Here is a 115343-nt window from a genome sequence, read left to right as displayed (position 1 = left end):
TTCTCATTTCCGCATCTGGCTGCGGACTTATTGATTCGGCAAAGAATTCAAACGATCAGTCTTGGGAGCAAGTTAAATCCGCAGGGCAGCTTGTTGTCGGATTCGACAAAGCCTTTCCGCCTATGGGCTACATAGACACGGAGACGGGTGAGACCGTCGGCTTTGACATCGATATGGCTACGGAAGCCTGCAAACGCCTTGGCATTTCCGTAAAATTTCAGCCAATTGACTGGGACAACAAACAGGCTGAACTGGACAACGGCAATGTGGACTGTCTGTGGAACGGTTACAGCAAAACGGAAGAGCGTGCAAAAAAATGCAACCTCAGCGTTCCTTACATGAGCAACAACCAGATTATTCTGGTAAAAACGGATTCTTCCTACAATGGCCTTGACAGCCTGGCCGGAAAGGTTATTGGTGTTCAGTCTGATTCCTCAGCGGAAACAGCCTTGAATGACCCGGCAAATGCCGACTTCAAGAAGTCGTTGCAGGATGTTGTCAAGATTGATGACTACAGCAAGGCTGTGCTTGAAATTCAGAACGGGACCATTGATGCCATTGCCGTCGACGAAGTTGTTGCAAGGTATTACCTCACGAAAAATCCGAATGCTTATCGAATTCTGAAGGATAAAGACGGTAAAGAGGCCTCACTTGCTGTTGAGGATTATGTAATCGGTTTCCGAAAGAACGATGAGGCTTTGAAGCAGAAAATCGAGGGTGCCCTCAAAGAAATGGCGAAGGACGGAACGGCTACGAAGATTTCGCAGAAATGGTTTGGAAAAGACGTTATTACCATTCCGAAAGAGTAACAAATCCATACGCAAGGGCCCGGTGCAACCCTGCAGGGATGCTCCGGGCTTTCGCCTTGCCAGAAAGTAATTGGGGAGGATATACTACTTGAACTACAATGTATTGATTACGCAGATGCTGGAGTCGACGCTCGTGACACTGCGCATTTTTTTCGTCACGGCAATTTTTGCGCTGCCGCTCGGCATGCTCGTCGCTCTGGGACGCATGACAAAAATCAAAATTATCAACGTACCCGTCAGAATTTATATTCTGCTGATGCGCGGCACGCCGCTGATGCTTCAGCTTCTGTTTATCTTCTATGGTTTTAAGCCGATTTTCGGCATTCAACTGGACCGTATTCCCGCGGCGGAAGTTGCCTTTGTATTGAATTATGCCGCCTATTTTGCGGAGATTTTCCGCGGCGGCATCGCGTCGATTCCGCGCGGGCAGAGGGAAGCGGCAAAAGTCCTTGGCATGACGCGGCAGCAGACATTTTTCCGCATTCTGCTCCCGCAGGTCATCAAGGCGATTCTTCCTCCGATGGGCAACGAGTTTATCACCTTGGTGAAAGATACATCCCTCGCGCAGGTAATCGGCGTCGTTGAGCTGCTGAAAACGACTTCCGACTGGGTATCCTCTGCCGTCAGCATGGTGCCGTTCGCCATTGCCGGCGTGTTCTATTTGCTGATGAACGCCATTGTTACGCGGTGCTTTACCGCCGCCGAAAAACACTATGCTTATTACCGTTAGGAGGAACTCGGAATGCCTATTTTAACTGCACATAATATCCGCAAAAAGTTCGGCGGCGAAGAAATCCTCAAGGGTATTTCCATAGACGTTGAAAAGGGCGAGGTGCTCACGATTATCGGCCCTTCCGGTTCCGGAAAGAGCACTTTGCTCCGCTGCATTACGCAGCTGGAAACCGTAGACAGCGGTGAAATCACCGTCTGCGGGGAAAAGCTTACGACGACCGGCCCTGACGGCAAGGCAGTCTATGCCGATCGCGCAACCTGCAGCCGCATTGCCTTGCACATGGGGCTTGTTTTCCAGAACTTCAACCTTTTCCCGCATTTCTCCGTTCTTCGGAACATCACGGAAGCACCGATGTGTGTGCTTGGGAAAACGAAAGAAGAAGCGGAGAAAACCGCCCGTGAACTGCTGGAGAAAATGGACCTTGCCGACAAAGCGGACTCCTATCCATGCCAGCTTTCCGGCGGACAGCAGCAGCGTGTATCCATTGCGCGGGCGCTTGCCATGAATCCGGACATCCTGTTTTTCGACGAGCCGACGAGCGCGCTTGACCCGGAGCTTACGGGCGAGATTTTGAAAGTCATCCGCGGCTTGGCGGAGGAACACATGACGATGGTTGTTGTTACACACGAAATGGCGTTTGCACGCGATGTTGCGGACCGTGTCGTTTTCATGGCGGACGGTGTGATTGTGGAGCAGGGGACACCGGAGCAGGTGTTCGGCAATACAAAGAGCGAACGCACAAAAGCCTTCCTTGCGCGCTTTAACAACAGCGGAATGTAATTTTGTGTTAGAAACAAACGGGCTGGCAATTATGCCGGCCCGTTTGTTTCTTCGGCTTCGTCCGCGTTTAGGACTTCTTTGATAAACTTTTTGTCTTCGTCATCGCTGTATCCTTTGAAAATGACTTTGTCAATTTGGTTATGGTCAAATAGGAAGGTATATTCATCACTCACATTGCCTTCCGGGTAAAAGCAGGCCACATAATCATACATCTTTCCGCTTTCTACTGCCATTTGTTTTCTTCCGTAGATCATTATTTTTTTAGTACCACCCTTAAGCAGCACTACGCTTCCAATTGGTAAATATTCTTTCATTGTTTTTTCTCCTTGTCGCTATAATTTTTTGTTTATCAGCCCTATTCCTTAACGTCTGGTTTCCACCCTTTTTTTCTGCGGATCGTCACAGACAAAAATTTAATCAACATCACAATCGTGGTGACAACTGCTACAATCAAAAAAGTATATTTGCTGTCAAAAAGAACTCCTAGCAGACCTGCCAATAGAATCATAGGAAGGGATGAATTTTTCGGTACCACAATCAAAAGGGTGAATATTGAAGCTGCTGCAATCAATATCGTAATCCCGATTGCTAAATAACAATGATAGGATGCTTTTTTATATGCTTGCCAATACTTACTTTTTGACCCAAAAAACACACAAGTACACAGTGTCAACATAATAAAGCAGAATAAAAACACTGTGATGCTTGCTTCATTAAATCCCCAAAAGAAACAAAGAATTGAAAGTACCCACGTCGACACTGTAAAGAATGCACATGCTTTGGTGAAATTTTTATATTCAGGCCTAGCCTTTTTTTCTATGTCAGTTTCTGCCTCAAGTATGGTTTGCTCGGTAAGCATAGCTTGTACTTCTGCTTCATCTTTGGCCCGTTTTTCCGGAAATTCTTTATAATATTCTTCCGAATCGTCTCTCTCAGGAGCATGAATATCTAATGTAATCTCATAAGGTTCTCCATATACTTTTTTCACCCGGCCAGTTTTTCTGCCTTCCCGGATTACTACATGACACCCTTTTTTTTGGTAAAGCCTTTCCGTGGGGTCAACCAATCGCTCTACATGGCCGTGAGTAATTTTTCCGGTTGCCTCATCCTCATCCAGTACAACGTCTACTTCTTGATTCGGCTGGATTTCATACATCATAGTACCATCCATTGAAAACAAGTCATAAAAGTCAACCCTGTTTTCAATAAGATATAAGATTCCTTTTTCTTCAACCAACTGATTGAAATAAATTTTGATTTGCTTTTCATGACCAGTCTGCCAATACGACAAAAAGCGCCCTACCTCAACAATTGTTTTTGGGGGTAAAATTTCTTTGAACCTTAGCATGGTGCGGTGAAATATGTCACGCTCAGGATGATAAAACTTAAAGACATTATATTTTTTTTCACCTGTGATTAAGCAAAAGGTAATGTCGTAATCCTCTTCAGGGTCAAACAAATCAACTTCATAATATATTCCTATAATAAAATTCTTGGGGAACCAAATATCGTGATCTCCTCTTTTACCCTTTCCGGTTTGTACCCTGAGCCAGTGTTCGGATACTTTCAGAGTGTAGCGTTCGTTAATTGGTATTGTTTCAAAGTGCTCATTCAAAAGAGAAGGCGGTATTTCACGTTTATGTTTTTGCAAAGATTTAGAAGCGAAGTAAACGGGAGTTTTTCGCCAGTTTGATCTTGCAACAGTAAATATGATTAAAGCCATGATTATAAAAAAAACTACCATGCCATCACAGCCTTCCCAACATCTCCAAAGAAACCATTAAACAAGTTTACAGAAGAATCCAGTTTCTTTTTAATGGCGTTTCCAGCATCTTGAACGGCTTTTGCTGCGCCCTTTGCGGCATCACCCACAGCATCGCATGCCTTTTCAACACCGGTGGATACCCATTCTTTTACTGTCTTTCCGTTTATCTTTGCATCGTCAACTGCCCAATCATAAAGTTTGCTAGCAGCCAAGCCGATCCCAAACCCGACAGCGGCGCCCACAACCGTACCTACTCCTGGAATCGGAATTGCGGTACCAATTGCTGCCCCAACTTCTGCACAGCCGGTTGCAATTGCCATAGAGCCTAACCCTTTGACTGCAGTTGCTGTGGCATCGCCAATGGTGTGTGAAACAGTTGCTCCACTTTCAACATCGTTTTTTATTTCCATGCCGGTATCAAATGCTATGGAAGCATAACCAAGGATTTTCCCCACATTGTTGATTTTGGTGGAAATTTTCGTGCCTTTTTCAAATCCGTATATTTTTTTAAGGCCATTCTTAAAGCTATTGTAATCCTTAAAATTTTTCTCCCACAAACTTTTGTCCGTAATGTTCTCTAAAAATTTTTTTGCTCCTTCAGAAAAACTTGCATCAGGTGGAACAAAGCGGTTCAGGCCAGCCTTTATAAAAGCTTTTGACCCGATTTTATATCTTGTTCCTTCAATGCCTTCCAGATCTTCCAAATCACAATTTTTTAGAAAACCACTTATGCCGCCCTTAATATGGTAGTAATTTCCTACTTTCACAATTTTAAATATCCTGCAGTGTTTAATACATAGATACAATTTATAAACAATATCTAAAGTATCTGGGACCTTATCCATAGCATTGTTCAAATTATGAAGCAAATTTTCCGAATGATCAAGCAATTCAGGACCGAAATTCGCAATAACTAGACTGTATGCGATCAGTTCAGCCGGGGGCATCATTTCAACTCTCAGGAAATTAGCAAGAAGTTCATAATAATTAGGCACTATTTCGCCATTTTCAATTTTCAGATATTTACGCAGGAAGTCGTTTAATAAATCGTCGTAATATGCCTGCGAAAGAATGGATTTTACATTCTCAGCGGTAAAACTGCCCTTTTCAGGACTGATAATTTCCGCCATTTTTGAAATATAGGTTTCAATCTTCTCCAGTGAATCTCGTATGTTTGTAAAAGTGCTGCAGTAGGAATGGTCTACCGCATGTACTTCATTAAATATTTTTTCAACAGAGGAAACTGCTGCCTTGTTTTTTGCCGTAACCTTTTTATGATAAGAATTTACGTTATTAATATACCCAGCAAGGCCTAATTCGCCGATTAAATCCGCATAATCACACCAATGATCTTTATACCAGTCCGTAAAATTGCAGACTTCGCCGTTCTCAATTCCTTTTATATAGTTAAGCAATTCCTGCTTGCAAGAGTCAGAGAAATCTCTCAATATTATGGGTTCTCCTTCCTTCACTTGTTTTCCATGAGGCGCGCCGTAGTTTGGTCGGAGTTCTCAAAGCTTTTCTTTGTGTTTTCCATAAATCCAATTGTATTTTCAATTAGTTGGACCATGGTGGTGTGTATATCGTGATAGAGGTTTCCTATGAGTTCCAGCTCGTTACAAGAGGCACCGCCGCCAACCGTTGCAGGAGGAGTCGTATTCATAGCAGTCCATCTGCTCTCCATGTTTTTTAAAACATTGATTTGAGCTTCCAGATTGGAGCTATTAACATGAATCTGAGTGCTCATAGAATTGTCCTCCCGTGAATGGAAAATTAGAACTGATATTGATCTTTTGCATCAATATCTGCTAAAAACTGATTTACGGCCGACTTCGCCCTGGTGGAAAGGGAACCGATTTGATTTTCCAGTTTTTCCGCGTAGGTGATGAATTCTGACAATGCCGCTGAAACGGCGCCGTCGATGATTGCGGAATCCCGAATCGCTTTGAGCGTCTGAACATATTCCTGAATCATAGATTCATAATTTTTTCCCTGCTTCTCAAAAAAGGAAGCCATGTCTCTCCAGTAGTCTTCATCGATAATCAACTGATTTGAAGCCATGTAATCACCCTATTCTTCGTCTTCATCCATTCTGCTTAACTCATCATACAAGTCACTGATTCTTCTTTCACAGCGATAGATGCTGTCTTGGAAAGAATCAATTTCGTCTTGAAGGAGATTTATGGTCCAGTCGATTTTTGTTTTTGCTGCTCCAAGACCGCTATAGGCATGGTTGAATTCGGTTCCGTTGAGCAGATTGTTCATTCCCGGACAATAAGCGGAGAGCATTTTTACATGGAGATTGCTTGCGGTTAGTTTAGAAAGAGATCTTCTCCTCATGGATTGCCGGCTGCCGAAGCTGCCTTGCAAACTACTGAATTTTCGACAAAGGGCGTGCAATTTTTCCTGCTTTTTTTTCCGCTTATAAATTTGTTGACGATAAGAGTCTATGGCATCTTCATAAGATTCAATCGCCCGATAAATATCGCTTCTGCTCATAATCCCATCTCCACAATTATGGCATAAGAAATACCATATCTGTTTTCTTTTGGAAGGTGAAATGCCAACAAGGCTTTTATTTCTAATAAAGGATTCTAATATAGATAATACAATGTATGTAAATAAATGTCAATGATTCCTATTTGAACTAATATAGGTTACATAATGGAAGAAACTGCTAAATCAACCCGAGTTTTCGTTGCTGGCAATTGGCCGAGGATTTGAGCCTAATCAAAGCACAAAACCCGCATGAATACTGATTTTTCAGTACTCATGCGGGTTTGATTCTTCCCAGCCAAATTGTTTTCCGGTAAAAAAACAACCCGCATAAACTTAGCGTTCATGCGGGTTTGGCGGAGAAAGAGGGATTTGAACCCTCGCGCCGCTTTCACGACCTACTCCCTTAGCAGGGGAGCCCCTTCACCACTTGGGTATTTCTCCATTTCTCTGTATTCTATATCAAATAAGAGGATGTTGTTCAAATTTGGCGGAGAGGAAGAGATTCGAACTCTTGGTCCCTTGCGGGATCACTAGTTTTCAAGACTAGCTCCATAAACCACTCGGACACCTCTCCACAATAGAAATACAGCAGGGGCGGAATTTATAATACCACAAAACGTTCGGGCATGTCAATCCTAAATCCACAAATACTGAAGGGAGTTTGAACCCTTTGCGCTGATGAGGAGCCATGCTTTCTATTTTGCCCCTCTTGGTGTATAATATAAAACTATAAACGAAAAAACGGCGAAGGTTTTCTTGCCGATTGATGCGGCTAATCTATATTCTGGAGATAACTATGTTGCATACGCTTTTAACTGCCTCTGAGAGCATTGTTCCCATTATCGTTATGATCGCTGTCGGTTTTTTCATGGCCCGAAAGGGTTGGATCAACGAAACCTTCGGCAATGCGAGCTCAAAGTTCCTTCTTAACATTGCACTTCCGTGTTACATGATTTGGAATCTGATGGACAATTTTGACCGAGGCAAGCTGCTGGCCCTCGTCGGTGGCCTTCTCGTTCCTGTCATCACGAAAGTTGTCACATACTTTCTTTCCATTCCCGTAAGCAATCTGATGAAGATTCCTCGGTCGAGGAAAGGGGTTTTCCGTTCCATCTTTTTCTGTTCCAATACAATTTTTGTCGGTTTGCCCATCAACCTTGAACTATTCGGAACCGAAAGCGTTCCTTACGTTTTACTTTATTATATTGTCAATACGTTGCTTTTCTGGACGCTCGGAAACTACGAGATTAGCTGCGACGGGGAAGCGTCTCTGAAAGCACCGCTTTTTTCCAAAGCGACGGTGAAGAAGGTGTTTTCCCCCGCGCTGATTGGGTTTCTTCTCGGCATCGTTTTCATTCTGCTTCAGGTAAAATTTCCGCAGCCCGTGACGGATAGTTTGCGGTACCTTGGAAACACGACAACACCGCTTGCTTTGATTTTCATTGGACTTACCCTGACGACCATTCCGCTTCGTCAGCTGAAGCTGGACCGCGAGCTTATCGTGCTCATTCTGGCGCGTTCCGTTCTCTCGCCGCTTCTTGTGGCGGCAACACTTCAGTTTATCCCGCTGCCTAAGCTGATGGGTGAGGTATTCATCATCCAGTCTGCCATGCCTGCCATGACAAACACCAGCATCGTGGCGAAAGGCTATGGCGCCGACTATAAATTCGCGAGCGTCGCAACCGTTGTTACCACCTTGGCGTGTGTGATTGCAATTCCGATTATCATGTGCTTCATTCATTGATACTCTGTGCGTTTCCGGTATGTTCCCTACCATGTTTGACTCGCAGGCTATCCGCCTCGGAAAGGCAGATTTGTTGGGAGTATTTTTGGAAGATTTTTTTCGACATTGCTTTCTTGACAAGAATTTCACAGCAAGTTATAATAATAAAACTTTTATAACGTAACGCTGAGAAGCGCTGAAAGAAAGGAAGGGTGATTCAAATTGCAGAAAAATGCAAGAGCCGATTTATTTGAGATCTCACCGCAAATCATTAAATTGACCCAGCTCTGTCGAGAGCACAGCTACATTGATTCGCAGCTTTACACAAAGTATGATGTCAAACGTGGTCTGCGAGATATCAATGGGAAAGGCGTATTAACCGGTCTGACCGAGATTTCCGAGATTGTCTCCTCAAAAATGGAGAACGGAAAGTCAGTTCCCTGCGAAGGAAAGCTTTATTACCGCGGCATCGACATTGAAGAAATCGTTCAAGGTTTTGTTTCTGAGAATCGCTTTGGTTTTGAAGAAACAGTTTATCTTCTGCTGTTTGGAGACCTTCCTACACCTCAGCAGTTGGACGAATTCAAGACGATGCTGGCCAATTACCGGACATTGCCGACCAATTTCGTGCGGGACATTATTATGAAGGCCCCGAGCTTCGACATGATGAACACGCTGGCCCGCAGCATCCTGACACTTTACGCCTATGACGAAAGGGCCAACGATACCTCGCTGGAAAATGTTCTGCGGCAGTGCATTGAAATGATTGCTCTTTTCCCGCAGCTTGCTGTTTACGGTTATCAGGCCTATATGCACAACAAAAATCCTTACAACAGCTTTTTCATTCATGCACCGCGGCCTGAACTTTCTACGGCAGAAAATATTCTGTATATGCTGCGAATTGACAATCGCTATTCGCCGCTGGAAGCGAGGATTCTGGACCTTGCGCTTGTTCTGCACGCAGAGCACGGCGGCGGCAACAACTCCAGCTTCACAACTCATGTAGTCGCGTCCTCCGGAACCGATACATATTCCGTCATGGCTGCCGCGCTCGGGTCTCTGAAAGGCCCCAGACATGGCGGAGCAAACGTAAAGGTCGTTCAGATGTTTGAAGACATGAAGCGCGAAGTAAAAGACTGGACGAGTGAAGCGGAAGTCGGCAATTACCTGCACCGACTTCTAAACAAGGAGGCGTTCGACCGCTCAGGGCTGATTTACGGCATGGGCCATGCGGTTTACTCACTCTCCGACCCGCGTGCCAATATCTTCAAGAAGTTTGTCAAGCGCCTTTCTGAAGAAAAGGGCTTTACGAAGGAATATGAGCTTTATGCCTTGGTGGAACGTTTGGCTCCGGAAATCATCAGTCAGGAGCGCAAGACCTACAAGGGCGTCAGCGCCAACATTGATTTTTACAGCGGATTTGTCTATCACATGCTTGGGCTGCCGACGGAGCTGTTCACCCCGGTCTTTGCCATGGCGCGCATCGCCGGGTGGAGCGCACATCTTATGGAAGAGCGCATCAACGAAGGAAAGATTATCCGCCCTGCTTACATGAGTGTTGCGAAACATCGCCCATACAAGCCGCTTAACGAGCGCTAAGTCCTATGATGTCAGCAATAAAGAAACCGGTGCTTCCGAATATGGCGGCACCGGTTTTTGATATGTTATCGGGCGATAGCTCCAAAATCGTACAGGAAATATTTCTTGTGTTTCCTACCCAGTGCGGTTGACAGTCTCCTTATGCAAACCTATACTGAAACGGAAAGGAGTCATCCGCATGCAGAAAACGATAGAACGAATTGCCGCGCTGCGCGCCGCGATGAAGCAGGCCGGCGTGCAGGCTTATATAATTCCGTCATCGGACCCGCATCTGAGCGAATATACACCCGCTCATTGGCGAACGAGGGAATATTTTTCGGGCTTCACCGGTTCTGCCGGAACGCTTGCCGTAACAGAAACCAAGAGCGGACTCTGGACAGACGGGCGCTATTTTATTCAGGCTGAACATCAGCTTGAGGGCAGCGGAATCCGGCTGTTCCGCATAGGGGTCAGCGGGGTTCCGACCGTTGTGGAATTTCTGCGGGAGGAATTGAAGGCGGGCGACACGGTTGGAATTGACGGAAGCCTTTTTTCCGCCGCCGATGCACGCAGAATGGAATGTCTCCTAGGCGAAAAAAACATCGGCCTCAAGCAGATAGACCTTGTTGCGGACATTTGGACAGACAGACCGCCGGTACCGAGAACAGAAGTTTTTCTACATAGCCCCAAATATGCAGGCATGACTTGCGCGCAGAAGCTGGCTGTGGTGCGGAAAGAACTGAACAGCCGAGGAGCGGATGCGCAGATCTATGCACGACTTGACTGCGTGGCATGGTTGATGAATCTTCGCGCAGACGACGTAGAAAACTCGCCGTTTGCGCTTGCTTACGCGGCAGTGCTGCCCGATTCGGCATATCTCTTCATTGATACTTCCCGCGTTCCGCAAGAAGTAATGGAAAATCTCACAGAGAACGGTGTTGCCGTTCGCGGCTACGATGAGATCGGCGAATTTCTTCGCACGATGCCGGAGGGAATTACGGTTCTGGCAGACCCAGCGGGAATGAATGAAAAGCTGTATGACATTCTGAAGGAAAACAAGGCCATCCTAGTAAGAGATGGAATCGACATTGTAACCGAGCTGAAGAGTATCAAAAACGAGACCGAAATTCAGGGTTTCCGCACTGCGCATATCCGCGATGGCTGCGCCATGGTGGAAGCCTTTGCGGAGCTGGAAAGCAGGCTCAACGCAGGGAAGACCGTAACGGAATGGGATGTTTGCGAGCTTCTCGAAGAAGCCCGCAGACGTCAACCCGGGAACCACGGGCTCAGCTTTGACACGATTGCCGCTTACCGAGAGAATGCGGCGATGATGCATTATGCCCCGAAGCCGGAAAGCTGCAAAACGCTGGAGAGAAGCGGACTGCTGCTTGTTGATTCCGGCGGACAGTATGTTGACGCTACGACGGACATCACGCGAACCTTTGCCCTCGGCCCTGTGACGCGGGAGGAAAAGGAATGTTACACATGGGTGCTCAAATGCCACATAGCGCTCGCTACCGCTGTTTTTCAGGAGGGCTGCACGGGAGGAAATATCGACATCCTCTGCCGTGAACCGCTTTGGAAGCATGGAATTGATTACCGCTGCGGAACAGGCCACGGGGTGGGCACATTCGGCAGTGTGCATGAGGGACCCCAAAATCTCCGAATGAATAACAAAACGATACTGCGCCCGGGCATGACCATTACGAACGAGCCGGGTGTCTATCAGGAAGGAAAATTCGGCATTCGGACCGAAAATTTGATGATTGTTCAGGAAGCATATGAGAACGAATACGGCCGTTTTCTGAAATTTGAAACCGTTACCGTATTTCCCATAGATATAGCGCCGGTATTGCCTGAGCTTTTGACTGAGGAAGAACTTAATTGGCTGAATTGCTACAATCGACACGTATTGGAAACGCTTTCGCCGTTCCTTTCCGGTAGGGAACTGGATTGGCTGACCCGCCATACGCAGCCGCTGAAGAGCTAAAAGAAAAAGTCTGAATATGCCCCAACAACACGCACAGCACCTGAAATATTCGCCAAAAAATGATACTAAAAATCTATGCTAAATAAGCGCTAAAACCAGCTAAAATTATTGCTTTTTTTGCTTCGTGAATGTATAATAATTTTGTATGGTATTCACGGTCGGTTTCACTGTTAGCGGGCCTTCTGCCCAAATGGAGGAAATATATGAGAAAAAGAAAAGGGGCCGTTAGTATTAAGCAGCTGGCGGAAAGTCTGAACCTTTCACCCGGCACGATATCCATTGTTTTGAATGGCCACGGCGATAAAATGCGCATCTCAAAAGCGACCCAGAACAGGGTTTTGGAAGCTGCGCGTGAAATGGGTTACCAACCAAATATTTACGCAAAGCGGCTCCGCCAAGGGGAAGGCGGGAACCAGCATAAACTGATTGCTGTGTTCAACTGCTACATTAAAGATGTTAAAAACGTGCTTGGCAGAATTTTATATGGAATTCAGACCGAGATTTCTGACAAGAATCTGCCTGTTGATATTTTAATGCAGACCTATCAGCTTACTAAGCTCAGTGAGAAGAAAGAACTCTTGTCTTCCACTTACTGCAACGGCGCGATTATTTACGGTGTCTCGGAGGAAGATACCGCATTCTTGCTGAATGAGACATTCGACATTCCGATTGTGATATTTAACCGCCCAACGGAGAAATACGGTTCGGTCTATGTGGAAGACTATGAGGCAGGCAGACGGGTGGCGCAGCTGTTTGCTTCTTCAGGGTGCAAAAACGTTGGACTTATTATGCCGTCGAAGCGGAGCAGAGCTGGCAGCATGAGACAGCTTGGCTTTCTGGATGGATGCAGTCAGAACGGCTTGGTTGTTGCCCCGCAGCATATACAGGAAGATGTGCTCAGTACAGAGGGCGGTTATGTTGCAGCGAAACGTATGCTGCAAAGCGGCAGTATCCCGCAAGGATTGTTTGTACAAATCAGTGAAATGGCAGCCGGTGCGGCCCGCGCAATCCGTGAACGCGGTCTGCAGATTCCGAATGAGGTAAAACTGGTTTCCTATGGTGACAGTCAGATCGAAGAATATATGACGCCTTCGCTGACGGCAATTCGTATGCCGATTGAAACGATGGCGGCAGAATGTCTTGAGCTTGTGCTGAACATGATCGACACAAATGATTGGCGTCCCACGACGCGAATCGAACCGCTGAAGATTATTTTCCGTGAAAGCTGTCCGGAACCGGAAAATGAAAAAATAAATAAGCAGAACGACAGAACAGAAAACCCCCGCCAGAATGGAACAAATAGTTCCTTCTGATGGGGGATTTTTTTGTTTGCGGTCAATGGATTAGATGCCTAATTCGTCGCAAAGCGGCTGCATGGCTTCAATAGTGCGGGTAATCAGCTCGTCAAGCGTCCAGCCGAGCATATCAGCGCCCTTTTGAATTACTTCTCGAGAGCATCCGGCAGCGAAGGATGGTGTCTTAAATTTCTTTTTGACAGATTTCAGCTGCATTCCGCGCACGCTTTTGGAGGGGTGCATCAAAGCGACCGCACCGATCAATCCGGTGAGCTCGTCGGTGGCATATAGGATTTTTTCCATGATGTGTTCGGGTTTTATGTCAACCGTGATACCATAGCCGTGGCTTGCTACTGCGTGAATCAGACGCTCGTCCAATCCGCGGGCACGCATGATTTCCTGCTCTTTGATGCAGTGCTGTTCAGGGTACTGCTCAAAATCAAGGTCATGAAGGAGCCCGACAACTTTCCAGAACTCTATGTTTTCCGGATCATACTCCTTCGCAAAATATCCCATCACGCCGGAAACGATTTTTGCGTGTTTCAGATGAAATGCATCTTGGTTATACTCTTCCAAAAGCTTCTGCGCTTCTTCCATGGTTGGTACAGCATTCATGTGAGTTCCCTCCAACTGATGTACTGGCATTTATTTCATATTATAAACATTCTTAAGGAATGTCAATGACAATTTCTCTAGACTGTGAGCCATAGCTTCCCGTTTTCGTGCATATATTTTGTACGGGAAAGGGGTAATTTGTTATGGTGGCCTTAACGGTAACAAAAAAGCGGATTCTGGCAGTGCTTTGCTTCATTCTTGCCGCGGTGCTTGCGGTGTGCGCGTGCATCCAAGGCGCGCGTGCAATTCAGGCGGCGTCCACAAAGCGCTCCTTGCCGATTTACAATGTACAAACGGATGAAAAGAAAATCGCCATATCCTTCGATGCGGCGTGGGGAAACGAACAAACGCAAACGCTGATTGATATTCTGAAACAATATAATGTGCATGCCACGTTTTTTGTTGTAGGCGCATGGGTGGACAAATACCCCGATTCCGTCAAAGCGTTGGCCGAAGCAGGGCACGAAGTTTGCAACCACTCGAACACGCATCCGCACATGCCGAAGCTCACGCAGCAGGAAATGACAGCCCAAATTACAGAGTGCAACAAAAAAATCATGGCAATTACGGGAAAAAGCCCGCTGTTGTTCCGTCCTCCATACGGCGATTACAACAATGCTGTAATCGACACGGTAAACAGCCTGAAAATGTATCCGATTCAGTGGGACGTAGAAACGCAGAATACTAAAATAATGTAGCTACTTAAATATAACCTTTACGCTTTCGGGCGATACATCTATCCGTTTTACAAGAAGCTGAGCGACTTCTTTTTTACTGTCAAAATCAAGCTCTCTAAACCTGCAATTCGGAAGTTTGATTGTTTTGTGCTCAGGCGCAGCGTTTATTTTATTGAGTAATTCAGTCCTGCGCGCATCAAGCTCAACCATGCGCGCATTAATATACCGCATCGTAATTTCGTTTGCTTCTTCAAGCTTATCCATTAAATGACTAATCTGTTCGTCTATCTTAGCTACTTCAATTTTTTCCGCATTATGACTATCTGCCTTTGGCTCCGGCGTAGCCACAGAGGAAAGGCGGTCTATTTCGGCCTGTATCTGTTCTTCAGCTTGTGCTTCAACATCTTCAATGCGTTCAGAATGTTTCACATTGCAAAGGTGTAGGTTCGTTTTGCCGGAACAGTTGAAGTACAAATAATTGCCGGTATGAATTACTCGCAATGAATAACCACAGTTCGCGCATTTCACTAAACCCGAAAGCCAAGTGTATTTCCCGCTACCTGTGTTTTTAATCTGCCGATTTTCGTCCAGTCGCTTCTGGCAGGCAAGGAATGTTTGTGAATCAATTACTCCGTCATGTGCGGCGATTGCGAGCAGTTGCTCATGCAGGTCGGTATATTTGGCAGCTGATCTGTCTCGTTTTCCCCAAAGCCACAGCCCCTTTTCTCCGGTAAATTCATCAATGTCGTTATAAAGAATTAAGCCCTTACCGCGATAGTAATAATATACGTCGGCATCGGCTTTTACATAGGCCGGATTATGAAGAATACGGCTAATCGATACATTATCCCAAGTCTTACGGCCAATTCCTGAAACACCTGTTTCAGTTAACCATGCCGCGATTTTACTGAGCGACATACCAGCATAAGCATATTTGTTAAATATTTGACGCACGACCTCTATATTGCCGTCAGGGACAAGCATAGACGCGGCCTTTCCCCCTATCTTCGTGCGCTGAATTTTGAAGCCAAAGGGCGCAGGGCCGCCAAGAAATGCCCCCCTTTTTGCCCGTTGGTAATAATTATCCTTTATGCGCTCCGCTATGGTCTCGCGTTCCAACTGTGCGAACACCATAATGATATAAACCATCGCGCGGCCGACAGGGGTAGAAGTATCAAATTTTTCATTTACGGAGATAAATTCAGTATTGTGTGCTTTGAGAATTTCCCATATACGACCGAAGTCCGTGATTGACCGGCTGATTCGGTCTAATCGATATACAATGATTTTCTCGATTTCACCACGCTCCACAGCCTGCATCATTTTCTGAAATGCTGGGCGGTCTGTGTTTTTACCCGAATAGCCTTTATCAGAATAAATTTTTGGTTCACCAGTACATTCATTTCGGCATAGTTCTATTTGACTTTCTATGCTAATCGAATCCTTCTTGTCTACTGACTGGCGCGCATAAATAGCTTCCAAAATCTCACCTCACTTACGACTGTTTTCTTATTCGGTGTAGCCCACACCGAGCAGGGTCTATTTCAACCCTAACTAAATCTTTACAAATTCCTATCTTTCGTTATGTCTTGCGGAATGGCAGTAAGCCACAAAGTATAACTATAATCTTCTGCATACCACCTTTTACACATGACGCTTACTTTTTACGGGCTGTTCAGTGGCTCTCGTTGCAATTTCGCTTAATTCAGCTGCAATCTCAACATCTTTATTTGAAATATCATCTCGCCTAATCCCTAAAAGCTTATCAACGGCGGGTTGCATTTCAGGTTGCTTACGATACGATATTACGACAGTCTTTTCATGGTTAGTCAAATCAATTATGTTTCCGTCAACATTTGGGTTACCGGAATACTTTTGAAGTTCAGAAATAGAAATACCAAGTCCAAAGCAAATTTTAGCAACATTATCAACAGCAGCCCCACCAATCGAGCCGTTTAATATGGAGAGCAAAGTTGAGTATGGCATATTAATTTTCTTTGCAAACTCTTTTATCGTAAGGCCCTTATTCTTGATAAGTAATTTTAGATACTGCTCACGGTTCATAGAGTCACTTCCTTAGTTCCATTATAATATCACCTGAAAAATATAAAAGCAATACAGAAACACGAAATGCTGTTGTTATGTTGCTGAATATTAGTTGACAGCACTAATATTTCGTGTTATTATATGCTTGAAAAACGAAATATCGTTTTAGGAGGCACATATATGTACAAGCTTTTGGAATCAAAAATGACCTTTATAGGTATGACGAAGAAACAGTTAGCGCAGAAGATGGGACTGAGTTATAACACACTCTTGGCGAAATTCAAACGTGAAAGTTCCTTTTCGCTTGATGAGGCGGCGGAAATAAAGTGCATCGTTGGTGCATCAGAGCCTATTGAGGTGCTTTTTGAACTGTTACCGGAGCAGCAAGCGGGCTAACCTCGCTGTCAACGTGGAAATTATAGGCAAGTCGTACAACCGGTGCCACATATCTATTTGCAGGAGATGATTATTATGCCCTTGAAGTGTACATCGGTTCACCCAGAACATACGTTGGAAGAAGACCAACGAACGGCTATGCGACTGCGCGAAATATTTGAGCGTTTTTACGAACGTAAGGCGGCGCAGGAAAAAGCTGAAATGGGAAAAAAGGACGCTTAACAAGCAAGGTTCAGGACGTTTAAACTCCGAAAGTGGGACAAGCCGGCAACGGTTTATTAATCATTGCTTGCGTGAACAAGGAAAGGTGATATAAATGCCGACGAAATCTAATAATTACAGTTCTGCGCCGACTTCCATAGCTCGGGATAAGAATTTGTCGCTAAAAGCAAAAGGGTTGTATCTGTTGATAAAATGCTGCTTAAGAGATCCCGAGTTCGATTTTATGCACTTCAAAATGGCATTAGCGGCTGAATGCAAAGAGGGAAGTAAGGCATTTGAATCAGCTTGGAGAGAACTGAAAGAGGCAGGATATCTAAAGCAGTTTCGCACTCCGTATTACGAAGGCGCAGGCTTTCATTATGCGTATAAAATTTTGACTCATGCGGATAAATCTACTTCATCACTTCAAACATTCAAAAGCCTGAGCAAAAGTTATTCGCTAAAACAAATGGCTGAACAGGAAAGCATGGAGTAGATATGGCAAAGGAAGAAAAACGTAGTTATTACGCCGTTATACCGGCGAACGTGAGATATGATAAGAGCCTTTCGGCGAACGCGAAATTGCTCTACGGAGAAATATCCGCTTTGTGTAACGAAAAAGGATATTGCTGGTCTACCAACAAGTACTTTGCTGATTTATTTGGAGTATCGCAGACGAGTATTTCCAAATGGATTTCGTCGCTTGTCAGCAAGAATTATGTTTATGTCAAGATAGTCTACCGCGAGGGTACAAAAGAGATTTTGGAAAGGCGCATGAGCATAGTAAAAGAATCTCTTGAGGAAATTCAAAGTACCCCCCCTCTTGAAAAAAAGTTAAATACCCCTCTTGAAGAAAAGTTAAATACCCCTCTTGAAGAAAAGTTAAAGGAGAATAATAAAGAGACTAATATTACAGTTATTAATAAGTCAGTCAGTCAGTTTAAAGAGATAGGGGAGACAGACGAACTGACGGATGAAATTAGAGAGAGACTGAAAAAGCAAATTGATTACGATTATTTCGAGGAAAATTACCCCGAAGATCTCTCGGGGGTAGATGCGCTGATAGATTGCATGGCCGAAATGCTGACAGCTCCCTATACGAAGATTAACGGTATCAAGCTGCCTCGGTCAATACTGGAATCGTACATAAGGAAAACGGATTCCGAGCTTTTGAGGGAGTTTCTCGAGCATATGCGCGGAAAAAAGATGCGTGATATTAAAAACATCGGCGCATACTGGCAGTCTGCTTTTATAAATTTCATCAAGGAATCGGAGCTCGTAAGGCTCACAATTTAGAGAATCAAATGGAGCCAATGAGTAACTGAGGAAATGAAGGGAATAGGAAATGATTTTACCTGCTGATGTTTATTACAGGGTTGTCAACATAGCGCAGAGCTATTACATTTTGCTTGACCGTTTGAAGGAGTATAAGAATTCCGTATTGTACGAGACACACCGTAGCGACGGTCAGCCGCGCGGTAATCGAATAAGCAATCCAACGGCGGATAAGGCAGAGAAAAAAAGCGCGAGACAAGCAGAATGCGAACGTAAAATCAAAGCAATAGAGCGAGCTTGGAATGTCTTAGGGCCGCGCTACAAGGAATTCATTAGGCTGCATTATTTCGAGCACAGGAAATTGGAAAGTATAGATTTACCCATGACACCACAGGAAAAAAAGGACGTGAGCACGTTCTTTTTAACCAAACTGGCGATGAATTTACATGAGATATAACATCGAGGTGAGAAAAATGGCTGTTGCAAAATATGACAGTTCTTGACAAATTCTGGGGCAAGCCATACGATGGAAACATTAGGAGGCATCGTTATGAAAAAGGTTGTATTAACGCTAAAGGCTAAGAAAACTGCAATTATTACCGGTATAGCTGTTGTCTGTGTTGGTGTGTTGTCTTTCGTCCTGCTGCAGCAAGCTGATGTGAAATCAGAAAAATTGTATACAGCATCGTCCACAGCCAGTACTGCTGAAAGCTCTTCTGCTAATTCGTCCAGTTTGGATTCTTCGGAAACTTCTTCTGCTCTTTCTTATTTGCAAAACACAGTTGTTTCCAGTGCGTCCGAACGCAGTAACGGTTCAGAAGTTTGCTCCAGTACTTCCGAAAAGAAAGTTAACAGTTCCAGCACGGAATCCGTTTCCGGCAGTCCCAAAGCAGCTGCAGCTTCTAATTTCACAAATACGAGCACAAAGAAAGACAACAGCGCCACCTCGGCTAAATCAGGCACAAAGAAAGCAAGCAACACTACTTCTGCAAAATCGAGCACAAAAGCTGCCGGTAGTGCCACTTCAAACGACAATCCAGAAAAGACATACAACCTAATATCGGCATACGATATTGCAAAAAATGATACACCTTACAACATTGAAGCCGATAAGCAGGCAATTATCGCATACGGTGAATCGAGGGGCTTGCACTACAACCCGGATTTGAGACCTGAAAACTCCTCTTGGGCTGGCAGAGATGATTTACTCATTGACGATGCCAGTGATGCCGACATCATTGAGGGCTGCAAAGCCGATATCGATGGGATGATCCGCTTAGGTTATGCTGGCGCGGATTTCAACCCATACTTTGAGAAAAAGTCAGATAAAATAAACGATTATTACTCCTATGTTCTCTATCGATAAACTGGCAGAGGGGCAGCATTCTGCCCCTTTTCTTTACGCTGAAAGGAGATTGTAAATTGAAAAAGAGACTTCATAAGGCTATAGCCTGTATGTTTTGTATGCTCCTTACTTTGCAGGCAGGCTTTTTTCATGTAAATGTATCTGCGGAAAGCCGAACAATATCTATGTATTACGATGGGTTCAAGTGGAAGAATAATTACACCTTTACAAATCCCGTCAACGGCAAAGTTATGACTTTCCGTGCTGGCGAAGATATTACGAGGTTATGGTTCAAATCATTAAATACACCAGCATACTGTGTGGAACCGGGGGCATCTATTGCTTATGGAACAACATATAGCACGGGAGATTCAACATATTGGAACCGTATCCCAAGAGATAAGCGGTATGGAATTAATCTGGCATTACTATATGGATATCCCAATAACAACATCTATGAACACGCACTAGAAGGCGTTGCGATAACTCAAATTGTCGTATGGGAATATATTCTTGGCTATCGCGACCCCTATACCGGCGAGTGCACGAACCATTCACTAATCAATAATTTGTCAGTCCCAAGTGCATATCAAAACAGCTATATGGACGCATATAGAGCGCTGGATAACTCCCTTTTACAGGCCAGAAAAATACCATCATTTGTTTCATACCGAGCAGAAACCGCACCAACCTATACGCTGAAATATAACGCCAACACTGGTGCATACGAGACAACCTTACATGACACAAACTCCATCGCTACACTCGAACAAACGTCTTTTTCCGCTAATGGGATAACATTTACCAAAATAGATAACAAAACACTCAAAATCTCTACTAAGCACATCATCGATAAAACGGCTCCGGTAAATGTTAGCTGCACTAAAAATATTCCTCAACATTCCAAACAAGGAGCAATTGTTATATGGTCTGCACCCGATGCTCAAAACATATTGACGGGAAGTAATCCACCAGACCCTATTTCAGCATTCATGCGCTTACAGACAGAATCAACTGGCAATTTAACAATACGTAAACAATCAGAAGATGAAATTGTGTCCGGTATCACGTTCACCGTCTCCGGCAATGGGATAACCAGGCAGGGCACTACAAATGCCTCAGGGCTGCTTACTATAACCGGTCTTCCGGTTGGAACATATACGGTACAAGAAAGCAGCATTCCAGCCAGGTATAATCAATTATCTTCTCAAGCGGTGTCAGTACGACCGGGGCAAACGACGACGGTTAATTTTAATAACACGCTCAAAAAAGGCCGCGTGAAGTTTGTAAAGAAGGATAGCTATTCTGGCGGATACCTTTCCGGTGCTGTTTACCGGATATTTAAGTCTGATGGAACCCGTGTGGCAGATGTTACTTCAGATGCGGGCCAATGGATTTATAGCCCCTACCTTACATACGGTAACTACTACATTGAAGAAGTACAAGCCCCAACCGGCTTTGCTCTTGACAGCAGTAAACATTCATTCTCGGTATCGCAAAGTGAGCAAGTAATTCCCCTTACGCTTGAAGATCATCCTTTATCCGACGTGTATCCAACTTTTGTTGAGCCGAATGCAACATATCGAAGCGGAACGGAGATAATTGCAAGTTATCTTATCCATAACAACAGCTATGCTGAACATACTCCTGACAAACCTCTGACCGTACACTTTACGGCAAGTAGCACCTTAAATGGAGTCACAACGAACATTACCACTCAGCAGAACAAAGTGGTTGTACCACGGAGTAATCAAAACCTCACTTGGTTCAAGGTTAAAATTCCAGAGGGTGCTTCAAAAGTCACATTCGTCTGCACAATAGATACTCCATCCGGTGTCGTGGAATCAAACATGAATAACAACACTGATAAGCAAGATATTACTGTATCTGCACCAGACAACTCACAAACGCCAAACACAAAGTTTGAAAATGCTCCAAACTATTTTGTAAGGCCGAATGATAACGCCGAAGTGCTGACCGGCAACTATGCTTCCAATGTGACACCAGATGCAGTATGGCAACAGTGGGTTTATGAAAATGGTACATGGAGCATAAAGACGTATGGAATGACGCTTACCGCAGACCAGCAGATTGTTCCCGATATTAACGCATTCTCTAGCTTTCAGTCCAACGGCTTCTGGCACATGAAATCTGGGTATGGGTTGAGCATTACAGCCATTTCAAAAGTGTCCCGATACGGCAGCGCGATTCTCCCTGATTCAAGCGCGTATGTGCTACCTCAGAGCGGCAACGCTTATTTTCCCGAATTCGGGTATGAACTTGCCGATGGCAAATATAGAACTCTGCAACTCACTGCTGCAAACAAGTTGGAATTCGTAGAGAATCCATATTCCATTACTATAACCGGAGAACACGACGGGCGGCGTATTCACTACACTCCTCTATGGTATCCGGACGGGAATTACACCGTAAAGACTTACTTGTACGATTGCTGGACGCCTGCCGGAATGATAAGCCTGCAAAGCACTTTGAAGCCTATCGTAATTGGCGGCGATCTTTACGATGACTGGTACATCAGTCATCTGCCATGACTGGTACGTAGAACATAAATAACTAATCATCAGGGACAAGTCGGATATCTTGTCCGACTTGTCCCCTAACTGTTTTCAGCTATTGAGGCACATTGGGAAAGATGGAAATAAGGAGGAAGTCATAGATGAGAACATCAGTTGAAGACACGTTAGACTTTAAACTTACGAAAGCACAAAAGAAACTTGTGGAAGACAATTTCAAGGTGATTGGCTATGTATATCGGAGAATTAAACGTTCCTATTTAATTGCTGTAAGCTACGACGAAATATTTGGCGATGCAGCGATTGGTCTCTGTAGGGCTGCAAAATACTTCGACGAAAAGCGTCACAATGAGGGCAATTTTTTCCCGTTAGCTTATCGCTCCGTCCAATTTGCCGTGTTCAATTCGGTTAAAAAGAGCAAAAAATATTATCATAATACGACAAGCCTAAACGAACCTATCTTCTCAGAATTTGGAGATGATGAAGAGAAAGAACTTGGTTCAATCATCCCCGCACCAGATGATTGGGAATCGCTCGAATATAAGATATTAGTTGAATCAATATTCCAGCGAGTCGAGTGCATTTTATCAGATGGAGAGAAGAAAATCTTTAGACCTTGGCTGAACGGGGTAGAGTACCAAGACATTGCTAAAAAACTTAGAATCACACCATATTCAGTAATGGCCATGGAGCTTAGCATACAGGAAAAATGCAGAGCTGCATTTAGAGCTGATGAAATTTTTTCATAACTTTATCCGATGAAACTACAGAAAAAAGGCTTCAAAAGCATACGGAATGCATACGGAATTCATGTGCTAAAACATACGGAATTGTAAATAATTCTGTACCCATTGATTCGTCAGGCTTTGCCTGACTCCCCACGCAAAGTGGGGACAGAATCCCCTTATGCTCTTTACCCCTAAGAGGGCGCGCCACAGCGCAGCCCCCTTTCGGGGTAAAACCGTCAATCCCCTTGCAGGGCCTCATAATGAGAAACGAAAGGAACAGGATGAAAACATGGAAGTAAAAATTCGCGGTGTTGACCCGGCGGCAGTCAAGAAAATTGACGAGCTTGCAAAGAAACAGAGTATCTCCCGCAACCAGTTTCTCGCCGCATTAATCAACAATTATGCCGCACTTGAGGAATTCAAAAGTTACCAAGGTCAGTATGAAACCGTAATCAAACAATGCCTGCAAGTGATTCAACAGAACAGTCATACCGAGGAAAGGGTATTAAGATATTTGGAGGATAAACGACAGTGAAACAGAGAAAAGAATTCCTCTTAGATAAATCAACAATCGCGTATCTTGAAAAGTATCGCGATGAACATCATCTTCAAACAATGACCGCCGCACTAACGAAAATCATTGACGAGCATCGCCACCGGAATGATATTGATACGACCGAAATTATCATCCAGCATATTGCAAAAAGGGTAGGCGAGCTGTTGGACGATAAGCTGACACGAATCCGTCTCGGTGTCAATAATGCTGACCGAAACAGTGACATCATTATCATGCTCCTGAATACCCTACTCGGATATCAGGAGCTCACGTCACTCATTACGGAGGATACTCCGCAGCTCAAAAGAGCAAAGGAAATTGAAAAGGAACGCATCGAAAACTTCAGGGAAAAGAAGCTCGACCGGGAAACAAAAAAGGCGAATAAGACGCCGGAAATTATTCCGGATGAATTGATTATGGAGTAATAAGTGGAAAAATATTTTATCTGTGCTGTAATAGCAATTATTACAACAATTGACATAAGAAACGTCTTTGACTATAATAAAATTAGTGGATAGCAAAGGCTATCTGCTGTCGCTTACCGGCTGCGACAAATAAATGTTCGGCTCGACAAATGTTTCTCCGCTTACTGGTATGCGGAGTTCAAACAAATTGCCAGGCTCAAATTTTGAGGCCGCCCTATCTTTGGATAGGGCCTCGCTTATTAAGAGCACCTCTTAATCGCTCTTGTTGCTTTGTGAATTATTCTGGTTTATCCCAAATTCGTCAAAATTAGTTTCCAAATGTTGTTGACCTAAAACAGCCCGTGAGTATAATAGTAATGGTAGAGTGACTCTACCGGTGGACTGACACCTAAAATCCGAAACTATTGCCGGACGAATGTGCCGGTGGTTGGCAGGCAACAGAAAAACCTGTGTTCTTTCCGGACGAATGTGCCGGGTGTTGGCGGACAACAGAAAAATCAGCCATTAAGGGGAAACAATAGCACTGCAGTGTTGTTGTTTCCCCTTTGAATTAAAAACCATTGACATAAAATAGCTAATGCGTATAATATAAATGGTGTGTTAAGCACCAACGAAGAATACGCCTACCGAGCGGCGTAATAAATTGCCGGTTCGAACGAATACGCCTACCGAGCGGCGTGATAAATTGCCGGTTCGAGTGAATACGCCTACCGAGCGGCATGACAAATTGCCGGTTTGAAGAAACAATTAATGAAAGGTGCGCCACAGCCCTTAAGTGTGGCCCTTAATGATTCAGAGGGGACAACGGTTTTCGCCGTTGTCCCTTTGCTTTGTGAAGATAAAAATGAAATTGGATTTTTGCATTGCAGCCGTCCTTAGGTATGAATTGCACATTGACTTTCTTAGTGCTGCGTGCTTTTTTGCGTTTAGTCTGAACCGGAATTGAATTTTACGAGCTTCTCCCAATCAATATTTCCGTCTTCCAAACAAAACTCAGCAGTAAACTCTTTAACAAGTCTATTTGCTGCCCTCTGATAGGCTGCATCAAAGTCTTCAACATATTTTTCGGGCAGCTTATCCATCATATGGATGAGCTTTATGTAAAACTGGTTGTCGCCGGTAAGTTCAGTCCAAAAATCTTGTCCGGCAAGTTCCTGATAAAACTTGGGTCGTGCTTTTGTTGATGGCCTTTTCTTTCCGTAGCCATAGCCAATAATAGGTACAAAACGTTTTTTTGCCTGCTGAGCAAGCTTGCTCGCAGCCATAAAGTTCTGCTCTTGCTTTTTCCTGCTATCAGCATTGAATACACTCGTTCCCGATTTAACGGCGATTGCATAGATTGTATTTTCACGCTCTACCATGATGTCGACACCCTCGGCTAATGCTTTTTGCCCTTGTGCTGCTACCGTTGCAATACGCTCAAAGAAAACATTACCGAAGATGGTTTCTTCAGAAGAAGACACAAACGCCGCCAAGATGGCATCCACAATCTGCGCAGCACCATTCATGGACTTTGCACGAAAGAGGTATGGATTCTTACGTTTCATCACTGATTTGATGTTTAATGAGTCAACCTTAGCAATCAATGACGAATAGAAATCATCAAGCGCTGTTGCAATCGCCTGTGTAATAGCCTCTGTGTTGTAAGTCTCATTTATTGGCATGACCGTACCCCATTTCTATAGCACACTTTATCCTGTTATGAACGTCCGTACCTCTGGTTCTCTTTGTTTTGATTATGAAATTATTATCAGCAACAGAAATAATAGCTTCACCCAAAGCCTTGGCTAATCCGACAGGAACTGCGTTCCCAATCTGCCTATACTTGGCTGTTGTCGTACCTGTAAAAATCCAGTTAGGAGGAAACTGCTGAATTCGAGCATACTCCATAACGCTCAGTGGACGGTTTTGTGTCGGATGACAAAGCATAGTTGCCTTCTGAACGGGGGAAGTAACCAATGTCGGTGAAGGTTGGTCATATGACAATCTACGATAGAAACCAACTTTTCCACCGCCGGAATGAAAAGCACCGCCCATAGCTTTCTCAATAAGATCAGGTGGCAAATTACGCCAATTTCCGCCCTGGGGAACAAGCTTTAGAAAACGTAAACGGTCTTCGCTAAAGTAACCACATTCACCGGGATTGTTTTCTAAATCAGATATTGCATTCCATAAAGTAACCCATTTGTACTTAGAATTTTGATGAAGCTGGAAATGTGTAGGCACAGGTAAGAAAATATCTTCATTGTCCCTGCTTCCTATCAAAACAAAACGTTCACGGAATTGAGGAACACCATAATTTACGGCATCCAGAAGTCCATATACTGTTTTATAGCCAAGTTTTTTAAACTCCGCCAATATCACTTCAAGAACAGATCCGATATGCCCCTCTGCTGTCTCATCTATTCCATTTGTGTCAACGTCAGCAGAATTCTTTAATCGGGCAGACATAAGGCCTTTTACGTTCTCCATGATGAAGAACCTAGGCCGGATGTAATTAATCATTCGAATAAAGTCCATAAATAAGCTTCCTCGTGGATCATTAATCCCGAGACGTTTGCCGGCAGTGGAGAACGGCTGGCATGGCGGACCACCACAGATGAGAAATGGTTCTCCTCTCGTTAAGCCGGAAAGTTGTAACAATTCTTCAGGCTGAATTTTTCGAATATCTCCACACAGAACCTTGTATCCATTAGCTTTCATCGTTGCAACGCAGTCAGCGTTATTATCTTGTCCAATTTTGATATTTAAACCTGCTTGCATTAGCCCAATATCTAATCCCATTGCTCCCGAAAAGAGAGAGATTACATCTCTATTTTCTGAATCGCGTTTCACGTTGTAGTCTCCCATCAAATTTTCTCTCCATCCTGCAAGACAAAATAACGTTCGAATTTACATCCGACCGCCTCAGCGATTGTTTCCAATTCCGAAATTGTAAAGCTCTCTCGTTTCATCCGAGCATTTAGATTTTGAGGCGTGGTGCCTACACGCCTTGCCAACTCAGCAACGCTGATGTTGGAACGTACACACAGAACCTTAATCTGCTCTGACACCGTCATATTCTCACCTTGAAACAATCAATTTCAACTAATAAATTATAAACTCTGGAATTGATATCGTCAACACAGTCCCTATGGCTTCTTTTAATCCATGAAAGGCTTGCGTGGGGAGACGTCTTTTTGTTCCAATCTATAGAATTCAGTGGTATAATGTAGAAAACACTGCGGGAGATTAACGAAATTATTATAACGAAATATTATAGAAACGAAATATTATATAAATATTATATTATTTATATATCTAACGATGATTCCCTCGATTGGAAAGATCCAACGCCGCAGCAGATCTCATCTCGCGTGATTTCTAAGGTGAAGCCCGGTTCCATCATTCTGATGCACAATGGGGCAAAGAATACACCGCAGGCCTTGCCGACCATCCTTCAGACACTGCAATCGCAGGGCTATCAATTTGTAAGGATTTCCGAGCTTATCTACAAAGACAACTACACGATCGACAACGCGGGCAAGCAGATTCCAAATCAATCAGCAGCCCAAAAGAGTTCATCGGCAGAGTAAATTACAAGTTCCAATCGCCTAATCATAAAATTACTTCATTGACAAAAAAGTGCTTGATTCATCTTTGAGTATGAGAAAACTGCCGCACAGCGAGCCATGAGCCTGCTGTGCGGCGTTTCCATAAAAAGAATCTATTTGGAAAATTTATGCACTAATATTCCGAAAATATGAGCGCAATCTATTATCGCAGACGCTAATTTAGTGTTATACGGTATAAGGAGTGTGTATAAATTTATGGCAAGTAATCAGCATGTAGTGCCGGAAGCTCGCGCGGCACTCGATAAGTTTAAGATGGAAGCTGCATCTGAAGTTGGCGTTAACCTGAAGCAAGGTTACAACGGCGACCTTACCGCGAAACAGGCTGGTTCTATCGGCGGTCAGATGGTTAAAAAGATGATTGAGCAGTACGAAAACGGCATGAAATAAGGCTTTCGAGACAAATAAGTGCCGTGCGAATCCGGCACGGCACTTCCTTTTGAGAAAGTTTGTGATTTTCAGTGACAAATGTTCTGCTTTGCGGTGATCCCACGGATACATCAATTACGGATGCGTTGATCCCTGCGCTGGCAACCTACGGAGGGGTATGTTACTTCCGTTCAGGTGTTGCGGAGCAGTACGGCGAAAACGGTCATTTTTGTTTATTGGAGAGCGTGGAAGTTCCGAAAATCACCTTGCCGCGCGGGATTCTTGTTTTGAAGGACAAGCTGAGCGCAACTGCTTTCGCACAGGTGCCTGACGATTTTGTTTGCGTAATCGGTTCCGGCAACAAGCAGGCGGCGCAGATGCTTTGCAGAAGCAAGGCAGCCGTTGTAACATGCGGAACTGGAATGACGGACACGCTGAGTCTTGCGGGCATTGATTCCTCCAGCGCGTGTGTCAGCCTTCAAAGAAATCTGATTACCTTACAGGGGAACCTAATTGAGCCGCTCGATTTCAGTGTGAATCTAAGTCAGCAAAGAACGCCACAGCAAATCTTGTTTGCCAGCGCCGTGCTGCTTCTTGCGGGAGTGGACGCTGAACTAGGCTATGTAATCTGAAAAAATTTCCGCTTATAATCAAATCTGAAGCAAGCACAATAATAGAGCAAACGCAAAAAGGGAAATTGAAAAGGAGTGTTTCGTTTTATGTCTAGAAACAACCATGTTGTTCCGGAAGCGCGTGCAGCTCTTGAAAAGTTCAAAATGGAGGCTGCTTCCGAAGTTGGCGTAAACCTGAAGCAGGGATACAATGGTGACCTCACCTCTAAGCAGGCAGGTTCTATCGGTGGCCAGATGGTCAAGAAAATGATTCAAAGCTACGAAGACAGCATGAAATAAATCTGGCACTGAAGTAAAATAATAAAAAGCGCCCCGTACTTTACCGTACGGGGCGCCTCTTTTCGGCTATTTGTGGTTATTTAGGATTTGCCGTTTGCTTTTCTCCATGCGTCATACTGAGCCTGGACATCAGCAATCAGTTCATCGATACCGCACTGCTTAAACTCTTGTTTCATCTTTGCCACTGTAGCGTCAACATCCTTGGCAGTTCCGTAGAACAGCTGCGGATAATACTTGTTGACAACACCCTGGCAGTTTGAGTATTGAGTCTTCATCTTGGAGTTGTCATAGACAAAGCCAAGGTCATCAAGAACTTTAGCGCTGTCGTTGTAGGCTTTGATTTCATCATAGAGAGTCGGGGACTGAGTATCCATGAGGTAGTTGATAAACTCGTTGCCCATGATCCAGCCACCGGCAGACTGGAAGTCAGAATCCTTCTTCAGGGTGATGATCTTCTTGCCGTTCTCATTGGACTTAACTACGTAGTCTTGCCCTTCAATACCGAAGGTCATCATGTTGATCAGTTTCTCGTCTGTGTAAAGCATGGCGATAAACTGGAATGCTTCATCCGGATGCTTGGAGGATGCCGGAATTGCGAGCATGGCGCCCGTAGTCTCACGGTTTGTCTTTTCAACCGGAGTAATGTCAATCTGAGTCAGGTCAAGGCCCAGAGAAGCAGACTCTGTAACAGCTTTACCAGGCATCAGAGACCATGTACCGCAGAAGTATTTACCGGTCTTCATTTCTTCTTCTTGGCCTTTGACGGTCAGAACGTCTTTGCTGAAGTAACCTTTGTCGTGATAGACCTTCATCTTCTTATACAGTTCAATGCTCTTATCTGCGGTGAACTGGTTGACGACGGTCTTTTCGTCATTCGGGTCAAATGCAAACGGGGCAGAATCGGCATCGATCGTATCCCAGTCAAGCAGTTTGAACGGGTGATCCATGCCCTGGCAGCAGAGAGGAATATATCCGTCCTTCTTTGCCTGATCGAAATACTTCTCCATGTCTTCCAAACTCTTGATGGACTTCGGGTCAATGCCCAGTTTCTCCATCTCTTTGGTCTGGACGAGGAAACCCCAGTTGTGAGCCTTTTCCTTGTTGGTCGGCATGCCGTAATACTTGCCGTTTACTTTTGTGCCGTCAAGGAAGTCTTTGCCGATAATGTCGATAACATCCTTGTACTTGGGATCTTCGACATACTTGGTGATGTCGGTGAATTCACCCTTTGTGCAGTGCGCAATGTAGCCAGGATCAATCCAGTTTGCCGTGTTGACGATATCCAATTCCTGGCCGGTCGAAAGCATTGTTGCGGACTTTGTCTTCAAATCATCCCAGCTGTAAGTTTCCCAGGAGATTTGAAGACCGGTGTTTTGCTCCTTTAGGTAGTCGTTGACAGCCTTCTGGACGCGGTCAAGACCCTGAATGGTTTTATCGCCCGTCATAATCTTCAGGGTAACCGTTTCCTTTGGAGCGGCAGAGGACTCAGCTGCTGCAGAAGATGTTTCACCTCCTGCTGACGATGTCGTCTCGGTCTGCTTCTGGCATCCTGCAAGGGACAGCGGGAGAACCGTAGCCAGTGCCAGTGCAAGACTCAGAATTTTTTTACCACTGTGCATAAATTTTGCCTCCTCAAAAACTTTTTTACTAACCGATTTCTCGGGGTTAGCCTTTTACAGCGCCGATAATTAAGCCTTTTACAAAGAATTTGCGGAAGAACGGGTAGGTAAACACCACAGGTCCCACGCCAATGACGGCAAGTGCCATTCGGCAACCTTCACTCGGCAGATTGCGCCTTGCCTCCGGAGGAACATTGGTGTTGGAAAGAATCTGGTCAATGCCGTTAAGCAAGGAATACATATAGTACTGAATTGTGTACAAATGATGGTTGTTAATGAAAATCAAAGAGAGATAGTAATCGTTCCAAAACTTTACCATACAGAATAGGAAAATCGTTGCGAGACCTGCTTTGCAAAGCGGAAGCGCAATGCTGAAGAAGGTGCGGAACTCACCGGCACCGTCAATTCTTGCAGCTTCAATTAATTCTTCCGGGATGGACTGCTTCATAAAGGTACGCATGATGATGATCCACCAAGCGTTTACAAGATAGGGGATAATCAGAACAAGCAGCGTATCGCTAATCTTCAGGAACTGCGCGTAAATAAATACCCATGGAACAAGTCCGCCGCCGAAGATTGTGGTAAAGAATGCGAAAAACGCAAAACCGTTTTTGTGTCTAAAGTTACTTCGGGAAAGAGGGTAGGCGTACAAGGTGATTACCGCTGTGGCCGCAAAGGAACCAACGGTAGTAACAAGGATGGAATTGCCGTAACAGCGAAGGATATCTTTCCAGGCTTTAAAAACGTACTGATAGGATTCCGTACTGAATTGTGCCGGCCAAAACTGATAACCATTCGCCAACAACGCCTTTTCCGAAGTGAAGGAAACCATTACAACAAGAACCATCGGGGCGATAAAGAGAACGCAGATTATGATGAACAATAAATTGATCAGTGCATTTGAAGTCGCCGAAACTCGGTTAAATACATATCTCTTTTTTACTGCTGAATGACCCATTTCCCGGCCTCCTAAATTGATAATTTAATTTGTAAAGTACTTGCTGCCGAATCAGAACAACGCGGAATCCGGGTCAACTTTTCTGACGGCTAAGTTGCTGAGGAACACCACTACGCAGCCGACAACCGCCTGATAGGTGCATGCTGCGGATGACATACCGATGTCGTGAATCTGTTGCAGCTGATTGTAGACGAATGTGTCAAGGATGCTTGTGGTCGGGTAAAGCTGAGACACGTTTTTCGGCACGTTATAGAACAAGTCGAAGTCGCCGTTGAAAATGCGTCCAACTGCAAGCAGTGTCAAGATAACTGCGGTTGTTTTCAGCATCGGCAGGGTAACGTAACGTGCCTGCTGCCACTTTGTGGCTCCGTCCAAAGCCGCCGCTTCGTAATATTCGCTTCCGATTCCGGCGATGGACGCGATAAAGATAATCATGTTATAACCGGTGTAGTGCCATAAGTGGAAGAAAATGATAATTGCCGGCCAGTGCGAAGGCTCTGTATAGTAGTCAACGCTCTCCACTCCGAAAAGCGGTAGAATATTTGCGTCAAAGAAGCCGGAATTGCAGAAAAAGGCGTATGCAATGTAACTAACAGCAATCCAGGAAATAAAGAACGGGAAGAACATCAACGTCTGATATGTATTGGCTCTCTTTTGATTCCACATTTCCGACATCAGAATCGCGAGCGTAATCGGAACAATCAGGTCAAGCGCCATAAAAACAATGTTGTAGACAACTGTATTGATGGTTGCCGTCAGCGCGTCCGGCGAACGGAATAAGAACTCGAAGTTTTTCCATCCAATATTTTCACTGGAAAAGAGGCTTCCGAAAAAGCCTTTTTCTACGTCGTAGCGGTATTCCTTGAAAGGAATTAGCACACCGATCATCGGCAGGTAGTTGTTGATGATCAGGACGATAACACCCGGCAAAAGCATGAGATAAAAAGCCGCGTTGCGTTTCATTTCTTTGATGAATTTTGAACGCCTTTTGACATTTGGGGAATTCAATGCACCGGGACTTTTTTCTGCCTGGGCAATTGCTGCTTGGTCTGTTGGCATTCTGCAACTCTCCTTTTGCTCAATTATTCGTGTATTCGTGACAATCACAGGAGTCTTTTCTCAGAATTGTGTCATTCTGTATCAAGTCTTCAGTCTGGTAAGATGCGTTTCACAGACTGCCCTTCGAGAAGATGGCCTTCGATTGTAACGGTTTCGGTAATTGTTGTAAGCGGGTTCTCAATTTGCTCAATCAGCCGCTTTGCCGCTTCGGTTCCCATACGCTCTGTGTCCTGCTGGATGGTGGTGAGCTTCGGACGAAGCATTTGAGAAAGAGGAATGCCGTCGTATCCGGCAATAGAGATGTCCTCGGGGATCCGGAGCCCTGCAGCTTCAATCGCTTCAATTCCTCCGAGTGCCGCGTAATCGTCCGGCATGATGATGCAGGTCGGGCGATTCGGAAGAGCCAGAAGCTTCTTGACGGCAGCTTTGGTGGAAGCAATGTCGTGGTAAGCGGAAAGAACAAGATATTCCGGTGGAAGAGGACATCCGAGTTCTTTCATGGTGTGGCAGAAACTTGTGAGCCGCTGCTCGGTTACAGTAGATTTTTTGCCGTGGACATAGGCGATTTTGCGATGCCCCATACTGTATATGTAACGGACTAATTCATTCATACCCGCAACGTTTGCAGAATTAATGCTTGTGTGGCCATTGAAAACATGGTCGATTGTCACAACCGGAATTGGGCTGTTGATAAGTTCAAGAACTTCCGGATTCTGAAAGTCTACGCACGCGATGCAGACACCATCGAAATTGCGGTATTTACAGTGCTCCAGATACGTGATTGAGCGAGCGTTCATATCCATGTTGTGGCTGATGAACGTAATATCGTAGGAATTTTTCTCTGCTTCGACCTTGAAGGCATCAAGGACTGCTGCGAAATATTCCTGCTTTAAACCGCTGTGCGCCTCGTCAGCAAAAAGAACGCCAATGTTGTAGGTTCGATTTGTTTTCAGAGCCCTTGCCATGGAATTCGGAAGGTAACCGCACTCCTCGGCGGCTTTGAGAACTTTTTGCTTGGTTTCACGGCTGATATCGGTATATCCATTGAGAGCTTTGCTGATTGTTGAAACGGATAGTCCACATTTTGCAGCGATATCTTTGATGTTTGCCATGTTGTTCCTCCAATGTTCTAAACCGTTTTCGCATTTGTAGTATAATACATCATTCACAAAAAATCAATAGGAAAATTAAAAATACTTGATTGAATATATGAACTAACGAAAAATAAATGCCCAACTACTAGTTTCTCATAGAAAATAGATACCCAATACTGTGTATATTTGGAAAAAAGACGAAAACATTTTAGAAAATTAATTGATCAGGTGATATTTCTTGAATTTGTAGTAAAACAGAAACTCAACTCCGTAAAAAAGAAAATAGTACTAATTAGTGCACGAAATAAGGCAAATATTGCTGTAACAATTCACAAATCTAAATTTGATACTTGATTTTGAACGAATTTCACTTTACACTAATGCATAGCGATTTTATTTGAAAACGATTTCGATAATATTTCCACATGCACATATAAAAGTGAAGGAGTCAATTTTATGAAGTATGGGCATTTTGACGACGAACGGAAAGAGTATGTGATTACACGGCCCGACACGCCCTACCCTTGGATCAACTACTTGGGATGCGAGAATTTTTTTGGTTTGATATCGAACACTTCGGGCGGCTACTGCTTCTATCGCGACGCACGGCTGATGCGCCTGACTCGCTATCGCTATAATAACGTGCCGATTGATGGTGGCGGGCGTTACTTCTATCTTTCCGACGGTTCGGCTGTATGGAATACAGGATGGGCACCGGTCAAGACGAAACTTGACCATTATGAGTGCCGTCATGGCCTTGGCTATACAATCATCACATCGGAAAAGAACGAAGTGAGGGCAGTTCAGACCTCGCTTGTGCCGCTGGGAGCGGACTGCGAACTGCATCGGATTCAGCTGAAAAACAATTCGGGTAAGAAAAAGAAATTAAAGCTTTTCTCATTCGTCGAGTTCTGCCTGTGGAACGCGCTGGACGATATGACGAACTTCCAGCGCAATTACAGCACAGGCGAAGTAGAGGTTGTCGGAAGCACCATCTACCATAAAACCGAATACCGTGAACGCAGAAATCACTTTGCTGTTTTCAGCGTCAACGCAAAGATTGACGGATTTGACACAGACCGCGAATCCTTCATGGGGCTTTACAACGGCTTTGACCACCCGCAGGCGGTCTTTGAGGGCAAACCCCGCAATTCGATGGCGAGCGGCTGGTCACCGATCGGATCGCATTACATTGAGGTTGAACTGGACCCCGGCGAAACAAAGAGCTACATATTCGTGCTTGGTTACTGCGAAAACCCGAACGATAAAAAATGGGAAGCACCGAACGTCATCAACAAAGAGCCTGCAAACCGCCTGCTGAGCCGTTTCCAGACGGACGAACAGTTTGACAGTGCGTTTGAACAGCTCAAAAAGCACTGGGAGGACCTCCTTTCCAAATTCCACCTCAAGAGCGGCGACGAAAGACTGAACCGCATGGTGAACATTTGGAATCAGTACCAGTGCATGGTTACGTTCAATATGTCACGCTCCGCTTCGTTCTTTGAATCGGGAATCGGGCGCGGAATGGGATTCCGTGACTCCACACAGGATTTGCTCGGCTTTGTGCACTTGATTCCGGCACGGTCGAGGGAGCGAATCCTCGACATCGCCGCGACGCAGATGCCGGACGGCAGCGCCTACCACCAGTATCAGCCTCTAACAAAGCGCGGCAACCTTGACATCGGTAGCGGATTCAACGACGACCCGCTGTGGCTTATTTTCGCCGTGAATGCCTACCTGCGTGAAACGGGAGACTGGTCGATTCTCGACGAGCCGGTTCCGTTTGACAACGGAAATGTACCTGCGGCTCCGCTGATGGATCACCTGAAATGTTCGTTTGAGCATGTTCTCAATAATCTCGGGCCGCACGGCCTGCCTCTCATCGGGCGCGCGGACTGGAACGACTGCCTGAACCTGAACTGCTACTCCACCGTTCCGGGTGAATCCTTCCAAACCTGCACCAATATCGAGAGCAGGGTTGCGGAGTCAGTTTTCATCGCCGGAATGTTCGTGTTCATCGGACCGGCTTATGCGGAAATCTGCCGCAGAAAGGGTAGAAACAGCGATGCCGAGAAAGCCGAAGCGGAAGTTCAGCGCATGAAGGAAACCGTTGAAAAATACGGTTGGGACGGCGACTGGTTCCTCCGCGCCTATGACGCGCACGGTGAGAAAGTCGGTTCCAATGAGTGCGACGAAGGGAAAATCTTTATCGAACCGCAGGGCTTCTGCGTGATGGCCGGCATCGGCAAAGAGGACGGAAAAGCCGCCCGTGCGCTGGAGTCGGTTCATAAACTCATGGACTCCAAATACGGCATCGTGCTGAACTGGCCGTCTTACACGTCTTACCGCCTCAACCTCGGCGAGATTTCCTCCTATCCGCCCGGGTATAAGGAAAACGGCGGAATCTTCTGCCACAATAACCCGTGGATTTCCATAGCGGAAACCGTACTCGGCCACGGCGACAGAGCTTTTGAAGTGTACCGCAAGACCTGCCCGGCTTATCTGGAAGAGGTCAGCGATATTCATCGCACCGAGCCTTACGTCTACTCACAGATGATTGCGGGACCGGATTCCGTGCATTTCGGTGAGGCAAAAAATTCGTGGCTCACCGGCACGGCTGCGTGGTCGTTCTACGATATTTCCCAGTACATTCTCGGCATCCGTCCGCAGTTTGACGGCCTTGAAGTGAACCCATGCATTCCGTCCGCAATGAAGAACTTTACCGTGGAGCGCCGCTTCCGCGGAGCCGATTACGTCATTGAGGTTGACAACTCGGCAGGCGTGCAGTGCGGTGTAAAATCTGTGGCGGTTGACGGAAAAACTATAAAAGGAAATATCCTACCTGTATTTTCTGATAATAATAAACATATTGTAAAAGTTGTTATGGGATGATTTTGCAGGGGATATGCACATTCAGGGGAACTGACGGTTATCGTTGATTTACCAACGAAAAAGGCCTCGAAAGCATTGGCTTCCGAGGCCTTTTTCGTATATGATTCAAGCTACTTTTTCAGCTTGCGGTGAACGGTGAAAAAACAAACCGCAGAAAGAATGAGAGCGACTACGGCAACGGTCAGGTTCGGGTTCGCATAGGAGGCACTTATCCTTACGGGGAAAATGCCGAGCATTTTTGAGGAACCTTCACGCAGGATTTCTTTTATGTGTGCATTGGCGTAACAGTAAATCACAATCTGGTTTACGCCGAGAAGCAGTGAAAGCACGCCGAGAACAATCAGTCTTATGCGTGCGGACCTGCGTTTTTCCGGTGTCATTGATTTTCCTCCATTACACTGTGTCAAGTGCTGAAATTCCTTTGAAGTTCTTCAGCCTTTCCTCTAGTTTGACATAATCTCGGCCAGAATCTTTTCTGCTTCCTGCGGGTTCGCGCGGCCGCGCGTCGCCTTCATTACGGCGCCGAGCACGGCTTTCAGCGCTTTCTCCTTGCCGGCGCGATAGTCTTTTACGGCGTTGGGGTTATCGGCGGCAGCCTGCTCGCAAATCTTCCGCAGTTCGTCCGGGGAAATGCCGGCGAGGTCCTTTTCACTCAGGAATTCCGAGGCGGGCTTGCCGGTGTCGAGCATTTTTTCGAGGGTGGATTTGAGAAGATTCATGCGAATCTTGCCCTCGTCGAGCAGCTTTACAAGCGCGTTTAGGTTCTCTGCGGAAACGGGAACGTTGAAATCCGCTTTTTCTGCCTCCGTAGCCAAGCGGGCAAAAATCGGACCGGTGATGCAGTTGGCAACGGTGCGCGGATTCTTGATGCCGGCAGCAGCCTTTTCAAAATAGTCGGCAATTCGGCGGTGCTCAAGAATCAGTTTGGCGTCCGCTTCTGGCAAGCCGTAATCCTTTACAAAGCGATTATAACGCACCTGGAGGTCTTCCGGCATGCGGGCCTTTATTTCTTCGAGCATTTCCGGAGTGACGCGAATCGCTACAAGGTCCGGTTCACGGAAATAGCGGTAGTCATTCGCGTCTTCCTTGCCGCGCATTTCTTCGGTGCAGCCTGTGCTCTCATCGTAGCGGCGGGTTTCCTGAACGACTTCTTCGCCGCTTTCGAGCAGGTCAATCTGGCGCTCCATCTCGTATTCCATGGCCTTAATCATGTGGGAGAAGGAGTTCATGTTCTTGATTTCCGTGCGGGTGCCGAATTTGTCGGAACCAGCGGGGCGAACGGAGATGTTGACGTCGCAGCGAAGGGAGCCTTCCTGCATTTTGCAGTCCGAAACGCCGATGTAGCGCATGATGGTCTGGAGCTTTTCGAGGTATTCCACAGCCTCGTCGATGCTGCGGATATCCGGTTCCGAGACAATTTCAATCAGCGGCACGCCGCCGCGATTATAATCGACCAGCGTGTTGCCGCGCTCATGGACGAGCTTTCCCGCATCTTCTTCAATGTGGATGCGGGCAAGACGGATTTTTCTTCCGTTTGAAAGCTCAACATAGCCGTTTCGGCAAAGCGGCTGGTCATATTCGGAAATCTGGTACGCCTTCGGCAAGTCCGGGTAAACGTAGTTTTTGCGGTCCATCTTTGCGTCGGGGTTGATTTCGCAGTGCGTTGCAAGCCCCGCCATGACGGCATATTCCACCACAGCCTTATTGAGCTTCGGCAGGGTGCCGGGCAGGCCGATGCAGATGGGGCAGCAGTGGGTGTTCGGTTCGCCGCCGAACTCTGTTGTGCAGGAGCAGAATATCTTAGTTTTCGTGGCAAGCTCCACGTGTGTTTCAAGGCCGCACACAAGTTCCCAGTTCTTCACAGCGAAACCCCCATTTCCACAGGACGGAAGACAGTTTCTCTTGCCGCCTGTTCATATTGCGCAGCGACGTTCAGCAGGGTCGCTTCCGAGAATTTCGGGCCGAGCAGCTGCATGCCTACGGGCATTCCGTCGTCGCCGAAACCGCACGGAACGCTGATTCCCGGCAGGCCGGCGATGTTGGCCGGAACGGTGCAGATGTCGGTTTGATACGTTTCAACCGGGTCTTTCGCGGCATAGTGCTCGGGGAAAGCCGTCATCGGCACGGTCGGCGCGAGAATGACGTCGCATTTCTCAAAAGTAAGGTCAAATGCCTTTACAATCGCGCCGCGCAGATTCTGCGCCTTCTTGTAGTAGGCGTCGTAATATCCCGCGCTCAGAACATAGGTACCCAATAGGATTCGGCGCTTGACTTCTTTGCCGAACCCTTCGCTGCGCGTTTTGCAAACCATGTCGTTGCGGTCCGTGTAATGTTCGGTCTGGTAACCGTAGCGGATTCCGTCGTAACGGCCGAGGTTGGAAGATGCTTCGGCGCAGGCGAGAATGTAGTAGACTGGCAGGCAGTAATGAATAGAAGGCATGCTCAGTTCCACAAATTCCGCGCCGAGTGAACGGAACACTTCCACTGCATTTTGCAGTGCTTTTTCTACATCTGGGCGCACGCCTTCAAAGTATTCTTTCACGATGCCGATTTTTTTGCCGCGGATATCCTTTCCAAGGGAAGAAACCGTCGGTTCTTTCTGTCCACTGCTGGTGGAGTCCATCGGGTCCTGCGCGGAAATTGCGTCGTAAACAAGAGCGGCGTCTTCCACACTCAGCGTAATCGGCCCAATTTGGTCAAAGCTCGAAGCGTAGGCAATCAGCCCGTAGCGTGAAACGGCACCGTAAGTCGGTTTTAAGCCGACAATGCCGCAGAAGCTCGCGGGCTGGCGGATGGAGCCGCCGGTATCGGAACCAAGTCCGAAGGCAGCAAGATTCGCGCCTACCGCGGAAGCCACGCCGCCGCTGCTGCCGCCCGCCACGCGGGTGGTATCATGCGGGTTTTTAGCCCCGCCGAAGCAAGACGTTTCACAGGAAGAACCCATCGCGAATTCGTCCATGTTTGTTTTGCCGAGCAGCACAGCGTTCTGTTTCTTCAGAAGACTCCAGACGGTTGCATCGTAAATCGGCACATAACCCTTCAGAATCTTCGAGCAACAGGTCGTTTCGATGTCTTTTGTCGAGATGTTGTCTTTTAGCGTCATCGGAATGCCTTCAAGCAGACCGATGGATTCCCCGGCGGCGATTTTCGCATCGACACGCGCGGCGGTTTCAAGCGCCGCTTCGGGGGTAATTTTTACATAAGCGTTTAAGGACGCATTGTCTCTTTCAATTGCGTCCAGATATTGTTTTGTCAGTTCCGTGCAGCTGATTTTCTTTTCCGCCATCAGGCTGTGCAGCTGCGCGATTTTTCCGTATTTACCCATTCTTGCAGCCTCTCCTATTTGCGTCGCCGCACGAGGAAGTAACCATCCTCGCGGCTTGCCGCATTTTTCAAAATTTCCTCGCGGTCATACGAGGGAACGACCGTGTCCTCCCGGAACACATTGGAAAGGCCGTTGATATTGTCAAAGTCAGAAACGTCTTCGGTCGCGGCACTGATGGTGTCGGCAAATCCGATGATTTCGTTCATGTCCTTTGTCAGACCGTCCAGCTCCTCAGGAGCGACGAAAAGCTTTGCAAGGTTCGCGATTTTTAGAATATCTTCATGCGTTACCATGTCGGTTCCTCCCGGGGCGGTTTATTTTCTGAGCCTGATGTGCACTTCACGCAGTTGCTGTTCGGTGACTTCGTTCGGCGCGCCCATCATGACGTCCTGTGCGTTGGAGTTCATCGGGAACGCAATAACCTCGCGGATGTTGTCCTGATCCGTCAAAAGCATCAGCATGCGGTCAATGCCCGGTGCCATGCCGGCATGCGGCGGTGCGCCGAACTGGAATGCATGGTACAGCGAGGTGAACTTTGTCTTGAGCTCCTCTTCGGTGTAACCCGCGATTTCAAAGGCTTTCTTCATGATGTCGAGGCGGTGGTTGCGCACGGCGCCGGAGGAAAGCTCTACGCCGTTGCAGACGATGTCGTACTGGTAGGCGAGAATATCTTCCGGATTCTTGTTGAGCAGCGCGTCCATTCCGCCCTGCGGCATGGAGAACGGGTTGTGGGTGAAGGTCATGGCGCCGGTCTCCTCGTCCGGTTCAAACATCGGGAAGTCCACAATAAAGCAGAACTCGAAGCGGTTCTTGTCAATGAGGTTCAGCCGCTCGCCGAGTTCCGTGCGGATTTGCCCCGCGAGCTTCGGAGCAACGTCCGCCTCGTCGGCGATGAAGAAAATGACGCAGCCGGGCTTTAGGCCTGCGCGCTTTGTCAGTTCGTTGCGCTTGTCGTCCGGCAGATATTTATTGATGGGGCCCTGATATTCGCCGGACTCCGTCACCTTAATGTAGCCGAGGCCCTTCATTCCGATACTCTCGGCGAATTTCAGCATGTTTTCAAAGAAACTGCGCGGCTGGCCGGCGCAGTCCGGCACATTAATAGCGCGCACCGTCTTGTTCTGGAACGGCTTGAAGGTTGTGCCTTCAAAAATGTCGGTGATGTCGATAATCTCCAGCGGGTTGCGCAGGTCCGGCTTGTCGGTGCCGTATTTCAGCATGGATTCCTTATAAGAAATCCGGCGGAACGGCGTCGGCGAAACCTCTTTCGTCGAGAATTTGCGGAAGGCTTCGCTTAAAACCTCTTCGGCAATGGCGAAGACGTCTTCCTGCGTGGCGAATGCCATTTCAAAGTCGAGCTGGTAGAATTCGCCCGGGGAGCGGTCCGCGCGTGCGTCCTCATCGCGGAAGCACGGCGCAATCTGGAAATAGCGGTCAAAGCCGGAGACCATCAGCAGCTGTTTGAAAAGCTGCGGTGCCTGCGGCAAAGCGTAGAATTTCCCGGGATGTCTGCGGCTCGGAATCAGGTAATCGCGCGCACCCTCCGGCGAAGAGGCGGAGAGAATCGGCGTTTGAATTTCCAGAAAGCCGAGCTCAGTCATTTTTTGGCGCAGAAATGAGATCAGCTGCGAACGCAGCACGATATTATGATGAACTTTGGGGTTTCGCAGGTCAAGGTAACGGTATTTCAGGCGCACGTCTTCTTTTGTTTCGAGTGACGAAGCGATTTCAAACGGCAGCGGGGCAAGAACCTCGCCGAGAACCTCCAGTTCTTCGACGTGAATTTCCACGGTGCCGGTCGGAATCTTCGGGTTCACCGTTTCGGGGTCGCGCAGAACAACCTTGCCCTTGGCGGTGAGGGTGCACTCCTTGCTGATGGTTTTGAGCATGTCCTGATTATGAATTACGATCTGCACAACGCCGTAATGGTCACGCAGGTCGAGGAACTGAACGCCGCCGTGGTCGCGGATATTTTCGACCCAGCCTGCAACGCGCACTTCCTTTCCGATGTCTTTTTCGCCTATTTCACCGCAGTAATGCGTGTGATATTGGTTGACACTGATCATAATTTCCCAAAGTCCCCTTTTCTGCTTTTCTATATTAACTGATTATAGCATGAAACAAACGGCTCTACAATGGTACAGCCGTTTGTTGGGCACAAGAAAATATACTTCATTATCATATCATATTTCCGCCGAAAATGCGACGGTTTTCCGCGAAAGCACTATTCTTCGGCGCGGACAAGCTCCACCAGAATGTCCGCCATTTTATCCATCGCCTGCACCGGAATGAACTCGAACCTGCTGTGGAAATTGAATCCGCCGGTGGAAAGGTTCGGGCAGGGAAGCCCCATGCAGGAAAGCATGGCGCCGTCTGTCCCGCCGCGAATCGGAACTGCCGTCGGCTCCACGCCGCAGGCGCGCATCGCACGTTCCGCGCGTTCCACAATCTCCATGTGCCGGGAGATAACGGGTTTCATATTGAAATATTGGTCTTTGAGCTGCAGCTCAAATGTCCCGGCACCGTACTTTTCGTTCAAGTAATCCGCCGCGCGGCGAAGGGCAGCCTTACGCGCTTCAAATTTCTTTCTGTCGTGGTCGCGCACAATATAGTGCAGTTCGGCGCGTTCCTCGCAGCCCTCAAAACGGAGCAGGTGGAAAAAGCCTTCGTATCCTTCTGTGTGCTCCGGCGTTTCTGCGGGCGGAAGCAAGGCGTTGAATTCAATACCGAGCAAAACCGCATTTTTCATCCTATTCTTCGCGTCGCCCGGGTGTGTGGCGATGCCGTGAACAATCAGTACGGCGGAGGCCGCGTTGAAGTTTTCGTACTCCAGCTCGCCGAGTTTCCCTCCGTCTACGGTATAGGCAAAATCCGCGCCGAATTTCTCGAGATTAAAGTGGTTGGTTCCGCGGCCGATTTCTTCGTCGGGCGTGATGGCAACAGCAATCGGGCCGTGCGGAATGTTCCGCCGGTTCAAAATTTCCGCCGCCGTGAGGATTTCCGCGATGCCCGCCTTGTCGTCCGCCCCGAGCAGTGTTGTCCCGTCAGTTACAATGAGGTCCATGCCGAGACATTCCTTCAGGCACGGAGAATCTTCGGGGCGCAGAACGACATTCTTTCCCTCGTTCAGAACGATTTCACCGCCGTCGTAATTTTTCACGATTCGCGGTTTGATTCCCGCACCACAGGCGGCAGAACTTGTGTCCATGTGTGCAATCAGCCCGATGACCGGCTGTTTCGTGCCGCAGTTGGACGGAAGAAAACCGTAGACATAGCCGAAGGAGTCGCGGCGCACGTTTTGAAAACCGAGCTGTTCCATTTCCGCCGCGAGATGGTCTGCCAAAACGAGCTGGCTCTCTGTGCTCGGAAAGCGGCCCTCAGGCGCGTTTTCATCTGAAGTAGTGTCATATTTTACATAGTCTAAAAGCCGTTCGTATGCTCTCATCGCTGTAATCCTTTCTTAATAAGGGCTTATTGTATCGCTCCGTCTTGATAAAACATAATTTATTTCTTCCACAATTCGTATGGGAAAAATCAGCTCCATGCTTCTTTTAAGCACTGAACCGCGCTGGGAATATCCCCGAGCGGAATTCCCGCAAAGCCAAGGAGTATCTTGCCGCCCGAAATTTGCACGCGGACGCCGTGTTCCAACGCCAAACGGCGCAATTCCTCGGCGCTTTTCCCGTTGTGCAAAGTAAGAAGAACGGTGAGCTGCGTCTCCTGCAGCAGAATATCCGCCTGTTTTCCGAAGGCCGCGCGCAGGCAGCGCAGCAGTGCTTCGCTTTTTGCGCTGTAAAGCTTCCGCAGGCGGCGCAAGTGGCGTTCCATCTGGCCGCTTCGGATGTATTCCGCGAGGGCAAGCTGTTCTACTTTGGAGGAGGTCTGGTTGTAGTTCGCGGCGCGGGTCAGGTATCGCGTGAGCAGTTCCGGAGTCAGAATCATGTACCCGATGCGCACGGAAGGAAGCAGCAGTTTGGAAAACGAACCGAGGTAGACGACGCTCCGCCCTTCCGCAACGCCTTGCATGGCAGGAATGGGCCTCGCGCGATAGCGAAGCTCACCGTTGTAGTCGTCTTCAATAATGATGCTGCCGGTCCGGAAAGCCCAATCGAGAAGTTCGGTACGGCGGCTCATGGGAATGGCCGAACCTGTGCCGACGCGGTTCGACGGACTGACATAAACAAGGTTCGCTTTGCTTTTCTCCAGCGCATCCATGCGAATACCGTCTTCGTCGCAGGGGAGTTTCAGCACCGGCAGGCCGAAATCATGGAATACCTGCTCCGCCTGCGGAAAACCGGGTGCTTCCATGGCGACAGCGGCGTTTTCTTTTTCGAGCAGCCCGCACAGCAGCGAAAGCAGCGGCTGGGTTCCCGCGCCGATGACAATTTGCTCCGGTCGGGCAACGGCGCCGCGGGCGGAAAAGCTGTAAGCGGCAAGGGCTTCGCGCAGTTCCGGCTCCCCCTGCGGGCCACCGTAAGAGGCGAGGACATCCTGACGGTTCAGCGCCGTGCGCACATTGCGCCGCCAGATTTTAATATCGGTGCTGCCGATGTCAACGCAATCGCTGCCGAAATTGTAGCGCACGGGAAGAACAGGTTCCCGGGCAACCGGCGGAGGAACCGCAGTCCGCTCGGGACTGCCGAGCTTTCCGCCGCGAGCAAAATAACCTCGCTTCGGCTTTGAACGCAGGTAGCCTTCTACACAGAGCTGCTGGTAGGCTGTTTCCACCGTTGTGCAGCTTAGGGCAAGGTCGCTTGCAAGTCGGCGCACCGAGGGGAGCCTGTCGCCTTCTTTCAAATGTCCTTTTTCCACAGCGTGGCGGATGCACAAGTAAAGCTGATGGTAGAGCGGTATTTCTGAACTTTTGTCAAGCACAAGATAATCATACGCCATACTACTACCGCCCCCTTCGTGAGAAACTGTACTGATGATATTTTTATGAACTGTGACTTTTCACAGAGACAGTTTGCGAATAAAATGATAGCACATTGAAGTGATTATGCAAGAGTGGGAAATGAATTTTCATATTCAAATTTCAGCAAAGGGTGATTCCAATGAAAGTCAAACGCAATTTTGAAAATCCTACGGTCAACCTTGCTGTAACCGGCCTGATGGCAGCATGCGTTTTTGTGGCGACTTACTTTTTTAACATAAAAATCCCCGTAGGGGGAACGGATAAAACAATGATTGGTTTTGCCAATGTTTTCTGCATCCTGTCCGGACTTCTGCTTGGGCCGGTTTCCGGCGGGCTTGCTGCGGGCATCGGTTCCTGCCTGTTTGATCTTCTGGGCGGCTGGGCTTCCAGCGCTCCGGTGACGCTCGTCACCAAATTTTTGATGGCATTTTTCTGCGGATTGATTGCCTGGGGCGGCGACGGCACGGCGAAAAAACTCTCGCGTGTGATTGTGGCAGCCGTTACCGGCTCGCTTTCCTACTGCGCCATGTATCTGTTCTATTCGTGGGCGAAGCTCGCGCTTGTCGGTTCGGCGTGGCAGGCAATCCAAATTCAGCTTGCGGTGAAGGCCCCTGCAACGCTCATCAACGCCGCCATTGCGGACGTCATCGGAATTCCTCTGTTTTATGTTCTGCGCGGTGCTTTGAAGAGGAGTGGGCTTTCATATCGGTAAACAGTTGAGGTTCGGCGCGGATGATGCTATAATGTTTTTCATTGTTTGGACTATTCATTCATCTTGAAAAACAGCGGGGTTTCAAAAAAATATGAGAAAAATTCACAGCGATGTTGTCCGCGATTCGATTAATACGTTCGGCACCAATGCAATCGGCGCTGTTCTGACGCTGATTCAAGCATTTGCCGTTATGCGCCGCGTTGACCTTGACGTTAAAGGAAACTTCAATGCGTTTCAAAATTGGAGCAGCGGCTTTTTAACCATAATCGGCCTGAGCATCACTTCTTCGGTGATCTATTTTGTCGCGCGATACAAGATTCAAAATACGCGTCAGACACTTATCAAGCTGACCGGCATTATTGCAGCAGCGCTTGTGCTTCTCAGTACGGGTGTTATCGCCCTGCTGAGAAACACCTCTTTTTTTGCCGGCATGCCGTTTGATTTTCTGGCGGCCATCGTTGTGAATGCATTTTTGAGCCTTGTTTTGAATGTCTGCGTCGGCGTTCTCCGCGGCGAGAACAAGTTCAAGACGTTTAATTTGATTAATCTGGCACAGAAAATTGTGACGACGGTTTTGTATGTTTACATCGCCTTTCGCCCGAACGCCACTATTTGGATTTGGGGGACGAATGCGATTGCGTTTGCGGCGATTTTTTTTGCGCTTTACGGCATACGCCGGTGGAACGGCCCAAAACCGCAACCGGTACCGGAAGATGACCGTACCGTCACAGGCGGGGAAATGGTCGTTTACAGCCTCAAGTCCCATGTCAGCAATATTCTGACCTATGTCAACACAAACCTCGGTGCTTATATCGTCCAGTACCAATATACCGTCAGTGGTCTGGCTTTGTTTAACACGGCCCAAACCATCGCGCAGCAGCTTTGGATTCTTCCGGATGCGGTCAGCCAAGTCATCATGAGCCGCATCGCTTCTACCAGCAGCCGTGAGGACAAGCTCCGCATTACGGTGATTTCCTCCAAAGTCGTGGCGCTCCTGACGATTATCGCCGCGGTTTTGCTCTATTGGATTTCGGTGCTTCTGATTCCGATTATCTTCCCGCGTTATATAGGTTCGCTTAGCCCGCTGGCGTTTTTGGTCGTCGGCTGTATTTTCATCTGCTACGCCAAAGTACTCAGCAACTCCATTGCGGCTTACGGCCGGCCCGAACTGAATATCATTCCCACAGCCTGCGGCGTTGTAACCAACTGCGTTTCGGACCTACTGTTGATTCCGCTGATGGGAATGAACGGCGTGGCCCTCGCAACCGCGCTTTCGATGACGGTGCAGGGAATCGTCAGCATGATTATCTTCTGCCGTTACACCAAAACACCGCTTTACAAGCTGCTTGTGCCCACCAAAAGCGAAATTGCATTTGCAAAGGGCATTTTTAAGAAATAAATAATATGTAATGTCTTTGAAAGGCGTTCTCCGTGCAAGCGGAGAACGCCTTTTCTCGTAGGATGGAGAGTCTATCGCAAGTCGAATCAGCAGGTTGTAGGAGATAACTTCTAGTGCATCATCTGCATAAGAGCACTTTGCTAAGATAGGTAAGGGGAGGGGTCAAAATGCAGGATAAGAAGAGGCTGGGCATAAAACGAAAAATTTTTTAAAAAAATAATCAAAAACCCCTTTACAAATGAGAAAACCTGTGCTATGATACAGATGAAAATAAAAATAATAATTATTATTAATTGAGGGAGCACTGATGCAACAGACAGTAAAGAAACGAAATTACAGCCGAAAGCGAGAAGCCATTCTGAAGGCGGTACGTTCCACAACATGCCATCCGACGGCAGAGTGGGTTTACCAGCAGCTGAAGCCGCAGTATCCGGATCTCTCCCTCGGAACAGTCTATCGCAACTTGACGCAATTCAAAAATGACGGTGTCATCATCAGTGTCGGCACAGTAAACGGCCAAGAGCGCTACGACGGAAATGTTAAACCTCACACGCATTTTGTCTGTTCCCAATGCCATGCGGTGATTGATGTTCCGGGCGAATTTTTGAATAACCGGCATATTCAAGAAACCGGTGAAAAAATGGGATTGAAAATTGAAAGTAGCGACGTGATTCTTCACGGCGTCTGCAGCGAATGTCTAAAGCGAGAAATCTAACGGAGCCAACAACCGACTCCGGTTCAGATATACAAATTCTACTTTCAAATATTTTATGGGAGGTATTTTACTATGAAAAAATTTGTTTGCTCAGTTTGTGGTTATGTTTATGAAGGAGACGTTCCGCCGGCAAAGTGCCCGCAGTGCGGCGCCCCGAGGGAAAAGTTTGTAGAGAAGAAAGAAGACCAGCCGTTCGCTTGTGAGCATGTTATCGGTGTTGCTCAGGGCTGCGATAAGGAAGTTTACGAAGGTCTGAAGGCAAACTTCCAGGGAGAATGCACAGAAGTCGGTATGTACATGGCTATGGCCCGTCAGGCTGACCGTGAAGGCTATCCGGAAATCGCTGCCGCATTCCGCAAATATGCGATGGAAGAAGCAGACCATGCTTCTCGCTTTGCAGAACTTCTCGGCGAAGTTGTTACCAACAGCACCAAGAAGAACCTTGAAATGCGCGTAGAGGCAGAGCGTGGTGCTTGCTCCGGTAAGTTTGAGCTTGCGAAGCGCGCAAAGGCGCTCGACTATGACGCAATTCATGACACGGTTCATGAGATGGCAAAAGACGAAGCTCGCCACGGCGCAGGCTTTGCAGGTCTGCTGAAGCGTTACTTCGGCTAATCCAAAAGAAAAAAATCAGGGTGTACGGAAGAAATCCGCACACCCTGATTTTATATACAGAGGTACTGAGGTAAAAAGAAAAGCCGCGGAAAAAATCCGCGGCATCTTTTTTTCATCTGTCAGCCTTGACTGTGAAAACGGGAAAGGAATTCTTTCGTGCGTTCGTTTTTCGGGTTATCCATGACTTCCTGCGGAGTACCTTCCTCCGCAATGACACCCTGATCCATGAAGACAATGCGAGAAGCAACGTCATGCGCGAAGGCCATTTCATGCGTAACGATAATCATGGTGAGGCCCTCGTGGGCGAGGTCACGCATGACCTCAAGCACTTCGCCGACCATCTGCGGGTCAAGCGCGCTCGTCGGTTCGTCGAACAAAAGGATTTCGGGTTCCATGGCAAGCGCACGGGCAATGGCAACGCGCTGCTGCTGCCCGCCGGAAAGCTGGCTCGGCTTTGCGTTGATGTACTGCGCCATGCCGACTTTTTTCAGGTACTTGAGCGCGTTTTCCTCGGCGTATTTCTTGTCCTTCTTTAGAACCTTTTCCATGCCGACCATGCAGTTCTGCAGCACGGTCATGTTGCGGAACAGGTTGAAGGACTGGAACACCATGCCGACTTTGGCACGGTAGGAACTGAGGTTGCTTGATTTGAGAATATTTTCCCCGTGGAACAGGATTAACCCCTCAGAGGGGGTTTCCAGAAGATTGATGCAGCGCAGCAGCGTGGATTTGCCGGAGCCGGACGCCCCGATGATACACACCACGTCGCGCGGATAGGTGTTGAAATCAATATCTTTCAAAACTTCATGGCTGCCGAACTGTTTGCGCAGATGGCGTACCTGAAGAATCGGCTCGTTTACTTCCCCCATTTGTGCATGCCTCCTTTGCGGATGGGACCTGACGTGAGGACGCCGGTCGGGTCGGCCATTGCGTCGAGGTCAACAAGGGTGTAATATTCGTCACCGTCGATTTTGCGTTCCATCATACGCAGCAGGCGTGCGCATACAAAGGTCATAATGAAGTAAATCACGCAGACGATGGAGAAAGCGACGAAGAATTTATAGTAGACTCCCGCGGCACTGTTGGCGACAAAGTAAAGCTCTGTCACGCTGATGACGTTCAAAACCGACGTATCTTTGATGTTGATAATCAGGTTGTTGCCGATTTGCGGAAGGATGATGCGGAAGGTCTGAGGCATGATAACGCTTGTCATGGTCTGCCAGTGCGTCATGCCAAGGGCGGCGGCTGCCTCTCTCTGTCCGACGTCGATGGATTCGATGCCGCCGCGCACGGATTCCGCCATGTAGGCGCCCGTGTTGATGGAGACAACGAAGAAGCCGGCGAACATCGGGCTCATGTCAATGTTGAAAACAGACATGGAGCCGAAATAGAGAACCATGGCCTGAACCATCATAGGGGTACCACGGAAAACTTCTATGTATGCCGCAAGCAGGAACTGGAGAAGCCAGTAAAGGCCTTTGATGATTGGATTCTGATTCTTCTTCGGTTTGGGTATTGTGCGAAGCACACCAACCAGAAGGCCGATGATGCAGCCAATGATCGTACCCACAAGTGCAAGCAGAAGTGTGATGCCTGCGCCCTGCAGAAACATATTCCCGTATTCCTTCAGCATCCTGCCGACCCAGTACCAGAAGTCGTCATCGCCGTTCTGCGGAATCGTTCCATCGGAGAGGGGCTGATTCTGAATCGCCTCGTTCATCATCTGAGAACGGTCCTCTTCGCTGATTGTGGCGAGCACCTTGTTGATTGCGTCTTTCAGCTCTGTGTTGCCCTTTTTGACGGCGATGCCGATATTGATCTGTTCCTGCGGAACCTTCAAATCCGGGTCGTTACTGAGGTCAATCTTCACAAGGTCTTTGTTTGCATAAGTTGCAGCCAGCGCCGTTGGCTTGTCCACCAAAAGCATCTCGCATTTGCCTGACTGCAGGGAAACAATCATAGAGGTTACATCCGCAAGTGCAGGCTGTATGTCTGCGTCCGGCACCTGTTGGAGCAAATCATACCAAATTGTGCTGAGCTGGGAAGTACATACAGCACCTTTTAAATCTCGGATTGTCTTTGCATTGGCAAATTTCCCGTCTTTCTTTACCAGTGCAAAGATGGTGGCAGTGTAGTAGTTATCGGTAAAATCCACCGACTGTTTTCGGTCGGCGGTTGCACTCATACCTGCAATAACGGCGTCAAGCTTGCCGGAATCCACGCCCGGCGCAAGGCCGTCCCACTGTGTCTTGACGATTTCCAGCCGGTAGCCAAGGGCATCGGCAATCCTCTTTGCCATCATCACATCGTAGCCGTTTGCGTACTCGTTGCTGTTGCTGATTTTTACGGCCCCATTTGCGGAAGTGGACTGTGACCAATTATACGGTGCATAATTGCACTCCATTCCTACGCGAAGGACTTTTTGATTGTTCTCAGATTTGGAACAACCGGCGGCAAAACATGCCAGCAAAACAACGGTCAGTAGAAATGCTGCGATTCTCTGAATCCGTTTTTTCATAAGTCAGTCCGTTCTCCATTCTTCTTTGCATATTTCAAAAAGCACGGGGAAATTATAACTTTTGCCTAGGGAAATGTCAATGAAAACGCCCTAGAAATCTTTGCATGATTAGCTTACTACTAAAATAAAATGGCATGAAAAGTGACAGGTATTTCTTATATATAAATATGTAGGGAAAAACAAGGAAGTGCTTTCGGAAGAGTTTCGTGAAATTACATGGAAATCCATCGCAACGCAAAAAAAAATTAGGGAAAAAATAAAATATTTTTCAAATATTTAAAAATAAAGCTTGACATTGGAACTTTTTTATTATATGCTATGCACATGTGATTCCTTTTTATATGCCCCAGTAGCTTAACGCAAAAGCATTTGGTACTGCCAAAGGTTGTCGGTTCAACTCCGTCCCAGGGCAAAAAATCACACAGAGTGAGGTAAAAATTATGTTTGAAGACAAAACTTTAGTCTGCCAGGAATGCGGGAAGGAGTTTATCTGGACTGCCGGCGAGCAGGAATTCTATGCTGCGAAAGGCTTTACCAATGAACCCAAAAGATGCCCGGAATGCCGCAAAGCCCGCAGAATGAACCAGAAGCCTCAGCGCGAAATGTTTGACGCTGTTTGTGCTTCCTGCGGCGCTGCTTGCAAAGTACCGTTCCAGCCTACAGAAGGCCGCCCGGTATATTGCAGCGAGTGCTTTGCAAAGATGAAAGAAGAGGGCTAAGTTTTTTTAGCTTAGAAGAATTCATCAAACAAATCCGGTGGTTGCGCGTTTACGCGTAACCACTGTTTTTTATTTTGTTTTGAATTATCAATTATATTTTCCCGTTTTCAGGAGAAACTACGCCTGAAAGGAGGAATTTCTATTGGATAAAATTGCTCTGACACTTCTGATTATCGGCGGGCTTAATTGGGGTTCCATCGGAATCTTCGGCTTTGATATTGTTGGCTGGATTTTCGGCGGACAACTTTCCGCAGGAAGCAGAATCGTGTTTGTAATTGTTGGACTCGCGGCACTATGGTGTATTCGTCTTCTTTTCCATGATAATGAAGAAGATAAACACGTTCAAACAGTAAAATAAAAAATGCAAAAAAAGCAGCCGCCGTTTGCTCCAAGCAGAGAAAACGGCGGCTGCTTGTATGTTCAATTGATGTCATGATTTGCTTCGTAAATGAGCCGCAGACCATCAAGAAGAAGCGTGTCACATAAAACAATTTTTCGTTCGCATTGCTGAATAATTTCTTTTGCCAGCCCGCCGGTTGCAACAACGCTGCATTTCCGGCCAAGTTCTTTTTCAATGCGGTTGCACATTCCGTCTATCATGCAGGCGGTGCCGATAATCAGCCCCGAGCGCATACATTCGGCCGTACTGTTCCCGATGACATGTTCGGGCGCCTCAAGGCTGACGGAAGGAAGCTGTGCCGTGCGGCTCGTGAGAGCATCCAGCGAGATGCCGACACCCGGCGCGATTGCGCCACCGAGCATACGCCTGTCCTCATCCATGACAACAAAAGTCGTTGCAGTGCCCAAGTCCAGAATGATGCATGGCCCGTCAAAGAGTTCTGCCGCCGCAACGCAGCCGACGAGCAGGTCAGCACCGACGCTTTCGGCATTCTTTACATCAATTTTAATCTTGGTTTTTGTGTCCGGACCCACGCAGATCGGGGTGACGCCGGTGAGCTTCCGTACCGCATTGACAAGGGCATGGTTGACAACCGGCACCACAGAGCTGATGGCTGCGCCTTCAATCTGGTCGAGGGAAACTCCGTAAAGCGAGAGAATTTCCCGCAGTTCAATGGCATACTGGTCTTCCATTCTCATGCGGTCGGTCGCCATGCGCGACACAAACAGCAACTCTTTTCCTTTGTAAACACCCACAGTGATATTTGTATTGCCAATATCGAGAACAAGAATCATTGCAGTATCCTCCGCCGCGGCGTAAAAATTTTTCCACATAATGGGAATGGATTGCCGCTCGGTCATAAATTCGCTAAAATTATAGCAAGGTCGTTCACAAATAGCAAATATTTTTCGCACCTTGAGACTCAGCTGTTGAAGAACAGACGCACGGTCAGGGCAGACAGGATGCAGGCACTCAGGTCGCCGAGCACTGCCGCCGGTATCGTGTGACGAGTCTTTTTTATCCCAACGGAACCAAAATAAACGGCAACGGCGTAAAATGTAGTTTCTGTGGACCCGGCCATCACGGAGGCAACCCGCCCCGCAAAGCTGTCGGGTCCGCAGTCTTTGTAAATTTGGGTGAGAACGGCGGTTGAGCCGCTTCCCGAAAACGGCTTAATCAGCGCAAGCGGCATGACCTCCGGCGGCAGGCCGAGAAAGTTGGCCGCCGGCGCCAGCAGGGAAGAGAGAAGGTCTAGTGCGCCCGAAGCGCTTAGCATCGAGACTGCCATAATCAGCCCCACGAGAGTCGGAAGAATCGAAACGGATGTATGCAGCCCTTCTTTGGCACCGGTGACAAATGTGTCAAAAACCGGTACTTTCCGCAGAAATCCAAACAGAACGATTGCTACGATGACAATGGGAACTGCATACGCTCCGAAGTCAGCCATGTGGGCGAACCTCCATTAGTTTTGCTGCGGTCACGCCGATGAGCAGGGCGCAGAACGAGGTGACCCATACAGCGGGAAGGATATCGAACGGTGTGGCGGAACCGGCCTGGGCACGCAGCGTGGCTGTAAATGTCGGAATCAGCTGGATGGAAGAGGCGTTGATTACCACGAACATGACCATGTCGTTATCCGCCGTTTCAGTGGGGTTTCGTTTTTTCAGTTCTTTCATTGCAGCAAGGCCCAGCGGTGTGGCGGCATTGCCGAGGCCGAGAAGGTTTGCGGTAATGTTCATGCACATGGCCTTGATTGCCGGGCCACCCTTTTTGCATGACGGAAAGAGCCGATGAACGGCGGGACCCAGAATTTTTGCGACTGCCGCCGTTACGCCGCCGGCGTCTGCAATTTTCAGCAGTCCCGTCCAAGCGCACATCATGCCGGTCATGCCGATCATCAGGGTCACGGCATTTCCCGCCCCGCTGATGACAGCGGAGGAAAGTTCTGACATTCTTCCGGTAGCGGCGGCGCATATAATGCTGAAGAAGATCATGAATGCCCAAATATAGTTTAACAAAATGTTCATCTTCTTCCTGATTGAGGCTGTTATAATACTTATTCGATGCCAAAATAAATATTCAAAAATGTTTTTTGTTATTTCTAGTGACATATTGACATATATGGAAAAACATACTACAATTTTGTCGGATTAATTCCAAATAAAAAATGGTGAAGGAACCCCTAAAAAGGTCCCCTCGATGAGGAACCACAAGAAAGGATGTATTGGAATGAAATTTACTGGAATCGTGAGAAAAGTTGATGAACTGGGCCGTATTGTGCTGCCGAAGGAACTGCGCAGCACCCTCAACATCAACGAAAAGGATCCCCTTGAAATCTATGTCGACGAAGACAACAAAATTGTATTGAAAAAGTATGAGCCTGCCTGCATTTTCTGCGGCGGCATGGATGAAATCGTGAACTACAAAGGCTACAACGTTTGCCATGAGTGCCTGCTTAAGCTCCAAAAGGCGTTTGACGAGCAGGAATAATCGGTTTCAGAATTCGGGTAGTGGAGGCATCGCGTTGCAGCTGACTGAATCCGATCGTTCTTTTTTCCAGCAATGTTTATCCGAACTTGCTGCGAATAAGGACGTTCAGTCCATGGATACATTTATCCAGCATGGAGATGTTTCTACGCTGGAACATAGCGTTTCCGTTGCTTTTGTCAGTCTTTGGTTAAGCGAGAAACTGAATTGGCATGTGGACCGTTCCAGTCTCGTCCGCGGTGCGCTTCTGCACGATTTTTTCCTGTATGACTGGCATGTGGGGAACGGGCAGAAAGGCCTGCATGGTTTTACCCATCCCCGTACGGCACTGGAAAACGCCGAAGCGCGTTTCCAGCTAACCGAGCGGGAGCGGAATATTATTCTGCGGCACATGTGGCCTTTAACACCGATTCCCCCGAAGTACCGAGAAGCATACTTAGTCAGTGTAGCGGATAAGTATTGTTCGCTGGTAGAAACCTTGCGAAAACATACCGTCTACCAATACAAAAAAAGCGAATAAAAAACACAGCCGTTTCCATTTGGAAGCGGCTGTGTTTTTGTTGCAGGCGAATGAGGCATATAACCTGCACAAAAAAATTCCCTGCTTTTGAGCGGGGAATTTTTTGCACCCAAAAACAATTATTTGTGAAATTTTTCCACAATGTCGCGAACCGCGGCAATAATGTAGTCCGTTTCTTCGTCGGAAAGCGACGGATAAAGCGGTAAGGAAATAATGCGCTCAAAATGCTTTTCTGTGTTCGGGAAGTCGCCTTTTTTGAAGCCGAAGCGCTTCGTGTAGGCACTCATGGAAGTGACCGGAATAAAGTGGACACTTGTGCCGACGTTGCGCGCGTTCAACTCTTCAATGAACCGGTCGCGGTCGATGGTGAGCAGCTCCGGTACAATGCGCAATACATACAGGTGCCATGAGTGGGTGCAGTAGTCCGGCACGAACGGCGGCTCCACAGCGTCAATCTTTGCAAACTCACGCTGGTATTTCTCTGCGATTTTCAACCGGCGGGCCTGCATTTCATGAATGCGGGAAAGCTGCACAAGACCAAGTGCCGCTTGAATATCAAACATATTGTATTTAAATCCAGGCTCACAGATATCGTAGCGCCAAGAACCGCCCTTCGCATAGCGGTTCCATGCGTTGCGGCTCATGCCTTGGCCGGCCCAGATGCGCGCCTTAGCGTCAATTTCATCGTCGTCTGTCACGAGCATGCCGCCTTCGCCGGTTGTGAGGTTTTTGGTGGCATAAAAACTGTAACAGGCGGTTCCCTTCAACTTGTGGCCGATGATGCGGCCTTTGTAAAAGCTCTCAAGCGCGTGTGCCGCGTCCTCGGAGACGAAGAGGCCGTATTTGTCGGCAATGTCATAAATGCGGTCGAGGTCGCAGACCTGCCCGCTGTAATGGACGGGAACAATAGCTTTTGTCTTAGACGTAACCTTTTTTTCAACTTCCTCGGGGTCAATGCAGCCGGTTTTGTAGTCGATATCGGCAAAAACCGGCGTTGCGCCGCAGTGAATGATGGTGTTTGCGGTGGATGCAAACGTCATCGGTGTGGTGATGACTTCATCACCCGGCCCGATGCCGGCTGAGAGCAGGGAAACGTGCAGTGCGGCGGTGCAGGAATTCATGGCAACGGCATGTTTTGCGCCGACGTGTTTTGCAAATTCTTCTTCAAATTTCACCGTACGTGGGCCCTTCGCAACCCAAAGTGAGCGGACGGTCTCTGCGACTGCGGAAATTTCCGCCTCCGTAAAGTCGGGAAGATTATAGGGAATGAATTTCTCTCGCTTTTTGAACTGACCCATATTTTTCTGTTCCTTTCTGACGAGCTTCCAGTGAATTTTTTAAACGCCAAAATATAAATATTCCGCAATTCAATTGTTTTTCGTCATCGAACGAAAAATATGATATCTCTTTTTTCTAGGCAAGTCAATGAAATGACAGAACTTCCTTTTTCATTGACTAAGCAAGAGCGTAAGAATATAATAAGCTATAATAAGCCTGTGATAAGCGAAATAATTGAGGATGCGGTGGTCAATTTGAATGATTCAAAAAAATATTTTGCGCACCCGACAGCCTGTATCGACGAGGGTGCCGGCATCGGCGCCGGAACAAAGATCTGGCATTTCTGCCACATCAGCGCCGGCTGCGAAATCGGGGAAAACTGTAACATCGGTCAGAATGTGTTTGTCGCACCGGGTGTGAAAATCGGCAATTACTGCAAAATTCAGAACAACGTATCTGTTTATGAAGGTGTGGAACTCGGCAATTACGTGTTCTGCGGGCCTTCTATGGTATTTACTAATGTCCAGCGTCCGCGGTGCAAATATCCGCAGCGCGGTTCTCAGTTCTACGCACATACCCCTGTGGGCGACGGTGCAAGCATCGGGGCGAACGCTACGATTGTCTGCGGCCATTCCATTGGAAAAAACGCATTTGTCGCCGCGGGTAGCGTTGTTACGAAAGATGTGCCAGACTATGCCATTGTCATGGGGGTCCCCGCACGCATCTGCGGCTGGGTTTGCGAATGTGGGGAAAAACTAAGAGAAGACCTTGTCTGTCCGAAGTGCGGCAGGCATTATATTCAAGCGGAAAACGGCTTGAAGGAGGAAAAATAGCCAATGGGCAAAATTGAATTTAATGACCTCGGCGCCCAGTACCGCCACCTGAAGAAGGAAATTGATGCGCAGATTGCTGCGGTACTTTCGGAAGCGCATTTTATTTCAGGTCCTCAGGTGGAGCAGCTGGAACATGAGCTTTGCGAGTATACAGGCAGAAAATACTGCGTGGCGACAAGCAGCGGAACCGCTGCATTGCTGCTGCCCCTCATGGCAAAAGGCATCGGCAAGGGGGACGCAGTTTTTGTGCCGGCGTTTACCTTTTTCGCGAGTGCCGAGGTGGTCAGCCTTACGGGCGCTACACCGGTTTTCTGCGATTCCGAGGAGGATATTTTCAATCTGGACCCCGCTTCTCTGGAGGAGCAGATTGAAAAAGTTAAGCGCGAAGGGAAACTTAGGCCAAAAGCGGTCATTGCGGTTGACCTGTTCGGCCATCCGGCAGATTTTCCCCGTATTGAGGAGATTTGCCGCAAGAACGGCCTGTTTCTGTTGGAAGATGCCGCACAGGGCTTCGGCGGTGCCATCGGCGAACGAAAAGCCTGTTCGTTCGGAGATTGCTCCGGGACGAGCTTCTTCCCGGCCAAAGCGCTCGGCTGCTACGGCGACGGTGGCGCGGTGTTCACGGACGATGAGGAAACTTACCGCTTGCTGACGTCGCTGCGGGTCCATGGCAAAGGCACTATGAAATACGACAACGTCCGCATTGGCTTGAACGCACGGCTGGATACTCTGCAGGCTGCGATTCTTCTGCCGAAGTTGCACGCGTTTGATGAAGAGAATGAACACCGCAGACGCGCGGCAAAACGATACAACGAAAAGCTCAAAGACCGCTTTGTCGTTCCTCAGGAGCGGGAAGGGTTTACCTCCAGCTACGGCTACTACACGCTTAGGGCAAAAGACTCCGCGGAACGGGCAAAAGCTATGGATGCTTTGAAAGCAGCGGGAATTCCCTGCATGATTTACTACCCGAAACCGCTTCATCTTCAGAAGGTCTATGAGCCGCTCGGCTACCGTAGGGGCGATCTTCCGGTCGCGGAGAAATTGGCGGATACCGTGTTTAGTCTGCCTATGCACGGCTATATTTCGGATGACGTTATTGATGAAATCTGCTCTATTTTGAATAAGATTTAAGAAAGAATAGAGAAAATAAGAAAGAATAGAGGAAAAGCTTATGGATATCAAATCGGAACTTCTGGGAAAAATTAAAGATAAGTCTGCGGTAGTCGGAATCGTCGGTCTCGGCTATGTGGGTCTGCCGCTTGCGGTAGAGTTTGCAAATGCCGGCTACAAGACCATCGGTTTCGATGTGCAGACCAAAAAGGTGAATGCCGTAAATGCCGGCCATAACTACATCGGCGATATCGTCGACGATACGCTCAAGAAAATGGTGGAAAGCGGAAAACTTTCCGCGACCTCAGATTTCTCATTCATCAAGGATGTGGATGCCGTTGCCATTTGCGTGCCGACTCCGCTCGACAAGTATCAGCAGCCGGATATCAGCTATGTAAAGGGCTCCACGGAATCTGTGGCGAAGTACGTTCATCCCGGCATGGTTATCATTTTGGAATCCACCACTTACCCGGGAACCACGGAAGAACTGCTGAAACCGATTCTGGAATCAAGCGGCCTGAAATGCGGGAAAGACTTCTATCTCGCCTTTTCACCGGAGCGTGTGGACCCCGGCAACAAGCAATACAAGACAAAGAACACCCCGAAGGTTGTCGGTGGCGTCGGAAAGGATTCCACGGAGGTTGCGGCGGCTCTCTACCGCAGTGTTCTGGCCGGCGGTGTGTTTGAAGTTTCTTCTCCCGCCGTTGCGGAAATGGAAAAGCTGCTGGAAAATACTTACCGCAACATCAACATCGGCCTTGCAAACGAAATGGCCATCATCTGCCACCGCATGGGAATCAATGTCTGGGAGGTCATCGAGGCCGCCAAGACGAAGCCGTACGGCTTCCAAGCCTTCTATCCGGGGCCGGGCCTCGGCGGACACTGCATTCCGCTTGACCCGTTCTACCTGACTTGGAAAGCCAGAGAGTTTAATTACCACACACGCCTGATTGAAACCTCCGGCGAAATCAACACCGGAATGCCCGAGTATGTGGTGCAGCGTGTCATGTCGGTTCTGAATAAAAAGAAGAAGGCCCTGAACGGCTCCAAGGTGCTTGTTCTCGGCGTCGCTTATAAGGCGGACATTGACGATTACCGGGAAAGCCCGGCTCTGAACGTCATTGACCTGTTCAAGCAACAGGGCGCACAAACGACCTATTACGATCCGTATATTCCGGAGTACCGCTACAAGGGCGAAACTTGTGTCGGCGCGAAAGAACTGACAGACGAGATGCTGAAAGAAGCGGATATCGTTGTCATCTGCACCGCACATTCCTGCTTCGATTACAACAGGATTCAGAAGCTTTCGCAGGCAGTGTTCGATACCCGCAATGCCATGAAGGACGTCAAGGACCGTTCCAACATCGAGCTTTTATAATTACTTTTCCCCCGCTTTCTATGAGAGCGAGGGAATTTTTCAGAGATCCGCGTCGGGAAAGTGAGGCTAAATCGTGTTCCAAATGGAATTTGCGCAGGAGAGCAATATTGCTTACTGGCTCACGCTGGATCGACATATTGCCGAAGATGAACTTCGCCTGAAAATCAAGAATAAAAGATGTTATATCATCAAAGATGACGATAGACCCATCGGGATTCTCCGCTATAATCTGTTCTGGGACAACCTGCCGTTTCTCACGATGATTTACTTGGAAGAAGAAAAAAGGCAGCATGGTTTTGGCTCGAAAGCTATGCACCGCTGGGAGAGTGAGATGAAAAGCCTAGGCTACCCGGTGGTGATGACGTCCACACAAGCTGACGAAACCGCTCAGTTTTTTTACCGGAAGCTAGGATATAAAGATAACGGGTGTTTGGTCATGGATATTCCGGCAGTTCGTCAGCCGCTGGAGATTATGCTGATTAAGGAACTGTAAAACACATTTTTCAAAATGATGTGAAAACTAACTGGAATAGGGGATAAAAATGAAACAATATCGTCACGCACTTATTGGCTGCGGCCGAATCTCAAAAAACCACATTGCAGCTGCCATAGCAAATCGCGATATTATGGTGCTTGCCGCGGTCTGCGACCCGGTTGCGGAACGCGCGGAAAAGAAAGCGGCCGACTATTTTGAAGCAACGGGAATCAAACCTGCTGTTTACACCGACTACCGCAAAATGCTTGAGGAACTGGATGTCGATTCTTGCGCGATTGCTACCGAGAGCGGTTACCACGCGCGCATTGCGCTCGATTGCATCCATGCAGGAAAACATACACTCGTAGAAAAGCCGATGGCACTGTCCACCGCAGACGCGGAGCTCATGATTGCGGAAGCCAAGAAGAAAGGCATTACGCTCGGCGTTTGTCACCAGAACCGCTTTAATGCACCGATTCAGCACCTGCACAAGGCACTGGAAGACGGTCGTTTCGGAAAACTCGTCAGCGGAACTGCGCGGATTCTGTGGAACCGCACTATGCCGTACTACCAGCAGGCACCGTGGCGCGGAACATGGGCGCTGGACGGCGGCACGCTGATGAACCAGTGCATCCACGGCATTGACCTTCTTCAGTGGAGCCTCGGCGGCGAGCCGGACACCATTATGGCGATGACAGGAAACTATCTGCGCGACATCGAGGCCGAGGATTTCGGCGCGATTCTGATTCGCTTCAAGAACGGCGCCATCGGCATCGTGGAAGGCACAGCTTGCATTTATCCGAAAAACCTCGAAGAAACGCTCACCATCTCCGGCGCAACGGGTACGGCAGTCATCGGCGGCCTTGCGGTCAACCGTGTGGAAACATGGAATTTTGAGACCCCTGCTCCGCAGGACACCGAGGTGGAAAAGCTTGTCGGAGCCGATCCGAGAGATGTTTACGGCAGCGGCCACAACCCGCTTTACCGCGATTTCTTTACAGCTGTAGATAACCACACGGAGCCGCTTGTCAGCGGAACCGAGGGAATCAAGGGTATGAAAATCATTCTCGCGGCCTACAAATCGCAAAAAACGGGCCTGCCGGTAAAATATGACGGCCTTGATTTTGCAACGACCGACATGACGCATGCAGACGTGGAAGTGAAGGGCTGAAAATGAAGATCCTTACTGTTGTCGGCGCGAGACCGCAGTTTATCAAGGCCTCTGTGGTTTCCCGTGCGCTGAGCCGCGTGGCGGACGAAGTCATCGTGCACACCGGTCAGCATTATGATAAAAATATGTCCGATGTTTTTTTCGAGGAGCTGAATATTCCGAAACCGGCGTATAACCTTGGTGTCGGCTCCGGCTCCCACGGCAAGCAGACCGGCGAAATGCTGATGAAGATTGAAGAGGTTATTTTTACCGAAAAGCCGGATATCATGCTGGTTTACGGCGACACCAACTCGACCCTCGCGGGGGCGCTTGCCGCTTCTAAGCTCCACCTGCCGGTCGCGCATGTGGAAGCTGGCCTGCGTTCCTACAACATGCGCATGCCGGAAGAGCAGAACCGCGTGCTGACCGACCACATTTCCACTTGGCTGTTCTGCCCGACGCAGACGGCCGTGGACAACCTCAAAAAAGAGAACATTACGGCGGGGGTGGACAAGACCGGCGACGTCATGCTCGACTCCGTCCTCCATTTTCTTGCGCTTGCCCGTTCTAACCCGAAAAAGACGGCTATTTACGGGCAGCTCGGCATTGCGCCGAAACAGTACCGCCTCGCAACGCTGCACCGTGCGGAAACGACCGACGGCGGCCTTGACGCCATCGTGCGGATTTTTGATGCGTTTGAACAGCTCCCGCAGCCGGTCGTCATTCCGATCCATCCGCGCACGCGTCCGCTCGCGGAAGAAGCCATAAAAAAGCGCGGTTACCGGAACATCCAGCTGATTGACCCCGTGGGCTACCTCGAAATGCTGCTGCTCACAAGCGGCGCTTCTCAGGTGCTGACGGATTCCGGCGGCCTGCAGAAGGAAGCTTGGTTCATGGAGGTTCCGTGTGTTACGCTCCGCAGCGAGACCGAATGGGTCGAAACGCTGGAAGGCGGCTGGAACGTCCTTGCGAAGCTTGAAACCGATGATATTTACCGCAAGGCTACCCAGACTGTGCCGGACCCGAGCGCGAGGGAAAAAATGCCCTTCGGCGACGGAAAAGCGTCGGAACATATTGCCTCCATTCTTTCAAACCGAAAAGAGTGAACGTCTTGAATATCATCTATATCAACCATTACGCCGGTTCACCGGAGCATGGTATGGAATTCCGCCCGTATTTTATGGCAAAACGCTGGGCGGCAAAGGGAAACAACGTCACGGTGGCGGCAAGCTCGTTTTCTCACCTGCGCACCCATAACCCGGAACTCGAAGGCGCAAAATACAAGGAAGAAATGATTGACGGCGTGCGCTATTTCTGGATTTCCGGGAATTCGTACCACGGCAACAACATGGGGCGCATCCGGAATATGCTTTCGTTCCTAAGGGGCCTGTACCGTTACAGAACGGAGCTGACCGCCCAAGGAAAGCCGGATGCAATCATCGCCTCTTCAACGTATCCGCTCGATATTTATCCGGCGCACCATTTTGCGAAAAAATACGGTGCCATGCTGATTTATGAGGTGCATGACCTTTGGCCGCTCAGCCCAATTGAGCTTGGCGGAATGAGTCCGAAGCATCCGTATATCCGCCTGATGCAGAAGGCAGAGAACGATTGCTACCGTTACAGCGATTATGTTGTTTCGCTGCTGCCGTTCGCCAGAGAGCACATGATTGAACACGGAATGAAGCCGGAGAAATTCGTCTACATTCCGAACGGCATTGAAAAAGCAGCTTGGGAGAAGCCGTTCCATACGCCGAAGGTGTATGAGGAAAAGCTGAAGAAATACCATGAGGAAGGATATTTCCTTGTCGGATACACCGGTGCGCATGGCATTGCCAATGCGCTGGACAGCTATGTGGAAGCCGGCGAGAAACTGCGCGGCAAAAAAATCAAGCTGCTTTCGATTGGGCCGGGCCCGGAACGCGACCGCTTGATTCAAAAGGCACATAATTTGAATCTTGACGACGTGGTCGAATTCCTCGAGCCGGTGCAGCGCGACCGCATTCCGGAACTTCTCAGTCAGCTTGACGCCCTTTACATTGGCCTGCAGAGCCAGCCACTCTTCCGCTTCGGCGTCAGCCCGAACAAGCTGATGGATTACATGATGGCGGGCAAGCCTGTGATTTTTGCCATCGACGCGCCGAACGACATGGTAAAAGAAGCCGGCTGTGGCATTTCGATTCCGCCGGAGGACAGCGGCGCAATTGCCGATGCGGCGATAAAACTTTCGCAGATGTCCGAGGAAGAGCGCGAAACAATGGGCAGGTGCGGAAAAGAGTATATTCTGGCCCACAACGAGTACGATGTGCTAGCCGACAAGTTCCTTTCGGTGTTCCAAAGACCGCGTATCTCGGCAAAATAAGAGACATAAAAAAACGGAGCGCATGAGCGCTCCGTTTTTTTATGTGCGCTTTTTCACACCGCCTTGAAAGACCGAACGCGTGATTCCCGACTTTCTGAAAACAAGCCCTGCAGACTGATGCCACGGGGCCTTTCTCTTTTCCGACTCACGAGAAATCCCGCCGCGGAATATTATGCTTTAGTGCTGAACAGGAAATGAGGCATGAATTCCACTGGAGATGAGAGCTATGAAAAAGAAACTGTGCGCGCTGCTGGCCTGCGCGGTCATGCTGCCCTGCTTGTTCACAGGGTGCAGCCGCGGGACAGAGCAGTCCGGCGCAAAGCCGATTAAAATCGGCTTGCTGTATTCGCTCAGCGGTGTAACTTCCGTCAGTGAAAAACAGCTGTACAACGGCACAAAGCTTGCCATCGACGAGATTAACGCAAGCGGCGGCATCAACGGGCGGAAAATTGAGACCGTGTTTGCCGACTATGCCTCCGACCCCGCAAAAGCGGCTGACAAGGCCCGCCGGCTGATTCTTGACGACAAGGTAACCGCCATTGTAGGCACCTGCTCATCCTCTGCCCGCCAGGCAGTAAAACCCGTGGTGGAGCAGTATAAATCGCTGCTCGTCTACCCGCAGTCTTACGAGGGGCAGGAAGAGTCGAAAAACATTGTTTATGTCGGCTGCATTCCGAACCAGCAGGCAGAGATCTTTGTCAACTGGCTGCTGAAAAACGTTGGGAAGAAATTCTTCCTCATCGGCTGTGATTTCGTCTATCCGCAGGTAGAAAACAAACTGGCGAAGGAATACCTCGCAAAGGGCGGCGGAACGGTCGTCGGGGAGGAATATGTTCCTTACGGCAGCACCGACTTTTCGTCTGTGCTCAATAAAATCAAGACTTCCAACCCGGACATCGTTTACAGCGAATTGACGGGCGACAGCAACGTGGCATTCTACAAGCAATACAATGCCTATGGCTTGAAAGCGACCATCGCAAGCCTTACGACGAACGAAACGGTTCTCAAGGCCATTGGAAAAGAAGCATCAAAAGGCAGCTACATTTGTGTGGATTACTTCAAGAATGTTGAAAACGACCTCAACAAGAAATTCGTGCAGAAATATGCCGAGACCTATAAAGACGGCACAGAACCTTCCTACGCGGTTATGGGAGGCTACAACGCTGGTCTGTTCCTCGGCGAAGCCCTGAAAAAGGCCGCTGACCCCGATAACACGCAGCAGGTTATCGAAGCGTTCAAAGGATTAGAGCTTGATTCCCCGTCCGGACAAATTTCCATTGACCCAACAAACAACCACGCCGCGTTATACTGCCGCATCGGGCAGGTAGACGAGAACGGTGAAATCAAAGTGATCTATCAGTCGGAACAGCCGATTGCTCCGAAGCCTTGACGAGTCGTGAGGTGACGGGCATTATGGACAGTTTCCTTGCATTGCTTCTCAACGGCCTGAATTCCTCGGCCCTGATTCTCACGGCTGCCCTCGGCATGGTCATCATCTGCGGGCTGATGGACGTCATCAACCTTGCCCACGGGGAACTGATCATGATTGGCGCCTACACGGCTTTTGCTGTCACGCAGACGGCGGGGCTCGGCTTCTGGGTTGCTCTTCCGCTTTCCTTCATCACCGCGGCCGCGGCCGGAACCATTATGGAAGTTCTGGTCGTGAAGCGGCTGACCGGAAGACCGGCGGAAACCATGCTCGCCACCTTCGGCATTTCGGTTGTGCTTCAACAGGTGACAAACATCGTGTTCGGCGCGCAGTCGCAGTATGTTGCCATTCCCATTGAAGGAAAGGTGACCTTCGGCCATGTGGTCATTCCGTACTACAACATTTTCACCATTTTGTTTGCGGCGGCTGTAACGGCGGGAACCGTGCTGCTGCTGAAAAAGACAAAGTTCGGCCGCCGCGTTCGCGCCGTAACCCAGAACCGTGCCATGGCGGAATGTCTCGGAATCAATACGGCACAGGTGGATACGCTGATTTTTGCGTTCGGCAGCGGCCTCGCAGGCCTTGCCGGAGCGCTTGCCGCACCGGTCAAAAGCGTTTCGCCGTTCATGGGCGGGCCTTACCTCATCAACTCCTTTATGACGTCGGTCGTCGGTGGTGTAGGGTCGTTTACCGGAACAACTGTCGGTTCGCTCTTTGTCGGCGAATCTACCGCGCTGCTGGGCGGCGTGAGCAACGACGTTCTGGCGTCGATTTTGGTTTTGCTGATGATTATTGCCATTATCCGGTTCAAGCCGGAAGGTTTGTTTGCGAAAGAGAGGCGGTAACATGACGAAGCTCCGCAGAATCCCCGGCAACCGCCGGGCGGATTTCCTCATTCTCTTAGCACTGGGTCTGTTCCCGCTTTGCGGCTCGGCGTTTTATACGCAGCTTCTCACAAAATACATGGTGTTCGTAATCCTTGCATGGTCGCTCGATATTCTGTGGGGATACGCGGGATTGATGAACCTCGGCCATGCGGTTCTGTTCGGAATCGGGGGATACACCATGGCTCTGTGTCTCTCGTCGCAGCAGGGTATACCGGATTTTATGGCACGCGGCGGCGTAACGGAAATGCCGCTTTGGCTGCAAATCATTCAAAACCCCGCCGTTGCGGTGCTTGCGGGAATTTTTATCCCCGCAATTCTCGCGTGGCTGCTCGGTGTTTTCCTGTTCCGCAGCCGGGTCGGCGGCGTGTTCTTTGCCGTCATCACGCTGGCCCTTGCACAGATTTTCAACCTTTTCATTCAGAGTCAGCAGAAATGGACGGGCGGCTTTAACGGCATCGGGGGACTGTCGGGCCTTTCTGTTTTCGGAACGCCGCTCGACATCACCCAGAGCTACTATTTCATTTTCCTTATTGTAATAATTGTCTATGTGTTCTGCTTGGCGCTGACGCACTCACGCTTCGGCATGATTCTCTGCGGAATCCGCGAGAATGAAACGCGGCTGGAGTTCCTCGGCTGCGACAAGGATTCCTTCAAGGCGGCGGCCTTTGCGCTTTCCGGCGCGCTGGCCGGTTTAGCCGGCGTGCTGTATGCTCCGGTGAGCGGAATGATTGCCCCGAACGATGTGGGAGTGGAATTCTCTACGGCAATCGTCGTCTGGCTTGCCATCGGCGGCAGGGGAAATCTTACGGGCGCAGCAGTGGGGGCCCTCCTCATCAATGTGCTCGGAAATGCGCTTTCCGAGCAGTTCGGCGCATTCTGGCAGCTGCTGCTCGGCATTGTGATGATTCTCACGGTGCTGTTCATGCCGCGCGGCATTGTCGGCACTCTGATGTCCGCTTCCGAGGGGAAGAAGGTGCATGCGCATGGGTGAAGTGCTGCGAACAGAGAATCTTTCGGTGTCCTTCGGCGGATTCTGGGCACTTCGCGACGTGAATTTTTCCGTAAACGAAGGAGAGCTTCGCGTCGTCATCGGGCCGAACGGCGCCGGAAAGACGACACTGATGGACCTGATTACTGGCCGCGTCGCGCCGACCTACGGCAAGGTGTTCTTTGAGGGGAAAGAAATCACAGGGAAAAGCCCATGCAAAATTGCTGCCGACTTTCGGATCGGACGGAAGTTTCAAGGCCCGAATGTGTTTGAAAACATGACCGTCGCCGAAAATCTGGCACTTGCCGCGCCGGTGAGGCGCACGGTGGTTTCGTCTTTCCTGCGTGCCGCCCCCAAAAGCGTGCAGGAGAATGCGGAACGCATTCTGGAGCAGACCGGCCTTTCGGAGAAGCGCAACTTTTTAGCGTGCGGGCTGTCGCACGGAGAACGGCAGTGGCTCGAAATCGGAATGCTGATGATGCAGGACCCGAAGCTGATGATTCTTGACGAGCCGACCGCAGGCATGACGGAGGAAGAGACATACCGCACCGGAGAAATGATTCAAAAGCTTCTCAATGGGCGCACGGTTCTTGTGGTAGAACATGACATGAATTTCGTACGGCAGGTGGCAAAGACGGTTACGGTTTTGCACATGGGAAAAATCCTCGCGGAAGGGCCGCTTTCCGAGATTGAAAATAACCCTGAGGTCATACGCGTGTACCTGAAATCGAACAAAGCAGGAAAGGGGAATGACCATGCTGGAGGTTGAGGGGCTTCGGGTGAACTACGGCAAAAGCCGTGCCGTGAACGACATCACGTTCACGCTGAAAGACGGTGAATGTCTTGCTGTTTTGGGCCGCAACGGCGTCGGAAAAACAACGCTGCTCAAGTGCCTGATTGGCCTTCTGCCGCCTGCCGGAGGGCATGTCATCCTGAACCACCGCGATATTTCCTTCCTGCCGCCTCATGAGAGGTGCCGCCTCGGAATGGCCTACATTCCGCAGGGACGGGAAATCCTGCCGGGGCTGACGGTGCTTGAAAACCTCCGGTTGGGCAGCCTCGGCTGTGCGGGCGCTAAGGCTACGCAGGAGCGCACGGAACAGATGCTTGAGTGGTTCCCAATCCTTCGGGAACACCTCAACCGCCCGGGCGGGGTTCTTTCCGGCGGCCAACAGCAGCAGCTTGCCGTAGCGCGCGCCCTAATGACCTCTCCGAAGCTTCTGCTCCTCGATGAGCCTACGGAGGGGATTCAGCCCAATGTTGTGGAAGAACTCGGTGAAATCCTTCAGCGGATACGGCGGGAGGAAGGGCTTTCGCTGCTGCTTGTAGAGCAGAATCTTGGCTTTGCCCGCGCTATGGCAGAGCGGTGCCTCATTCTGGAGAAAGGCACCGTCGTCCGTGAGGGGAAGACGGAATTTCTGGGAGAGGCGGAAATTAAGAAATATCTTTCCGTGTAGTCTGTGTAGAAAGAGTATCATTCTGTAATTTTCGTTACAGTTAAGTCACTTTTCTTGATAAAATTCGCGGATTCTTTATACTGTAAATAGAAAAAATCTTAAAACTGTCGAACGGAATAGGCTTTACTTTTGTTTGGAGAAAGGCGGATTTTTATGAAACCCAAATCTTCGGGGAGCAGGAAGAGTCTTTTGGCGCTGATATCCGTTTCTCTCGCTGTGGGGCTTATGTTCTGTACGGTTTCCGCCATGAAAACGCCCCTGGACGACGGGGTGTCGGCAAAACAGGCCGTATCGTCCTCAGGCTCATTTCGTCCAGCGTCCTCTTTTCTTTCGAGGAAGGTGTCTTCCGCTGCCGGTTCCTCCAAGCCTGTTTCGTCCTCGGCAGTTTCGTCAGCGGCGGCCGTTTCCTCTAGGGCAGTCGTTTCTTCGGCGGCCGCTTCTTCTGCGAAGCCGGCGCCTTCTTCTTCCAAACGTCCGGCAAAGCCCGCATCTACCAAACCCGTTGAAGAAGATCCCGACCCTTCGGAGACGCCGAGTTACCAAACTTCTCTGCCAAAGGAAAAAACGGTCTATCTGACGTTTGACGACGGTCCGTCTTCGCTGACAAAGCCGCTTTTGGATATTCTGGACCAGTATCAAGTAAAAGCTACATTCTTTGTGGTCGGGGTCAACGACAAGAACGAAACGCGCGACCTGCAGGAGATTGTCAAGAGAGGGCAAGCCATCGGCGTTCACAGCTGGACGCACAACTATCGTCAGATCTACGCTTCCGAAGAAGCGTTTTTTGCGGATTTTGACCGGATGCATAAGGCAATCCTCGACGCGACAGGAGTAGACACAAAAATCTGCCGCTTTCCGGGCGGCAGTGTAAATAGCTTCAACGCCAAAACTCGGCGTGAAATTATCATGGGGCTGAAAAGGCGCGGCTACGTATATTTTGACTGGAATGTCTGCAGTGAAGATGCAGCCAAAGCGAAAACGCCGGAGGAAATCTATCAGTATGCGCTGAACGGCGTGCATCAGCACCGCGTTTCGGTTGTGCTGTTCCATAATACGGCGGCAAAACAGGCAACGCTCCAGCAGCTTCCGCGTTTCCTTTCAACCCTCAAGAGCGAGGGCTACAAGTTTGCTGTCCTCGACACATCGGTGGATAACAGCCCATTCATTTTTAAGGGATAAAAACTGCCCCCGGGAGATTTTTCATCTTCCGGGGGCTAATTTTTTATCTTAAGCCTGGATCACGAGTTTTTTTGCGGTTTGCTCGTCAATTTCAGCGGGGCAGATGTTATGAATCTTTCCGTTTTTCTCCACCATGCTGATTGGAATATCCGGTAAAAATTTATGTATCAGCTCCACAAAACCGTTCGCAGGGGCTTCCGGCATGCCGGTGACGATATGTTTGGCTCCGATTTTTTTTGCGACACTCACGGCCATGAGAGGCGCATCATCGTTGAAATAAACGGTCATTTCTGCATGGGCGTCGCGTGCGGTTTGACGGAGGTATTCCAGTTCTTCGGAATTACCCTGCAGCCCGGCAGAAGCGGGTTGAACACACAAAACACGCAGCGGAAGGTCCAGTTTGTCAGCAAGAGTTTTTCCGGTTCGGATCAACCGGTCACAGTCCCGTTGACCGGTAACACACACGAGAACCGTTTTACTGCTTTTCAAATTTGCATCTCCCTTCAGAAATACATTAATAACCACTATGATTATATCATATAACTAACCGCTTTATGAGAACGCAAATTGTACTAATTGTAAACTTAGTGTGAACAGGAATCTTAAAAATTTGGTGAACTTGACTATTTGTGCCGAAGAAACAAACGAAAGTGCAGAAAAAACCGCCGTCTTTTTAGAGACAGCGGTTTTTTCAGATGCCCCTAAACGAATCGGGGGCAGGAAACCCAGATTCATTTCAGAATCGTCATGGGGTCAATATACTGGCCATTTTGTTTCATTATTAGATGAAGGTGCGGAGATTCAAGACTTTCCGTTGGGTCAACGCCCACGGTGCCGATTTTTTGACCGCGCTTAACGGTCTGCTTTTCCTTCACAAGCATTTTATCAAGCCCGCAGTAGGTCGCCTCAATCGAACCGTGTTTAATCACAATGGTGTTGCCGTTTCGATCGTCATTTGCTACTTTGGTTACAACGCCGTCGGCGCAAGCTTTTACAGTTTCACCGGTTTTCGCGCTTAGGTCAACACCAGTGTGGGCACGATAATCTCCGAGAGTTTTATTGAACACCGGTTTCTTGCTGAAAGCCTGCGAGACCTTTCCGCTTACCGGCATCGTAAACGTATTCGCAGCTGCGGCGGTCGGTTTCGTTCCCGTCTTGGAGGAAACGGCCGGTGCCGCGGATGAGGAAGCCGGAGACGAAGACACGGGCTTTGCGCTGGAGGTCGGGGCGGAAGAAACATCATTCACAAAGATACCGCTTACGGTGTCGTTTGTTTCTGCTGCTTTGCTTTCTGCCGAACTCTGCGGCTCCGTGTATTTCGTTACGCTGTCGTAAGTCGTCCAAGCTGCCGCACCTACTGCTATCAAGCACACACCAACGGCGATGTAAAATCCTCTATTTTTTTTACTGTTTCGATTACTGGAAACTTTCAATTGCGCCACCTCCGTCAGTATTTTGGCCCCAAAATACATTCGATATTCCAATGGCGCAAAGTAAAATGAAAATTTTAAAAAGAAAAAGAATCCGGCAAACATCCGGATTCTTTTTCTGTGCTTGAGGGATATCTTGAGGAGGGTAGAACATGGGCCAGAATTCGGTGCGGCTCCGTCTTCTGACTATGCTTTCAGTATAACCGTATCTGCCCTTCCAATTGTAAAAGTGCTGTGAATATGCTGTAAAATATGTATGAAATCTTTTTTAAGTGTCCGAAAGAAGAATGGCTCTTGCTGGAGCAGCCTCCGCACCGCGGAGAAGAAGCGGTAGCGCACAGAGACGATAGGTCCCCGGCTCGACTGCGGAAAGGTCAAGCCCTTCCAGAATCGGGATTCCTGCGCCCAGAAGTTCACGGTGCGGTTCGCCATCCTCCTCTGCAAGGTCGATGCTCGGCGCGTCCGTTCCAATCAGCAGAAAGCCTGCCTGCGCTAGCGCGAAAGCTGCGCTCTGGGAGAGAAATGCCTTGCCGTTTCCCTTTAGTAATATCCTTTTTTCTGTATTTGGCGGCAGGCGGTCGATGTCCGCGCCGGTGAGAATTCCCTCAGCGGCTATGACCGTGCAGGGGCCGATACAACGGGAAAGAGAAATCCGGTCAACGGAGTCGCCATCGTCGAAGAAGTGAAGCGGGGCGTCCAGATGCGTGGCGCTGTGGCAGCAGGCATAAAACCCAGAGAGGTTATAGCTGTCGCCCATATCCATGCGCCGGATTCGGTCGCGCTTTGGGGCGGGGTCGCCCGGATAGGGTGGAGTCGAAAACAGGTCGCGTGAAATATCGATGATTTTCATAAGACCCAACTCCTTTGTAGAAACCGCGGAGCGCTGCTTACAGATTCGGGACAAGCCTCGAAATCAGCTCGGCCGCGGTATGAGCCGACGACTTGAAAAACTCCGCGTAATTGACGGCCGCGGCTTCGTCGGCGTTATCAGAAACGGCGCGTACCGCGGCGAACGGTGTCTGGTTCATGTAACAGACTTGGGCAATGCTTCCGCCTTCCATTTCGCAGGCGCAGGCGCCGAATTCAGCGCGGATTCGCTCAAGGCGTTCACGGTCATTGATGAACTGGTCGCCGGTCGCGATGATGCCTGTATGCGTTTTATCTTTGCCACAGAGTTTTTCCGCGGCTGCTGAGGTCAATGACAGGAGGCGCTTTGAAACAGGAATCACAACAAGATTCAGCCCAGAAATGAGGCCCTTTTCGTCTCCGACTGCGGAAGTATCCATATCGTGCTGGACAAAGCCGTTCGCAACGATGATGTCGCCGATGTGGATGCCCGGGCCGATACCGCCCGCTATTCCTACGTTGATAATGGCCGACGGGGCATAACGAAGAATCATGGTCTGCGCGCAGACTGCGGCCGCCACTTTTCCGACGCCGCATTTCGCAACGACACATTCCTTGTTCCCGATGGTTCCGATGTGGTAGATGATTCCGCTGACCGTATCGCTGCGTTCTTCCTTCATGCGGCCTAGAATCTCTTCCACCTCAACCTCCATTGCGCCGATAATTCCAATCATTGATTTCAGCCCCGTCCCTTCTACAACATTATACATTTTTAACTTATTATATCGACACACGACCTTCTTTTTTTAGCTTTTGCGGAATTATGGAGTCGGGCAAAGAAAACGGGGACCCACCTATTCCTTTCAAAGACTCCATGTGCTATAATAAACTGAATATTAAAAAAACTGAAATATGTCTGCGGCTTATGCCGCATTTTGAATGGGAGGACAGCGTGGATGATTATTCTGGGAATCGACCCGGGCTATGCGATTGTCGGGTACGGAGTCGTAAAGGCCGAGAACGGTCGTTTCCAGACGTTGGAGTACGGCGCAATCGTCACGCAGGCCGGGCTTGATTTCAACCGCAGGCTCGAAAAAATCTATGACACGCTCACGACCGTAACGCAGAAATGGAAACCGGATGCTGTGGCGATTGAAAAGCTCTATTTTCAGAACAATAAAACAACCGCAATCGGCGTGGCAGAGGCAAGGGGCGTCATTCTGCTGGCGTGCCAGCAGGCCGGAGCGAAGATTTACGAATACACGCCTCTGCAAGTGAAAGCCGCCGTGACCGGTTACGGCCAAGCGAAGAAACCGCAGGTCATGGAAATGACGCGCCGCCTGCTCGGCCTAAAGAATATGCCGAAGCCGGACGACACTGCCGACGCGCTAGCCATGGCTGTCTGCCACGGGCAGACAGCGGGTTCCGCACTTAGGCGCGCAATGCTCGCCAATAAGATTTCCATTGTGAAAGGAAGGCATTGAGCCTGATGTTTTACCGTTTAAGAGGAACATTAATTCATGAGGAGCCGGGGTTTGCTGCAATTGAGTGCGGCGGCGTCGGTTTCAAATGCCTCACGTCGATGAATACGCTCAAAGCCCTGCCGAAAGTGGGCGAAGAAGCCGTTCTATATACTCACCTCAACGTTCGGGAGGATGCGCTTGACCTGTTCGGCTTTGCCACCGTTTCTGAGCTGAACTGCTTTAAGATGCTGACCGGCGTCAGCGGCGTTGGCCCGAAGGTTGCGCTTGCCATTCTCTCGGAACTTTCACCGGAACAGGTGGCTGTTGCGGTCGCTACGGGCGACAGCAAATCGCTCACACGCGCAAGCGGCGTGGGCCCGAAGCTGGCACAGCGCATTGCGCTGGAATTGCGTGACAAGGTAAAGGATCTTCAGAAAGAAGGAAGCGTACAGCTCCCCGCATCGGGGGCGGGACTCGTTTCCGCCTCTTCCAACGCGGCTGCGGCCGTGAATGCTCTTACGGTACTCGGCTATCAACCTTCTGACGCAGCGGCTGTTGTCGCGAAGTTCGACAGTTCCCTCCCGGTGGAGGAACTCATTCGTCTTTCCCTGAAATCCATGGATACTGGTGCTCGGGGAACAAAGTGAGAGGTGCTGGATGCGAAAGGCATCTCACACAAGACGAAATTGTCATAGGAATAAAAATTATGAAAGAAATTGAAAAACCACGAGCCGGGCAAAATAAACTGCCGGTGATTCGGGAAGAAAGGCGGCACAATGGAACCCTTGAATCGAACTCCCTCTGAATTGGAGCAGGATGAAACCGATTTTGAAAACCGTGTCATAGCGCCGGAATATTCTCCGGAGGATGCGGAAGTCGAAAATCCGCTTCGTCCCCGCAGACTTTCGGAATATATCGGGCAGGAAAAAGTAAAAGAAAATCTATCCGTTTTTATTGAAGCGGCAAAGCAGCGGAAGGAAAGCCTGGACCACGTTTTGCTCTACGGTCCCCCGGGACTCGGCAAAACGACGCTTGCGGGCATCATCGCCAACGAGCTTGGGGTAAACCTTCGCGTGACCTCCGGCCCCGCGGTGGAAAAGCCGGGCGACCTCGCTGCAATTCTCACCAACCTCAATCCGGGCGATGTGCTGTTCATTGACGAAGTGCACCGCCTTTCGCGGAGCGTTGAGGAAATCATGTACCCTGCCATGGAAGACTTTGCGCTGGACATCATTACCGGCAAGGGAGAGATGGCCGCTTCTTACCATCTTCCGCTGCCGAAATTCACGCTCGTCGGCGCAACAACGCGCGCCGGTCAGCTCAGCGCACCGCTGCGCGACCGTTTCGGCGTAGTGCTTCGCTTGGAGCTTTACTCTCAGCAGGAGCTTGCGCAGATTGTCACCCGCAGCGCAAGGATCCTCGATATTCCCATCGACCCGGACGGCGCCCTCGAAATTGCCTCCCGTTCCCGCGGAACGCCGCGAATCGCCAACCGCCTGCTGAAACGGGTGCGTGACTTCGCGCAGGTCGTTGCGGGAGGAAAGATTACCAAAGAGGCCGCAAAAATCGGCCTTGATAAGCTGGAAATCGATGAGTTGGGCCTCGATGCAAACGACAGGCGTCTGCTGAACGCCATGATTAAGTTTTACAACGGCGGGCCGGTTGGGCTGGAAACCCTCGCGGCGGCAATCGGTGAGGAGGCCATTACCATTGAAGACGTCTATGAGCCTTACCTCATGCAGATCGGCTTTTTGAGCCGTACGCCGCGCGGACGTTGCGTTACGGTCGCGGCGTACCGCCACCTTGGCCTGAAGCCGCCCGCGGAAGCAGATTCCGGCCAGCAGAGCTTGTTTTAAGCAAAAAATAAAAAAACATTCGGCGTAATGCCAAGTTGGGAGTGTTAACATCAATGGGAAGACTTTTTGGAACAGACGGCGTGCGCGGTGTCGCGAACAGCGAACTTACCTGCGAACTTGCTATGAATATCGGCCGTGCAGCGGCAACCGTTTTGACGGACAATAACCATCGCCACCCGAAAATCCTCATCGGCAAGGACACCCGCATTTCCTCCGATATGCTTGAGGCGGCAATGATTGCCGGCCTTTGCAGCGTGGGAGCCAACGTCGTCCGCCTTGGCGTTGTGCCGACTCCGGCTGTGGCTTTTCTGGTTGGCAAATACAAAGCAGATGCCGGCGTGATGCTGACGGCTTCGCACAACCCTTGCGAATTTAACGGCATCAAGATTTTCAGCGGCGACGGCTACAAATTGCCGGACGCCCTCGAAGAACAGATTGAGTCCATCGTGCTTGACCATAAGCAGGAGATACCGTGCCCCACAGGGGGAGACGTCGGCTGCGTTTCGGAGGCTCCGAACGCCGTGCGCGATTATATCGACCACATCAAGAGTACGGTACCCTTCGCACTCGACGGAATGAGAATTGCCGTTGACTGTGCAAACGGCTGCGCAAGCCGCACCGCAAAAACTCTTTTTGAGGAGCTCGGCGCGGAGTGCCACATCCTCTTTGACCAGCCGAACGGCGTAAATGTCAACGACAACTGCGGTTCCACCCACATGGAAAAACTGATGACCTATGTCCGTGAGAATCACCTTGACGTAGGCGTTGCGTTTGACGGCGACGCAGACCGCTGCCTTGCCGTAGACGAAAAGGGACAGCTCGTGGACGGCGACTATGTCATGGCAATCTGCGCGGCGGATATGAAGTCCCGCGGCAAGCTGGCAAAGAATGCGGTTGTGGGAACCATTATGACGAATATGGGCTTCAGCCGCTTCTGCGATGAGCTAGGCATGAAGTTCGTACCCACAAAGGTCGGTGACCGCTATGTATTGGAAGAAATGCAGCTTGAAGGCTATAACTTCGGCGGCGAGCAGAGTGGCCATATCATTTTCCTTGATTTTGCCACAACAGGCGACGGCCAGCTCACGGCAGCACAGCTGCTCAGTCTTGTTCACCGCAGACAGGCACGCCTTTCCAGCCTTGCTACCTTGATGACACGCTACCCGCAGGTTATGGTGAACGTCACCGTAAAGCCGGAAGGCAAGCTCCGTTTCTACACCGATGAGGAAGTCAAGCGCGCGGTAGAAGAGGTCAAAACAAAACTCGGTACCTCCGGTCGAATCATCGTTCGCCCGTCGGGAACCGAACCGCTGCTGCGCGTGATGGTCGAAGGCGAAGACGAAGGATATATTCAGGCTCTGGCGGATTCCGTAGCGAATGTGATTCGCAACCGTCTGGCTTAATGAAAGAGGATAAAGCGTGAGAACGGCAGACTGGCAAGATTATGAATTGATTGATACTTCTTCGGGCGAGCGGCTTGAGCGCTGGGGCAACGTTGTGCTCATCCGCCCCGACCCGCAGATTATCTGGAATACTCCGAAGAAAAACCCACTCTGGAAGCAGGCCAATGCGCGCTATATCCGCTCTTCCAAAGGCGGCGGGCACTGGGAGACCTTTAAGCCCGTACCTTCGGTGTGGTCGGTGAGCAGAAACGGACTGACTTTCCGTTTGAAAATGATGGGCTTCAAGCACACGGGGCTTTTTCCGGAACAGGCGTGCAACTGGGATTTCGTAATCAAGAAGATTCGCGAGGCAAACCGACCGATAAAGGTTTTGAACTTGTTCGGCTACACCGGAGCAGCAACGCTTGCCTGCCTTGCGGCGGGCGCGCAGGTGTGCCATGTGGATGCCTCGCGCGGCATGGTGACATGGGCACGCGAGAACGCGGAAGTTTCCGGCCTTGCGGACCGTCCGGTGCGCTGGCTCGTGGACGATTGCGAAAAATTCGTGCTGCGCGAACAAAGACGCGGCAACGTTTATGACGGAATCATTATGGACCCTCCGTCTTACGGCCGCGGCCCGAACGGGGAAGTCTGGAAGCTCGAAGAACAGATTTACCGTCTGGTGCAAATGTGCCTTCCGATTCTTTCGCGCGAGCCTCTGTTCTTCCTCTTGAATTCTTACACAGCGGGGCTTTCCCCTGCGGTGATGGAATATCTGCTCGGTGTTCTCGTTCAAAAGCGCTACGGCGGCAGGGTTTCGTGCGACGAAATCGGCCTGCCCGTAACAGAGACCGGGCTTGTGCTCCCGTGCGGAAGCACAGCAATTTGGCAGACAGAATAAAAATTCCGTGCGGTGCAGGCTGACAAGACTCCTGATAAGACAGGAAGGAAGCCTGCGCAGCAGTTTCTTGCGAAAACTCCGGTAGCGGGGTGAAATCGTGACGCAGAAAGAAGTTCGCAAAAGAAACGTCATTTCATTTGTTTTGCTTGGGGCTGTTTTCGTCGGGCTCGGAATCTATGACCTTCAAGCCGGAAAAGCCACAGCCGGAATCGCATATTTCATTGCAGGCAGCGCTGCAGCAGCGCTGGTTCTGGCAGGAATCCTCCGCCGAGGAAAGAACGGCGGCGAGAAATGAATTTAGGAAAGGGCTGTTGCATGGATTATTTATCGGCACAAGATACGTCGTTTGCGTATGAAGACTCGGAAACGGAAAAAAAGATAGAAGTCCTGCACGGGGTGACGCTCGGAATCAAAAAGGGCGAGTTTGTGGCATTGCTCGGGCACAACGGTTCCGGAAAGTCGACCCTTGCGAAGCACTTCAACGCCATGCTCCTTCCAAGCGGCGGCAAAGTCTTTGTCGATGGGCTTGACACGATGGACGAGCGACTGAAAATCGAGATTCGCCGCCGTGTGGGTCTGGTTCTTCAGAATCCGGATAACCAGCTTGTTGCCAGTGTGGTGGAAGAAGACGTTGCATTCGGGCCGGAGAACCTCGGCATCGCTCCGCCGGAAATCCGCCGCAGAGTGGATGAAGCCCTGAAAGCCGTGGAAATGTATGATTATCGCCTGAATGCGCCGTATAAGCTTTCCGGCGGCCAGAAACAGCGTATCGCCATCGCGGGAATCATCGCCATGCAGCCCGACTGCATCGTCCTCGATGAGCCGACGGCAATGCTGGACCCCCGCGGGCGTGACGAGGTACTTGAAACCATCCACCGCCTCAACCGCGAGAAGGGCATTACCATTGTTCTCATCACCCATTACATGGATGAGGCGGTGGGTGCTGACCGCGTTGTCGTTATGGATAACGGCAGGATTCTGACACAAGGCACACCGAGAGAGGTGTTTTCGCAGGTGCAACTGCTGAAAGAACATAAGCTCGATGTCCCGCAGGCAACGGAACTTGTGTGGCGGCTGCGCGAGGAAGGCTTTGACATCAAGGGGTGCCCCTTGAGCGTGGAAGAATGCGTTTCCGCGCTGGAATCGGCTCTGAAACAGTAACTTTGAGACTTGGGAGAATTGAATGTTTGTCGTTGAAACAAAGGACTTGACCTATACCTACGGCGTCGGAACGCCGTTTGAAAAAACAGCCGTTGACCATGTGAGCATCGGCATTGAAAAAGGTGAGTTTCTGGGAATCATCGGGCACACCGGCTCGGGAAAGTCGACGCTGATTCAGACCTTGAACGGCCTGCTGCGCCCGACGGAGGGCACCGTGCTGCTGAACGGCAAAGACATTTGGGCGGAACCCAAGAAAATCCGCTCAGTGCGCTTTCAAGTCGGCATGGTGTTTCAGTATCCGGAGCACCAGCTTTTTGAGGAGACCGTGCTCAAGGATATCTGCTTCGGCCCGTCGAACATGGGCTTGAGCCAGTCCGAGTGCGAGGAGCGTGCTTACCGTGCGGCCGAGTTCGTCGGCCTGCCGAAAGAACTGATGGGGAAGAGTCCGTTTGAACTTTCCGGTGGCCAGAAACGCCGTGTCGCCATTGCAGGCGTGATTGCCATGGAGCCGCAGGTGCTGATTCTTGACGAGCCGACTGCCGGCCTTGACCCGCAGGGCCGCGACATGCTCCTTTCGCAGATTTCGGATTACCAGAAGAAACGCGGCAACACCGTCTTGCTGGTTTCCCACAGCATGGAGGACATTGCCCGCTGCGCGGACCGCGTGCTTGTGATGAACGGCGGAAAGGCCGTTATGCTCGACACTACCGACAAGGTATTCGCACACGGCAGAGAATTGGAGCGCATGGGGCTGCGTGTGCCGCAGATTACGCGGATTATGCTCGACCTGATGGATAAGGGTTTCCCGGTCCATCCTGCGCTGACCGTGGAGAGCGCGCTTGAAGAACTTCGTCCCCTGCTTCGGAAAGGAGGCGACCGCGCGTGATTCGCGACATCACTCTCGGCCAGTTTATTCCCGGCCATTCGCTGATTCACCGAATGGATCCGCGTGTCAAGATTGCCCTTACCTTTGTTTTCATCGTCTTTTTGTTCGTTGCTTCAAACTTTGAAGGCATGCTGCTCATGGTCGCACTGATGGTTGCCGTGTTGCTTTGCTCCGGCGTGCCGGTAAGGCAGTATTTTAAGAGCCTGAAGGCGATTCTGTTTATCGTTTTGTTTACTGCCGTGCTGAATTTGTTTTACGGAAGCGGCACGGTCGTGTGGCGCTGTCCGTTTTTCCCGGTTATGCAGATTACGGACGGCGGCATCAGCAATGCGGTTTTCGTTTCCGTGCGCATTATCTGCCTGATTTTGTACAGCTCGGTTCTGACGTTTACCACTTCGCCTACCGAGCTTACCGATGCATTGGAACGTGTTATGAAGCCGCTTGGCTTCTTTCACATTAAGGTTCATGAAATTGCGATGATGATGACGATTGCCCTGCGTTTTGTGCCGACGCTCCTCGAAGAGACCGACAAGATTATAAGTGCGCAGAAGGCACGCGGGGCCGATATGGAAAGCGGAGGCATGATGCAGCGAATCCGTTCGCTGATTCCGGTGCTCATCCCGCTGTTTGTTTCTTCGTTCCGCCGTGCCTACGACCTTGCAATGGCAATGGAGTGCCGCTGCTACCACGGCGGCGAAGGACGCACAAAGATGAAACAATTCAACTTCACAAAACTAGATGCCGCTGCAATTGCGTGCACAGCGGCGGTATGCGGCGCCGTGATTTTCTTTACCATTAAGTTTCCGGCAGCCCTACAATGACGAAAAAGATCGAAAGGAATGAGAAGCGTGCGAAATCTTCTGCTGACCCTGCGCTATGACGGCTCAAACTATCACGGCTGGCAGATTCAGCAGAATGCCGTGACGGTTCAGCAGGTTTTTCAGGAGGCATTGGCCAAGATCCTCGGCGAGTGCCCTGACGTGAAGGGTTGCAGCCGAACCGATTCGTTTGTGCATGCGCTTGAGTTCTGCGTCAGTTTCAAGACCGAGCATACCATCCCGTGCGAAAGGCTCATCGGCGCGCTGAATCATTTCCTCCCGGAAGACATAGCCGCAATCTCGTGCCGCGAGGTGCCTCTCGACTTTCACGCGCGTTATTCATGCATTGGAAAAGAATATGTTTACCGCATCTGGAATTGCCGCACGCGGGACCCGTTTCTGCGGGGCCGCGCGCTTCATTATTGGTATCCGCTGGACCTCGAAAAGCTGAATCGTGCGGCTGCGTGTTTTTTAGGAAAACACGACTTTACTTCGTTCTGCGCGGTTGATGCGCGCGAACCCGGAAACATGGAGCGAACCGTGACAAAAGCGGTTTGGAGCCGCGAGGGCAATATGGTGGAGTTCACCGTTGCTGCGGACGGGTTCCTTTACCACATGGTGCGCATCATGGTGGGCACGATGCTTCGCGTGGCGCAGGGAAAACTGCAGCCGGAGGACATCAGCCGAATTCTTTTGGCCTGCGACCGTTCCGCCGCAGGGCCGACTGCTCCGCCGCAGGGGCTTTTCTTGAAACAGGTCTTTTACAGGGATGTGAAGAGAGATGCGTAAAGACGGCCGGCGTTACGATACCCAACCCATTCCGATTCGGAAACATGCACTTCTGGACCCAAAAGAGGAGAAAAAAGAATTCGAGCGCCTGCGCGAACATCGTGTTCCGCGGTGGGTCTACCGCGTCATTGCGATTCTTGCGGTAGCTGCCATAGCCGTTCTGGCGTGGTTCAACCGAACAAACCTTGCGCCGGAGAATGTCCTCCAGTGGGTACGGACAAGCATTGTCGGCATGGGTGTGGGGGACGGCTACCCGAAAGCAATTTCCGGTTCCAACGTCGGTGCAAGAAACTTTTTATGCAGCGGAAGCAATATTGTTTATGCAAGCGATACGTCGCTCACCGTGTGCAATACTACGGCTAAAGAAATCCTGAGTACTCAGCACAGCTATTCCAATCCGCTTATGCAGGTAAATGGCATCCGCATTTTGCTTTGCAGCATCGGCGGAAAAAACGCACAAATGTTTACAACCGGCGGAGATACAGTCGAACTTACCACAGATCAAAATATTCTAGGGGCAGCCCTCACCGCAAAAGGACGAACTGCTCTGATTACCGCCGCAGACGGGTACTGCGGAAAGCTCACCGTGTATGATGCTTCCGGGAAAGTTATTTCCCACTACTGGTTCGCTGATTATTTCCCCACTGCCGTGGCGCTGAACCCGGAGGGGACCAAAGCTGCGGTAACGGGCGTTTCCTCACAGGAAGGGGAAATCGTTTCCGCCGTTTACATAATCCCGCTTGACAGCGACAAAGCGGTAAAACCGCAGGCTGTTTGCAGCGGCAACTTTTTAAGCGGCGTTTTCTGGGACACGGACGGCGCAGTTGCCGCAGTGGGAGATACCGCCGCCGTTTTTCTCAAGCCTAACACTTCGGAGAAAAAAGAATATAGTTATAATGGAGAACAGCTCACGGCGTTCTACGCGAAAGACGGCCGCCTTGCACTGGGCCTTATGCCATACAGTGGCTCACAGGACAACCGGCTGGTGGTGCTCGATTCGTCGGGAAATGAAATTTACGAAACAAAGTTTACGGAACGGGTCCTCTCGGTCTCGCTCAGCGGGCAAACCGCTGCGGCGCTTACCAACGGTACCCTCCACTTTTGTTCGTTTTCCTCGGCTACTCCAAGTGATGCCAACGCGGGCAATGATGCCTATGCAGTGGCCCTGAAAGACGAAAAATCGGCGTATGTGCTCGGGATTTCCGAGGTACGGCTGGTCAAACGGGGCTGACAACTTGTCATAATTTTCATTTCGTGTTACTATTTCCGTAAGCAATGAAAACGGAGGGATGCCTTTTGGGAGGTTTTACAGACGCCGCAATTGCCGTGATTCTGATTCTCTACGCTGTTTCAGGGTTCCGCAGGGGGTTCATCCGCGCGCTGGTTGATCTGCTCGGCGGAATTGTTGCTTTGGTAGCAGCGATTCTATTTGCAAAAAGTTTCGCAGCCTGGGCACTGGGCTTTTTTGGCCCTTCACTGCCGAAATGGGCTGCTGATCCGGTTATATCAAAAATCCTGGCAATAGTTATTCTTTTCATTCTGTTTGAGTGCTTGATTCAAACGATCGCTTCTATTTTGAGCAAAATTGCAAGACTTCCCGGTTTAAGGCAGCTCAATGCTTTGTTAGGGGGCGTCCTCGGATTCGGAAAAGGTTCCGTTGTTGTGTTGCTTTTGTGTGCGATGCTGCGCATATCTCTGCCGACTGCCGCTGCCTCAACACAGCAGAATCAGACGCTTCGCCAATTTGCACTTTCTCAGATTTACCAGACTGTTTCCGAAAACAATCCGGTCTATAATCTTATTCAGTCCCAAATTTGGAATGAGGTAGGAATTTATGGCAAAAAGGCAGTATAATAAAAATCTGAATGTGCCAAACGCTTTGACCGTGCTTCGCTTCATTCTGATTTTCCCGTTCATATATTTTTTCTTGAAGGACAACTATCTTGAGGCTTTTGTCATCTTGATTATTTCCGGCGTTACCGATATGCTTGACGGCTGGATTGCGCGTAAGTGCAACCAGTTCACCGAGCTGGGGCAGATGCTTGACCCGTTGTTTGACAAATTGACACAAGCCGCAGTCGTTATCTGCTTTGCGATCAAAGACCCAATCCTCATCCCATTGCTTGCAATTTTCATTGTAAAAGAAACTTTAATGGTGGCGGGTGCCGTTAATTTAATCAGCAGGAATAAAAAGAAGCCGACTGGTTCAAAATGGTATGGTAAGGTCGCAACCGTTCTTTTCTACTGTTCTTTCGGCGCGATTGTCGGGCTGAAATGGATTTGGCATTATGAAAGCCTGCCGCTCAGCATTACGCTGCTATCCATTACTGCAGCTTTTATGATTTATGCTTTTGTGCGTTATGCAAAGATTTACTTCACGATTCTTCATTCGGATGACCCCAAATATGAGCTCGATATACGGGAAGTCATGGATAAGAAAAAATAGCGATGGTCATAAATTTGTAAAATATCGCACAGAAAATTATGCTACAATTAACTGCGACTAAGTTCTGAAAAGAAGTGATATCCATGATTATGTGTTCCAACTGCCATAAAAGACCGGCGGTGGTGTTTCTGTCGCCGTCTGGAGATATGAAGGAAAGCCGTGGCCTGTGCCTAGTGTGCGCAAAGCAGCTTGGCATCAAGCCTGTGAATGATCTGCTTGATAAGATGGGCATTACCGATGACCAAATGGAGGCTATGGAATCCGAATTGAATGCTATGTTGAATGACCAGCAGTTTGATCCGGATGAAAACGCCATCAGCGGATTCATTCCGGGCGGTGCTGCCACATTGCCGTTTTTGCAGAATATTTTCTCTCCGGGAGAAAAAGTGCCGGAACAGGTTCAAAACGGCGAGGGAGAAAAAAGGACTCCCAAGGAAAAGCACAAAACAAAGCGAAAATATTTGGATGCCTACTGCACAAATCTAACTGCCAAGGCGAAGGCGGGCGCAATCGACGCGATTATCGGCCGGGAAAAAGAAATTACCCGCGTGATTCAGATTCTCAGCCGCCGCACGAAGAATAACCCGTGCCTCATCGGCGAACCCGGTGTCGGCAAAACGGCCGTCGCGGAAGGGCTTGCCATCCGCATCGCGAAGGGCGATGTCCCGTTTGCGCTCAAAAAGAAGGAAATCCATCTGCTGGACCTCACGGCATTAGTCGCGGGGACACAGTTCCGCGGCCAATTTGAGAGCCGCATAAAAGGCCTGATTGACGAAGTCAAGATGGAGGGCAACATCATCCTCTTTATCGACGAAGTTCATAACCTCGTCGGAACGGGTGACGCCGAAGGCTCCATGAATGCCGCAAACATTCTGAAGCCTGCGCTTTCTCGCGGCGAGATTCAGGTCATCGGCGCAACAACCTTTGCCGAATACCGCAAATATATTGAAAAAGACGCGGCGCTCGAACGCCGCTTCCAGCCGGTTACCATTGCGGAACCGTCGATTCAGGATACCGTACGCATTCTCGACGGGATTCGGCCTTATTATGAAAATTACCACCGTGTCCACGTGCCGGAAAACATTGTCAAGCGCATTGTGACGCTTTCGGAGCGGTATATCAACGACCGCTTCCTGCCCGACAAAGCCATTGACCTTCTGGATGAATCCTGCGCATGCGCCGCGCTCCGCAACAAGAAGATGGAAGAGTACGACAATGTGGTTGAGCGCGTCAATCAGCTGCGCGAGCAGGAAGAAGCCATGACGGCTGGCGGCACGGAACCGGATTATGAAAAGCTGGCAGAACTCCGTGTGGATCTTTCTAAATTGTCCGAACGTGAGAAAGAGCTGGCTCCGGCGGCCCTCGGTACACAGGTGGAAGAAGCCGACGTTGCCAAGGTGATTGAGCTTTGGACGGGAATCCCGGCCAGCCGTATTCAGGAGAACGAGCTGAAAAAGCTCGCCAGCCTTGAGCAGGTGCTCAACAGCAAGATTATCGCCCAGGAGGAAGCTGTGTCTGCCGTTGCCGCGGCAATCCGCAGAAGTAGGGTACAGTTAAGTCCCCGCCGCAGACCGGCATCCTTTATCTTCGTCGGTCCGACCGGCGTCGGCAAAACGGAGCTGGCAAAGGTTCTTGCCCGTGAATTGTTCGATACACCGGAAACGCTTATCCGCCTTGATATGTCAGAATATATGGAGAAGCACTCCGTTTCGCGCATCATCGGTTCTCCTCCGGGGTACGTCGGATATGACGAAGCCGGCCAGGTGACGGAAAAAGTCCGCCGCCGCCCGTATTCTGTCCTGCTTTTCGACGAAATCGAGAAGGCACACCCCGATGTGATGAACATTCTCCTTCAGATTCTCGATGAAGGTCACATCACCGACGCACACGGCAGAAACGTCAACTTTGAAAACACCGTTATCATCATGACGTCAAACGCCGGCAGTGAAAACAAAGAGGGCGCACTTGGCTTTGCAAAGACACAGACAGATGCAAGCCGCGAAAAGGCATTGAAGGCACTCTCGGATTTCCTGAGACCGGAATTTCTCAGCCGTGTGGATGAAATCATTGTGTTCCGTCCCCTGGATGAGGCTGCCTTTGAGAAGATTGCGCACCTGATGCTTGACGAATATGTAGGAACTTTGGATGAGCACGGCATCAAGCTCATCTATGACGATAAGGCCACTGCTTGGCTGGCAAAGCATGCCATTGGCGGAAAGAGCGGTGCACGCGACCTCAGAAATTTGATTCGCCGCCAGGTGGAAGACAAGATTGCCAATCTCCTCGTGGAGAATAGCAAAGGCACCATTAGCGGCATTTCCGTCACGGCCGATGAGGAAAACGGCATTCAGCTCAGTTATTTGAAATAATTAAGTAAAAAAACCAAATGAATTCAACTTGGAAGGTTGACAACGGCGGGGCTGTTGTGTTATACTAATAGCCGTCGCTGAAATGCGAGTGTAGTTCAGTGGTAGAACTCCAGCCTTCCAAGCTGGCCGTGTGGGTTCGATTCCCATCACTCGCTCCACATTTGCGCCAATAGCTCAGTTGGATAGAGCAACTGCCTTCTAAGCAGTAGGCCAGGGGTTCGAATCCCTTTTGGCGCGCCACACCCTTCTTTCTTTGTTGATGTGGTGGATGTAGCTTAGCTGGTTAAAGCGCCAGTTTGTGGCACTGGAGACCGTGGGTTCGAATCCCACCTTCCACCCCAAAATTTCCGGTGCGGCTATGCCGTAGTATATTGGGCTGTAGCCAAGGGGTAAGGCAACGGACTTTGACTCCGTCATTTCGTAGGTTCAAATCCTGCCAGCCCAGCCAGAAGCCTGCTCGCGGGCTTTATGCTCTGGGCAGGCATTTTTGAAAAAGTTCGATGCTTTTCCGCTTGGGCGGACAGGCTTGATAGATTTTATTTGAATCATTAGCTCAGTTGGTAGAGCACTTGACTTTTAATCAAGGTGTCCGGGGTTCGAATCCCCGATGGTTCACCAAACAGTAAACCCGCATGAATGCTGAAAAATCCAGTATTCATGCGGGTTTTTCATATTTTTAGGCTCGCGTTTTTGTTAACAAAACGTAAACCGAAAATGCAATAAAATCAACAAAAAGTAAACAAAAATTATATAAAAGGGGACATAGAGGGGACATAGACTTATGCCCTTTTTGAACGCTAAGAGCGTCAATTTTTTTCAAAACTGAGACAAGACTGAACCGGTAAGACTCCAACGTCGATTCCGCTTGTACCTTGAATATTGCACAGCGCCGTAACAGATGATTGCCACAATTTACATCTCGATCTATCGCATGTCGGTAAAGGATGACAAAACAGATACATAATTTGCAAGATTTTATAAATTTAGTTATGAATTTTAGACGATTGTTATTTTTTATCGGATAGACATAAGCGGAGAAAATAATAGAATATAGACAGAAAAACAATCAATTGGGAGGAATATCTATGAAAAAGGCCAATAAAGTAATTGCGACTATTCTGACAACTGCAGTATTGGCTGCTACAGTAACTGGCTGTAGTTCCAGTTCTGGTCCCAGCGCTGATTCCAATTCTACCGCAACAACTGCAGCAACCGACCAGTCTTCGGACAAAACTCTTACGGTTTATACACCGGATTCCGAAAGCCTTGTAAACGCTGTAATTCCGAATTTTGAAAAAGATACCGGTATTAAGGTAAATGTAATTACGGCAGGTACCGGAGAACTTGAAAAAAGAGTTCAGTCTGAAAAAGACAATCCTCAAGGCGATGTATTCTGGGGTGCCGACCCAACCATGCTGGCTCCAATGAAGGCTCTATTCCAAGAATATGTCTCCAAAGAAAACGATAATATGGAGGATGACCATAAAAATAAAGAGGGGTATTTCACTCCCAGTGTTGCCGATGGCACGGTCATTCTGGTCAATACAGATATTATCGGAGATATTAAAGTAGAAGGCTTTGAAGACCTCCTAAATCCGGCCCTGAAAGGCAAGATTGCTTTCTGCGATCCCACAAACTCCAGTTCTGCGTTCCAGCAGTTGGTTAACATGCTTTATGATATGGGCGAGAACAATGATCCCTCTTCAAAACAGGCATGGGATTACGTGGATAAATTTATTAAGAACCTAGACGGAAAAATGGCGAGCAGTTCCGGTACTGTACATAAAAGCGTTGCCGACGGCGAATATCCGGTTGGTTTAAGCTGGGAAGATCCTTGCGTTCAGTATGTGAAAAATGGTGCTCATGTAAAAGTGGTTTATCCAAAAGAAGGCGTTATCTTCACAGAGCAAAGCGTGCAGATCATCAAGAATTGCAAGCATCTGGAGAATGCGAAGAAGTTTGTTGACTACCTGCTGTCCGAAAAAATTCAGAACATTTTCGGCACACAGTTGACGAACCGTCCGCTTCGCAAGAATGTAAAACTGGCATCTTATATGAAGCCGTTCTCCGAAATGAATATGATGAAAAAATTTGATCCGAAATGGGTAGGAGATCATAAAGCTGATTTAATTAAGCAGTTTAACGAGCATTATACGAAATTGCAAGGTTAAAATTAAATTAACCTTAAAGGGCTTTGTGGTTCAAAGAAAGAGAAACGACAAAGCCCTTTCTAAATATTAATAAAAGGCAGAGAAACAGAATGAGTGTTTCAATTAACATCGAAAATGTTGTGAAAAAATATGGAAATGATACGATCATAAACGGTTTGTCCCTTAATATTAAACCAGGTGAGTTCTTCACTTTGCTCGGTCCTTCCGGCTGCGGTAAAACGACGCTACTTAGAATGATCATCGGGTTTAACTCGATTGAAGGCGGTACCATTAAAATTAACGACAAAGTCGTAAATAATATCCCGCCGAACAAGCGCAATATCGGCATGGTATTTCAAAACTATGCTATTTTCCCACATATGTCCGTCGCAAAAAACGTAGCATTTGGATTAAAAAACAGAAAAGTTCCAAAACCGGAAATTGAAAAAGAAGTAGATGAGATCTTGAAAATTGTCAAGATCGACCACTTAAAGGACCGAATGCCCGCCAGACTCTCCGGCGGACAGCAGCAGCGGGTGGCTCTTGCGAGAGCAATTGTGATTCATCCGGAAGTTCTGCTTATGGATGAACCGCTGTCTAATCTGGATGCGAAGTTACGCGTTGAAATGCGTAATGCAATCAAGAACATACAAAAGGAAATCGGGATTACCACGGTTTACGTAACACATGATCAGGAAGAAGCACTGGCTATTTCTGACCGGATTGCCGTCATGAACGCCGGTGTAATTCAGCAGATCGGCAAACCAAAGGACATTTATCAGCGGCCTGCGAATATTTTTGTTTCTACTTTCATTGGCCTTTCCAATATTTTGGAAGCCTTTGTCAAGACGGAAGGCTGTGAACCCGGAAAGAAAAAGCTTGTGTTCGCAAACGACCACTACGAAGTTTCCATGAGCAACCTTTGCGATTCGGTACAGGACGGACAAAAGGTAAAAGTTTCGGTGCGGCCGGAAGAATTTGAAATCAAAAGAGAGGGCACCGGAATTGCGGCTACCGTTGAAAGTTCTATATTCTTGGGGCTTAGTACCCATTACTTTATGGAGCTGTCAAACGGCCAAAAAGTTGAAATTGTCCAGTACTCCGATGATCAGGAAATCATTCCAAACGGAACAAAGGTATTCTTGAACGTAAAAGCATCAAGAATCAATGTTTTTGATTATGAGAGAGAACGTACATTAATTGAAGGGGTGAAATAGTCATGACAGCAAGCAATCAAAAGCGTTTCACAATATGGACTACTATTACGCTGTTGATCATGGCTGTTTTCGTTGTATTCCTTCTTTATCCTTTGGTTTTGGTATTGTATAAAAGTGTTGTCAGCCCAACCAATGGAGGATTTTCACTGGAATACTTTCAAAAGTTTTTTGGGCAGAAATATTATTGGGGTACTCTGGTGAACAGCTTTCAGGTCACGACCTGCGCAACTTTGCTTTCCGTATTGCTTGGCCTTCCAATCGCTTATTTTACAAGGAGCACAAAAATTTTAGGACGCGGCGCTTTGGAGATTGCCATTATCATTTCTTATCTGTCCCCTCCGTTTATCGGTGCGTATGCCTGGATTCAGCTGTTGGGCCGTCAGGGCGTAATTACAAAGGTACTGAACGCTATTTTTCATACCCAATTTAATGGAATTTATGGTTTCACCGGAATCTTACTAGTGTTTACGCTTCAGTCATTCCCTCTAATTTATATTTATATCTCGGGGGCTCTGAAACGCTTAGACAATTCCCTCAACGAAGCAGCTGAAAGTTTAGGCTGTACCGGTATTAAGCGAATTGTAAAGGTTGTTATGCCTTTGATCATGCCAACGATTCTGGCCAGTGCGCTGTTAGTATTCATGCGTATTTTCGCTGATTTCGGTACTCCTATGTTAATCGGTGAAGGCTACAGAACCATCCCCGTGTTGATTTACAATCAGTTCATCAGTGAAGTAGGCAGCGATGATGGTTTTGCCGCCGCGCTTAGTGTAATCGTCATTATCGTCACCACCGTAATCTTCCTGGTTCAAAAGCTGATTTCTTCCCACACTGCCTATTCCATGTCCGCATTAAAGCCGATGGAACCGCAACGTGTTTCCGGAGTAAAGAATATCCTGATTCATGTTTTCGTTTATCTTACTGTAATTCTAGCAATACTTCCACAAATCGTTGTTATTTATACTTCCTTCCTGAAAAACAACGGCGGCCAAGTATTTACCGGTGGATATTCACTGCAGAGTTACAAGGCAATTTTTGCCGAAGGGCAGAGTGAAGTCATTCGGAATACCTATCTGTTTGGATTAGGAGCCATTGCAATTATTATTGTTCTCGGTATTCTTATTGCTTATCTGACCATTCGCAAGAAGAATATCATTACCAGCATATTGGATACCATTACGATGTTTCCGTACATCATTCCGGGTTCCGTTCTGGGTATTTCGTTACTCTTTGCCTTCAGCAATCCTCCGTTACTGCTAAGCGGCACCGCTATCATCATGATAATCTCCTTTGCAATCCGACGCATGCCATATACGATTCGTTCCAGTACCGCCATTTTGGGACAAATCAGCCCGAGTGTGGAAGAAGCCGCAATTAGCCTTGGAAGTTCGCAAATGCAGGCCTTTATCAAAGTAACAGTTCCCATGATGCTTCCGGGTGTTTTATCCGGCGCTATCATGAGTTGGATCACGGCAATCAGTGAATTAAGCTCTTCGGTCATTCTTTACGGCCATAACACCCAGACACTAACCGTTGCTATTTACACCGCTGTGGTTCGCGGAAACTTTGGTACGGCTGCAGCTTATTCTTCCGTTTTAACCATAACCTCGATTATTTCGTTAATTTTGTTCTTTAAACTGTCGGGCAGCCGCGAAATAAGCGTATGATGATTTAATAAAAGCAAGACCCTTGGGGTGGGGCCTTGCTTTATGCTATACTGCTATCAGATCAATGCGGGGGTGTTGTCCGTGCATCAGTCTGGAAAGTTCAGCAGTTACCTTAAGAAATCTTATATTCATTATGCGTCTATTTTGATGCTGATTATGTCTCTGGTATTCTTTGCTTTTTCCTATTTTAATCTTCGTTTTACGATTGTGAAGACGAATCAGTCCTGTAATGGGTCTGTAGGAAGTTTTGTGAACGAGCAATACAGGCTGTATACGGACCAAGTCAGCAAAATAGCCGAATCTTCTAATATTAAAAATGTACTTTTGCATCGCAGTGCTTCAACTGAAGCGTTCCGTGAACTCTATGCATTTACGTCTGCGCAGTTGATTAAGCCGGTATTTTACTTGTTTGACTCAGAGGGCAATCTGGTTTTGTCAAATTTGTACCAGCCAAATCAGGCCATTTGCCAAGGAAATCGAAAATTGAAAGAAGCAATCGGATTTTCCAAAAGTTCTCCGGAACATGTATACAGTGGGGTCAGTGGAATACAGTACGACAACGGTCAGAAAACCGTATACCTGTTTTGCAAAGCGGTAACAAATCAGAATAAGGCAATCGGCTTTCTCTGCTTTGACCTAACGGCGGACAGCATAGACAAGGTGCTTCGGAAAAACATAGTAGACATGATTATCCTGACTGACCGTTTTGACAACGCCTTTTACTATACCAATAACTCAGTTATAAACAGCATGGGAAAATGCGAGCTGAATTGGAGCAGCAGCAACGAAGTAAAAATAGATGATAAACCGTACTATGGAATTAGTACACTTTTGTCTGACAGTAATATCAAGGTCATAACTTTGTCCTCCACCTGGGCACAAAAACAGGTCATGAGCTTGGGAATTATTTTTCTTTGCAGTTTGATGGTATTAATGGGAATCTTAATTATCATCTTTGCAAAAAAAGTGGCCCAAAATATTTCTCAGTCACTCGACGCTCTTTTATATGCTGTGCAGCAGTGCCGGGATGGAAATATCGGATACCGGATAAACTCCGTTACCTTTGAAGAGTTTCAGATTTTATACGATGAATTTAACAAGATGATGGTCAAACTGCAGGCCCTTATCAAGAACAACAGCGAACTGCTGGAACGCAAGCGCATGATGGAGGTCAGTCAACTGGAAAAACAGTTTAACCCTCATTTTGTTTTCAATGTAATGGAAACAATGAAATATGAAATTCTAATTGATCCGCAGCAGGCTGCCCGAATGATGGTCGCTTTTGCAAACCTAATGCGTTACAGCATCAACTATGGAAACTCGAAAGTGCCGTTGCAAACGGATATCAGCTATGTAAAGGACTATTTAATGCTGCAAAAGATGCGGTTCAATCAAAGGCTCAATTACCATATTGATATTGACAAAGAAATTCTGCAATATCATTTGCCAAAGCTGCTGATTCAGCCGGTAGTGGAAAACTGCCTGACACATGGGATTAACAATGTGGAACATATTGATATTAACATCATCGGTAAGAGAGTCGAAGATGACATCGAGTTCGTTATTTCAGACAACGGATGCGGAATACCAAACGACAAGCTTATGGAGATCCGTCAGCTTCTTAATACCGAGGATGCGATGCCAAGCCACATCGGGCTGTATAACATCCAAAGGCAGATTAAATTGCTGTATGGCGATTGTTATGGCCTTACTTTAAACAGTGAATTCGGGTGCGGAACCGAGGTAAGAATTAAAATACCGATAGAAAGGGCTTGAATTACATTGTTGAAGGTAATTATTGTCGAAGACGAAGACATTATCCGGAAAGGCCTTATGTTTACAATGGACTGGACAAAATACGGTTATGTTGTTGCAGCGGAAGCCGTAAACGGGAAAGAGGGGCTCGAAAAAATCCGTACCATACATCCCGACGTTGTAATAACCGATGTAAAAATGCCTTTTATCGACGGAATACAAATGCTTGAAGAGAGTATCAGTGAATTTCATTACGAGGCCATTATTATCTCCGGTTATAGTGAATTTGAATACGCGAAAAAAGCCATACGACTCGGTGTATCAGATTATCTTCTAAAACCGATCGACATAGATTCCTTGGGTGAAACCCTTCAGAAAATCTCTTTGAAAATTCAGGAGAAGGAAAAATTAGAAAAATATATTGGGGAAGAAGTGAAACAACCGGATACCCTAGTTGAACCAGCCACTCTGAACGGGCACAAAAGCCGTTATGTTCAAAAAATGCTTGACTATATCAAAAACCATTACAAAGAAAAAATATCCATTGCCGACCTTAGTGCCGAGCTGAATTTAAGCAGTACCTATCTCAATATGAAGTTTAAAGAAGAGACAAACTATACATTTAACGATTTTCTTAACCGGTATCGTATTCTCCGCTCGGTCGAACTGTTAAAACAGGGCGGTATGAAGGTCTATGAGGTGGCCGAGTCTGTCGGCTTTCAGGATTACAAGTATTTCATTTCCGTCTTTAAAAAGTATACCGGTTGTGCTCCAATAAAGTTTATCAATACCAGTATTTAGATCCTAACAAATACAACAGTTATTCAGTATTAATTAATCCCAATATCCAGTTTATCCAACCTTTAATTGTTGATGAGCGCCGGTTAAAAGTACTTCGGCTTTCTACGCTATAAAGATTGGCATTTTTCATAATCTGTATTATATCAGAAGTAGTAGGCATACTTCCACATTCAAAATATTTTCGGAGCGTATCACCAAAAGCTCGATGGGATAGTATCAGTTTACAGAAAGCTAATTGGCGTTGCTTATAACTTAGACTTAAAATATTCTTGCCGGTTTCACTTAAAGTATAAATTGTTGTTCTGCCATCTTTTCGCCTTTCAAGCAGATTAAGATATCTTGCTGCGTCGGTATAGTAGTCTGTTTGCCGTGCATCAAATGCATACTTCTCTGTAATGTCGTTACGGGTTAATTCTTTCCCGTCTAGTAATTCACAAATGTTAATAACCCGTTCAAAACTATCTGCTTGCGGAAACGGTATTTGTGGTTCATCTTCTACTTTGGAGTTACCCAGAACGGATTGAATGTCTGTAATTTCAATCGTGGTATCTTCAATCGAATAGTTTTTCTGATTTACCAATACAATAGAGTTATAATTATTAGGATCTGAAAAGCTGTATTCGTATAATCGATAAATACCATTAGAATAAACAAGAAAAATCGGCCTTACTTGCTTTGTGACACGGTTTCGCCAGACCCGAAAAGGATAATATAATTGCCTAACTAAAAAATCTTCTGATATGTCTCGTTTTGCTTCGAATATGGCTAATCCATTTATGCCTTCATATGCTGCATCAATTTCTATCTGAGAGTTGTTTACGGATACCTCCCGTGGGGTGTGAGTATTTAAATCATTTATGTTGAAGTCAAAGCTTCCGGAACCCATACGGCCCGAAACGGTCGCTACTAACGCTTCGTCATTCAAAAATTGCGAAATAATACCAGCGGCTACCGCACAATTTAATGCAATGGTTTCGCTAGGAATATTATTAGTATTCAAACTCTGTATGTAGTTTGGCAATGATACCCTTGTAATAGGATTATTTTGACTCTTAAATTTGTGATAAGCATCAAAATGAGAGATAACATAATCCCCTCTTGTAATGGGTAATATTGCTAAGTGATTATCAGCAAAAATTTTTGGCAAGTTAATTGTGTGGTCGAATTTTGCCATAAGGCGTGGTTCTCTGAACTCTTTTATTTGTGCTGCTGAAATCCGAAATTCGCCATTTACGTCAATCTGATGAAGGATGTCGTATTTTTCAAACAGTTTTTCCCAAGCATCTTCAGTTAAGCTTTTTGGTTCACTACTCATAGTTCCTCACAACCACTTCATCAACTTGGCCGCGTTTTGATGCATTGGAATTAATAGCTCTTTTGGCTTGTACAATGGTAATGTTATATCCTGTGTACAGGTTTTTAATGAAATCCGTCGCTGAGTTTGAAAGCATAAATTTTATGTTTCTGTGCGTCAAATCATCACAACATTCTTTAAGGCGAATCTGATCTTCGCGAGAAAACCCCCCTCTGGAATACCCGGTAAAGTTTGCAGTATTTGAAGCAGGATCATATGGCGGATCTAAATAAACGAAAGTTCCACAAGGGATTTCGGCTAAAACATCAGCATAGTCACGGCACGAAAATGTGATTTTGGCTTTCTGGAGATAGTTACTTACCGCTCGTAGAGTCGGAGCATTAACGATATTTGGATTCTTATAATTCCCGAATGGAGTATTAAATTCTCCAGCGTTATTTACTCGAAAAAGTCCGTTATAACATGTTTTATTCAGATAGATAAGTCTTGCGGCTTTTTCAATTCCTGATAACGCATTGTACTTTTTTTTATCGCGATCCCAATCGCGGACCTCATAAAAATGTTTTGATTCATTTTTATGCTTTGATAGTTCTAGTATAAGCTCTTCTACATGGTCGCGAATGACTTCATACATTTGGATTAAATCACTGTTTATATCGTTAACGATGGCGATTTTTGGTTGCAGCCAAAACAGCATTGCACCGCCACCTAAAAATGGCTCGCAATACGTAGTGAAATGTTTAGGGAGAAGTGGAGTAAGTGCTGGTAACAGCTGTCGTTTTCCACCGACCCATTTAACTACAGGCATAACTAATTTGTCTCTCTGCATTCGATATCCTCATTTCCCTTAAAACAACACTGTATCTGCCTTTTCAACAACTCCTTATCGCTTCTGCAGGCTATTTAAATTATATTCTTTGAGCCTTCAAAGTTCAATGGAGCACTCAGTGTCGAAAAATAAAGATTTAGTAACTTGAAAGAATAGCCAGAACTGCGAATTATCAATCTTGTTTTTAAGACAAAATCGAATTTGTTTATTTATAAAGATCATACTCCAATATCCATCTTTTGTAAATGCGTTATCTCGAAAACCTATTTGCCCCGCGTCTTGACTTTTGTCTTGCGGAAAATTACCATGATGAAAATAAAAGTAGAATGGTGGGAAACATAATGGGCTTTCTGATGTACATTCCCACGCGAATTCTTTTCGGCGCGGGGCAACTGGACAATCTGCACGAACAAAAAATGCCCGGGAAAAAGGCGATGCTGGTGATTTCCGGCGGAAAATCCGTGCGGGAGAATGGTTACCTTGCACGCACAGAGGAACAGCTACGGCTTGCGGGAGTAGAATACGCTGTATTCGATCAAGTGCAAACGAATCCGCTGAAGTCAACGGTGATGGCCGGCGCGGCATTTGCACGGGAAAACGGCTGCGATTTCGTCGTGGCGCTTGGCGGCGGAAGCTGTATCGACGCGGCCAAAGCGATTGCGCTGATGGCGGTCAATCCCGGGGATTACTGGGACTACATTCCTTCCGGCAGCGGCAAAGGAAAGCCTATCGAGAAACGGCCTCTTCCGGTGGTAGCGATTACGACAACGGCGGGGACCGGCTCTGAAACGGACGCCGGAACGGTCGTTACCAACGAGGAGACGCACGAAAAAATCGGATTCGGCATGGATGAGATGTACCCGGTTATTGCGGTTGTGGATCCGGAACTGATGCGTACCGTGCCGCCGGCACTCACAGCATATCAAGGATTTGACGCGCTGTTTCACAGCGTGGAAGGGTACATTTCCAAGGCAGCCAACCCGATGAGCGATATGCTTGCGATTACCGCCATTGAGAACATCGGGCGTAATCTGGCGGATGCCGTTCGGAACGGGGACAATCTGGACGCACGGGAAAAGGTCGCGTTCGGCAGTACGCTTTCCGGTATGGTTATGTGTGTGGGCGCCTGCACAAGCCAGCACGCGCTGGAGCACGCCATGTCGGCCTATCACCAGAATCTCCCGCACGGTGCAGGGCTCATTATGGTGAGCCGCGCTTATTTCACGCATTTCGTCGAAGCGCATGTCTGCGACGGGCGGTTTGTCCGCATGGCGCAGGCGATGGGCGCAACCGACGCGAAAGAACCGATGGATTTTATCCGCGCGCTGGTTCGGCTCCAAGAAGAATGTGGTGTGGCGTCGCTGAAGATGTCCGATTACGGCATCAAGCCGGAGGAGTTCGGATCATTGGCTGACAATGCACGCAGCACGATGGGCGGCCTGTTTTGGTGCGACCGTCAGGAAATGGCGCGCGAGGACTGCATCGCCGTTTACCGCGATTCCTACCGTTAGAGGATATACATAAAAAAGGAGACGACAGCATATTGTCGTCTCCTTTATACGTTTATTGATTTTTGAATTACTTTGCGGCACTGCGACGCTTGTAGAAAAGCAGCGCGGCAACGAAAACGGCAATGCATACCAGAGCGTAGATGATGAAAAGACTGTTCTGCAGGCCGCCGGAAAGGATGAACAGCGAGCCGAGTGTGGCAATGATTGGAACAACCACACCGCGGAATATGCTCTTGATTTTGCCTTCGCGGTAGAGGCGGAACACCGCATAGTATAGGACAATGTAGAACAGGTAGCTCATGACAATGGAGATTTCGGAAACGTCCGAATTCGGGAGAAGATTGAACTGAACGGTAACAATGTGAATGACTGTCCAGAAAAGCATGATGGCATAGCAGAACACCGCGGAGCGGACCGGCATCTTCCATTTTTCATTGATTTTATCCAGCTTGTCAGCCAGCGGGAACATTTTTCTGCCGTGCAGCGCCATCGCGTAGGGCAGGCGAATATATCCGAGAATAATGCCGTTTGACGTACCCATTACGGCCAGAATGACGGCAACCAAGATTAATTGGCCGCCGATACCGCCGAAAAGCTGCTGGGCAATCACATCCACGTGAGCATCCTGCAGTTTGATGATTTCTTGCGGGTCGAGCAGTTTCGTAACGCCGATAAAGTATGCAACATACGTGATGAGAATAATCAGCGGAGAGATAATCAGCGCTCTGGGCAGATTCTTTTTGGAATTGCGGATTTCCGGAGCAATCGTTGTGGAGATAATCCATCCGTCAAACGAGAATGCCACCGGCCCGATTGCCGCTAGCCATGAGCCGCCGATCAGCGTGCTTTTGGAAACGCTTTGCAGCCCTTGAATCGGGTTGCCGAAGAAGATGCCGGCAATGGCGATGATGATGAGCGGAATCATCTTGCAGACCATGGTGAATCTCTGGAATCCTCCGCCGATTCGCGCCGAAATGGCATTCACGATAAAATCAATGGTGTAGAAGAGGAAGCCAATCAGCATCTGATTCCAGAACGTGCCGGGCCATCCGAACAAGATGCAGGTGTAAATGCCAACAACCCAGGAAACCACAACCGCAATGGTTGGGTAGTAGACGAAGATTTGAAACCAGCCCATGCCGCATGCGGCTTTTTCACTGACAAATTCTTCATAGTAGGCAATGATTCCGCCGGGGTTGTCGGTGCGGGAGGCAAGCTCGCTCATGGAGAGCCCGCCGAAAATGATGCTTGTGGCGCTGAGCACAAAGACCAGCACACCGAGCCAAACGGAACCTCCGGTTGCCACGAGAATATTATCGCTTTTGAAGAAGATACCAGATCCAATGCAGATTCCAACGATCATTGCGATGGTCGTAAACAGGCCATACACTTTTTTGCTTTCGTTCATCCTTTTTCTCCTCATTAATTTAAAACTCGTTCGCTTTACCGCTGTAAACTGATGCGTACATGAAACAAACGTATTAAAATTGTACGACAAAAACAGCAAACATTCAATAAAAATCTGTTTTCCAATCAATAATAAGGAAAAGCCGCAGCCCATTTCGGAAGGACTGCGGCCTGTTGTTACAGCTTGTATGTATGCCCGGGGAGAAGCTCGGTGACTTTTCCGTTGATTTCTGCCCAGACGGAAACAGCGGTGGGGTTGTAAACCATTGTTTCGTCAGCGGTGTAAACTAGGCTGCGTACTGCGGAGAGGTAACGCTTAATCTGAAGGTTCGTTGCATACCAGATTTCGTCCCTGCCGGAGACCTTTTTGCAGAAATCCTCAATGACTTCCCAGTTGTTCTGGCGAGCAAACTCGAAGCTGTGCCCCCATACATAGAACAGCGGCAGCTTAAAGAAGTCCGGCCAATTCAAAAATGTGTCTGCCCGTTTGGAAAGGTCCTCGTTGTGGTGGCAGGTTGGGTTCCATGTCATGAAACGTGCGGGAACTTGGAAACCGTGGTGGCTTTCTACCGTTCTGCAATACTCAATTCCGAGAGATTCCAGAGTGGAGATGATGTCTTCGGAGTAATCGCCGAACGGATAGGAAAAGCCTACAACCGGATATTCTGCCAGCTCTTCGAGGCAGCGGCGGTCTTTCCAGATTTCATTAATCATCTGCTCTTTGGAAAGCTGCGTGAAATAAGGATGAGTCGCGCTGTGGCACGCAATTTCATGGCCGGCATACAGGGTGCGGACTTCCTTCTTCGTGATAAAACCTTCATGGTCCAGCACTGCGGAATTCAAATGGAACGTTGCTTTGACCTGATAGCGATTAAAAATCTCTACCAGTTTGCGGTCGAAAATCTGGCCGTCGTCGTAACTGAAAGTAAGAGCTTTTTTTCGCCCTTCGGGATATAGAATCTGCATTTTCGAAACCTCCTTGCAACTAAAACTATCACGGATTATCTCCCTCGTCAAGGAAATTTGTACTAAAAAAATTACCGCCTCCTTGTTCATATTTATTTTAGATTTTATTCAAAAAATTCTTATCGAAGCATCATACCTTTTTCACAGAAACCGAGCATAATATTACCAGACAAAACAGAGAGGGTGTTTGAGCATGGCTGACTACAATGATAAGAGAATAAATGAGGATCAGAACAACAGCACATCGGAGTATCAAGGAGGATCCGTGTGGAACGGGAACTCCTACCACGGCTATACCCCGCCGAGAGGGACGCAGTACACTTACAGTACCGGATCTTCTGACAGCTCCCAGTCCACGCCACCGGAGCACAGCCAGACGTATGTTCCATACGGCAGCAATTACAGCCCATACCCAACCGAGAAACCGAAAAAAGTGAGAAAAGGCGTTGTCAAGAAAGTGTTGCTCGGTGTGTTGGCATGCTTGGTTGTTTCGGCAGGCTCCATCGCGGGGTTCGCACACCTCATTAACAGCGGCGTGATTCGTATTCAACAAAGCGGTTCCGGCCCTGCCTTCACCATCGTTAAGAACAGCGCAAGCAACAAGGCCGTAACAAACACAGAGGTGACGACCGGAGAGTTGACTAAGCAGCAGGTAGCAGAAAAAGTTCTGCCCTCTGTTGTTTGCATAGAAAACTACGGTGCCACTTCTCAGCAATCAAGAAGAAACTCAGACCGGTTCGGTTTTGGCGATGATGAAGATGAGTATGAGGATGATTACACGGATGGTTCCGACAGCGATGTTTCTCCGACCAGCGAAGGCAGCGGCATCATCATGTCGTCCGACGGATATATCATTACCAACGCACACGTTGTTTCCGGCGCGAAATCGCTGAAGGTCGTTACCTATGACGGAAAGACATATTCCGCAAAGCTCATCGGCAGCGACAACATTACCGACCTTGCCCTCATCAAGGTCGATGCAACCGGCCTCAAAGCGGCGGAATTCGGCTCCAGCAGCGACATGAAAGTTGCCGATACGGTAATGGCCATCGGCAACCCGGGCGGCCTTGAGTTCAACTCCAGCGTTACGGTGGGTTATGTTTCTGCGCTGAACCGCGAAATCACCAATTCCGAAACCGGCTACACCATGAAGTGCATCCAGACGGATGCGGCCATCAACCCCGGCAACTCCGGCGGTGCTCTTGTCAATATGCGCGGCCAGGTCATTGGCATCAATTCCTCCAAGATTGTTGCAACGGGCTATGAAGGCCTCGGTTTCGCCATCCCCATCGACACGGCTCAGCCGATTATCACCCAGCTCAAAGAATACGGCTATGTGAAAGACCGCGCGATGCTCGGCATTACGGGAACTTATATTGACGCCATGACAGCACGCTTCTACGGGCTTGAAAGCGGACTGTATGTTTACTCCATTAACAGCGAGTATATCAGCGCGGCAGGGATCCAGAGGAGCGACGTCATCACAAAGATTGACGGAAAACCCATTACGAGCATGAACTCCGTTGCCAACGCCATTGCCTCGAAAAAACCCGGCGATACGGTAACGCTCACGGTTTCCCGCGCATCAACGGGAAAGACCTTCACCGTTCAGGTGAAACTCGTTCAGGCAACCGGAAAATCATAAAAGGGACAAAGAAAATCTCCGGAGCATGACTCCGGAGATTTTTGTTTTTCTTTATGTATGTTCAGCCTTTTCCATGCAGTCTGCAATCAGCTTCGCGTAATCCGGATGTTCCACCTTCGGAAAATCACCCGTCAAGCCGAACTTGCGTTTCAGGCGCTGGAACATAGGCTTTGCCATTTTCAGAATTTCGTAGGGATCGTCGGGAAGGAGAATGATGGCCTGCGTTGCACTTTCCACCAGATACCCCGTTTTTTCCGCACCCGGAAGGCGCATAATTCCGCGCGGTTCCCCGTCGGGCCCGGGCGGAACGTGCAGCATATTGAAAATCGGTCCGGCGCAGTCGGGACGTTTTCCCTGCGCGGAGCCAACGACAAACACCATCGGGTATTGCCGCAGCAGACGCGCAAGCGCACCTCCGAGTGCTTCCTTTTTCACGCAGAAGCGGGCTTCCGGCACTTCAAGGCCGAAATACCCTGCAGAACGCCTCAGAACACGCTGGCAGGAGGATGTTCTGCGGGAGAGATAAAAGAGCAGTCCGGCTTTCATGTTTCAAGTTTCCCCTTTCCCAGATTCCTCTGTGTCACTTCCCGCTTTTTTCGCGTGAGTAGGCGGCGTTTTCGATGCCGCCGAGGTTCAGCACTCTGCGGCGCACCATGTCGAGCGCGTTCGATGCGGCGAGGAAGCGAATATAGCCGCGGCCTTTGTTGCAGCCGATGTTCCTCATTTCACGCACCCAAACGTCTTTGCCGTCGCTGAGAGCAAGATATACCAAACCAACGGGTTTTTCCGGAGTACCGCCGCCGGGGCCTGCGATTCCGGTGATGCCGATGCCCAAATCCGAGCCGGAGACATTTCGGACGCCCTGCGCCATGAGCCTAGCTACCTGCGGGCTGACGGCTCCGTACTTTGCCAGCACGTCTTCCGGAACGCCCAGAAGCTTCGTCTTAATCTCGTTTGCGTAGGTTACGGCGCCCATGTGGAAAACCTCGGAGGAGCCGGGAATGTCGGTAATGCGCTTTGCCACCAGACCGCCGGTGCAGGATTCCGCCGTGGCAAGCGTCAGATGCTTCTCTGCGAGCAGATGCACAACGGCTTCTTCCAGACTGTCCACATCAACACCGTAGCAGAATTCGCCGAGACGCTGTTTTAAGTCCTCGACGACAGGCTCGCACAGCTCGGCGGCCTTTTCCTCGTTTTCAGCACGCGCCGTCACCCGCACGAACATTTCGGCGTCTTTCGCGTAGGTTGCGCACGTCGGGTTGGATTTTTCGCACAAATCGGCAATCTGCTCCGCGACGTAGCCTTCTCCGAGACCGAACACGCGGACAATGCGCGACACAATCGCGCCGCCGTTTATCGCTTTCAGAAGGAACGGAATCGCGTGGTTTTTGAGCATGGGAATCAGTTCGGACGGAGGCCCGGGCAGCATGACGACGAGCTTCCCGTTTTCCGAGCGGAATCCGCAGCCGGGCGCCGTGCCGACGCTGTTTGGAAATACGGTGCAGCCTTCGGGCAGCATGGCCTGCTTTTTCTGGGTTGGGCTGAGCAGCCTGCCTTTGAAGTATTCTTCAATGTGGTCCATGCTGGCTTTATCCATGACCAGCTTCTTGCCGGCGCAGGCCGCGACGGTCTCCTTCGTCAGGTCATCGCCGGTGGGGCCGAGGCCTCCCGTGGTGATGACGATGTCGCTCCGCTTCAGAGCGGTTTCCACGGCGTCTTTCAGGCGGCCAGGGTTGTCGCCGACCGTGCACGCAAACAAAAGGTTAATTCCGACGGGTGCAAGCTCGCGGGCGACAAACGAGGCGTCTGTATTGACGGTGTGGCCGAGCAAAAGTTCGGTGCCGACGGAAATGATTTCAGCGTTCATATTTCTCACCGATTCGGATGAATTTTTGTGATTTTCACGCGGGAGAGACAATCCTCAAGCAGAGCGTCCACGTCCAGTGCTTCCTCCGCCCTTTTCACGAATTTCAGGACCGGGCGGGTGCGAGGATGGCGCGGGGTGAAGACGGTGCAGCAGTCTTCGTAGGGAAGGATGGAAAGCTCAAAGGTGTCGATGCGGTGTGCCAGGTCGATGATTTCCACCTTATCCATGCCGATGAGCGGGCGGAATACCGGCATCGTTGCGACCTCGTCGGTGCAGACAATGGCTTGCAGCGTCTGGCTTGCCACCTGGCCGAGGCTTTCGCCTGTGATGAGAGCCCCGCAGCCTTCACGCTCGGCAATCTTCTGGGCGGCGCGCATCATAAACCGCCGCATGATGATGGTGAACAGTTCTTCGGGGCATTTTGCCATGATTTCTTCCTGTACTTTTGCAAACGGAACGGTGAACATCGTCATGCGTCCCGCGTATTCACTGACGCGGCAGAGCAGGTCGACCACTTTCTGTTCGGCGCGCTCGCTCGTGTACGGCGGGCTGGCGAAGTGAATGGCGGTTAGCTCCACGCCGCGGCGCGCCATCATCCATGCGGCAACCGGGCTGTCAATGCCGCCGCTGATGAGAATGGCTGCTTTTCCGCCGGTTCCTACCGGGATACCGCCGGCGCCGCGCTTGGCGTTTCCATGCACATACGCAGCATAGTCGCGGATTTCCACGCGTACCGTGTAATCCGGATTGTTGACGTCTACTTGCAGATTCGGGAAGCGTTCGAGGAGAAATGCCCCGACCTCGGCGCAGATCTGCGGCGAGTTGAGCGGGAACTTCTTGTCGGAACGCTTGCACTCCACCTTGAAAGTCTTTGCAGACGAAAGCTCCTTATGCAGGTATTCCGCGGCGGATTCGCAGATGGCCGTCATATCCTTCTGCGTTTCGCAGGCGCGGGAATACGTGGCAATGCCGAAGATTTTGGCGATGCGTTCCTCCGCGTCCGCAATGTCGGCGCCGTCGCGCGGAGTTACATAAATGGTGGATTGAATTTCACGCACATCGAAACCGCCGAGCGGTTCAATTCTCCGCCGGATATTTTTCAGTAGAACATCTTCAAAGCTGCGGCGGTTCAGTCCCTTGAGGACGACCTCGCCGAGCTTGATTAGAATGACCTCTTTCATCGGTTCCTCCCTGTTGTTGTGGAATTTATCATCATAGCGGGCGCTTTGTAATGGTCGCAAGACCTTCTTTAAGCGCGCGGATGAATTCTTTTGCTTCTTCTTCGGTGTTGTAGCGGCTGAAGCTCAGCCGAAGTGCGGAGGCGATGCGTTCGCGCGGCAGGCCCATGGCTTGCAGCACATGACTTTCGTGCCCCTTGGAGCAGGCCGACCCGGAGGAAACATAGATTCCTCGGTCGGAAAGGAAGTGCAGCATGGTTTCGGCGCGCACGCCGCCCGCTGAAAAGTTCAGAATATACGGCAGCGCGTCCTCAGGGGAGTTGACGGTGACTCCGTCAATTTTGGAAAGTTCCTCCCGCAGAAGGCTATTTAGCTTCTTCATCGCGGAAAGTTCCGCCTGTGTGTCGGGGAGAGCCTTCACGGCGGCGCCGAATGCGGCAATCAGCGGCATGCTTTCGGTGCCGGGGCGCAGGTTCTTCTCCTGACCTCCGCCGTAGGTGAGCGACTCAATGTGTACGCCTTTGCGCACATACAAGGCTCCGACGCCCTTCGGACCGTGAATCTTGTGCGCGCTGACGCTCATCAGGTCAACGCGGAGCTTCTGCACGCGAAGCGGCAGCTTTCCGAAGGCCTGTACCGCGTCAATGTGAAGCAGGGCAGGTGCCTTTGCTTCTTCAATTGCATCGGCCGCAGCCTCAACGGGCAGAATGCTGCCTACTTCATTGTTCACGCGCATCATGCTGACAAGAATCGTGTCAGACGTTACGGCCTTGCGCACATCTTCGGGGTCGATTTTTCCCCACATATCCGGTTTTAGCCGAACGACTTCAAAACCCTCCTGCTCCAGCTTCTTCATCGCGTTTAACACAGACGGGTGTTCAATCTGCGTTGTTACAATGCGGTTGCCGCGCTTCCGGCGCGCGTGCGCTGCACCGAACAGAGCGATGTTGTTACTCTCTGTTCCGCCCGAAGTAAAATAGATTTCCTCCGGTTTTGCACCGAGCTGTGCGGCAACGGCTTCACGCGCCGCGCGAAGCTCCTGCTCGGCACGAAAGCCCATCGTGTGAAGCGAAGAAGGGTTTCCGTAATTCTGTGTCATCATCTCTAACGCTTTTTGCGCTGCTTCTTCGCAGACTCGCGTTGTGGCGGAATTGTCAAAATATATTTCTGCCAACGGACAAAGCCCCCTGTTACTCATAAGGATATGCCGTTTTCGGATAAATTTGCGGAAACGGACAAAAGCTCACTTTATTATACACCATTTTGAGAATAGAGTGGAAATCGGGGGGAGAATTCTGTGAATTTTAATTGCGAAAATCCGAATAAACAGGTTGACAAATATTTCACAAGCGAGTATGATAACAATAAGAAAACGGGAAAGGACAGCATGCATTGACGAAGAAGGAGAGAAGAGGTGCATGACAGGTTCATGTGCAAAATGGCGCTCCTCCGCTTTGCATGGCGCTTTCTTTGGCAGAATTGCGGCCGCGGTGCCGCCCAGTATTCCAGACTGATTTTCTGGTATCATGTCTGCCGTAATAGAAAAACCGCATTCCGGGTCTTCAACCATTTTCCACGTATTCGCCGCGGGCGTGGAAAAGGGCTCGATTCGGAGTGCGGTTTTTTTAATCGGTATGGATATTTCGTTTTGGCGGCTTATGGATGAAACGGGGCTGCAGCGGCGTCACGCTCCGCGCAGGCGGAGACAAAGCAGCCTACGGAAAATTATGAGCGAAAAATTGTAAAAGCCGCCGTGCGGAATGGACAAGAGAAGCTTTTTACCGTTTTACCATAATTTTTGAAAGGCTGGAATTTCAATTGAAACATCGTTTTGTAAAACAATTCCTATCTGCCTCAGTAGCCGTTGCCGTTTTATTCTCTCTTGCGGCTTGCTCAAACACCAATGACTTATCTTCCGGTTCCCAGACGAGTAACGGAAAAGGCGGAACATTTGTATATGGCGTGCAGACGCAGCCGAGCCATCTCGACCCGTACCTCGCGACTTCCGCCGATACGCGCATGATTCTTTTCAATATTTTTGAGGGGCTTGTTAAGCCGGACAAAGACGGCAATCTGCGCCCTGCCGTTGCCGAGAAAAGCTCGATTTCCGCAGATGCGTTGACCTACACGTTTCAGCTCCGCAAAGGAGTGAAATTCCAGAACGGAGAGGACGTTACCGCAGAAGACGTAAAATATTCGCTCGAAACCGCAGCCGGCCTTTCGGGCGGCAAAGTGCTGGTCGCCGAACTGGAGAATATCCGCTCGGTCGAAATTGCCGATTCGTCCACCATAAAAATTCATCTGAAAAATCCGGACCCCGATTTTCTGCCATACCTCACGACGGCGATTGTGCCGAAGGGATATGACAAGCAGGATACCTCTCCAATCGGAACGGGGCCGTACAGCTTTGTATCTTATACGCCGCAGCAGTCGCTTGTTCTGAAAAAGAATCCTTACTATTGGCAGAAGGGACTGCCGTATTTGGATACCGTGACTTTCAAGCTGGAGTCGGATTCCAACACGCTGCTGACCGATTTGCAAAGCGGCAGCGTCGACGGGGCAGCCGTTGCCAACAACGTAGCGTCGCAGCTTTCCGGCGATTTCAACATAATTGCTACCAACTCTAATTCGGTGCAGATGCTTGCCCTCAACAATAAGGCGGAGCCGTTTAATAAAGTTGAAGTCCGTCAGGCTGTCAGCTATGCAATCGACCCCGACGCCATTATCGAGACGGTGGATTTCGGTAAAGGCGTCCGCTGCGGAACACCGGTGATTCCGGGCCTCAAAAAGTATTTCGATTCGTCGCTGACCCACGCCTATGACCGCAATGTGCAGAAAGCAAAGCAGCTGCTGGCGCAGGCGGGCTTGGCAGGTGGCTTTGATATGACCATCACCGTCCCGTCCAACTACACCGTCCATGTTGACACGGCGCAGGTTATCGTAAACCAGCTCAAAGAAGTCGGAATCCGCGCACAGATTAAACAGGTCGACTTTGCAACGTGGCTCAGCAAAGCCTACCAGAACCGCGAATATCAGGCGACTATCATTTCCGTAGACGGCGCTACGCTTTCGCCGAAAAGCTATTTGGGCCGCTATGTCTCCGGAAACGCAAAGAACTTTATCAATTATTCCAGTGCAGCCTACGACGACCTGTACCGTCAGGCGACGGAAGAAAAAGACGAGACAAAACGCATTGAACTGTATAAAAAGGCTCAGCAGCAGCTTTCCAAAGATGCCGCAAGCGTGTTTTTGCAGGATATTTCTAACATCAATGTGTTCCGGAAGGAATTTTCGGGATTCGTTTCCTACCCGCTGTATGTTTTCGATGCTTCTTCCATCAAAGCTGCTGGGTGAAGCAATGGTTGGTGGAAAGGTGGGATTTCCATGAAGACCGCTGCATACTGCTTCCAAAAGCTACTCGGCATTTTGATTACGATGTTTCTCGTAACGGTTCTGACGTTCTTGGCGTTCAATCTGATTCCGGGCGACCCTGCGCAGTTGATTCTCGGCACGGAGGCCACGCCGCAGAGCCTTGCGGAGCTTCACGCCAGACTGGGGCTTGATAAAAGCCTGCCGGTCCGCTATTTGAGCTGGCTCGGCGGACTTCTGAGCGGCGATATGGGTATATCGCTGCAGTATTCCAAACCGGTTTCGGCGCTCATTTTTGAGCGATTGCCGGTTACGGCGTGGCTCGCGGGGCTTGCGCTGGTGTTTATTTTGCTGCTTTCGTTCCCGGCCGGCGTGTTGTCCGCAAAAAGCAGCCGGTCGTTTTTGGGTCGGCTCCTCGACTCGCTCACCGTTCTGAATCTGGCGCTGCCGAATTTCTTTATCGGGATTCTTTGCATCTGGGTGCTCGGTCTTGTCTTACATATCTTTACACCCGGCGCTTATGTCGATTACCGTCAGAATTTTCAGGGCTTTCTGCGCTATTTGATTTTTCCGGCGCTTGCCATTGCGCTGCCGAATGCCGCGGTGATTGCGAAATTCCTGCGCACTTCCATTTTGGCAGAAAAAAACAGCGGCTATGTAGCCACTGCAAAAAGCAAAGGACTCTCGGACAATGCCATCCTTCTAAAGCATGTGCTGAAAAACGCTTTGATTCCCGCGATTACGCTCTTTGGAATGATAATCGCCGAGGTTTTTTCCGGCAGTATCCTGATTGAACAGGTATACAGCCTTCCCGGCATTGGGCGGCTTTTGATTTCTGCTGTGAACTCGCGCGATTTCCCTTTGATGGAGTCGCTTGTTGTTTACATAGCGTTTCTTGTCACCGTTGCCAATTTCGCGGCTGACCTGCTGAAGCGGGCGGCTGACCCGAGAATGAAGAGCGAACCTTGAAGGGAGGCAGCGGAAAATTCATGAAAAATACTCGAGAATTCCGTTTTCGGCTCGGCGCTGCCATCATCGCCATCATGGTTCTGCTTGCCGTCGTCAGCCTGTTTTACACGCCGTATGACCCGTATGCGATGAACACGGCACAGCGGTTTCTGCCGCCCTCCCTGTCACACTGGTTCGGCACCGACCAGTTCGGGCGCGATAATTTCAGCCGCGCCATTACCGGCGCAAGATATTCTCTGCTGGCTGCAACGGCTACCGTTGCCCTGAGCGCGGCAATCGGCATCACAATCGGCCTTTTCACCGGGTATTTGGGTGGAGTGCTGGAAGCTGTCATCATGCGCTTGACCGATGCGCTGGCCTCTTTTCCGGGCGTACTGTTGGCGCTCGTGGCCGTTACGGTCTACGGTGCAGGAAAGTTTACCATAGTGCCGGCGCTGGCGATTGCATTTCTGCCGGGGTATATCCGAATTGCGAGGAGCGGCGCGCAGCAGATGAAAAACAGGGAATATGTCCAAGCGGCGCGTGTCTGCGGTGTTTCGACCCGGCGCATCCTCTACCGGCATATCCTTCCGAATATCCTGCCGTCTATCATACCTGCTGTCATTGTCGGCCTTTCCAACGCCATTCTCGCGGAATCCGGCATGAGCTATCTCGGACTCGGCATCCAGCCGCCTGCGCCGAGCTGGGGCCGGATGCTTGCCGAGGGACAGGCATATCTTTTGAAAGCTCCGTGGGAATCTCTCTCCGCCGGATTCATGATTGTTCTGGCTGTTCTTGGGTTCAATAATCTCGGGGAAAATCTTCCGGCACTTTACGGGCCGGAAGATGCGGACACATGATTATTTTTCCTTCTCCGGCAAATTAAGCGACTGCTCAATCAGGAAGCGCGGGCGAGCTTTGACTTCTGCGTAGATTTTGCCAATGTAGGTGCCCATGACACCCATGCAAAGAAGCAGAATACCGCCGAGCAGCCACAGCGACCAAATGCCGATAATCCATGCTGCCGCGCCGTGGGCGCAGTGCGCGATGAGCGACCAGATGACACCAACAAGGCTGACCAACGAAATTGCTGCGCCGAGGCCGAATATCAGCTGGAGCGGCTTTACGCTGAAGGACGTAATGCCGTCCACTGCGAAGGAAATCATCTTTTTAAGCGGGTACTTCGATTCCCCGGCGAAACGCTCGTGGCGGTCATAGTAAACGACATCGCTCTTAAAGCCGATGAGCGGAACAAGGCCGCGCAGGAACAGGTTTACCTCGCGGTATTCACTCAGCGCATCAAGCGCGCGGCGGCTCATCAGGCGGTAGTCTGCGTGGTTGTAGACGACATTGACGCCGAGCTTCTCCATGAACCGGTAAAAGCCGACGGCTGTTGTGCGCTTAAAGAATGTGTCCGACTCGCGCTTATTGCGCACGCCGTAAACAACGTCGCAGCCGTCGATGAATTTCTGCACGAACTCGTCCAGAACATCTACATCGTCCTGAAGGTCGGCGTCAAGGCTCACGACGCAGTCGGCGTATTTGCGTGCGGTCATCAGACCGGCAAGCAGCGCGTTTTGGTGGCCGCGGTTGTGCGCCAGCTTGATTCCGGCAACAAGTTCGTTTTCGGCGCAGAATTTGGAGATCAGTTCCCAGGTTGCGTCACGGCTGCCGTCGTCAACGAAAAGCATGCGGCTGCCCTTGTCGGCAAGGCCGGCGTTCAGCATTTTGTTCAGCTTATCCGTCAGCCGGCTGACGGTTTCGGGAAGAACTTTTTCTTCGTTGTAGCAGGGAATGACTAAATAAACGACAGGCATTTTGAATGACCTCCCAAATTTATTGTACTTCGTCGGTTTGTCGAACAGGGTCTTGCTCGATTTGCCCTTTTCTGCGGCCTGTTGGCTTGGTGAAATACCAGTAGAAAAGCAAGAGGGCAATTCCGCCTGCGGAAACAGCTGCGCCGAGTTTCAGTCCCGGTGTCTGATAAGTAAAGTGAATGACCGAGGTTCCCGCCGGAACTTCTACGGACATAAAGCCGACGTTGGACTTGATGATATCCACCTTTTTGCCGTTGACTTCAGCACTCCAGCCGTTTTCATACGGAACACTGAAGAAGACGATGCGCGAAGTGTTTGAATTGAATTTCGCGGTGAATCCGCTGCTGTCGTACTCGAACGAGGAGCAGGAAGTTGCTTTTCGGGCGAGGCAGTCTTTGTAATATTCCTCTTCTGTGTAGGACTGCGTGTCCAGGTCGAGATGTTTCAGTGTGCTTCCATACCGGAAAATGTCGGAGTCCTCGAGAACAATCGCCTTTAGCAGAAGCAAGTGCCGTTCGGCCTGATTGGTCGAGTCGTATTCGGAACGGGTGATGTAATAGTCATAGCTGAAGCCCATGGGAATGTAGTAATCGTTTTGGTAGACGGTGCAGCCATTCTGCGTATCGTAATAGCTCCACCCCGGCATGACGCCCTTGCCCGTCGAATCGGTAAACGACTGGTTGGAATTGCTTGGGCAGAACAGCCAGCGGCAGCTTGTCAGTCCGCGCAGACCGTAAACGCTGGTGTCCGGGCGCGAGGCAACGTCGCGCTGTACGCCGATGGTTGGGTAGAACTCCATGACGGAGCCGGGGACAATGCTGTGGAAGCACTGGATAGTCGGTTTCTGCCAGAACATCGCTTGGTTGTCCATGCCGTCGTAAACGTCGACACGGCTAAACTGATCGCTGTCCGGTAGATGAATGTCGGCCCCTTTGTTCAGAGAATAGGGAATAATCCAGTGGTGCGTGTCATCGCTTTGCGTTTTGCCGAGCGCAATGAAATAGGCGGAGTAGATCACGCTCACAAGCGCGATGCCGAGCATGCAGGAGCTCAGGAATTTGCGCCTGTTGCGCTGGTAATACTGGAATACCATCACGAGCAGCGCCAAGCTGAGCAGAGCAACCGCAACATAAGCCCAGAAGCGGGTTGGGTAATCTTCCAGTCCAAAGGATAACTTCTTCTCTGCTGTGTCCGTATCGGAGACGGAGCGAGGCATCAATCCGATGGGAAGCGCAATGCCAAGTGTTATGCCAAGCGTCCAGTGGATCGCGCGCCTCCAGTCGACGTCTGCATATTGCAGGCAGGCGATGGTGGCAAGAGACATCATCAGCGTGAGCATATAGTACCAGCGAGCGTAATACGCCATGTTGAAAAGCTGGAAGGCGGCGTTGAGGACCGGCACGCCTGCCATGAGGAAAAGGATGAGAAGCATTGTTTTCAGCCAATGCTTCTTTTTGTACTGCAGGAACGCAATGACCCCGCTCATGCTGAACAGCGGCAGCCACGCGCCGAGAGATGCCCATTTCGCCTCGGAGTTCGGGGTGAAATTCGGCCTTGCCGGAATGTCCGGCGGGAAGAAGAAACACTCCAAAATGTGCAGGTAGCGCTGGTTATAGTCGTAGAGAAGCGCTCCCCAGCCGTTCGGCGGGTCGGAAATGCGCGGATTTTGCAAAACGGCCAGAATTGTCGGAATCAGAAGCAGGCAGGAGCACAGCACGCCGATGACGGATTCGCAGAACAGAAGCAGGAAGTCTTTCATTGTGATTGTCCAGCTTCCGGAAAGCATCCTCACAGTCCAGTAAATCAGGAGGAAAACAACCTGTCCAACAAAGAAGTAATAGTTGACGGTGCAGCAGAGGAAAACCGTAATTGCGAACGTGCAGCGCCGCCGCTCATACATGTATTCGTCCAGTGCCCAGAGCATGAGCGGGAAGAAGATGATTGCTTCGTGGAAATGGTTAAAGAAGATATTGTAGACGGAAAAACCGGAAAACGCGTAGAGCATGGCTCCGATGATGGCATAATCCGGGTGTTTGGCGTACCGTTCCAGGTAAACGTATGAGGTAAGGGTCGCGCAGCCGAACTTGAGAATCAGAAGCGGGCCCATCAGGTGCGGCACCATCCAGCTCGGGAACGGAATGGTCAGCCAGAAAAACGGGCTGCCAAGCAGGTAGAACGTATAAGAACCGATGAAATTGGCTCCAAGGTCGGTTTTCCAGTTCCAGCCCCATTCTCCATTGCGTATGGAATCATGGCACATCTGGTAGAACGGAACCTGCTGAACATTAAAATCTCCGTAAAAGAGAAAGTAGCCTTGGTCAAAAATGATAAACGGAATAAAAAACAGGAACGCAACACCAAGTCCATAGAAAAAGGCTTTTCGCCGGTAAAAGCCGGGTGTGCTGCTGTCCCTCAGGATGTGTAACGGCACCACTGCCTCGCCCCCAACTTGGATAATAAATTCATTATAGCATAAGAACTTTTAGGAAAAAAACATAAAACGATGAAATTTTTATGATAACCTTGAAATCTTCGTAACTTCCTTTATGATGAGAAAAGAATATTGTGCAAGACGTAGTTTTTGCGCGGGGAAGGGGAAATGAATTATGCACCATTTTTTTGCCATGCTCTCAAGAATGAAATACATCAACCGCTGGGGCCTGATGCGGAATACCAGAAATGAGAACCTCTGCGAACACAGCTTTGAAACAGCGGTTATTGCTCACGCGCTTGCCGTGCTGCGCAACAAGCGATTCGGCGGCCATGTGGATGAGCAGCGGGCTGCTCTGCTTGCCTTGTTCCATGATTCCACGGAAATCATCACCGGCGATATGCCGACCCCGGTGAAGTACTTCAGCCCGAAAATCCGCTCCGCTTACGGCGAGGTTGAAAACGTGGCGCGCGAAAAGCTCCTCGCGCTTCTTCCGGAGGATTTGCGCCCTACATATCGCTCCCTTCTCGGGAAACCGGAGGAAAGCGACCGGGAACTTCTGCCGCTTGTGAAAGCGGCAGACAAAATTTCCGCCGTCATCAAGTGCGTGGAGGAACAGAGAATGGGAAACCACGAATTTGCAGACGCCGAAACTGCGCTGCGGGAATCCATAAAAAAGATGAATCTTCCGGAAGCGGACTGCTTTGTGGAAGAATTTCTGCCGTCTTACAGCCTAACGCTCGATGAGCAGAAGTAATTTCTGGAAAAGTCTGTGCCTGTTCCTTGACAAAGCACCTATACGCCGAAGAAACGGCGTGCCCGTAACCGCCCACGAGGGTTGCTATGCGGTTTTTGTCCAGCAAAGTACTTCACGCGCAAAATACGGACTTTTTGCGCAGGTATGGCTTTTTTATGCTCGAAGTGTTAAAATAACGAGTGAAACCGGCATATATATTTTGAAAGCATACTAGCGGCCCCAAATCTGACGGCGTGGGAGGAGTTCCAGTATGAAACTTGTCATGGCAGTTGTCAGCAGTGATGACAGCAGCAGTGTGGCTGAAGCATTAACGAAAGACGGTTTTTCCGTTACCAAGCTAGCCACCACAGGAGGATTCCTGAAATCCGGGAACACGACATTCATTGTCGGAACAGACGATGACAAAGTTGACCAGGTAATTGACATTATCGCGAAGCAAAGCCGTCGGCGTTCCCAGCTTGTGCCGAATACCACAACGATGGATATGGGAATGTATTCTGCCTACCCGGTTGAAGTGACGGTGGGCGGCTCTACGATTTTTGTGCTCAATGTGGAGCGGTTTGAGAAAGTATGAGCATACAGTTCAGCGGTCCGGAAGGCGGCGCACAGATCCAGAAGGACCTTTCCTTTGCCTTCTCGGAGGAAAGGTTTCCCCATGCCGTCCTTCTGGAAGGAGAACCCGGTAGCGGAACGGACAGGCTTGCGGCAACGCTGGCACAGGCAGCCGTATGCCTTTCGCACGGCAAAAAGCCGTGCGGCGTCTGCACTGGCTGCGAAAAGGCCGCGGCGGGTTCTCATCCCGATATTTTTACCGTAGACGGCGACGCGAATCCGCGCGCTTTTCCGGTGGATACCATCCGGCAGATTCGGTCTGACGCATACGTTCGTCCGAATGAAGCACCCCGCAGAGTATTCGTTCTGCTCGGTGCGCAGAATATGTCTGAAATCTCTCAGAATGCGCTGCTTAAAATTCTGGAGGAGCCGCCGCAGAATGTGCTTTTTATCCTTACGGCGGTAAGTGCCGCGGCGCTGCTGCCGACGATTCGTTCCCGCGTGCAGATTTTTTCCGCCGCGGGCAGCAGCATGCCGGACGATTGGGAGCTTGCCGAGAAGATTGCACGAGCCGTTCTTGCCCCGACAGAGGCGGAACTTGTGTTTGGAGCATCCGGCCTAGTAGGCGACCGCGAGACATTCCGCGGAGTGCTTCGGCAGCTTTCGATGTTGTTCCGTGACGCGCTGGCAGCCCGTTCCGGCGGAACGGTGCTGCTTTCGGGCAGGGAACAGACGGTTTCATTCTTGAGCAGCGGCCTGACGCGTCTTAGTTTGATGCGGATGCTCGAGGAAACGGAGAAGGCGCAGGCCGCATTAGAACAGAATGCTAATACCGCCCTGCTCGCTGCAGATTACTGCGCGCGGCTCAGCACGGCGGCAGGACGATAAAGGGAGGCCAGATATGGCAGAAGTCGTAGGCGTACGTTTTAAAAACGTAGGCAAAGTTTATTATTTTGACCCTGACGGCAATCAGCTGAAAAAGGGCGACCAGGTAATCGTAGAAACCTCGCGCGGCGTCGAATGCGGCGAAGTAGCCATGGAGAACCGCACAGTCAGCGATGAAGAGATTGTGCAGCCTCTCAAAAAGCTGATTCGCATTGCGACGGCGGACGACCTTAAACGTGTGGAGGAGAACCACAAAAAAGAAAAAAACGCGTTTCAGATCTGCCTGCGCAAAATCGCGGCTCACAAGCTGGAAATGAAGCTTGTCGATGTCGAATATACGTTTGATAATTCCAAAATCCTGTTTTACTTTACGGCGGACGGACGCGTGGACTTCCGAGAATTGGTCAAGGACCTTGCTTCCGTGTTCCGCACCCGCATCGAACTGCGCCAGATCGGCGTGAGGGACGAAGCAAAGATGCTCGGCGGGCTTGGCGTCTGCGGCCGCCCGTTCTGCTGCTCGACATTCCTCGGGGGATTTCAGCCTGTTTCCATCAAGATGGCAAAAGAGCAGGGGCTTTCCCTGAATCCGGTTAAA

Annotated in this window: 114 protein-coding genes, 7 tRNA genes and 1 pseudogene (2 of these 122 cut by a window edge); 76 read left to right on the top strand and 46 right to left on the bottom strand. The window is 49.1% G+C overall.

Translation table 11 applies throughout. The features are described from left to right. From NOG13_RS07020 to NOG13_RS07010, 3 genes are all read left to right on the top strand, one after another. Positions 1 to 809, top strand: partial view of an amino acid ABC transporter substrate-binding protein gene (locus NOG13_RS07020; RefSeq protein ID WP_283109861.1) — the 3' portion only. 46 nt of this gene lie to the left of the window's left edge; only the last 809 of its 855 coding nucleotides appear in the window; its start codon lies beyond the left edge, outside the window; it ends in the stop codon at positions 807 to 809. Positions 810 to 897: 88 nt separating this feature from the next. Beyond that, entirely contained in the window at positions 898 to 1539 is a 642-nt protein-coding gene (locus tag NOG13_RS07015) for an amino acid ABC transporter permease (protein WP_283109860.1), read from the top strand. 12 nt (positions 1540 to 1551) lie between these two features. Next, on the top strand, positions 1552 to 2322 hold the full coding sequence (locus NOG13_RS07010; RefSeq protein ID WP_283109859.1) for an amino acid ABC transporter ATP-binding protein: 771 nt from the start codon (positions 1552 to 1554) through the stop codon (positions 2320 to 2322). A 29-nt stretch (positions 2323 to 2351) separates the two neighbouring features. On the opposite strand, the gene NOG13_RS07005 is transcribed toward NOG13_RS07010, so the two are convergent. The 8 genes from NOG13_RS07005 to NOG13_RS06970 form a co-directional block, all read right to left on the bottom strand. After that, positions 2352 to 2636 carry a DUF4176 domain-containing protein gene (locus NOG13_RS07005; RefSeq protein WP_283109858.1) on the bottom strand — a complete coding sequence of 95 codons (285 nt, stop codon included), beginning with the start codon at positions 2634 to 2636 and terminating at the stop codon, positions 2352 to 2354. Positions 2637 to 2677: 41 nt separating this feature from the next. After that, a complete protein-coding gene (locus tag NOG13_RS07000) occupies positions 2678 to 4066 on the bottom strand; it encodes a DUF2196 domain-containing protein (RefSeq protein ID WP_283109857.1) in 1389 nt (462 codons plus the stop codon). Then, on the bottom strand, positions 4060 to 5559 hold the full coding sequence (locus NOG13_RS06995; RefSeq protein ID WP_283109856.1) for a hypothetical protein: 1500 nt from the start codon (positions 5557 to 5559) through the stop codon (positions 4060 to 4062). Before NOG13_RS06995 ends, NOG13_RS07000 begins: the two co-directional genes overlap by 7 nt. Continuing rightward, positions 5556 to 5834: a hypothetical protein gene (locus NOG13_RS06990; protein WP_283109855.1), complete on the bottom strand. Its 279-nt coding sequence runs from the start codon at positions 5832 to 5834 to the stop codon at positions 5556 to 5558. The genes NOG13_RS06995 and NOG13_RS06990 overlap by 4 nt, the downstream gene beginning before the upstream one ends. Positions 5835 to 5860: 26 nt before the next feature. Beyond that, positions 5861 to 6148, bottom strand: coding sequence for a hypothetical protein (locus NOG13_RS06985; protein WP_283109854.1), 288 nt, complete (start codon positions 6146 to 6148; stop codon positions 5861 to 5863). A gap of 9 nt (positions 6149 to 6157) precedes the next feature. Continuing rightward, positions 6158 to 6586, bottom strand: a complete 429-nt coding sequence (locus NOG13_RS06980) for a hypothetical protein (RefSeq protein WP_283109853.1) — start codon at positions 6584 to 6586, stop codon at positions 6158 to 6160. A gap of 351 nt (positions 6587 to 6937) precedes the next feature. Beyond that, a tRNA-Ser gene (locus tag NOG13_RS06975) sits at positions 6938 to 7027 on the bottom strand. Between the two features lie 44 nt (positions 7028 to 7071). Further along, a tRNA-Ser gene (locus NOG13_RS06970) sits at positions 7072 to 7160 on the bottom strand. A 222-nt stretch (positions 7161 to 7382) separates the two neighbouring features. Here NOG13_RS06970 and NOG13_RS06965 point away from each other — a divergent pair. The 4 genes from NOG13_RS06965 (at position 7383) to NOG13_RS06950 (ending at position 13190) form a co-directional block, all read left to right on the top strand. Continuing rightward, complete coding sequence (locus NOG13_RS06965) at positions 7383 to 8330, top strand: AEC family transporter (protein WP_283109852.1); 948 nt, start codon at positions 7383 to 7385, stop codon at positions 8328 to 8330. A 201-nt stretch (positions 8331 to 8531) separates the two neighbouring features. Next, positions 8532 to 9908, top strand: a complete 1377-nt coding sequence (locus tag NOG13_RS06960; RefSeq protein ID WP_283109851.1) for a citrate/2-methylcitrate synthase — start codon at positions 8532 to 8534, stop codon at positions 9906 to 9908. 178 nt (positions 9909 to 10086) lie between these two features. Next, entirely contained in the window at positions 10087 to 11877 is a 1791-nt protein-coding gene (locus tag NOG13_RS06955) for an aminopeptidase P family protein (protein ID WP_283109850.1), read from the top strand. Between the two features lie 203 nt (positions 11878 to 12080). Beyond that, positions 12081 to 13190 carry a LacI family DNA-binding transcriptional regulator gene (locus NOG13_RS06950; protein WP_283109849.1) on the top strand — a complete coding sequence of 370 codons (1110 nt, stop codon included), beginning with the start codon at positions 12081 to 12083 and terminating at the stop codon, positions 13188 to 13190. A gap of 30 nt (positions 13191 to 13220) precedes the next feature. Here NOG13_RS06950 and NOG13_RS06945 read toward each other — a convergent pair whose 3' ends face one another. Next, positions 13221 to 13787, bottom strand: a complete 567-nt coding sequence (locus tag NOG13_RS06945) for a hydrolase (protein WP_283109848.1) — start codon at positions 13785 to 13787, stop codon at positions 13221 to 13223. A 143-nt stretch (positions 13788 to 13930) separates the two neighbouring features. Between NOG13_RS06945 and NOG13_RS06940 the strand changes: the two genes are divergently transcribed. Beyond that, entirely contained in the window at positions 13931 to 14485 is a 555-nt protein-coding gene (locus NOG13_RS06940) for a polysaccharide deacetylase family protein (RefSeq protein WP_283109847.1), read from the top strand. On the opposite strand, the gene NOG13_RS06935 is transcribed toward NOG13_RS06940, so the two are convergent. Further along, positions 14486 to 15946 carry a recombinase family protein gene (locus NOG13_RS06935; RefSeq protein ID WP_283109846.1) on the bottom strand — a complete coding sequence of 487 codons (1461 nt, stop codon included), beginning with the start codon at positions 15944 to 15946 and terminating at the stop codon, positions 14486 to 14488. Positions 15947 to 16108: 162 nt separating this feature from the next. Continuing rightward, positions 16109 to 16528: a helix-turn-helix domain-containing protein gene (locus NOG13_RS06930; protein ID WP_283109845.1), complete on the bottom strand. Its 420-nt coding sequence runs from the start codon at positions 16526 to 16528 to the stop codon at positions 16109 to 16111. A gap of 162 nt (positions 16529 to 16690) precedes the next feature. Here NOG13_RS06930 and NOG13_RS06925 point away from each other — a divergent pair, with 162 nt between their 5' ends. The 9 genes from NOG13_RS06925 to NOG13_RS06885 all read left to right on the top strand — a co-directional run bounded on the left by NOG13_RS06925 (position 16691) and on the right by NOG13_RS06885 (position 23970). Then, positions 16691 to 16906 carry a hypothetical protein gene (locus NOG13_RS06925; RefSeq protein ID WP_283109844.1) on the top strand — a complete coding sequence of 72 codons (216 nt, stop codon included), beginning with the start codon at positions 16691 to 16693 and terminating at the stop codon, positions 16904 to 16906. 316 nt (positions 16907 to 17222) lie between these two features. Further along, positions 17223 to 17603: a hypothetical protein gene (locus NOG13_RS06920; protein WP_283109843.1), complete on the top strand. Its 381-nt coding sequence runs from the start codon at positions 17223 to 17225 to the stop codon at positions 17601 to 17603. Between the two features lie 2 nt (positions 17604 to 17605). Next, positions 17606 to 18403, top strand: coding sequence for a helix-turn-helix domain-containing protein (locus NOG13_RS06915; RefSeq protein ID WP_283109842.1), 798 nt, complete (start codon positions 17606 to 17608; stop codon positions 18401 to 18403). 49 nt (positions 18404 to 18452) lie between these two features. After that, positions 18453 to 18839 carry a hypothetical protein gene (locus tag NOG13_RS06910; RefSeq protein WP_283109841.1) on the top strand — a complete coding sequence of 129 codons (387 nt, stop codon included), beginning with the start codon at positions 18453 to 18455 and terminating at the stop codon, positions 18837 to 18839. Positions 18840 to 18932: 93 nt separating this feature from the next. Further along, the gene (locus NOG13_RS06905) at positions 18933 to 19748 is read left to right on the top strand and encodes a hypothetical protein (protein ID WP_283109840.1); all 816 of its coding nucleotides are present in this window, start codon (positions 18933 to 18935) and stop codon (positions 19746 to 19748) included. Between the two features lie 56 nt (positions 19749 to 19804). Next, the gene (locus NOG13_RS06900; RefSeq protein ID WP_283109839.1) at positions 19805 to 22279 is read left to right on the top strand and encodes a DUF8195 domain-containing protein; all 2475 of its coding nucleotides are present in this window, start codon (positions 19805 to 19807) and stop codon (positions 22277 to 22279) included. Positions 22280 to 22404: 125 nt separating this feature from the next. Then, positions 22405 to 23010 (top strand): hypothetical protein, encoded by a 606-nt coding sequence (locus NOG13_RS06895; protein WP_283109838.1) that lies wholly within the window; start codon positions 22405 to 22407, stop codon positions 23008 to 23010. A gap of 268 nt (positions 23011 to 23278) precedes the next feature. Continuing rightward, positions 23279 to 23524, top strand: a complete 246-nt coding sequence (locus NOG13_RS06890) for a hypothetical protein (protein ID WP_283109837.1) — start codon at positions 23279 to 23281, stop codon at positions 23522 to 23524. Further along, positions 23521 to 23970 (top strand): hypothetical protein, encoded by a 450-nt coding sequence (locus NOG13_RS06885; protein WP_283109836.1) that lies wholly within the window; start codon positions 23521 to 23523, stop codon positions 23968 to 23970. The genes NOG13_RS06890 and NOG13_RS06885 overlap by 4 nt, the downstream gene beginning before the upstream one ends. Positions 23971 to 24896: 926 nt before the next feature. On the opposite strand, the gene NOG13_RS06880 is transcribed toward NOG13_RS06885, so the two are convergent. Genes NOG13_RS06880 through NOG13_RS06870 form a run of 3 tightly spaced genes read right to left on the bottom strand, consistent with a single transcriptional unit; the run spans position 24897 to position 27029 of the window. Next, positions 24897 to 25634, bottom strand: coding sequence for a PmeII family type II restriction endonuclease (locus NOG13_RS06880; RefSeq protein WP_283109835.1), 738 nt, complete (start codon positions 25632 to 25634; stop codon positions 24897 to 24899). Further along, positions 25621 to 26820 carry a DNA cytosine methyltransferase gene (locus NOG13_RS06875; protein ID WP_283109834.1) on the bottom strand — a complete coding sequence of 400 codons (1200 nt, stop codon included), beginning with the start codon at positions 26818 to 26820 and terminating at the stop codon, positions 25621 to 25623. The genes NOG13_RS06880 and NOG13_RS06875 overlap by 14 nt, the downstream gene beginning before the upstream one ends. Next, complete coding sequence (locus NOG13_RS06870) at positions 26820 to 27029, bottom strand: helix-turn-helix domain-containing protein (protein WP_283109833.1); 210 nt, start codon at positions 27027 to 27029, stop codon at positions 26820 to 26822. Before NOG13_RS06870 ends, NOG13_RS06875 begins: the two co-directional genes overlap by 1 nt. Before the next feature lie 297 nt (positions 27030 to 27326). Between NOG13_RS06870 and NOG13_RS06865 the strand changes: the two genes are divergently transcribed. The 4 genes from NOG13_RS06865 to NOG13_RS06850 all read left to right on the top strand — a co-directional run bounded on the left by NOG13_RS06865 (position 27327) and on the right by NOG13_RS06850 (position 28861). Then, a complete protein-coding gene (locus NOG13_RS06865; protein WP_283109832.1) occupies positions 27327 to 27545 on the top strand; it encodes a polysaccharide deacetylase family protein in 219 nt (72 codons plus the stop codon). 234 nt (positions 27546 to 27779) lie between these two features. Further along, positions 27780 to 27971, top strand: a complete 192-nt coding sequence (locus NOG13_RS06860; RefSeq protein ID WP_283109831.1) for an alpha/beta-type small acid-soluble spore protein — start codon at positions 27780 to 27782, stop codon at positions 27969 to 27971. A gap of 71 nt (positions 27972 to 28042) precedes the next feature. Continuing rightward, positions 28043 to 28582, top strand: a complete 540-nt coding sequence (locus tag NOG13_RS06855) for a hypothetical protein (RefSeq protein WP_283109830.1) — start codon at positions 28043 to 28045, stop codon at positions 28580 to 28582. An 87-nt stretch (positions 28583 to 28669) separates the two neighbouring features. Next, a complete protein-coding gene (locus NOG13_RS06850; RefSeq protein ID WP_283109829.1) occupies positions 28670 to 28861 on the top strand; it encodes an alpha/beta-type small acid-soluble spore protein in 192 nt (63 codons plus the stop codon). Between the two features lie 80 nt (positions 28862 to 28941). On the opposite strand, the gene NOG13_RS06845 is transcribed toward NOG13_RS06850, so the two are convergent. The 4 genes from NOG13_RS06845 to NOG13_RS06830 form a co-directional block, all read right to left on the bottom strand. Next, a complete protein-coding gene (locus NOG13_RS06845; RefSeq protein WP_283109828.1) occupies positions 28942 to 30480 on the bottom strand; it encodes an ABC transporter substrate-binding protein in 1539 nt (512 codons plus the stop codon). Positions 30481 to 30526: 46 nt separating this feature from the next. Continuing rightward, positions 30527 to 31438 (bottom strand): carbohydrate ABC transporter permease, encoded by a 912-nt coding sequence (locus tag NOG13_RS06840; protein ID WP_283109827.1) that lies wholly within the window; start codon positions 31436 to 31438, stop codon positions 30527 to 30529. Between the two features lie 51 nt (positions 31439 to 31489). Continuing rightward, positions 31490 to 32497: an ABC transporter permease gene (locus tag NOG13_RS06835; RefSeq protein ID WP_283109826.1), complete on the bottom strand. Its 1008-nt coding sequence runs from the start codon at positions 32495 to 32497 to the stop codon at positions 31490 to 31492. Positions 32498 to 32586: 89 nt separating this feature from the next. Continuing rightward, complete coding sequence (locus tag NOG13_RS06830) at positions 32587 to 33609, bottom strand: LacI family DNA-binding transcriptional regulator (RefSeq protein WP_283109825.1); 1023 nt, start codon at positions 33607 to 33609, stop codon at positions 32587 to 32589. 438 nt (positions 33610 to 34047) lie between these two features. On the opposite strand from NOG13_RS06830, the gene NOG13_RS06825 reads away from it, so the two are divergent. Beyond that, complete coding sequence (locus tag NOG13_RS06825) at positions 34048 to 36483, top strand: glycoside hydrolase family 94 protein (RefSeq protein WP_283109824.1); 2436 nt, start codon at positions 34048 to 34050, stop codon at positions 36481 to 36483. Between the two features lie 110 nt (positions 36484 to 36593). On the opposite strand, the gene NOG13_RS06820 is transcribed toward NOG13_RS06825, so the two are convergent. From NOG13_RS06820 to pdxR, 7 genes are all read right to left on the bottom strand, one after another. Then, positions 36594 to 36863, bottom strand: coding sequence for a hypothetical protein (locus NOG13_RS06820; protein ID WP_283109823.1), 270 nt, complete (start codon positions 36861 to 36863; stop codon positions 36594 to 36596). A 63-nt stretch (positions 36864 to 36926) separates the two neighbouring features. Beyond that, entirely contained in the window at positions 36927 to 38345 is a 1419-nt protein-coding gene (gatB, locus tag NOG13_RS06815; protein ID WP_283109822.1) for an Asp-tRNA(Asn)/Glu-tRNA(Gln) amidotransferase subunit GatB, read from the bottom strand. Next, positions 38342 to 39808: an Asp-tRNA(Asn)/Glu-tRNA(Gln) amidotransferase subunit GatA gene (gatA, locus tag NOG13_RS06810; RefSeq protein ID WP_283109821.1), complete on the bottom strand. Its 1467-nt coding sequence runs from the start codon at positions 39806 to 39808 to the stop codon at positions 38342 to 38344. Before gatA ends, gatB begins: the two co-directional genes overlap by 4 nt. A 14-nt stretch (positions 39809 to 39822) precedes the next feature. Further along, on the bottom strand, positions 39823 to 40101 hold the full coding sequence (gene gatC, locus NOG13_RS06805) for an Asp-tRNA(Asn)/Glu-tRNA(Gln) amidotransferase subunit GatC (protein WP_283109820.1): 279 nt from the start codon (positions 40099 to 40101) through the stop codon (positions 39823 to 39825). Between the two features lie 21 nt (positions 40102 to 40122). After that, positions 40123 to 41874: an aspartate--tRNA ligase gene (gene aspS, locus NOG13_RS06800; RefSeq protein WP_283109819.1), complete on the bottom strand. Its 1752-nt coding sequence runs from the start codon at positions 41872 to 41874 to the stop codon at positions 40123 to 40125. Between the two features lie 158 nt (positions 41875 to 42032). Beyond that, positions 42033 to 43253: a peptidase T gene (pepT, locus tag NOG13_RS06795; RefSeq protein ID WP_283109818.1), complete on the bottom strand. Its 1221-nt coding sequence runs from the start codon at positions 43251 to 43253 to the stop codon at positions 42033 to 42035. Between the two features lie 89 nt (positions 43254 to 43342). Beyond that, positions 43343 to 44701: a MocR-like pyridoxine biosynthesis transcription factor PdxR gene (gene pdxR, locus NOG13_RS06790; RefSeq protein ID WP_283109817.1), complete on the bottom strand. Its 1359-nt coding sequence runs from the start codon at positions 44699 to 44701 to the stop codon at positions 43343 to 43345. A gap of 161 nt (positions 44702 to 44862) precedes the next feature. Here pdxR and NOG13_RS06785 point away from each other — a divergent pair, with 161 nt between their 5' ends. The 4 genes from NOG13_RS06785 to NOG13_RS06770 all read left to right on the top strand — a co-directional run bounded on the left by NOG13_RS06785 (position 44863) and on the right by NOG13_RS06770 (position 48164). Beyond that, positions 44863 to 45435: an ECF transporter S component gene (locus tag NOG13_RS06785; RefSeq protein WP_283109816.1), complete on the top strand. Its 573-nt coding sequence runs from the start codon at positions 44863 to 44865 to the stop codon at positions 45433 to 45435. Positions 45436 to 45526: 91 nt separating this feature from the next. Next, complete coding sequence (locus NOG13_RS06780; RefSeq protein WP_283109815.1) at positions 45527 to 46834, top strand: lipopolysaccharide biosynthesis protein; 1308 nt, start codon at positions 45527 to 45529, stop codon at positions 46832 to 46834. Between the two features lie 307 nt (positions 46835 to 47141). Further along, the gene (locus NOG13_RS06775; protein ID WP_283109814.1) at positions 47142 to 47549 is read left to right on the top strand and encodes a Fur family transcriptional regulator; all 408 of its coding nucleotides are present in this window, start codon (positions 47142 to 47144) and stop codon (positions 47547 to 47549) included. A 72-nt stretch (positions 47550 to 47621) separates the two neighbouring features. Next, complete coding sequence (locus tag NOG13_RS06770) at positions 47622 to 48164, top strand: NADH peroxidase (protein ID WP_283109813.1); 543 nt, start codon at positions 47622 to 47624, stop codon at positions 48162 to 48164. Positions 48165 to 48283: 119 nt separating this feature from the next. On the opposite strand, the gene NOG13_RS06765 is transcribed toward NOG13_RS06770, so the two are convergent. The 3 genes and pseudogenes from NOG13_RS06765 to NOG13_RS09460 all read right to left on the bottom strand — a co-directional run. Continuing rightward, positions 48284 to 49033: an amino acid ABC transporter ATP-binding protein gene (locus NOG13_RS06765; RefSeq protein WP_283109812.1), complete on the bottom strand. Its 750-nt coding sequence runs from the start codon at positions 49031 to 49033 to the stop codon at positions 48284 to 48286. Further along, positions 49021 to 49797 (bottom strand): amino acid ABC transporter permease, encoded by a 777-nt coding sequence (locus tag NOG13_RS09465; protein WP_346347676.1) that lies wholly within the window; start codon positions 49795 to 49797, stop codon positions 49021 to 49023. The genes NOG13_RS06765 and NOG13_RS09465 overlap by 13 nt, the downstream gene beginning before the upstream one ends. Positions 49798 to 49905: 108 nt before the next feature. Then, positions 49906 to 50568 (bottom strand): annotated as a pseudogene (locus NOG13_RS09460) (transporter substrate-binding domain-containing protein); the annotation flags it as partial. 554 nt (positions 50569 to 51122) lie between these two features. Between NOG13_RS09460 and NOG13_RS06755 the strand changes: the two are divergent. Both NOG13_RS06755 and NOG13_RS06750 read left to right on the top strand, forming a co-directional pair. After that, positions 51123 to 51401, top strand: a complete 279-nt coding sequence (locus tag NOG13_RS06755) for a zinc-ribbon domain containing protein (protein WP_283109810.1) — start codon at positions 51123 to 51125, stop codon at positions 51399 to 51401. 142 nt (positions 51402 to 51543) lie between these two features. Beyond that, complete coding sequence (locus tag NOG13_RS06750; protein ID WP_283109809.1) at positions 51544 to 51759, top strand: DUF378 domain-containing protein; 216 nt, start codon at positions 51544 to 51546, stop codon at positions 51757 to 51759. Between the two features lie 62 nt (positions 51760 to 51821). Here NOG13_RS06750 and NOG13_RS06745 read toward each other — a convergent pair whose 3' ends face one another. The 3 genes from NOG13_RS06745 to NOG13_RS06735 all read right to left on the bottom strand — a co-directional run bounded on the left by NOG13_RS06745 (position 51822) and on the right by NOG13_RS06735 (position 53828). After that, positions 51822 to 52595: a type III pantothenate kinase gene (locus NOG13_RS06745; RefSeq protein WP_283109808.1), complete on the bottom strand. Its 774-nt coding sequence runs from the start codon at positions 52593 to 52595 to the stop codon at positions 51822 to 51824. Positions 52596 to 52723: 128 nt separating this feature from the next. Further along, positions 52724 to 53248 carry a spore maturation protein gene (locus tag NOG13_RS06740; RefSeq protein WP_283109807.1) on the bottom strand — a complete coding sequence of 175 codons (525 nt, stop codon included), beginning with the start codon at positions 53246 to 53248 and terminating at the stop codon, positions 52724 to 52726. Further along, complete coding sequence (locus tag NOG13_RS06735) at positions 53241 to 53828, bottom strand: nucleoside recognition domain-containing protein (RefSeq protein ID WP_283109806.1); 588 nt, start codon at positions 53826 to 53828, stop codon at positions 53241 to 53243. Before NOG13_RS06735 ends, NOG13_RS06740 begins: the two co-directional genes overlap by 8 nt. A 202-nt stretch (positions 53829 to 54030) precedes the next feature. On the opposite strand from NOG13_RS06735, the gene NOG13_RS06730 reads away from it, so the two are divergent. Both NOG13_RS06730 and NOG13_RS06725 read left to right on the top strand, forming a co-directional pair. After that, a complete protein-coding gene (locus NOG13_RS06730) occupies positions 54031 to 54291 on the top strand; it encodes an AbrB/MazE/SpoVT family DNA-binding domain-containing protein (RefSeq protein ID WP_283109805.1) in 261 nt (86 codons plus the stop codon). Positions 54292 to 54403: 112 nt separating this feature from the next. After that, positions 54404 to 54808 carry an HD domain-containing protein gene (locus NOG13_RS06725; RefSeq protein WP_346347649.1) on the top strand — a complete coding sequence of 135 codons (405 nt, stop codon included), beginning with the start codon at positions 54404 to 54406 and terminating at the stop codon, positions 54806 to 54808. 119 nt (positions 54809 to 54927) lie between these two features. Here NOG13_RS06725 and NOG13_RS06720 read toward each other — a convergent pair whose 3' ends face one another. After that, positions 54928 to 56106: a DegT/DnrJ/EryC1/StrS family aminotransferase gene (locus tag NOG13_RS06720; protein WP_283109804.1), complete on the bottom strand. Its 1179-nt coding sequence runs from the start codon at positions 56104 to 56106 to the stop codon at positions 54928 to 54930. A gap of 234 nt (positions 56107 to 56340) precedes the next feature. On the opposite strand from NOG13_RS06720, the gene NOG13_RS06715 reads away from it, so the two are divergent. From NOG13_RS06715 to NOG13_RS06655, 13 genes are all read left to right on the top strand, one after another. After that, on the top strand, positions 56341 to 56919 hold the full coding sequence (locus NOG13_RS06715; protein WP_283109803.1) for an acyltransferase: 579 nt from the start codon (positions 56341 to 56343) through the stop codon (positions 56917 to 56919). Positions 56920 to 56922: 3 nt separating this feature from the next. Then, complete coding sequence (locus tag NOG13_RS06710) at positions 56923 to 58050, top strand: DegT/DnrJ/EryC1/StrS family aminotransferase (RefSeq protein ID WP_283109802.1); 1128 nt, start codon at positions 56923 to 56925, stop codon at positions 58048 to 58050. Between the two features lie 40 nt (positions 58051 to 58090). After that, the gene (locus tag NOG13_RS06705) at positions 58091 to 59407 is read left to right on the top strand and encodes a nucleotide sugar dehydrogenase (protein WP_283109801.1); all 1317 of its coding nucleotides are present in this window, start codon (positions 58091 to 58093) and stop codon (positions 59405 to 59407) included. A gap of 82 nt (positions 59408 to 59489) precedes the next feature. Continuing rightward, on the top strand, positions 59490 to 59900 hold the full coding sequence (locus NOG13_RS06700; protein ID WP_283111170.1) for a GNAT family N-acetyltransferase: 411 nt from the start codon (positions 59490 to 59492) through the stop codon (positions 59898 to 59900). Positions 59901 to 59949: 49 nt separating this feature from the next. Further along, a complete protein-coding gene (locus tag NOG13_RS06695) occupies positions 59950 to 61053 on the top strand; it encodes a Gfo/Idh/MocA family protein (RefSeq protein WP_283109800.1) in 1104 nt (367 codons plus the stop codon). 2 nt (positions 61054 to 61055) lie between these two features. Beyond that, on the top strand, positions 61056 to 62138 hold the full coding sequence (gene wecB, locus NOG13_RS06690) for a non-hydrolyzing UDP-N-acetylglucosamine 2-epimerase (RefSeq protein ID WP_283109799.1): 1083 nt from the start codon (positions 61056 to 61058) through the stop codon (positions 62136 to 62138). 5 nt (positions 62139 to 62143) lie between these two features. Next, entirely contained in the window at positions 62144 to 63394 is a 1251-nt protein-coding gene (locus NOG13_RS06685; protein ID WP_283109798.1) for a glycosyltransferase family 4 protein, read from the top strand. 226 nt (positions 63395 to 63620) lie between these two features. Then, positions 63621 to 64784 (top strand): transporter substrate-binding protein, encoded by a 1164-nt coding sequence (locus NOG13_RS06680; RefSeq protein ID WP_283109797.1) that lies wholly within the window; start codon positions 63621 to 63623, stop codon positions 64782 to 64784. A 23-nt stretch (positions 64785 to 64807) separates the two neighbouring features. Next, positions 64808 to 65668: an urea ABC transporter permease subunit UrtB gene (gene urtB, locus NOG13_RS06675; RefSeq protein ID WP_283109796.1), complete on the top strand. Its 861-nt coding sequence runs from the start codon at positions 64808 to 64810 to the stop codon at positions 65666 to 65668. Beyond that, entirely contained in the window at positions 65649 to 66701 is a 1053-nt protein-coding gene (locus NOG13_RS06670; RefSeq protein ID WP_283109795.1) for an ABC transporter permease subunit, read from the top strand. Before urtB ends, NOG13_RS06670 begins: the two co-directional genes overlap by 20 nt. After that, on the top strand, positions 66694 to 67467 hold the full coding sequence (gene urtD, locus NOG13_RS06665; RefSeq protein WP_283109794.1) for an urea ABC transporter ATP-binding protein UrtD: 774 nt from the start codon (positions 66694 to 66696) through the stop codon (positions 67465 to 67467). Before NOG13_RS06670 ends, urtD begins: the two co-directional genes overlap by 8 nt. Then, entirely contained in the window at positions 67454 to 68155 is a 702-nt protein-coding gene (gene urtE, locus NOG13_RS06660) for an urea ABC transporter ATP-binding subunit UrtE (RefSeq protein WP_283109793.1), read from the top strand. Before urtD ends, urtE begins: the two co-directional genes overlap by 14 nt. 189 nt (positions 68156 to 68344) lie before the next feature. Next, positions 68345 to 69334: a polysaccharide deacetylase family protein gene (locus NOG13_RS06655; RefSeq protein ID WP_283109792.1), complete on the top strand. Its 990-nt coding sequence runs from the start codon at positions 68345 to 68347 to the stop codon at positions 69332 to 69334. A gap of 48 nt (positions 69335 to 69382) precedes the next feature. Here NOG13_RS06655 and NOG13_RS06650 read toward each other — a convergent pair whose 3' ends face one another. From NOG13_RS06650 to NOG13_RS06635, 4 genes are all read right to left on the bottom strand, one after another. Next, entirely contained in the window at positions 69383 to 69823 is a 441-nt protein-coding gene (locus NOG13_RS06650; protein ID WP_283109791.1) for an adenine nucleotide alpha hydrolase family protein, read from the bottom strand. Positions 69824 to 70065: 242 nt separating this feature from the next. Next, positions 70066 to 70701 (bottom strand): M23 family metallopeptidase, encoded by a 636-nt coding sequence (locus tag NOG13_RS06645; protein WP_283109790.1) that lies wholly within the window; start codon positions 70699 to 70701, stop codon positions 70066 to 70068. Between the two features lie 331 nt (positions 70702 to 71032). Then, on the bottom strand, positions 71033 to 71614 hold the full coding sequence (locus NOG13_RS06640; RefSeq protein WP_283109789.1) for a cyclase family protein: 582 nt from the start codon (positions 71612 to 71614) through the stop codon (positions 71033 to 71035). A gap of 37 nt (positions 71615 to 71651) precedes the next feature. Beyond that, positions 71652 to 72344, bottom strand: a complete 693-nt coding sequence (locus NOG13_RS06635) for a 5'-methylthioadenosine/adenosylhomocysteine nucleosidase (protein ID WP_283109788.1) — start codon at positions 72342 to 72344, stop codon at positions 71652 to 71654. Positions 72345 to 72566: 222 nt separating this feature from the next. Between NOG13_RS06635 and ruvC the strand changes: the two genes are divergently transcribed. The 24 genes from ruvC (at position 72567) to NOG13_RS06515 (ending at position 93271) form a co-directional block, all read left to right on the top strand. Next, positions 72567 to 73094 carry a crossover junction endodeoxyribonuclease RuvC gene (ruvC, locus tag NOG13_RS06630; RefSeq protein WP_283109787.1) on the top strand — a complete coding sequence of 176 codons (528 nt, stop codon included), beginning with the start codon at positions 72567 to 72569 and terminating at the stop codon, positions 73092 to 73094. A gap of 5 nt (positions 73095 to 73099) precedes the next feature. Next, positions 73100 to 73720: a Holliday junction branch migration protein RuvA gene (ruvA, locus tag NOG13_RS06625; RefSeq protein WP_283109786.1), complete on the top strand. Its 621-nt coding sequence runs from the start codon at positions 73100 to 73102 to the stop codon at positions 73718 to 73720. 159 nt (positions 73721 to 73879) lie between these two features. After that, positions 73880 to 74929, top strand: a complete 1050-nt coding sequence (gene ruvB, locus NOG13_RS06620; RefSeq protein WP_416201112.1) for a Holliday junction branch migration DNA helicase RuvB — start codon at positions 73880 to 73882, stop codon at positions 74927 to 74929. 53 nt (positions 74930 to 74982) lie between these two features. Then, entirely contained in the window at positions 74983 to 76332 is a 1350-nt protein-coding gene (glmM, locus tag NOG13_RS06615; protein ID WP_283109784.1) for a phosphoglucosamine mutase, read from the top strand. Between the two features lie 16 nt (positions 76333 to 76348). Then, positions 76349 to 77212, top strand: coding sequence for a class I SAM-dependent methyltransferase (locus NOG13_RS06610; RefSeq protein ID WP_283109783.1), 864 nt, complete (start codon positions 76349 to 76351; stop codon positions 77210 to 77212). Positions 77213 to 77309: 97 nt separating this feature from the next. Continuing rightward, positions 77310 to 77507, top strand: a complete 198-nt coding sequence (locus NOG13_RS06605) for a hypothetical protein (protein ID WP_283109782.1) — start codon at positions 77310 to 77312, stop codon at positions 77505 to 77507. A 20-nt stretch (positions 77508 to 77527) separates the two neighbouring features. Beyond that, positions 77528 to 78373 (top strand): energy-coupling factor transporter ATPase, encoded by an 846-nt coding sequence (locus NOG13_RS06600; protein WP_283109781.1) that lies wholly within the window; start codon positions 77528 to 77530, stop codon positions 78371 to 78373. A 22-nt stretch (positions 78374 to 78395) separates the two neighbouring features. Continuing rightward, on the top strand, positions 78396 to 79259 hold the full coding sequence (locus NOG13_RS06595) for an energy-coupling factor transporter ATPase (RefSeq protein WP_283109780.1): 864 nt from the start codon (positions 78396 to 78398) through the stop codon (positions 79257 to 79259). Continuing rightward, complete coding sequence (locus tag NOG13_RS06590; protein ID WP_283109779.1) at positions 79256 to 80080, top strand: energy-coupling factor transporter transmembrane component T family protein; 825 nt, start codon at positions 79256 to 79258, stop codon at positions 80078 to 80080. Before NOG13_RS06595 ends, NOG13_RS06590 begins: the two co-directional genes overlap by 4 nt. A gap of 18 nt (positions 80081 to 80098) precedes the next feature. Then, positions 80099 to 80866, top strand: coding sequence for a tRNA pseudouridine(38-40) synthase TruA (gene truA / locus NOG13_RS06585; protein ID WP_346347648.1), 768 nt, complete (start codon positions 80099 to 80101; stop codon positions 80864 to 80866). After that, the gene (locus NOG13_RS06580; RefSeq protein ID WP_283109777.1) at positions 80859 to 82097 is read left to right on the top strand and encodes a DUF5711 family protein; all 1239 of its coding nucleotides are present in this window, start codon (positions 80859 to 80861) and stop codon (positions 82095 to 82097) included. Before truA ends, NOG13_RS06580 begins: the two co-directional genes overlap by 8 nt. Before the next feature lie 65 nt (positions 82098 to 82162). Continuing rightward, a complete protein-coding gene (locus NOG13_RS06575; protein ID WP_283109776.1) occupies positions 82163 to 82720 on the top strand; it encodes a CvpA family protein in 558 nt (185 codons plus the stop codon). Further along, positions 82701 to 83312, top strand: a complete 612-nt coding sequence (locus NOG13_RS06570; RefSeq protein ID WP_283109775.1) for a CDP-alcohol phosphatidyltransferase family protein — start codon at positions 82701 to 82703, stop codon at positions 83310 to 83312. Before NOG13_RS06575 ends, NOG13_RS06570 begins: the two co-directional genes overlap by 20 nt. 146 nt (positions 83313 to 83458) lie before the next feature. Beyond that, on the top strand, positions 83459 to 85681 hold the full coding sequence (locus tag NOG13_RS06565) for an ATP-dependent Clp protease ATP-binding subunit (protein WP_283109774.1): 2223 nt from the start codon (positions 83459 to 83461) through the stop codon (positions 85679 to 85681). Between the two features lie 84 nt (positions 85682 to 85765). Beyond that, positions 85766 to 85839, top strand: a tRNA-Gly gene (locus NOG13_RS06560). A gap of 5 nt (positions 85840 to 85844) precedes the next feature. Continuing rightward, a tRNA-Arg gene (locus NOG13_RS06555) sits at positions 85845 to 85921 on the top strand. A gap of 24 nt (positions 85922 to 85945) precedes the next feature. Continuing rightward, positions 85946 to 86022, top strand: a tRNA-His gene (locus NOG13_RS06550). A 31-nt stretch (positions 86023 to 86053) separates the two neighbouring features. Continuing rightward, positions 86054 to 86129, top strand: a tRNA-Gln gene (locus NOG13_RS06545). Between the two features lie 94 nt (positions 86130 to 86223). Further along, positions 86224 to 86299: transfer RNA gene (locus NOG13_RS06540), tRNA-Lys, on the top strand. Between the two features lie 467 nt (positions 86300 to 86766). After that, positions 86767 to 87852: an ABC transporter substrate-binding protein gene (locus tag NOG13_RS06535; RefSeq protein WP_283109773.1), complete on the top strand. Its 1086-nt coding sequence runs from the start codon at positions 86767 to 86769 to the stop codon at positions 87850 to 87852. Positions 87853 to 87941: 89 nt separating this feature from the next. Next, positions 87942 to 89048 (top strand): ABC transporter ATP-binding protein, encoded by a 1107-nt coding sequence (locus NOG13_RS06530; RefSeq protein WP_283111169.1) that lies wholly within the window; start codon positions 87942 to 87944, stop codon positions 89046 to 89048. Positions 89049 to 89050: 2 nt separating this feature from the next. Continuing rightward, entirely contained in the window at positions 89051 to 90715 is a 1665-nt protein-coding gene (locus NOG13_RS06525) for an ABC transporter permease (RefSeq protein ID WP_283109772.1), read from the top strand. Between the two features lie 483 nt (positions 90716 to 91198). Next, complete coding sequence (locus NOG13_RS06520) at positions 91199 to 92491, top strand: sensor histidine kinase (protein WP_283109771.1); 1293 nt, start codon at positions 91199 to 91201, stop codon at positions 92489 to 92491. A 6-nt stretch (positions 92492 to 92497) separates the two neighbouring features. Then, positions 92498 to 93271, top strand: a complete 774-nt coding sequence (locus NOG13_RS06515; protein ID WP_283109770.1) for a response regulator transcription factor — start codon at positions 92498 to 92500, stop codon at positions 93269 to 93271. A 19-nt stretch (positions 93272 to 93290) separates the two neighbouring features. On the opposite strand, the gene NOG13_RS06510 is transcribed toward NOG13_RS06515, so the two are convergent. Both NOG13_RS06510 and NOG13_RS06505 read right to left on the bottom strand, forming a co-directional pair. Further along, on the bottom strand, positions 93291 to 94586 hold the full coding sequence (locus tag NOG13_RS06510; RefSeq protein WP_283109769.1) for a type II restriction enzyme: 1296 nt from the start codon (positions 94584 to 94586) through the stop codon (positions 93291 to 93293). Then, on the bottom strand, positions 94579 to 95415 hold the full coding sequence (locus tag NOG13_RS06505) for a DNA adenine methylase (protein ID WP_283109768.1): 837 nt from the start codon (positions 95413 to 95415) through the stop codon (positions 94579 to 94581). The genes NOG13_RS06510 and NOG13_RS06505 overlap by 8 nt, the downstream gene beginning before the upstream one ends. A gap of 341 nt (positions 95416 to 95756) precedes the next feature. Here NOG13_RS06505 and NOG13_RS06500 point away from each other — a divergent pair, with 341 nt between their 5' ends. Beyond that, positions 95757 to 96926, top strand: coding sequence for an iron-containing alcohol dehydrogenase (locus tag NOG13_RS06500; RefSeq protein WP_283109767.1), 1170 nt, complete (start codon positions 95757 to 95759; stop codon positions 96924 to 96926). A 67-nt stretch (positions 96927 to 96993) separates the two neighbouring features. Here the strand turns inward: NOG13_RS06500 and NOG13_RS06495 are convergent, their stop codons facing one another. Together NOG13_RS06495 and NOG13_RS06490 are read right to left on the bottom strand one after the other, a co-directional pair. Continuing rightward, positions 96994 to 98334, bottom strand: coding sequence for an APC family permease (locus NOG13_RS06495; RefSeq protein WP_283109766.1), 1341 nt, complete (start codon positions 98332 to 98334; stop codon positions 96994 to 96996). A 176-nt stretch (positions 98335 to 98510) separates the two neighbouring features. Continuing rightward, the gene (locus NOG13_RS06490; RefSeq protein ID WP_283109765.1) at positions 98511 to 99299 is read right to left on the bottom strand and encodes a polysaccharide deacetylase family protein; all 789 of its coding nucleotides are present in this window, start codon (positions 99297 to 99299) and stop codon (positions 98511 to 98513) included. A 193-nt stretch (positions 99300 to 99492) separates the two neighbouring features. On the opposite strand from NOG13_RS06490, the gene NOG13_RS06485 reads away from it, so the two are divergent. Continuing rightward, positions 99493 to 100944 carry a S1C family serine protease gene (locus NOG13_RS06485; protein ID WP_283109764.1) on the top strand — a complete coding sequence of 484 codons (1452 nt, stop codon included), beginning with the start codon at positions 99493 to 99495 and terminating at the stop codon, positions 100942 to 100944. A gap of 51 nt (positions 100945 to 100995) precedes the next feature. On the opposite strand, the gene NOG13_RS06480 is transcribed toward NOG13_RS06485, so the two are convergent. From NOG13_RS06480 to NOG13_RS06465, 4 genes are read right to left on the bottom strand one after another with little or no spacing between them, the layout of a single operon-like run. Then, positions 100996 to 101490 (bottom strand): hypothetical protein, encoded by a 495-nt coding sequence (locus NOG13_RS06480; RefSeq protein ID WP_283109763.1) that lies wholly within the window; start codon positions 101488 to 101490, stop codon positions 100996 to 100998. Between the two features lie 34 nt (positions 101491 to 101524). Beyond that, entirely contained in the window at positions 101525 to 102811 is a 1287-nt protein-coding gene (locus NOG13_RS06475) for a competence/damage-inducible protein A (RefSeq protein WP_283109762.1), read from the bottom strand. Between the two features lie 5 nt (positions 102812 to 102816). After that, positions 102817 to 103992, bottom strand: coding sequence for a tRNA uracil 4-sulfurtransferase ThiI (gene thiI, locus NOG13_RS06470; protein WP_283109761.1), 1176 nt, complete (start codon positions 103990 to 103992; stop codon positions 102817 to 102819). A 31-nt stretch (positions 103993 to 104023) separates the two neighbouring features. After that, a complete protein-coding gene (locus NOG13_RS06465) occupies positions 104024 to 105163 on the bottom strand; it encodes a cysteine desulfurase family protein (protein WP_283109760.1) in 1140 nt (379 codons plus the stop codon). A 644-nt stretch (positions 105164 to 105807) separates the two neighbouring features. Here NOG13_RS06465 and NOG13_RS06460 point away from each other — a divergent pair. From NOG13_RS06460 to NOG13_RS06450, 3 genes are read left to right on the top strand one after another with little or no spacing between them, the layout of a single operon-like run. Then, positions 105808 to 107343, top strand: coding sequence for an ABC transporter substrate-binding protein (locus NOG13_RS06460; protein ID WP_283109759.1), 1536 nt, complete (start codon positions 105808 to 105810; stop codon positions 107341 to 107343). Positions 107344 to 107373: 30 nt separating this feature from the next. Then, positions 107374 to 108327 (top strand): ABC transporter permease, encoded by a 954-nt coding sequence (locus tag NOG13_RS06455; protein ID WP_283109758.1) that lies wholly within the window; start codon positions 107374 to 107376, stop codon positions 108325 to 108327. Positions 108328 to 108347: 20 nt separating this feature from the next. Then, positions 108348 to 109166 (top strand): ABC transporter permease, encoded by an 819-nt coding sequence (locus NOG13_RS06450; protein ID WP_283109757.1) that lies wholly within the window; start codon positions 108348 to 108350, stop codon positions 109164 to 109166. On the opposite strand, the gene NOG13_RS06445 is transcribed toward NOG13_RS06450, so the two are convergent. Together NOG13_RS06445 and NOG13_RS06440 are read right to left on the bottom strand one after the other, a co-directional pair. Further along, on the bottom strand, positions 109167 to 110123 hold the full coding sequence (locus NOG13_RS06445) for a glycosyltransferase family 2 protein (RefSeq protein WP_283109756.1): 957 nt from the start codon (positions 110121 to 110123) through the stop codon (positions 109167 to 109169). It lies immediately after the preceding gene. Between the two features lie 19 nt (positions 110124 to 110142). Further along, on the bottom strand, positions 110143 to 112557 hold the full coding sequence (locus NOG13_RS06440; protein ID WP_283109755.1) for a YfhO family protein: 2415 nt from the start codon (positions 112555 to 112557) through the stop codon (positions 110143 to 110145). A 172-nt stretch (positions 112558 to 112729) separates the two neighbouring features. Here NOG13_RS06440 and yfbR point away from each other — a divergent pair, with 172 nt between their 5' ends. The 4 genes from yfbR to NOG13_RS06420 all read left to right on the top strand — a co-directional run. Then, positions 112730 to 113311, top strand: a complete 582-nt coding sequence (gene yfbR / locus NOG13_RS06435; protein ID WP_283109754.1) for a 5'-deoxynucleotidase — start codon at positions 112730 to 112732, stop codon at positions 113309 to 113311. A 250-nt stretch (positions 113312 to 113561) separates the two neighbouring features. Then, positions 113562 to 113885: a cyclic-di-AMP receptor gene (locus NOG13_RS06430; RefSeq protein WP_283109753.1), complete on the top strand. Its 324-nt coding sequence runs from the start codon at positions 113562 to 113564 to the stop codon at positions 113883 to 113885. Further along, a complete protein-coding gene (locus NOG13_RS06425) occupies positions 113882 to 114751 on the top strand; it encodes a DNA polymerase III subunit (protein ID WP_283109752.1) in 870 nt (289 codons plus the stop codon). The genes NOG13_RS06430 and NOG13_RS06425 overlap by 4 nt, the downstream gene beginning before the upstream one ends. Positions 114752 to 114764: 13 nt before the next feature. Beyond that, positions 114765 to 115343, top strand: the 5' portion of a protein-coding gene (locus NOG13_RS06420; protein ID WP_283109751.1) for a PSP1 domain-containing protein. The gene runs 291 nt beyond the window's last position; only the first 579 of its 870 coding nucleotides appear in the window; the start codon lies at positions 114765 to 114767; its stop codon lies off the right edge, out of view.

The sequence above is a fragment of the Thermocaproicibacter melissae genome (assembly GCF_024498295.1).
Taxonomy (GTDB): Bacteria; Bacillota; Clostridia; order Oscillospirales; family Acutalibacteraceae; genus Thermocaproicibacter; species Thermocaproicibacter melissae.
Note: the sequence above shows the minus strand (reverse complement) of the source record. Positions and strands in the feature narration are given on the sequence as shown.

Bases quoted from the DNA above. Each gene is read 5' to 3' on its own strand.
- NOG13_RS06475 (WP_283109762.1), bottom strand. From the start codon at position 102,811: ATGAACGCTGAAATCATTTCCGTCGGCACCGAACTTTTGCTCGGCCAC.
- NOG13_RS06765 (WP_283109812.1), bottom strand. From the start codon at position 49,033: ATGGGGGAAGTAAACGAGCCGATTCTTCAGGTACGCCATCTGCGCAAA.
- NOG13_RS06980 (WP_283109853.1), bottom strand. From the start codon at position 6,586: ATGAGCAGAAGCGATATTTATCGGGCGATTGAATCTTATGAAGATGCC.
- NOG13_RS06870 (WP_283109833.1), bottom strand. From the start codon at position 27,029: ATGACGGTGTCAGAGCAGATTAAGGTTCTGTGTGTACGTTCCAACATC.
- NOG13_RS09465 (WP_346347676.1), bottom strand. From the start codon at position 49,797: ATGCTGAAGGAATACGGGAATATGTTTCTGCAGGGCGCAGGCATCACA.
- NOG13_RS06755 (WP_283109810.1), top strand. From the start codon at position 51,123: ATGTTTGAAGACAAAACTTTAGTCTGCCAGGAATGCGGGAAGGAGTTT.
- NOG13_RS06990 (WP_283109855.1), bottom strand. From the start codon at position 5,834: ATGAGCACTCAGATTCATGTTAATAGCTCCAATCTGGAAGCTCAAATC.
- gatC (WP_283109820.1), bottom strand. From the start codon at position 40,101: ATGGTAACGCATGAAGATATTCTAAAAATCGCGAACCTTGCAAAGCTT.
- NOG13_RS06730 (WP_283109805.1), top strand. From the start codon at position 54,031: ATGAAATTTACTGGAATCGTGAGAAAAGTTGATGAACTGGGCCGTATT.
- NOG13_RS06880 (WP_283109835.1), bottom strand. From the start codon at position 25,634: ATGCCAATAAATGAGACTTACAACACAGAGGCTATTACACAGGCGATT.
- NOG13_RS07005 (WP_283109858.1), bottom strand. From the start codon at position 2,636: ATGAAAGAATATTTACCAATTGGAAGCGTAGTGCTGCTTAAGGGTGGT.
- yfbR (WP_283109754.1), top strand. From the start codon at position 112,730: ATGCACCATTTTTTTGCCATGCTCTCAAGAATGAAATACATCAACCGC.
- NOG13_RS06425 (WP_283109752.1), top strand. From the start codon at position 113,882: ATGAGCATACAGTTCAGCGGTCCGGAAGGCGGCGCACAGATCCAGAAG.
- urtE (WP_283109793.1), top strand. From the start codon at position 67,454: ATGCTGGAGGTTGAGGGGCTTCGGGTGAACTACGGCAAAAGCCGTGCC.
- NOG13_RS06695 (WP_283109800.1), top strand. From the start codon at position 59,950: ATGAAACAATATCGTCACGCACTTATTGGCTGCGGCCGAATCTCAAAA.
- NOG13_RS06930 (WP_283109845.1), bottom strand. From the start codon at position 16,528: ATGAACCGTGAGCAGTATCTAAAATTACTTATCAAGAATAAGGGCCTT.
- aspS (WP_283109819.1), bottom strand. From the start codon at position 41,874: ATGATCAGTGTCAACCAATATCACACGCATTACTGCGGTGAAATAGGC.
- NOG13_RS06570 (WP_283109775.1), top strand. From the start codon at position 82,701: ATGGCAAAAAGGCAGTATAATAAAAATCTGAATGTGCCAAACGCTTTG.
- NOG13_RS06905 (WP_283109840.1), top strand. From the start codon at position 18,933: ATGAAAAAGGTTGTATTAACGCTAAAGGCTAAGAAAACTGCAATTATT.
- NOG13_RS06710 (WP_283109802.1), top strand. From the start codon at position 56,923: ATGGGCAAAATTGAATTTAATGACCTCGGCGCCCAGTACCGCCACCTG.
- NOG13_RS06705 (WP_283109801.1), top strand. From the start codon at position 58,091: ATGGATATCAAATCGGAACTTCTGGGAAAAATTAAAGATAAGTCTGCG.
- pdxR (WP_283109817.1), bottom strand. From the start codon at position 44,701: ATGGCGTATGATTATCTTGTGCTTGACAAAAGTTCAGAAATACCGCTC.
- NOG13_RS06850 (WP_283109829.1), top strand. From the start codon at position 28,670: ATGTCTAGAAACAACCATGTTGTTCCGGAAGCGCGTGCAGCTCTTGAA.
- NOG13_RS06845 (WP_283109828.1), bottom strand. From the start codon at position 30,480: ATGCACAGTGGTAAAAAAATTCTGAGTCTTGCACTGGCACTGGCTACG.
- NOG13_RS06490 (WP_283109765.1), bottom strand. From the start codon at position 99,299: ATGCAGATTCTATATCCCGAAGGGCGAAAAAAAGCTCTTACTTTCAGT.
- NOG13_RS06890 (WP_283109837.1), top strand. From the start codon at position 23,279: ATGGAAGTAAAAATTCGCGGTGTTGACCCGGCGGCAGTCAAGAAAATT.
- NOG13_RS06720 (WP_283109804.1), bottom strand. From the start codon at position 56,106: ATGGGTCAGTTCAAAAAGCGAGAGAAATTCATTCCCTATAATCTTCCC.
- NOG13_RS06510 (WP_283109769.1), bottom strand. From the start codon at position 94,586: ATGAGTAGTGAACCAAAAAGCTTAACTGAAGATGCTTGGGAAAAACTG.
- NOG13_RS06505 (WP_283109768.1), bottom strand. From the start codon at position 95,415: ATGCAGAGAGACAAATTAGTTATGCCTGTAGTTAAATGGGTCGGTGGA.
- ruvA (WP_283109786.1), top strand. From the start codon at position 73,100: ATGTTTTACCGTTTAAGAGGAACATTAATTCATGAGGAGCCGGGGTTT.
- NOG13_RS06600 (WP_283109781.1), top strand. From the start codon at position 77,528: ATGGATTATTTATCGGCACAAGATACGTCGTTTGCGTATGAAGACTCG.
- NOG13_RS06455 (WP_283109758.1), top strand. From the start codon at position 107,374: ATGAAGACCGCTGCATACTGCTTCCAAAAGCTACTCGGCATTTTGATT.
- gatA (WP_283109821.1), bottom strand. From the start codon at position 39,808: ATGGGTAAATACGGAAAAATCGCGCAGCTGCACAGCCTGATGGCGGAA.
- NOG13_RS06860 (WP_283109831.1), top strand. From the start codon at position 27,780: ATGGCAAGTAATCAGCATGTAGTGCCGGAAGCTCGCGCGGCACTCGAT.
- NOG13_RS06830 (WP_283109825.1), bottom strand. From the start codon at position 33,609: ATGGCAAACATCAAAGATATCGCTGCAAAATGTGGACTATCCGTTTCA.
- NOG13_RS07010 (WP_283109859.1), top strand. From the start codon at position 1,552: ATGCCTATTTTAACTGCACATAATATCCGCAAAAAGTTCGGCGGCGAA.
- NOG13_RS06950 (WP_283109849.1), top strand. From the start codon at position 12,081: ATGAGAAAAAGAAAAGGGGCCGTTAGTATTAAGCAGCTGGCGGAAAGT.
- NOG13_RS06635 (WP_283109788.1), bottom strand. From the start codon at position 72,344: ATGATTGGAATTATCGGCGCAATGGAGGTTGAGGTGGAAGAGATTCTA.
- NOG13_RS06745 (WP_283109808.1), bottom strand. From the start codon at position 52,595: ATGATTCTTGTTCTCGATATTGGCAATACAAATATCACTGTGGGTGTT.
- NOG13_RS06680 (WP_283109797.1), top strand. From the start codon at position 63,621: ATGAAAAAGAAACTGTGCGCGCTGCTGGCCTGCGCGGTCATGCTGCCC.
- NOG13_RS06480 (WP_283109763.1), bottom strand. From the start codon at position 101,490: ATGAAAGCCGGACTGCTCTTTTATCTCTCCCGCAGAACATCCTCCTGC.
- NOG13_RS06530 (WP_283111169.1), top strand. From the start codon at position 87,942: ATGAGTGTTTCAATTAACATCGAAAATGTTGTGAAAAAATATGGAAAT.
- NOG13_RS06535 (WP_283109773.1), top strand. From the start codon at position 86,767: ATGAAAAAGGCCAATAAAGTAATTGCGACTATTCTGACAACTGCAGTA.
- NOG13_RS06740 (WP_283109807.1), bottom strand. From the start codon at position 53,248: ATGGCTGACTTCGGAGCGTATGCAGTTCCCATTGTCATCGTAGCAATC.
- NOG13_RS06445 (WP_283109756.1), bottom strand. From the start codon at position 110,123: ATGCCTGTCGTTTATTTAGTCATTCCCTGCTACAACGAAGAAAAAGTT.
- NOG13_RS06825 (WP_283109824.1), top strand. From the start codon at position 34,048: ATGAAGTATGGGCATTTTGACGACGAACGGAAAGAGTATGTGATTACA.
- NOG13_RS06775 (WP_283109814.1), top strand. From the start codon at position 47,142: ATGCAACAGACAGTAAAGAAACGAAATTACAGCCGAAAGCGAGAAGCC.
- thiI (WP_283109761.1), bottom strand. From the start codon at position 103,992: ATGAAAGAGGTCATTCTAATCAAGCTCGGCGAGGTCGTCCTCAAGGGA.
- NOG13_RS06770 (WP_283109813.1), top strand. From the start codon at position 47,622: ATGAAAAAATTTGTTTGCTCAGTTTGTGGTTATGTTTATGAAGGAGAC.
- NOG13_RS07000 (WP_283109857.1), bottom strand. From the start codon at position 4,066: ATGGTAGTTTTTTTTATAATCATGGCTTTAATCATATTTACTGTTGCA.
- NOG13_RS06525 (WP_283109772.1), top strand. From the start codon at position 89,051: ATGACAGCAAGCAATCAAAAGCGTTTCACAATATGGACTACTATTACG.
- NOG13_RS06580 (WP_283109777.1), top strand. From the start codon at position 80,859: ATGCGTAAAGACGGCCGGCGTTACGATACCCAACCCATTCCGATTCGG.
- NOG13_RS06875 (WP_283109834.1), bottom strand. From the start codon at position 26,820: ATGGGAGACTACAACGTGAAACGCGATTCAGAAAATAGAGATGTAATC.
- pepT (WP_283109818.1), bottom strand. From the start codon at position 43,253: ATGAGAGCATACGAACGGCTTTTAGACTATGTAAAATATGACACTACT.
- NOG13_RS06785 (WP_283109816.1), top strand. From the start codon at position 44,863: ATGAAAGTCAAACGCAATTTTGAAAATCCTACGGTCAACCTTGCTGTA.
- urtB (WP_283109796.1), top strand. From the start codon at position 64,808: ATGGACAGTTTCCTTGCATTGCTTCTCAACGGCCTGAATTCCTCGGCC.
- NOG13_RS06835 (WP_283109826.1), bottom strand. From the start codon at position 32,497: ATGCCAACAGACCAAGCAGCAATTGCCCAGGCAGAAAAAAGTCCCGGT.
- NOG13_RS06910 (WP_283109841.1), top strand. From the start codon at position 18,453: ATGATTTTACCTGCTGATGTTTATTACAGGGTTGTCAACATAGCGCAG.
- NOG13_RS06565 (WP_283109774.1), top strand. From the start codon at position 83,459: ATGAAGGAAAGCCGTGGCCTGTGCCTAGTGTGCGCAAAGCAGCTTGGC.
- NOG13_RS06945 (WP_283109848.1), bottom strand. From the start codon at position 13,787: ATGAATGCTGTACCAACCATGGAAGAAGCGCAGAAGCTTTTGGAAGAG.
- NOG13_RS06965 (WP_283109852.1), top strand. From the start codon at position 7,383: ATGTTGCATACGCTTTTAACTGCCTCTGAGAGCATTGTTCCCATTATC.
- ruvC (WP_283109787.1), top strand. From the start codon at position 72,567: ATGATTATTCTGGGAATCGACCCGGGCTATGCGATTGTCGGGTACGGA.
- NOG13_RS06485 (WP_283109764.1), top strand. From the start codon at position 99,493: ATGGCTGACTACAATGATAAGAGAATAAATGAGGATCAGAACAACAGC.
- NOG13_RS06940 (WP_283109847.1), top strand. From the start codon at position 13,931: ATGGTGGCCTTAACGGTAACAAAAAAGCGGATTCTGGCAGTGCTTTGC.
- NOG13_RS06915 (WP_283109842.1), top strand. From the start codon at position 17,606: ATGGCAAAGGAAGAAAAACGTAGTTATTACGCCGTTATACCGGCGAAC.
- NOG13_RS06840 (WP_283109827.1), bottom strand. From the start codon at position 31,438: ATGGGTCATTCAGCAGTAAAAAAGAGATATGTATTTAACCGAGTTTCG.
- NOG13_RS06955 (WP_283109850.1), top strand. From the start codon at position 10,087: ATGCAGAAAACGATAGAACGAATTGCCGCGCTGCGCGCCGCGATGAAG.
- NOG13_RS06495 (WP_283109766.1), bottom strand. From the start codon at position 98,334: ATGAACGAAAGCAAAAAAGTGTATGGCCTGTTTACGACCATCGCAATG.
- NOG13_RS06725 (WP_346347649.1), top strand. From the start codon at position 54,404: ATGGATACATTTATCCAGCATGGAGATGTTTCTACGCTGGAACATAGC.
- NOG13_RS06895 (WP_283109838.1), top strand. From the start codon at position 22,405: ATGAGAACATCAGTTGAAGACACGTTAGACTTTAAACTTACGAAAGCA.
- NOG13_RS06640 (WP_283109789.1), bottom strand. From the start codon at position 71,614: ATGAAAATCATCGATATTTCACGCGACCTGTTTTCGACTCCACCCTAT.
- NOG13_RS06430 (WP_283109753.1), top strand. From the start codon at position 113,562: ATGAAACTTGTCATGGCAGTTGTCAGCAGTGATGACAGCAGCAGTGTG.
- glmM (WP_283109784.1), top strand. From the start codon at position 74,983: ATGGGAAGACTTTTTGGAACAGACGGCGTGCGCGGTGTCGCGAACAGC.
- wecB (WP_283109799.1), top strand. From the start codon at position 61,056: ATGAAGATCCTTACTGTTGTCGGCGCGAGACCGCAGTTTATCAAGGCC.
- NOG13_RS06820 (WP_283109823.1), bottom strand. From the start codon at position 36,863: ATGACACCGGAAAAACGCAGGTCCGCACGCATAAGACTGATTGTTCTC.
- NOG13_RS06595 (WP_283109780.1), top strand. From the start codon at position 78,396: ATGTTTGTCGTTGAAACAAAGGACTTGACCTATACCTACGGCGTCGGA.
- NOG13_RS06920 (WP_283109843.1), top strand. From the start codon at position 17,223: ATGCCGACGAAATCTAATAATTACAGTTCTGCGCCGACTTCCATAGCT.
- NOG13_RS06700 (WP_283111170.1), top strand. From the start codon at position 59,490: ATGGAATTTGCGCAGGAGAGCAATATTGCTTACTGGCTCACGCTGGAT.
- NOG13_RS06450 (WP_283109757.1), top strand. From the start codon at position 108,348: ATGAAAAATACTCGAGAATTCCGTTTTCGGCTCGGCGCTGCCATCATC.
- NOG13_RS06735 (WP_283109806.1), bottom strand. From the start codon at position 53,828: ATGAACATTTTGTTAAACTATATTTGGGCATTCATGATCTTCTTCAGC.
- urtD (WP_283109794.1), top strand. From the start codon at position 66,694: ATGGGTGAAGTGCTGCGAACAGAGAATCTTTCGGTGTCCTTCGGCGGA.
- truA (WP_346347648.1), top strand. From the start codon at position 80,099: ATGAGAAGCGTGCGAAATCTTCTGCTGACCCTGCGCTATGACGGCTCA.
- NOG13_RS06780 (WP_283109815.1), top strand. From the start codon at position 45,527: ATGAGAAAAATTCACAGCGATGTTGTCCGCGATTCGATTAATACGTTC.
- NOG13_RS06985 (WP_283109854.1), bottom strand. From the start codon at position 6,148: ATGGCTTCAAATCAGTTGATTATCGATGAAGACTACTGGAGAGACATG.
- NOG13_RS06500 (WP_283109767.1), top strand. From the start codon at position 95,757: ATGGGCTTTCTGATGTACATTCCCACGCGAATTCTTTTCGGCGCGGGG.
- NOG13_RS06925 (WP_283109844.1), top strand. From the start codon at position 16,691: ATGTACAAGCTTTTGGAATCAAAAATGACCTTTATAGGTATGACGAAG.